This window comes from Cupriavidus sp. FW305-26 (assembly GCF_058787975.1).
Genome location: NZ_JBYTAH010000013.1, coordinates 1 through 110,768 on the forward strand (window position 1 = coordinate 1; position 110,768 = coordinate 110,768).

Here is a 110,768-nt window from a genome sequence, read left to right on the forward strand (position 1 = left end):
TGCCTCTGGGGCGGGGCGAGGGTGGTGGCGGACGGCGGCGCAAGGCCGGCGGCCCGGCGCCGAACGACGAGGCGGTGCCAAGCGAAACACGGGACGAACAGCAAGACGACAAGCAGGGCGCGCCAGCGGCCGCCTCCAAGCCGGATGACGGCAGCGGACAGCAGTGACGACAGCGATGACAGCAAAAACTGAGCGGGCGGCGGCGATCCGCTGGATCCAGGCGGAGATGGCCGACTACGGGCTGACCATGGGGTACCGGTGCTGAAAATTTCAGCCAAATCGGAGGCTTGCCGAGGGATGTGGCGGATTTTTAGATACCGGACACCCATCCCCAACCGAAGCCACTGAAAGGAGCCCTCGTTGTCGAGGATTGCTACGCATCGATCTTCTTCATAATTTTTGCAGAAAACTTTGCGCTTGAGGATTACATGCAAGCCCAACGTAAAGTGAATCAACGATGGACGAGTTCAGATTTTTATATATGCTGCGTCATTCCAATCTAAAAGAATTTAAGATCGGAATAGCAAGAGATGTTTGGCATCGCTCTTTGCGTGTCGGCAGCCTATAGATCACGAGTCATCCATTATTTACAAGGGGACTTCGCGCTCCTGTCGCGCAGCAGAAAAGGGTCCTGCACGAACTGCTATATAAACATCGCTAAAACCGTTGCCAGGATCGGGTGGTACAGAGTGGTTTCACATCAGGACGTGGGATCACGCGCGGAAATTGATAAGAGACCGTTTCAAAATGACTGCTCCGTACGCCTGAAGATGTTCCAGCAGACAAGGGACCAACCGAGTTTGAGGAATGCTTCGTGAATGTCGGCCCTACGCTCAAAGCGAATGCGAAGCCGGAAGACCTCGACCTGATGCGCGAGCAGATCGCCGCCGTCAATGCCCGTCCCGACGTGCTGGTGCTGCGCATCGAGACTCGGGGCCTGCATTCTGCAGCGGCTTCAATATCGGAAAGGTCGGCAGTAGCGACGCCGGCGAGCGCTTCGAAGCGCTGGCCAACGCGCTGGAAGCGGCGCGGCCCGTCACCATCGCTTTGATCCAGGGCGGCCTGTACGGCGGCGCTACCGATCTCGCGCTAGCCTGCGATTTCCGGCTTGGCGCGCATGGCGTCGACATGTTCATGCCGGCGGCGCGGCTGGGGCTGCTGTTCTACCGCGGCGGGCTGGAGCGCTACGTGTCTCGGCTCGGCCTGGCCACCGCCAAACGCGTACTGCTGGCCGTCGATAAGCTCGATGCCGCGCAGATGCTGGCATGCGGCTTCCTTGACCGCGTGGCCGGCGACCCGGATGCGCTGCAGACGCAGGCCGCTGAGTTGAGCGAAAGCTGGCCGGCATAACGCCGCTGGCCCTGCTCGGGATGAAGAAGCACCTGAACTGCTGATGGGGGAGGACTGGGAATGACATCATTGGATATGAACTTGGACAACTACTTCGCCAGGATGCAGCGCGGACAGGTGCCGCCACCCCCCATCTGCTCGTTGCTTGGTGGAAGAATCGGTGCGGTCGACCTGAAAGCGGGAACGCTGGAATCCGCCTACCACGCCACGCCGGCCTTCCTGAACCCGGCAGGCCAGGTCCAGCGCGGCATGCTGGGAGCGATGCTGGATGACGTGACCGCCATGCTGGTGACAGCTAGCCGGACCCAGATCTCTGACTTACCCATTCTGGATCTCTCGCCATGACACACGCCACGCCCCCTCCCCACACCCCCCTCACGATAGTCGCGCACGCGCAACGCGTGGTGGATTGGCTCGATCGCATGCCATACACAATCCTGGCCATTCCGTTGCGGCTCGCGGTTGCCACCGTCTTCTGGAATTCAGCCATGGCCAAGCTGGCGAACTGGGCAACGGCGGTGGAACTGTTCCGGGAGGAATACCGGCTGCCGCTACTGCCGCCCGAACTGGCCGCTACCTGGCGGTATCCGTTGAGCTGACAACGCCAGTACTGCTGGTGCTCGGCCTGGCAGCCCGCCCCGTGGCGCTGATACTGCTTGGCATGATCACGGTGATCCAGCTGTTCGTCTATCCGCTGGCATGGCCCACGCATATCCAGTGGGCGGCGATGCTGCTGGTACTGCTGGCACGGGGGGGCGGGGCGCTCTCGGTTGACTGGCTGATTCACCGGCGTCTCATGGACGCTTCGGAGCACTGAGCCATGTGGACGGGAAGCGCGGGCGATCTGTCTGATCTTCAACGACGATAGCGCGATGCATGACGTCATCCTCGAATCAGTCGTGACCTGTCCACATTGCGGGTGGGCGCAGCGGGAGTCCGTCGCGACTAGCGATTGGCCTACGCGAAACTGATATTTTTGTTATGCGTCATAATAATTTAACATAATATACATTATGCGCGCATAGAGTGTCAGGGCCAAATAGAATTGTCGTACCTGGGCCAATTAGACATGTCGTACTCCCTTGTCAGGACTGGCATGCTGGCGGCTTTCCGTCTGTCCGAGACCGGAGGCCGCGATGCGCAAGCCCGAGACCCTCACGATGACGATGCGCGAACTCGATCGGCTCAAGGTGATCCAGGCCGTGGTCGACCATGGCTTGGCGGTCTGGCGCGCCGCCGAGAAGCTCGGCTTGTCGCGGCGTCAGGTGGAACGTCTGGTGCTGCGCTACCGTGAGGATGGTCCGAGTGGCCTGGGCTCACGCAAGCGTGGTCGAGACAGCAATCGCCAGCTCCCGCCCGGCCTCGAATCCCGTGTCCGCGGGCTGATCCGCGACAGCTATGCCGACTTCGGCCCGACCCTGACGTGCGAGAAGCTGCGCGAGCGCCATGGCATCGACCTGGCCAGAGAGACCGTACGCCGCATCATGATCGACGCCGGCTTCTGGATCCCGCGCAAGCTGCGTCCGCCCAAAGTGCATCAGCCGAGGAACCGCCGCGCCTGCCTGGGCGAACTCGTGCAGATCGACGGATCCGACCATGCCTGGTTCGAGGACCGGGCGCCGGCTTGCACGCTGCTGGTCTACGTCGACGACGCGACCGGGCGGCTGATGCAGCTGCAGTTCGTGCCATCGGAATCCACGCAAGCCTATTTCACGGCCACGCGCGCCTATGTCGAGCGCCACGGCAAGCCGATGACCTTCTACAGCGACAAGGCCGGCATCTTCCGGGTCAATGCTAGGGACGCCGCCGAAGGTCGCGGCTACACCCAGTTCGGGCGCGCGCTGTTCGAGCTCAACATCGACATCCTGTGCGCCAATTCGAGCCCGGCCAAGGGCCGGGTCGAGCGGATGAACGGCACGTTGCAGGACCGGCTGGTCAAGGAGCTGCGCCTGCGCGGGATCAGCAGCATGGAAACCGCCAACGCCTTTGCCCCGTATTTTATAGCCGACTTCAACGCGCGCTTTGCCAAGGTGCCCAAGCGCGACTTCGATGCGCACCGGCCGCTGCGCGGCGACGAGGACCTGACGCGCATCTTCAGCTGGCGCGAGTGGCGCAAGGTGTCGGCCAGCCTCACGCTGCAGTACGACAAGGTGATGTATTTGCTGGAAGACCGGCCCGAGCACCGGCGCTTGATCCACCGTTATGTCGAGGTCGCCGAGACGCCGGACGGTCGGATCGAGCTGTGGGCCGGCGGCGCGTCCCTGCCCTACACCACCTATGACCGGCTGGGCGAGATCGACCAGGGCGCGATCGTCGAGCACAAGCGGCTCGGGCACGTGCTGGCGATCGCGGCCCAGGTGCAGGCGCAGCGCGACAGCCGCCAGCAGACAGGGCCATCGCGCCCGCACCGGCCGGCGCCGAACACCAAGCGGCAGCGGTTGATCAACCGGCTCGATCTGGAGCGCGCGCTCGCCGCGGTCCCGCGCAATCCGGACACCCTGGACATTTCTGCTTGGCCGGCGCGCGTTCAACCGCCCCACCCTGGGCCAGACTCTGCCACCTCATGCCAGCACCACCGCCCTACCGAAAAAGCCAGGAAAGAACATGACACCGCACAAAAAGCACGCTCGGACTGACATTTCTATTTGGCCAGGCCTACGACATCTAAAAGCCGCCACAACATCGAGGCATGGGCCAATTAGTATTGGCGTACTTGGCCAAACAGCATGTCATACCCCTTGCCCAAAACTGACCTGCTGTCGGCTTTCTTCCCGTGACCATGCCCGTGACACCACAGACTGGCTGTTATATGCTCCAAGCCACGCTTGCCCTTCAGTCCGGCACACAAGAACAAGGCATCAGCCAAACCTGCATGTTCAAATTCATCGGGCATTTTCGACGGCGGCTGCGCTACCTGGACCTGAGCCTGAAGGCCAGCCGGTCTGTGCGGATCCGGGTCGTCGAGCTGCCTGGCTTGTGGATGGATGCCCGGCAGCTTGAGGCCATGCTGGCCGAGATGCGCGGCATCGTGCAGCGGGGAATCGGCAAGGACCTCGATTACGGGGTGCTTTCCGGCGATCCTGAAAGGCTGCGGCGGGCCGTGATCACGCTGCTTTATGAGCGGGACAGCGGCCAGCCGATTGCGTTCAATGCGCTGTCAGTCATGCCGATCGAGGTCAAGGGCCGCCCGGTCGAGGCGATTCACCTTGGGCTGGTGATGGTCGATCCGGGCTATCGCACGCAAGGACTGTCCTGGGTGCTGTACGGGCTGACCTGCATCCTGCTTTTCTTCCGCCGCGGCCTGCGCCCGATCTGGATCAGCAATGTGACCCAGGTGCCGGCGATTATCGGCAAGGTCGCCGAGGTCTTTGTCACGGCCTATCCCAATCCCTTTGAGCCGTCGCGGCGCAGCTTTGAACACCTGAGCGTGGCCCGCGAGATCATGAAATCGCATCGGCATGTCTTTGGGGTTGACCGGGCGGCGGGATTTGACGAGGCGCGCTTCGTGATTACCGATGCCTATACCGGCGGCTCGGACAATCTCAAGAAGACGTTCGAGCAGGCACCAAAGCATCGGGACGAGCGCGCCAACGAACTCTGCCAGCGGGAACTTGATTACCAGCGCGGCGACGATTTCCTGCAGGTCGCCTGCCTGGACCTGGCCAGCGCGCGGAAATACCTGTTGCGGGAGGTGCCTCGGGACTCGTTGCCCGCCATCCTTTATCAGATTGCGTTCCTGGCTGTCGGTCGGATCGCCCTGCCATTGTTCCACTGGCTGAATCCGCGCGAGCCGCTGGGAGACCTGCGCGCTAGGAAGAGTCAATGATTCCACCCTTCTCCTACGAGGAATTCACGACCCGCAACATCGGTTTCGTGACCGACGCGGAACAGCAGCAATTGCGCAATGCACGGGTGCTGATCTGTGGCGTCGGCGGCATGGGCGGCGCCTGCCTGCAGGCGCTGGCACGGGTGGGCATTGGCGGCTTTGCGCTGGCGGACTTCGATGCGTTCGACGTGTCGAACCTGAACCGCCAGGTGTTTGCCAGCCTGGATACCGTTGGCGTGAACAAGGTCGAGGCCACCGTGGCGCAGATCCGGCGCATCAACCCGGAACTTGCCATCGAGACCTTCGGCGCCGAGTGGACCGACAGGCTCGACGACCTGCTGGGCCGTTACAAGATCGTGGTCAACGGCATGGATGACATGGCCGCGGGCCTCGCGCTCTATCGCAAGGCGCGGGAGCATGGTGCGACCGTCATCGACGCCTATACCGCTCCCCTGCCCTCCGTCACGGTTGTCCGTCCGCAAGATCCCAGGCCCGAGGAGCGTCTTTCCTATCCCACGGCCGGCATTGACTGGAAGTCCCTGACGCCGGAGCTCAGGCAGGAATGCCTGGGCAAGGAACTGGAATATGTGATGGTCAACTCGAGTTCGGTCCGGCATGTGGAGCTCGGCATCGCCAAGGACCTGCTGACCGGCAAGCGCAAGCGCATGTCGTTTGCGCCGATGGTGATCACCACCGGCAACCTGATGGCGTTCGAGGTGATCAAGCTGGTGCTCGGTCGGCGGCGGCTGGCCGGTGTGCGCGGCTACTTCTTCAATCCCTGGACCATGCGTGTCGAGACGCCGCGCAATGCGCTGACGGCATGGGCCGTGCGCGCGCTGGTACGGCGCTTCATGGCGAGGTTGATGCGAGATGAGGATTGACGCGTGATTGACGCCCTGGCAAGCGATGTCGCCGTTACCTGGCTCGGCGCGGTGGGCTGCGGGCTCTGCCTGCATTTCCTTTGGTCCCGGCGCGAGGCCGGGGCCGGCACGGGCCTGTTCCTGTTCGGGGTGCTGACGGCACTGCTGGCAGTCCGGGGCTTTTCCTGGCTGATTGGCGGCACGCTGCTGGCGCAACTGGTGTTTGCAGCGGCAACCCTGTTGCCCATTGCCATGACCCTGTTTGCCGAGCACCTGGTGCGGCGCCACCACCCGTTGTGGCTTAAGCTGCTGGCGCTGGGCGTGTCGGTGGTGTTCTTCGTCATCAATCTCTTTACCGATCTGTCGGGCAATACGCCGCTGCTGCTGATGTTCCTTGGCTGCTTCGCCGTGGTGACCGCAAGCAATGGCTGGTTCCTGCTGTGGCTGCGCGATGCCGAGCTGTCCGACAACGAGGCACGCCTGGCCCGGGCGGTAGTGGTGGTCGTGGCCCTGGCCGTCCCGCTCGCGGCCACCGACTTCCGCGAGGAGCTCGGCCATGTGCCGGTTCGCCTGGGGGCGCTCGGGGCGCTGGCATTCGTCTATGTGTTCCTGAACCTGTCGGAATCGCGGCGGGTCGTGCGCGGGCTGCTGGTGCATATCGCAGCCGCCCTGCTCTTCGCCGTCGTGCTGGCCAGCGTGATGGCGCTGGCTTCGCGCGGGCCCGGCCCGGGCTTTGCCGAGGCGGGCCTGCGCAGCATGCCGGTTGCCATTGCATGGGTGCTGCTGACGGCCATTTTTGTCCGCATTCGCGCCGTTTCGCTGGCCGGTGATGGCAACGCGTTCCTGCGCTGGCTGCTCCATGCCCGGCTGGATACGCCAGAGGGTTTCCTGCATTCGCTCAGGCGCCTGCCGCAAACCGCCGACCATGTGGTGCTCGGCAACACGGAGCTTGCTGATTACGCCCTAGACGCGCTGTTCGACCTGGCCGGAAAGCGGCGGGAGCCCGTGTCGATCGGCGACGCCAGGGCGTGGACCAGGATCCGGGAAGGCGATCGGGTCGAGGCCGCGGAACAGCTGGTAGACCTGCTCGAGCGCCATGAAATGACCCATGCCCTGCTGATCGCGCGCCAGCCCGCGCAGGTGGTGTTGCTGAACCTGCCGCAAGGCGCCAACGCGGCGATCGGCGAGCTGCGCGCGGCGGTGATCCTGCGGCTGGCGCGCCATCTCGGGCAGCGGGAGGCGGCATGACAACCGTGCTGCGTGAAGGCGATTTCGACGCGTTCTTCGAGGCGCCGTTTGCCTGCTATGGCCGCGATACGCATTTTGTCTCGCCGATGAAGGGGGATCTTGCGCGCGCGCTGGACCCGGCGAAGAACCCGCTGTTCCGGCAGTTTGCGCGCCGCACCTGGTTCACCGCCCATCGGGACGGGCGGATCGTGGGCCGTATCCTGGCCCATATCCACGATGCATCCAACCAGCAATACGCTCAGAAGCGCGGCTGCTTCGGCATGTTCGACTGCGTCGATGACGTGGAGGTCGCGCAAGCGCTGCTCGACGCGGCGGCGGCCTGGGTGAAGCGCAACGGCTGTGACGAACTGGCTGGCAGCTTCAACCTGACCATCACGCAGATGATCGGCATCGTCACCGAGGGCTTCGAGCATCCGCCATACACCTACCAGGAATACACGCCGCCGCATATTGCCAGGCTGCTCCGGGCATGCGGCTTCGAGCCGTTCTTTCCGATGCGCACGTTCGAGCTCGACGTGCGCAGCTACGATCCGCAGCAGTTGATCGGCAACAAGCAACGCGCGCTGCTGGATGATCCCGCCTGGCAATTCAAGCCGATCCGGCGGCGCGGCTTTGACCGGCGCCTGCTGGAGGCATGCGCTGTCCTGAACGATGGTTTCTCCGGCAACCCGATGTTCGTGCCGCTGACGGAGGAGGAATTCCTGTTTCCCTGCGCCGGCATGATGTGGATCATCGACGGGCGGCTGTCCTATACCGCTTATTTCAACGGGGAGCCGATCGGGGTGCTGCTGTGCGTGCCGGATCTCAACCCGTTTCTGCGCGCCACCGGCTTCCGCCTGAAGCTGTCCACGCTCTGGCATCTGATCAGGTTCCGCGCCAGCCGCAAGCGTGCGGCGATCATCTTCTTTTCCGTGCGCAGGGACTACCACAGCCGCGGCGTCAACGGCGTCATGCTGCACCATCTGCTCACGGCGATGCGCGGTGCCGGGTACTCGCACCTGGGCATCAGCTGGGTGTCGGATTCGAATGGCGCCAGCCAGAAGCAAATGGAGAAGATGGGCGCCAGGCCACTGCATCGGCTGCATCTCTTCAAAAAGGCCATCTAGCGACATGCTCACGCGCGATCAGCATCTCACCCTGCTTGCACAGGCTGGCCGCGCACCCAGCGCGCACAATATCCAGCCCGCGCGCTGGCGCTTTGCCGGCGACAAGGTTGAACTGCTTGAAGACCCTGCGCGATGGCTGTCCGTGGGCGACCCCACCGGGCGGGACAACCAGATCGCCCTGGGCATGGCCTGGGAAGGCATGGCCATGGCGTTGTCGACGCTCGGGTTGGGGCTCACGCAGCCCGTGGTCTCCGGCCTGCCCTACCCTCCCGCTGCCCAGGGTCTGCGCCCGGCCGCATCCGGCCTGATCACATCTGGCGCAAGCCCGGATCCCCTTGCCGCCTTCGTGGACGCGCGCCGCGCCTATCGAGGCAAGTTTCTCCGTGCGACCCCGGCGCAGATCAAGTCGTTGGGCGAATGCGCTGCGGCCCACGCGGAGTTCGTCACGCTGGCCAGCGAGAACAGCACGGCGCAAATCGCCAGATGGTATGACGACGCCGCGGCTGCGGGATTGAATGACCCGCGGTTTGCCGAGGAGCTTTACCAGTGGCTGCGCTTGTCACCGCACGATCCAGGCTGGCCGCGCGACGGGCTTTCGGCCGAATGCATGGCACTGTCGCGGTGGGAAGCCTGGGGCGCGTCAATTGCGCTGAGACCTCGTGTGCTCCGGCTGCTCTCGGCGCTTTCGCTGACCCGCCTGCTGATATCGGAAAGCGCAAAAGTGAAAAGCGCGGCGCGGATCGTCCTGATCCATGCCGCACCCGAGGTCACGAGCTTTGATATCGGGCGCCGCTGGTACCGGTTCTGGCTGGCCATGACTGCCAGGGGCTTTGCCGGCGTGCCGATGTCGGCGCTGGCCGATTCACCTGGCCATGCCGCCATGCTTGCCGAAAGCCAGCGCTTGCCGCGGGGGAATCGGCTCGTCAATGTGATGCGCTTCGGGCCGGTGCCGGACCGTGGCATTGCGCAAAGCGCCCGGCTCCCAGTCGCGGAACTGCTGCAGGATTCCTGACGGCAGCTAGAGCAATTTCAGGAATTCCAGCAGCGCATCCTTGTCGCTTTCGGCAAGGGTCGAGAATTCCTTCTCGTGGCCGCGGTTGTCGCGCCCCGCCGTCGCCGTGTCGTAGAGCACGGGTTTCGACCACGGCCGGTAGCTGGCCGGATAGGTCCAGGTACCGGCCGCATCGAGCCTGCCGGCGATGCCCAGCTTGCCGTAGTCCAGGGCATGGCCTCCGACCCAGAAGCGCCTGGGCCGCGCCTGCGGATGCATGAGATGCCAGAGCGTGGGCACGGAGCCGTTATGAAGGTATGGTGCCGTCGCCCACACGCCGGAGAGGATGGGCGCGACATAGCCACTGGTGTTTGCCGCGTCGATATGCCTGCCCAGCTCGGAGCGCGAGATGGCTTGCAGCAGGCCGGGATCGATTGCTTGCCAGCGCGTCGGGTCAGTCCCGATATCCGCCTGTGCCACCAGCCGGTTGGGGAAGCTGACAAGGCGCGGGCGCTCTGGGTCCTGGCTGTAGCTGCCATGGCACTGGGCGCAGTTGGCATCAAAGACGGCGCGGCCGCGCGCGGCGCGGGAGCGGTCAACCGGCCCCGGAAACGGCGGCGGGGTGTAGCCCGCCATGAACCGCATGACGTCTTCCACCTGCGGAATCGCACGGACGGCGCGATCCGGTGGCATGCCCATGGTCGGCACGGTGAAGAAGGCCACGATATGCGCCAGCCGCCCGGCATCGTTGGCGGCACCGGGTGCCACTGGCGCAAAGCGCGGCGCGCCCTTGCTGGTATAGACGCCGTCATAGAGCAGCGATGAGCGCAGGCTGCGGTAGCCCAGTTCCGGAATCGAGGTGGAACCACTGGCGGCCGTGCCCGCCGAGAGCAGATGAAACTGGAACTTGAGTGCCGCGACCCCATTGGTGCTGCCGGCCGCGCCGTTGCTGAACGGCAGCGGCTCGTCACCGCTGGCTTCGAGTTCCGCCACCCGTTTTACCAGCCGCGGCCAGACGAATTTCCGGATGGTATCCAGTTCCTCGTTGCTGGTTTCGGGGTAAAGCTGGTGGATGGCGGAGAGGAGCTTTTCCGGATCGGATTTCACCTGCTTCACCGCCTGATAGACCGCGGTGACGAAGGCATCGAGGTTGAGGGAGGTATTCGGCAGGCCCAGCCAGACATCGTTGGTGGGACGCCCGTCCATGTCGTAGGTGATGCCCGCATGGCACGATGCGCATCCCAGGTTGGACACTTCCAGGCGGATCTTCGGGAGATCCCGGCCGATCACTCCGCTGACCACGCCCAGGGGCTTGTCGAACCTGGGCTGTTGCTGGCGCGGCCAGTTGCGGATCGCATCGGGATAGATGAAGCCAAACTCGCGCAGGGCCCGGCGCAAGGCGTCCTGAGTGACCGGAACGTTGGGGCCGCCGGCCAGCAGCAGTGCGGTCGTTGCCAGCTTCCACGGTAGCGCATTGGTCTCAAGGGTATCGGTGCTCAGGCCGCCGAAGTCATCGAAGACAAAGCGCGCCGCCCCGAGGTCATCGGCACGATCCCCGGCCCGGAAGTCCCGCATGACCTCGGATTCGCCCTCAGCGTAGCCGCGCAGGAAATCGCATCCCGCCAGCAAACCTATCAGCAGACCGATCGCGAGCACGCGTACAAGGGGCATCGTAGTCATCGTCCGACAATGCGCGCCAGGGGAATCCGGACCGCGCCGCGCTGATGGTAGCCGACCATGCATGCTGCCTCAATCCAAGCGCTGCAGCCAGGCCACTGCCCAGGTGGCGCTGGTCGACAGCACCAATCCGATCGCGACCGGCACGGTGAAGCGCAGGCCGCCCGCCGCGGATGCCGCGATCTTTCCCGGCGGCGGCCTGGCTGCGCTCGCGCTCCAGCCCGATCGCCAGGCCGATGCCCAGTGCCACCGATGCGGAAATGATCATAGAGTCCATGGCCACCGCCCAAGGGTCCTGTAGTCGTCATGAGCCTGGCTACAGTATCGGCGCAAGCGGCGATTTGCGCACGCCCAGCGATGACCTGCGACAAACTGGCGGGCAGCTTTATCCGGCGGGCGCCGTTACCATCACCACGTGCGCCTGCATCGGACCGGCCAATGGCCCGTCGCCATAAGCCTCCAGGAGCGCCTGTTCGCAATGGTCGGTTGCCCGGCCGAGCGCATCCGGCCCGCGCCGCTCCAGGTCGGCGCGCAGCGGCGTGCCCTGGCAGAATGCCACCGCCGGGATGCGGGCGGCGCTGGCGCGGCTGGTTGCCGCGACGGTTTCAAAGACCGGGGAGGACTGGAATCCGCCAAGGCGCAGGTCCTGCTCGATCGCGGCCTGGCTGTGGTAGCCATGCGGTACGCGGGCCATGAACTCGGGCGGTGCGTCGGGAAACAGCGTGGCGAGTGCCCCGGTGACATCGCGGGCAAAGGCGTTGAATTCCAGCTGGTCCCAGACATTGAAGATCAGGGTGCCGCCCGGCACCAGCACGCGGCGGGCTTCGGCGAAGGCGCGGCCCTTTTCGGGGAAGAACATCACGCCAAACTGGCAGGCGACCATATCGAAGCTGGCATCGGCGAACGGCAGCGCCATGGCGTCGGCCTCGCGCCAGTGCACCGGGCGGCTCGTGCCGGCCTGCTCCGCCCGCGCCAGCATCGGCGCGTTGAGGTCGGTGGCAACGATCAGGGTATCGGCCGGCAGCCGCCCGGCGATTTCCCGGGTCAGCACGCCGGTGCCGGCGGCCAGTTCCAGCACCCGGCGCGGCTGCAGCGCGGCGATGCGGGCAGCCATGTCGGCAGCGTATGGCGCAAAGATCATCGGCACCATCAGGGCCTCATAGACTTCCGGAATCGCGCCCGCGAAGACTTTGTCCGAGTGTTGCAAGTCCATGAAACCCCCTGCCCTGGCGTGGAAGATGCCGGCATCGCCTGACTGGGTGTAGGACACATTGCGGCGAAAGTAAACCGTCGCGGCCATACCTAGTCGCGGATGCGCGGCATCCAGCCGCTGCCGCGCGTGCGCGGATCCACCGGCAGCTGGCGCTGCAGCGCGGCCTTGGCCAGCATGTGGGCACTGATCGGCGCGGTCAGGAACAGGAAGGCGGTCACCAGCAGTTCATGCAGGCTGGCATCGCCCCGGAAGCTGAAGTACGCCACCGAGGCCAGCACTACCCCGCCCACGCCCAGCGTGGTCGACTTGGTCGGCCCATGCAGCCGCATGAAGAAGTCCGGCAGCCGGAACAGCCCGACCGCCCCGACCAGCATGAACACGCTGCCCACCAGCAGCAGCGCGCACACGATGAATTCCGCAACAGGATGCAGCATCTGGCGTTCCCTAGTATTCGATGATGTCGCCGCGCTGCAGGTACTTGGACAGCGCCACGGTGCCGACGAAGCCCATCACCCCGATCAGCAGCGCGGCCTCGAAGAACAGCGCCGAATCCAGGCTGATGCCGAGCACCACGATCAGCGCGATGGCGTTGATATTCAGCGTGTCCAGCGCCACGATGCGGTCCGGCAGGCTGGGTCCGCGCAGCAGCCGCGCCAGGGTCAGCAGGAAGGCCAGGCCCAGGATCACCAGGCAGACCGGTATCACGATGGCAAGCATTGGAAGATCTCCTTGAGCGGGGTTTCATAGCGCGACTTGATGAGCTCGACCAGCGCGGCCTCTTCCTCCAGGTCCAGCACGTGCACGAGCAAGGCGCGGCGGTCGTCGCTCAGTTCTGCGCACAGCGTGCCGGGGCTGAGCGAGACGATGCTGATCAGCGCGGTGGTGGCAAGCTCGTGCTCGACATCGAGCGGCACCACGATAAAGGCGGGGCGCAGGCGCGCGGTGGGACCCAGCACCATGATGGCCACTTCCACGTTGGCTTTCACGATATCGAACAGCACATGGATGCTGAGCCGCAGGATCAGGTCGGGCCGCGACAGGCGGAACGCGCCCAGCACCAGCCAGCGGTCGGCCAGCCGGCCGATGGCCCAGCCCAGCAGCGCCCCCAGCAACCAGTGCCCGGGGGCCAGGCTGTTGGTCAGCAACAGCCACATGATCATCAGGATCAGGCTCAGCCACGGATGGGGAAGCAGACGCTGCAGCATGGCTTACCCCGGCTGCCCGGGCAGCACTGCCCGGAGATAGGCGGCGCGGTCCAGCAACTGCGCCGCCGCGTCGGCCACATAGTCGCTGACCGGCCGCGCGCATGCCGTCAGCGCGATATTGCCCGCCAGCAGCAGTGCGCAGCAGGCCAGCTTGCGCGCATCGGGCCGCACGCGCACGCGTGCCGCGCCGGGATGGTCTTCGTCTAAGTACTCATTCCCTTCCGGCACGTGCTCGGCCTCATGCGGCAGCCGCCACAGCAGCCGCGTGCCGGTGCGGGACACGGCAACCAGCAGCAGCAGGCCCGACACCAGCACCGCGGACCACAGCGCCGGCACCCACGGCGGCGGGGTCGCGCGCAGCACCATGGCCTTGCCGAGGAAGCCCGACAGCGGCGGCAGCCCCACCGCTGCCACCACGCCCACCAGGTACAGCAGCCCGGCCAGCCGCGAGGCACTGACCGGGGCCCCGTCCTCGCGCCCAGGCTCCGGCTCCAGCGCGTCGGCCAGCAGGAACAGCGCGGCAGTGCACAGCGTGGTGCTGAGCAGGTAGAACATCGCCGCGGCCCAGCCGGCTTGCGTCTGCATCGATACGCAGGCGGCCAGCAACCCGACCGATGCCACCACCAGGTAGCTGGTCATCGCGCGCAGCGTGCCGGCGGCGACGGCGCCCAGCGCGCCGACCGCGAGCGTGATCAGCGCCAGCAAGAACACCCAGTCATGCAGGAACGGCCCCAGCAGCCCTTGCGGGCCGCCGAAGATCAGCGCATCGCAACGCAGCATCGCGTAGATGCCGACCTTGGTCATGATGGCAAACAGCGCCGCGACCGGGCCGGTGGCGCTGGCGTAGGCGCGCGGCAGCCAGAAATACAGCGGGAACAGCGCCGCCTTCAGCGCAAAGACCAGCATCAGCATGGCGCCGGCGGCCACCGCAAGCGGCAGGTCCTGGGCCGGCAAGCCGGCCAGGCGCAGGCCCAGGTGCGCCATGTTCAGCGTGCCCGACAGCCCGTACAGCACGCCAACCGCCACCAGGAAGAATGACGACGCCACCAGGTTCAGGATCACATAGTGCAGCCCGGCGCCGATGCGCGCCCGCCCTGCCCCATGCACCAGCAGGGCATAGGACGCGATCAGCAGGATCTCGAAGAAGACGAACAGGTTGAACAGGTCGCCCGCCAGGAAGGCGCCGTTCAGGCCCATCAGCTGGAACTGGAACAGCGCATGGAAATGCCGGCCCTGCCGGGCCGTGCCCTCTCCCGCCGCCGCCAGCGCGGCGACGGCCAGCACCACGGTCAGGGCCAGCATCATCGCACCGGTGCGGTCCAGCTGCAGCACGATGCCGAACGGGGCCGACCAGTTGCCCATCGCGTAGACCACGATCTCGCCGGTAGCGGCCTGGCGCAGCAGGTGCACTGCCACTGGCGCCAGCAACAGCGTGGCCGCGGCGCAGACGATGCGCTGCGCGCGCAGCTGCTGGGCCGGCATCGCGGTCAGCAGCGCACCGGCAAACATGGGGATCAGGATGGGCAGCAGCACGGCGTGGTTCATGGCCGCGGATCCTGCTTGCCGCCATCGGCGGCGCGCTCCTCGGGCTGGCCGGCGGCGTCGACATGGTCGCTGCCGGTAAGCCCCAGCGAGCGCAGCGCCAGCACTACCGCGAACGCCGTCATGCCGAACGCGATCACGATGGCGGTCAGCACCAGCGCCTGGGGCAGCGGATCGGCATAGCTGGCGCCCGCCACGATCACCGGCGGCCGCCCGATCGACAGGCGCCCCATGCCCAGCAGGAACAGGCTGACCGCATACGACAGCAGCGTCAGCCCCAGCACCACGGTGAAGACGCGCTCGCGCAGCAGCAGGTAGATGCCGCCCGCGGCAAGGATGCCGATGGTGATGGCGTAGAGCGCGGCCATCAGGCGTCCTCCGCGGCCTGTGCCGGCGGCAGGTTGCGCACGCCCAGGTGCGATACGATCACCAGCGTGGTTCCCGTCACGGTGCAGAAGACTCCCAGGTCGAAGATCATCGCCGTGGCCAGTTCCACCTCGCCGATGCCCGGTATGTGGAAATGCCCGAAGGCGGTGGTCAGGAACGGATAGCCGAAGGCCAGGCTGCCCAGTCCGGTCAGACCCGCCAGCAGAATGCCGCCGCCGGCAATGGCGCGATAGTCCGGCGCAATGCGCGCTTCGGTCCAGCGCACGCCGCTGGCAACGTACTGCAGCAGCAGCGCCACCGATGTGATCAGCGCCGCGACAAAGCCGCCGCCCGGCAGGTTGTGCCCGCGCAGCAGGATAAAGACCGCCACCAGCAGCGTCAGCGGCAGCATCAGCCGCGCCAGCATGGCCAGCAGCAGCGGATGCGCCTGGCTGCTCCACGGCAGGCCATCGGGCGCTGCCGACGGCGTGTCCAGCCGCATGCCCTTGAGCAGCGCCTGCACCGCCAGCCCTGCAATCAGCAGCACGCAGATCTCGCCCATGGTGTCGAAGCCCCGGAAATCCACCAGCAGCACGTTGACCACGTTGTGCCCGCCGCCGCCGGGCACGGACTGGTCGATGTAGAAGGCAGACACCGGGTCATACGGCCGCGTCATCACGGCGTAAGCCGCCACTGCCAGCAAGGTGCCACCGCCGAGCGCCAGCACCGCATCCCGCCCGCGGCGCGCAGCCCCGGCGCGCTCCGGCGTCTCGCGCGGCAGGTAGAACAGCGCCAGCACCAGCAGCAGGATCGTCACCACCTCAACCGAGATCTGCGTCAGCGCCAGGTCCGGCGCGGAGAACCGCAGGAACGCCATCGACACCATCAACCCGCAGCCGCCCAGCAGCACCAGCGCGAGCAGCCGCTGGCGGTGCGTCACCACCACGCCCACCGCGCACAGCCCGAGCAGCGCCAGCGTGGCAGCCCCGATCAGGTCAATGGCGCCCGCCGGCACGCTGCCGCCGAGCCATTCCAGGTCGGCCAGGAAGTATGCCGGCACGGCCAGCAGCGCCAGCAGCATCCAGGCGACATAGGTCTGCAGCGAGCCGTTCTCGAGCCAGCGCGTGACGGCAGCGGCAAAGCGTTCCAGCGCATGCATGCCACGCTCGAACGACTGGCGCGCGCTCAGGTGGTCGATTGCCTGCTGCAGGCGCCGCAGCGCGTCGCGGCGCAGGAAGAACAGCGCCGCGCCGCCGGCCATCGACACCAGGCTCATCAGCAGCGGCAAATTGACCCCGTGCCACAGGTTCAGGCTGTACTCTGGCAGGGGCGCGCGCAGCGTGGCAAGCGAAGCCGCCGCCAGCAGGTCGCCCACGGTATAGGCCGGCACCAGCCCGACCACCAGGCAGATCACCACCAGGAACTCCACCGGCACCTTCATGAAGCGCGGCGGCTCGTGCGGCGGGTAGTTGGGCACGTCGGGCTGCCGGGCGCCGAAGAACACGCCGTAGATAAAGCGCAGCGAATAGGCCATCGTCAGCGCCCCCGCCAGCGTCGCCGCGGTCGGGATCACCCAGTTGAAGTCGCCCAGCAGGCCCTGCGCCAGGGTCTCGCCGAAGAACATTTCCTTGCTGAGGAAGCCGTTGAACAACGGCACCCCCGCCATCGACAGCGATGCCACGATGGCCAGCACTGCGGTGTGCGGCATGTAGCGCGCCAGCCCGTGCAGGCGGTCGAGGTCGCGCGTGCCGGTCTCATGGTCGATGATGCCGGCCGCCATGAACAGCGACGCCTTGAACACGGCGTGGTTGATGATATGGAAGATGGCCGCCACCGTGCTGAGCTGGGTATCGAGCCCGAACAGCAGCGTGATCAGGCCCAGGTGGCTGATGGTGGAATAAGCCAGCAGCCCTTTCAGGTCCCGCTGCAGCAGCGCCAGGCCGGCGCCCACGATGAGCGTGGCCAGCCCGGTCATGCTGACCAGGTAGAACCAGCTGTTGGTGCCGTCCAGCACCGGATAGAGCCGCGCCAGCAGGAACACGCCGGCCTTGACCATGGTGGCCGAGTGCAGGTAGGCCGAGACCGGCGTGGGCGCGGCCATGGCATGCGGCAGCCAGAAGCTGAACGGGAACTGCGCTGACTTGGTGAAGACTGCCAGCAGGACCAGCACCAGCATCGGCAGGTAGAGCGGGTGGTGCTGCACCTTGCCGGCCTGCGCCAGCACCACGGACAGCTCGAAGCTTCCGCAGATATGGCCCAGCAGCAGCACCCCGGCCAGCAGCGCCAGCCCGCCGCCGCCCGTGACCGCCAGCGCCATGCGCGCGCCCTGGCGCGCATCGGTGCGCCATGACCAGAAGCCGATCAGGAGGAACGACAGGATGCTGGTCAGCTCCCAGAACACCACCAGCAGCAGCAGGTTGCCTGCCAGCACCACGCCCAGCATGGCCGCCATGAACAGCAGCAGCAGGCAGAAGAAGCGCACCGCGGATTCATTGCGCGCGAGGTAGTAGCGCGCGTACAGGATCACCAGCAGGCCCACGCCGAGCACCAGCAGCGCAAACAGGTACGACAGGCCGTCCAGCCGCAGCGACAGGTCCAGCCCGAGCTGCGGCAGCCACGCCACGCGCCAGCCCAGCGCATGCCCCGGCTGCTCGAAGACCGCGCCGCGCAGGCTCAGCAGCAGCACCAGCGCGGCCAGCGGCAAGCCGATGATGACAGGCGCCAGCATGCGCGCGGCGCGCATGCCGATCAACCACGTCAGCGCCGCGGCCAGCAGAGGCAGCGCGATCAGCAGCACCAGCGCCATGCGCCCCCCTAGCCGTTGCCCGGGATCACGGCCGGCGTGTGCCGGGCGGCAAGCCGGGCCGATGGTGTGGGTCTTGCAAATGGGGCGGTGGTCATGGGCCAGGTCCTCTGTGCGGGCAGTCGTTCCCCTACTTTCCGGATTCTGCCGGCATTGCGCAAGTCATGCGTGCCTTATTGCGCGGCGCACGAAAAAATTCATCGCCTTGCAAAAGGAATCTGAATACGCGCGGCGACGGCGCGTGCTGCGCAGCAGCGCCGCCGCGTAGTACCATCGGCCGCGAGGCGGCTTCCAGCTCGGTGGCGCCGCACATCATCGCCATGGCGGAGGCGCTGGGATTCGAGGTCGTGGCCGAGGGCATCGAGCATGAAGAGCAGGCGCGCTTCCTGCGAGAGCGCGGCGCGCAGTTCGGCCAGGGGTGGCTGTTTTCACGCGCCTTGCCGGCAGACGGCCTGCAGGCCTACCTGTCATCGCCGGCGCGCCCCTGAACGGCAACGCGTAGCTGGCCGAACGCTTCCTCGCCGACGGCACTTGGCGGCGATAGTCCCCGCGTGCGCGGGCCGGTTGTAAGATGCCAGCGTATCGCCATCACGCCTGCGCGCGCCGATACCGGCACGCGCGGCCATCTTCAGGAGACGCCCGTCCAATGAGCGAAGCGCTTTGTCTTGCCAGCGCCGCCGAACTGCAGCAGCGCATCCGGCGCAAGGAAATCTCGCCGGTGGAACTGACCGCTGCGGTGCTGGCGCGCGCCGAGCGGCTGCAGCCGGTGCTGAACTGCTTTATCACGCTGTGCGCGGACGAGGCCATGGCCGCGGCGCGCGCGGCGGAAGCGGAAGTGATGTCCGGCCGGCCGCTGCCTCCGCTGCACGGCATTCCGTTTACCGCCAAGGACATCGTCAACACGCGCGGCGTGCGCACGACCTTTGGCGCCGTGCCGATGCGCGACAACGTGCCGGCCGAAGACGCCGTGGCGGTGGCGCGGTTGCGCGAGCAGGGCGCGATCCTGGTCGGCAAGACCACCACGCCGGAATTCGGCTCCAAAAGCCTGACCGATTCGCCGCTGTTCGGGCGCACCCGCAATGCCTGGCACGCCGAGCGCACCAGTGGCGGCTCCAGCGGCGGCGCCGCGGTGGCAGTGGCCAGCGGCATCGCGCCGCTGGCGGTGGCGACCGATGGCGGCGGCTCCACGCGCATTCCTGCCGCCTGCAATGGCGTGGTGGGCATCAAGCAGAGCCAGGGGGTGATTCCGCACAGCCAGGCGCAGGACCTGTTCGGCAACCAGACCTACGTGACGCCGACCACGCGCACGGTGGCCGACACCGGCCTGATGCTGCAGGCCATGGCCGGCGAACACCCGTGCGACCCGTGGTCGATCGGAGTGCCCGCCGCCGACTACGTGGCCGCAGCGCAGCCGCAGGGCGACCTGCGTGGCCGGTGCATCCTGTACTGCCTGGCGCCGCCGGGCCGTCCGGTGTCGGCGGACGTGGCGCGCGCGTTCGAGGCCAGCCTGGACAAGCTGCGCGCACTGGGCGCCGAACTGGAGCCGTTCGGCGGCGAGGGGTTCGACGTCGAGCCCGTCTGGCGTGCCATCAACCACACTGTATGGCGCACGCGCTTTGCGCCGATCGTGGCCCAGCACCGCGAGGCGCTGAGCCCGACCTTCGTGCGCCAGGTGGAATCCGCCGCCGCATTCACCGCAGTGGAATACCAGCAGGCGATGTTCGAGCGCTCGCAACTGTTCCTGCGCGTGCAGGCGCTGCTGGGACGCGCCGACCTGCTCGCCATGCCCACCATCACACGCACCGCGCTGCCGCTGGAGCAAGACCTGTTCGGCCAGATCGAAATCGACGGCCAGGACTATCCCGATGTGCGCGCGAACTGGTTCCCGTGGACCATGCCGTTCAATATGACTGGGCATCCGGCCATCAGCCTGCCCTGCGGCTTTGGTGGCGACGGGCTGCCGATCGGGCTGCAGCTGGTCGGGCAGTTCCGCGGCGACGCGCAGCTGCTGCGTGTGGCGGCCTTGTACGAATCGGTCCATGACCTCACGGGCCAGTGGCCCACCCTGCCCTGACACTCTCTCAACATCGTTCCCTGACTGCCATGACTGATCAAGTCCGATTGACGCGCCGGCTGCTGGCCATGACCGCCGTCGCTGCCGCCACCTTCGCCATGACCGCTCCGGCTAGCGCGGCCGATGCCGAGCCGATGCATATCATCGTCGGCTACGCCCCCGGCGGCGCCGCCGACAGCCTTGCCCGCCTGTATGCCGAGCAGCTGCGCCAGGACGGCCACGGCACGGTGGTGGTCGAAAACCGCCCCGGCGCGTCGGCGCGCCTGGCGCTCGACTACGTGAAGCGCGCCAGGCCCGATGGCAAGACCGTGTTCATCGGCCCCTCGCCCCTGTTCACGATCTTTCCGCTGACCTACAAGAAGCTGTCTTACGACGCCGACAAGGACCTGGTGCCCGCAGCGGTACTGACCGATGTGCCGACCGCGGTCGCGACCGGCGTGCAGCAGCCTTACCAGAACATGAAGGAATACGTGAGCTGGGCCAGGCGCAACCCGGGCGGCGCCAGCCTGGGCCTGGCCACCATCGGCAGCGCCGGCCACCTCGGCACGGTGGCGCTGGGCAAGGCCGAAGGCATCGCCATCACGCCCGCGGCGTATCGCGGCGCATCGCCGATGCTGGTGGATGTGGTCAGCGGCAATGTGTCGATCGGCTGGGATGCCGTGGCCAGCATGATGCCGCTGTACAAGGGCGGCAAGCTGCGCTTCCTTGGCGTGAGCGGCACGCGCCGCGCCAAGGCGCTGCCCGAAGTGCCCACCATGAAGGAACAGGGCTTCAGCCAGTACGACCACGCCACCAGCTGGTACGGCGTGTTCGTCCCGGCAGGCACCCAGCCTGACGTGGTGGCGCAAGTGGAAAAGATGTTCCTCGCGGCCTCGGCCAACGCCGCCACCGCGGCCAAGCTGGAAGCGCTGGGCCTGGAAGTGGTGGCGCGCCCCGGCCACGAAGGCCGCCGCCGCATCCAGCTGGAACGCGCCGCCTGGAAGCCGATCGTGGAGGCGACCGGCTTCCAGGCCGAGGACTGAGGCCCGGCCCTGCCCTCAGGGCTTGGGCCGCACCGCGTCAGCGGTCCCCTGGATGAAGGCCTTGATCTTCTCGACATCGTCCGGCGTCAGCTTGCCGGTGAAGTCAGGCATGCCGCGCGCCATCGCCGGCCCCTTGAAGACCACCTTGTCCAGGTTCTCGATATAGGCGGCATCGATATAGCCCAGGTTGGGGATATTGCCGCCGCGGTCCACGCCGGGAACGCCGTGGCACAGGACGCAGTTGCTGACGTACAGGCCGGTGCCCGCCTTGACCTGCGCCGGGTCATATTTCACGCCCTGCAGCAGCTTGGCGGTGCGGTACTCGGCAAAGGCCGGCAGCGGTGCCTTGCCACCGAGGGCGAAGGTGTAGACCGTGCCCGGCCCCTGCCGGTTGGTGGCGCGCTGGGCCTGCCCGTAGACCCCGCCCCAACCCACTGCCACCGACACATACTGCTTGCCGTTCAACTCGAAGCTGACCGGCGCCGCCACCACGCCGGTGCCGGTGGGCGACTCCCACAGCTTGTCGCCGCTGCGCGCGTCATAGGCGACAAAGCGGCCGTCGGCGGTGCCCTGGAACACCAGGTTGCCGGCCGTGGTCAGCGTGCCGCCGTTCCACGGCGACACATGTTCCTGCGTCCACGCGGCCTTCTGCTGCACCGGGTCCCACGCAATCAGCCGGCCGAAGGGCTTGCCCTTGGGCGGCTCGGCGTTCAGGAATTTGGCGGTGTTCCAGCCCACGTTGCCATGCGGCGTGCCGGGTTTGCCTTCATTGAAGTTCCAGGCCTTGTCGTCCATCAGGTTGATCGGCACGTTCTGCGCCGGCAGGTAGACCAGCCCGGTCTGCGGGTTGAACGACATCGGATGCCAGTTGTGCGCGCCGTACGGACCGGGGACCGAGTCATAAGGCTTGTCGGTGGCGCGCGCCTCGGGCCGCTCGATGGGGCGGCCATTGGCGTCATAGCCGGTGGCCCAGTTCACGTCGACAAAGTTCTTTGCCGAGATGAACTTGCCGTTGGTGCGGTCGATGACGAAGAAGAAGCCGTTCTTGGGCGCGTGCAGGATGACCTTGCGCATCTGGCCATCGAGCTTCAGGTCGGCCAGGATCATCGGCTGGGTCGAGGTGTAGTCCCAGTTGTCGCCCGGGGTCTCCTGGTAGTGCCAGACGTATTTGCCGGTGTCGGGATCGAGCGCGACGATCGATGCCAGGTAGAGGTTGTCGCCGCCGGCCGGGCTGCGCTTGCTGCGCGACCATGGCGCGCCGTTGCCGGTGCCCACGTACATCAGGTTCAGCTCGGGGTCGAAGGCCAGCGTGTCCCAGGCCGTGCCGCCGCCGCCCGCCTCCCAGTATTTGCCGCTGGGGTCCCAGGTCTTGGCCGCCGCAGCCATCGACTCATCCTCGAACGGCTTGGAGGGGTCGCCCGGCACCGTGAACCAGCGCCACTTCTGCTCGCCGGTGCCGGCGTCATAGGCGGTGATGTAGCCGCGCACGCCATATTCGGCGCCGCCGTTGCCGATGATGACCTTGCCCTTGAACACGCGCGGCGCGCCGGTGATGGTGTACGAGTACTTGCGGTCGATGATGGTGTCTTTCTCCCACAGCTTGCGGCCGCTGGCGGCATCCAGCGCGATCAGCCGGCCATCGTAGGCGGCCACGAACACCTTGCCCTGGTACAGCGCCACGCCGCGGTTGACCACGTCGCAGCAGCCGCGATAGCCGAGCGAGCGGTCCACCTTGGGATCGAAGGTCCAGAGCCGCTTGCCGGTGCGCGCATCGACCGCATGCACCACGCTCCATGACGCGGTGACGTACATCACGCCGTCCACCACCAGCGGGGTTGCCTCCACGCCGCGGGTCGACTCCAGATTGTAGGTCCACACCAGCCCCAGGTCGCGCACGTTGGCGGCATCGATCTGCCTGAGCCGGCTGAAGCGGGTCTCGGCATAGTCCAGGCCGTGGCTGGGCCAGTCGCGGGCGGTGCTGGCGTTGGCACTGATAAAGGCGCCGTCAACCTTGGCGGCCGCATTGCGCGGCGCCGCGGCGCCGGCGGGCAAGACCTGCATCACCAGCGCCAGGGCCGCTGCCAGGAAGCCTGTGGCGCGCCTCATGGTGCGGTGGGGGTGCATTGCAACATCGGGGGCAACGGGGTCCGTCGCCTGCGTCAACGCATGGCTCATATCGTCTCCTGTAGGGCATTCTTGTTGGAATTCGGGACTGCAGGATTACGGAACTGCGCGATGCCGGGCGGTGGCCGGGGCCTATAGATAATCGGTGAGCGATTCGATTATGGGTACAGGGATTACCCGCAGAAAGTCGCGCCGCCGGCGCAAGATGGCTGGCGTCCCGAGCCTGCCCAGCGATATGTGCAGGATATTGCTGATGAAGAAATGAATATTGGACGGTGCGGGCGCCGGTGGCTTAGCCTTGGCGCCAAGGCAGGCAACCAGCCTGCATCGCGCATCCGGAGACACCACCATGAGCAACTTCCTTCTCTACGAGCAGCAGGACCATATCGTCACCCTGACGATGAACGAGCCCGAGCGCCGCAACCCGCTGACCGGCAATACCGCCGTGGCGGAGTTCCTGGCCGCGATCGACCGCATCCACGGCGACCGCAGCGTGCGCGCGGTGGTCATTACCGGCGCGGGCACGGCGTTCTCGTCTGGCGGCAATATCAAGGACATGGAACGCCAGGCCTCCGGCGCAGTGCCGGGCATGGAAATCCGTCAGGACTACCGCTGCGGCATCCAGCGGCTGCCGCTGGCGCTGTTCAACCTGGAAGTGCCGGTCATCGCCGCGGTCAATGGCGCGGCCATGGGCGCGGGGCTGGACCTGGCGTGCATGTGCGACATCCGCATTGCCTCGGAGCGGGCGCAGTTTGCCGAGTCCTTTGTCAAGCTCGGCATCATCCCCGGCGACGGCGGCGCATGGCTGCTGCCGCGCGTGATCGGCCTGTCCCGGGCGGCGGAGATGACCTTCACCGGCCAGCCGATCGATGCCAGGCTGGCGCTGGAATGGAACCTGGTGTCGCGCGTGGTCGCGCCCGAGGCGCTGCTGCCCACGGCCTATGAGCTGGCCGGCCGCATCGCCGCCAACCCGCCGCACGCGGTGCGCCTGGCCAAGCGCCTGATGCGCGAGGCCATGCATACCCGCCTGGATACGCTGCTGGAACTGTCCGCCGGCTTCCAGGCGCTGTCGCACCAGACCGCCGACCACCGTGAGGCAGTGCAGGCGTTCCTGGACAAGCGCACGCCGGTGTTCACAGGCAACTGACCAGCTGAGCGTCAGGCGGACTGCTGTGCCGCTCAGCCTGCCACGCCCAGCGCTCCCTCTACATTGCGCACCAGGCTCACCAGGCGCGGGCCGATGTCTTCCTCCATCTGCTTGCTCTGCTGGCTGAATACCGGCACCGAGGCGGCAAAGATCCACGCCTCGCCGTCGCGGCGGGTGCGCATCGGCACGGCAACCGATTCGACCTCGCGGTGCAGGTCGCGGTGGCCGCGGCAGAAGCCGTGGTCTTGCAGGTCGCGGGCGGCATCGGCCAGGCGCTCCTGCAGCCAGTCGGCGCGCTGCGGATCGGCGGCGCGGAGCTGGGCGAGGTACGCCTCGCGCTCGGCCTCGGTCAACAGCATCAGGTAGCCGCGTCCGGAACCCGTGCGCGAGACCGACACGCGCGTGCCGACCTCGGGCCGGAACACATGACTGCCCACGCCCTGGGCGATTTCGACGTAGGTCAGCGCATTGCCGCTGCCGACGATCAGCTCCACCTGCCCGGCGATGTGGTCCGCCAGCTCCTGCATGGCCGGCCGCGCCAGCTGGCGGATCGTCATGCGTGCCAGCGCGGGTGCGGCCAGGTTGATCAGCCCGACCCCGGGCACGTAGCGCGACAAGCGCTCCGAATAGTGCAGCAGGCCCAGTTCGCACAGGGTGTCGAGCAGCCGGAACAGGGTCGGCTTGGCCAGGCCGGTGCGCTCCATCAGTTCGCGGCTGCTGAGCTCCTGCACCGTCGGGGAAAAGCAGTTGAGGATCGAAATGCCCCGCGCCAGCGCGCTGACAAGGCGCGCCTCGCCGTCGGCATCGGCGGGCGGCGGGGTCAGGGAGGCGTGTGGTGCATTCGTCATGTTATTGCCTTGATTCAAGGTTTTTTGATACGTGCGTCTCAAAACCCGGATGTTGCCCTTCGTTTTTTCCAAAGTCAAACCGGGTTATTTGGGTTTACACGACGCTTTTCCGAAGCCAGAATCCCAATTCATCGTATTGGACGATCACATTTCGGTACAGATGTCTCAATATCCCAGCCACGACTCGCAACGTTCAGCCTTTTCAGGAGACACCGCATGCAACAAGCCGTCATCGTCGACGCCATCCGCAGCCCGATGGGCCGCTCCAAGCCAGGCTCGGCCTTTACCGAACTCCATGCCACCGAGTTGCTGGCCCAGGTCATCAAGGGCCTGGTCGAGCGCAACAAGCTGGACCCGGGTTTGGTCGACGACGTCATCACCGGCTGTGTGACCCAGGCGGGCGAGCAGTCCGCCGGCCCGGGCCGGGTGGCGTGGCTGGCGGCAGGCTTTCCTGACCACGTGCCGGCCACCACCATCGACCGCAAGTGCGGCTCCAGCCAGCAGGCGGTGCATTTCGCCGCGCAGGGCATCATGGCCGGCGCCTATGACATCGTCATCGCCTGCGGCATCGAGTCGATGAGCCGCGTGCCGATGGGCTCGGCCCGCATTGGCCAGAACCCGTACGGCCCGTCGATGGAAGCGCGCTATGCGCCAGGTTTGGTGTCACAGGGTGTTGCGGCCGAGCTGGTGGCCGCCAAGTACGAACTGTCGCGCCACGACATGGACAGCTATTCGGCCCGCTCGCACGAGCTGGCCGCCACCGCGCGCGAAAGCGGTGCCTTCCGCCGCGAGATCCTGGGCATCAGCACGCCCAACGGGCTGGTCGAGCAGGATGAAACCATCCGCCCGGGCACCTCGGTGGAGAAGCTGGGCACGCTGCAGGCCTCGTTCCGCAATGACGAACTCAGCGCGCGCTTCCCGCAGATCGGCTGGAACGTGACCGCGGGCAATGCCTCGCAGATCAGTGACGGCGCCTCCGCCATGCTGCTGATGAGCGAATCCATGGCGCAGCGCCTGGGCCTGAAGCCGCGCGCTCGCTTCGTGGCGTTCGACGTGTGCGGCGACGATCCGGTCATGATGCTGACCGCCCCGATCCCCGCCAGCCAGCGCGCGATCAAGAAGAGCGGCCTGAAGCTGGACCAGATCGACCACTACGAGATCAACGAAGCCTTTGCCTGCGTGCCGCTGGCCTGGCAGCGCGCGCTCGGCGCCGACCCGGCACGCCTGAACCCGCGCGGCGGCGCCATTGCGCTGGGCCATCCGCTGGGCGCCTCCGGCGTGCGGCTGATGACCACCATGCTGCATGCACTGGAAGACAGCGGCCAGCGCTATGGCCTGCAGTCGATGTGCGAGGCCGGCGGCATGGCCAACGCCACCATCATCGAGCGCCTGTAAGCCGCGCCTGAACCAGACATCCAGTCAAGGAGACACAGCATGAAACTGACCAATATGTCCGCCGTCGTGACCGGCGGCGCTTCCGGCCTGGGCCTGGCCTGCGTGCGGCGCCTGGTGGAACGCGGCGTCGACGTCGTGATCGCCGACCTGTCGGAAGAGCGCGGCAATGCCGCGGTCGACGAGTTCAGCGGCAAGGTCCGCTTCCTCAAGGCCGACGTGACCGACACCGACCAGATGAACGCCGTCTACGACGCCGCCGAAGCCATTGCCCCGCTGCGCGCGCTGATCCATTGCGCCGGCCTGGGCGGCCCGGTGCGCGTGGTCGAGAAGGACGGCTCGCCGGGTTCGCTGGAAAAGTACGAGTCGATCGTGCGCATCAACCTGATCGGCACCTTCAACGCGCTGCGCCTGGGGGCCGCGCGCATGGCCAAGAACGAACTGATCGACGGCGAGCGCGGCGCGTGCGTGCTGACCGCGTCGGTGGCCGCCTACGAAGGCCAGATCGGCCAGATTCCCTATGCCTCGGCCAAGGCCGGCATCGTCGGCATGACCCTGGTGGCCGCGCGCGACCTGGCACAGCGCGCGATCCGCGTCTGCACCATCGCCCCGGGACTGTTCGACACCCCGCTGCTGGCCAAGCTGCCGGAGAACGTGCGCGCCTCGCTCGGCGCCATGGTGCCGCACCCGCCCCGCCTGGGCGCACCGGATGAATACGCGTCCACCGCGCTGCACATCCTGGAGAACCCCATGCTCAACGGCGAAACCATCCGCCTGGACGGCGCCATCCGCATGGCACCGCGCTGAGCCGCGCGCTGCACCGATACCGACTTCTGACAAGGAATCCCGCATGAGCGACACGCTGCAACTGGAAACCCGCGGCAATACGCTGCTGATCACCATGAACCGGCCCCAGGCGAAAAACGCCATGGACTTCGAGACCGCGACCGCGCTGGCCGCCGCCATCGACCAGCTGGAAAGCCGCGACGACCTGAGCGTGGCCATCCTGACCGGCGCGGGCGGCACCTTCTGCTCGGGCATGGACCTGAAGGGCTTCCTGGAAGGCAAGCGTCCCAGCCTGCCTGGCCGCGGCTTTGGCGGGCTGACCGAGAAGCCGCCGCGCAAGGTGCTGATCGCCGCCGTCGAAGGCTATGCGCTGGCCGGCGGCTTCGAGCTGGCGCTGGCGTGCGACCTGATCGTGTCGTCGAACGCGGCCAGGTTCGGCCTGCCTGAAGTCAAGCGCGGGCTGGTGGCCGGCGCCGGCGGCCTGATGCGCCTGCCGCGCCGCGTGCCGTACCACATCGCCATGGAATACGCGCTGACCGGCAATATGCTGGGCGCCGAACAGGCCCACGCCTATGGCCTGATCAACCGCCTGACCGAACCAGGCCAGGCGCTGGCAGGCGCGCTGGCGCTGGCCGAAGAGATCGGCGCCAACGGCCCGCTGGCGGTTGCGGTCAGCAAGCAGATCGTGGCCGAGTCCGCCGACTGGAGCGCCGAGGAGATGTTCGAGCGCCAGCGCCCGCTGCTGGCGCCGGTGTTCACCTCGGCCGATGCCCGCGAGGGTGCCGCCGCATTCGCCGAGAAGCGCAAGCCGGTGTGGACGGGCAAATGATGGCACACGCCAGACCGAGGGCATCGATGTCATCCGCCCTGGGCTAGAGAACGGCCGGCCACAAGCCGGCCGTTCGCACATGCCAAGCAGCACACAGACCAGAACATGGAGGAGACCCATGAAACACAAGCTGCCAGAATCGCTGTTCAACACGTCCGCGGCCCTGCTGCTGGCGACCGCCGCCGCCACGCTGCCGCTGCCCGCCAGCGCCGCGTCCTGGCCTGAGCGCCCCATCACCATCATCGTGCCCGGCGCGCCGGGCGGCACCACCGACATCCCGACGCGCCTGGTGGCGCAGAAGCTGTCGGCCATCCTGGGCCAGCCGGTGGTGGTCGACAACAAGCCCGGCAGCGGCGGCATCATCGGCACGCAGGCCTTCATGCGCGCGGCGCCGGACGGCTACACGCTGCTGGTCGGCAATACCGGCTCGCACGCAATCAACTACAGCGCCTACAAGCAGTTGCCCTACCAGCCACAGGACTTCATGCCGCTGACGGACCTGATCTCGTTCGCCAACGTGCTGGTGGTCGGCGCGCAGGCGCCGGTGCGCAGCGTGTCCGAGCTGGTGGCGCAGCTCAAGCAGTCCCCGGGGAAGTATTCCTACGCCTCGGCCGGCATCGGGCAGACCACGCACCTGACGGCGGAACTGTTCCGGCTGCGCACTGGCACCGAAGTAATTCACGTGCCGTACAAGGGGTCGACACCCGCCACCACCTCGGTGCTGGCGGGCGAAACCACCTTCATGTTCGACAACCTGACGCAGGCGCTGCCGCAGATCCGCGCCGGCAAGCTGCGCGCGCTTGCGGTGACCAGCGCCGAACGCCTGCCGGCACTGCCGGACGTGCCGACGATGGCGCAGACCGGCGTGAAGGATTTCGTGGTGATGGGCTGGCTGGGCTTCTTTGCGCCGGCCAGGACCCCGCCGGCCATTGCCGCCACGCTGCAGGAAGCGCTGGGCAAGGCCATGCGCGACCCCGAGGTGGTGGCCAGGTTCCGCGACATGGGCGGTATCCCTGGCGGCGAACCGCAGCCGAAGTTCGCCGCGCTGGTCAGCGGCGACATCAAGCGCTGGGGCGAGACCATCCGGGCATCCAAGGTCAGTCTGGACTAGCGAGGTGTGGGGCCGCCTTTGGCAAAGCGGAAGGCGGACCCGCCCAAAGCCAAATTGACACGGTTGGGCCTGGCGCATACGCTCGCCCTACCCTGCGGTATATTCAGCGCACGCTTAAATGTAAAGACATGGAAAGCGCCCCGGGGCTCACAACGATAACGACAAGCGACGAGACCACACCGTGCCTACCCCCACCGCGCCTTCCCGCTACGAAGCCCTGCGCCCGGCCTTGCCGATCCTGATCGGCGCCTCCGTGATGCTCAGCCTGGCCATGGGCCTGCGCCAGAGCCTTGGCATCTTCATGCCGCCGCTGACGCGGGACATCGGCATCTCGGTATCGGATTTCACCATCGCCATCGCGGTACAGAACCTGGCGTGGGGCCTGCTGCAGCCGCTGGCCGGGGCCTGGGCCACGCGGATCGGCTTCCGGCCGCTGATGCTGGCCGGCTCGCTGCTCTATGTGACCGGACTGGTGCTGCTGGCGACCGCGCACAGCATGGTCGGCGTCACGCTGGGCGCGGGCGTGGCCATCGGCGCGTCGATGGCCTGCACCGGCAGCGCCCTGGCGATGGCGGTGGCGGCGCGGCCGGTGTCGGCGGCGCTGCGCAGCACGGTGCTGGGGCTGGTGTCTGGCGCGGGCTCGCTGGGCGCGCTGCTGGCGGCGCCGATCGGGCAGATGGTGACGCAGGCCTACGGCTGGCGCGCCGGGCTGGCAGCGTTCGTGCTGCTGGCGCTGGTGATGCTGCCCGCGGCGTGGTTTGCCGGGCGCGTGGACCGGCTGCCGCTGGTGTCGCCCGCAGGGCGCGGCCAGGACAGCGCGCGTGAAGCGCTGGGCACCGCGCTGCGGCACGCGCCGTTCGTGGTGATGGCGCTGGCGTATTTCGTCTGCGGCATGCAGCTGGTCTTCCTGACCACGCACCTGCCGTCGTATCTGGACGTGTGCGGCATGGACCCGATGCTGAGCGCGCAGGCGCTGGGCGTGATCGGCGGCTTCAACGTGCTGGGCAGCATCTTCTTCGGCTGGGCCGGCGGCCGCTTCAACAAGCTGATGCTGCTGGGCGGCATCTATACGATTCGCTCGCTGGCGCTGACCTGGTACTTCACGTCCGCGCCCACGCCGCAGAGCACGCTGGTGTTCGCCGCGGTAATGGGCTTCCTGTGGCTGGGCGTGGCGCCGCTGGTATCGGGCTGGATCGCCGAGACCTTCGGCCTGCGCTGGCAGGCCATGCTGGGCGGCGTGGCGTTCTTCAGCCACCAGATCGGCAGCTTTTTCGGCGCCTTCGGCGGTGGGCTGGTCTACGACGCGCTGGGTTCCTACACCGTGGCGTGGCAGGTCGGCGTGACGCTGGGGCTGGCCGCGGGTCTGGCGCAAATTGCATTTGCCGTGGCCACGCGGCGGCGCCCGCCGCTGATGGCCACGTCCTGAAACACTGTGCCGGGCCGCCCCGAACGGGGGATGCGGAGCGCGCGCTTAGCACCTAGCATGAACACTGAGCGGTCCGGTCTTGGATCCTCAGGCCTTTTCAAGCCCGCCCCCGCGCGGGTTTTTTTATGGTTCGTCGCTGAATTGGGTGGCACGCGCGCCAGGCGCCCTTCCCTGGCCCATACCAATATGCGCGCTCGCCGGCGCCAAAGACAGCCCCCTAACACGTACAATCTCGGCTTTCCTTCCCGCCCCATCCGCTGCCATGACCACACTCGGAACGCCTCTCTCCCCCTCTGCCACCAAAGTGATGCTGCTCGGCTCCGGCGAGCTGGGCAAGGAAGTGCTGATTGCATTGCAGCGCCTGGGCGTGGAAACCATCGCCGTCGACCGCTATGACAATGCCCCCGGCCAGCAGGTAGCCCACCACGCGCGCACCATCGCCATGAGCGACCCGGACCAGCTCAAGGCGCTGATCGAGGCGGAAAAGCCGCACCTGGTCGTGCCCGAGATCGAGGCCATCGCCACGCCCATGCTGGAAACCCTGGAAGCCGCCGGCACCGTGCGTGTGATCCCCACCGCCCGCGCCGCGCGCCTGACCATGGACCGCGAAGGCATCCGCCGCCTGGCCGCCGAATCGCTCGGCCTGCCCACCAGCCCGTACAAGTTCTGCGATTCGCTGGATGAACTGCAGGCTGCCATCGACGGCGGCATCGGCTACCCGTGCGTGGTCAAGCCGGTGATGAGCAGCTCCGGCAAGGGCCAGAGCAAGATCGACGGCCCCGAGGGCGTCAAGGCGGCCTGGGACTACGCCATGGCCGGCGGCCGCGTCAGCCACGGCCGCGTGATCGTGGAAGGCTTTATCGATTTCGACTACGAGATCACGCTGCTGACCGTGCGCGCCATGGGCGCCAGCGGCCAGGTGGAAACGCAGTTCTGCGCTCCGATCGGCCACGTCCAGGTCAGCGGCGACTACGTCGAAAGCTGGCAGCCGCAGCCGATGCACCCCGCCGCGCTGGAAACCGCCCAGCGCATCGCGCAGGCGGTCACGGCAGACCTGGGCGGCATGGGCCTGTTCGGCGTGGAGCTGTTCGTCAAGGGCGAGCAGGTCTGGTTCAGCGAAGTCAGCCCGCGCCCGCACGACACCGGCATGGTCACCATGGCCACGCAATGGCAGAACGAGTTCGAGCTGCATGCCCGCGCCATCCTGGGCCTGCCGGTCGACACCACGCTGCGCAGCCCCGGCGCCAGCGCCGTGATCTACGGCGGCGTGGATGCCCAGGGGGTGGTCTTCGATGGCGTCGACCAGGCACTGAGCGTGCCGCAGACCGAGGTGCGCCTGTTCGGCAAGCCCGAGAGCTTCGTCAAGCGCCGCATGGGCGTGGCGCTGGCGTACGCCGACGATGTCGACACCGCCCGCACCCGCGCCAAGGAAGCCGCCAGCCGCGTGCGTCCGCGCGCGGTCGGCTGAGCGTCAGGCGCAGCTCAGATCGGATGGCTGCTCGCGGCGGCGCCGTGGGCAGGCGCATGATGGACGGCGGCCTGTGCCGCCGCCACCTGCGCCGCGGCCAGCACCGGCGAGATGCGCACGCCGGTCAGGTCCGCGCCTGAAGGCGCCTGGTACAGGCGCAGGCCCAGCTCGGGCAGGATCGCCAGCAGGTGGTCGAAGACATCGCCCTGGATGCGCTCATAGTCCATCCACGCGGTCAGCGCGGTAAAGCAATAGATCTCCACGGGGATGCCCTGCGAATCGGGCTCCATCATGCGCACGTTCAGCAGCAGATCGTGGTGGATCTCCGGGTGCGCCTTCAGGTAGGCAATGCCATAGGCGCGGAAGGTGCCGACATTGGTCAGCCGGCGCCGGTTGACCGGGTCATTGCCGGCGGCAATCAGCAGGCGGTTGGCCTCGTCGACCTCGGCCTGCTTCTCCTCCAGGTAGTCGTGCAGCAGCCGGAAGCGCATCAGCGCCTGCACTTCCCGGTCCTCCAGGAAGCGCACGCTGCCCGCATCCAGCCGCAACGTGCGCTTGATGCGCCGCGCGCCGGATTCGAACATCTGGCGGTAGTTGCGGTAGCTCTCGGAGAACAGCTTGTAGGTCGGCACCGTGGTCACGGTGTTGTCCCAGTTCTGCACCTTGACGGTATGCAGCGCGATGTCCTTGACGTAGCCGTCGGCATTGCACTGGGGCATCTCGATCCAGTCGCCGATGCGCAGCATGTCGTTGGAGGTCAGCTGAGTACTGGCCACCAGCGACAGCAGCGTGTCCTTGAACACCAGCAGCAGCACCGCCGACAGCGCGCCCAGGCCAGACAGCATCCACAGCGGCGAGCGGTTGATCAGGATCGACAGCACCAGCACCGAGCACACCAGCCCCAGCCCGAGGCGCCCCACCTGGATATAGCCCTTGATCGAGCGCGTCTGCGCCTGGCGGCTGCTGGCGTATACGTCCTGCCAGGCACTCAGCACGCCGCCAAGCATCAGGAAGAAGCAGATCCACAGGCCGGCATGGGCCAGGCGCTCGATGGCCAGCGCATAGCGGCCCATGTGCGGCACTTCGCCGATGCCGACGGTGATCACCCCGAACCCGACCGCATAGCCGAAGCGCCGATAGGCACGATATCGCGTCAGCGCCTTGCTCCAGGGCGCCTTGCCCCAGACCGTCAGCAAGCGATGGGCGATGCGCGACATCACGTGGCCGAACAGCCACTGCGCGACCACGGCGATCAGCACCAGCACCAGCAGGTACGAGGCAATCTGGGCCCACGGATGGGCTGGAATACGTTGCTGGAACAACTCCAGCAGGGCATCGAAACTCATAGGGGGGCGTCTGCAGCCGGGTGAATCGACCTGATAGTGTACAAAACGCGCCTGACACCCTGCTCGTTCCGCCTCTACCGGCACCGCGAATCGCCCCGCACACGGCGTGTCTCGCGGCCCCCCGTCAGCTTGCTCGGCTCGACGCAGTAGGCATGCATGCGCTGCTGCACGGCCGCAAGGCAGAGGCGTTCGCGCGCATGCCCTTGAAGCTGGCGATGGGCGAGCCGGGCCCGACCACTACCATCGGCGCAATGACGAAGATGCCGACTGGCACGAAGTCCTTGATCGGATCGAACGGCAAGGAATGGAACATGCCGGGATACATCGCCGTCGTCGACTATCAAACCGGGCATAGTACCAATACACATATGGTGCGGAACTTGCGTTAATGCCGGATGCCTGTTGAGCGATGGATCCAGCAAGATCTCCACAGCGGGATCCATTGACGCCCAAAGTCTAGTGGATGGCGGGCTCCGACCGGGAAAGCGCTGAAGCCACGTCGGTTCGAAATGGCGGAACGGTTGAACGTCATAACTAGCCGAAGAGGGACACCCCCAAAATTATGAAGGCTTTAGATGCTCAGATAAGGCTATTCCTGGCGATAGCGCAGGCCCGCTCCATTTCAGGCGCTGCAATGACGCTTGGTCTAACCCAATCCGGCTTAAGCCGTCAGCTGGCCCACCTCGAGGCAGCAGTAGGTCAAAAATTGTGCGAACGCCACGGGCGCGGGGTCGCCCTTACTGACGCAGGCCACAAACTGCAGGCTGCCGCCCAGACCGCATATGACGTTATCGACAATACGATTCTCCAGTTGTGCGAGGAGCAGGGAGTCAGCCAAGGCAACCTCCGAGTGGCTGTTATTCATACCCTCAGCTACTACTTCATGCCAGATGTTGTCTCCCGATTCATGAGCCAGCGCCCAAATGCCAACGTCTCGCTCATGGGGCGGAGTTCACCGGAAGTTGTAGAGCTGGTGGAGACGGGCAAAGCGGATATAGGCTTTGTTTACGACGTAGCGGTAGCCTCGGATGCCGTGGAAATCGTGCCGCTATTCGACGATGTCATGACGTTGATCGTCAGCCAAAATTCGCCCTTGGCCGCACTCGAAGGGGTCGACCTAGAGGCGCAAAGAGTACCGCTTGTCGCTTTTCCTGAGCACTATGCGCTAAGACGAATGCTGCACAGGAAGAGATTGGACACAAATGTCGTGGCGGAAGTGGACACGGTCGATGCGATGCTCAGGCTCGTCGCATCAACCGGCGGTCAGTGCGTTTTGCCAGACCGAGTACCGACGCAACTGCTCGAGAACTATGGGCTGTCACGAGTGCGCATAATAAACCCTCGTCTCAGTCGGCGCGTTGTCGCCATTACCAAGCGAGAAAGAGCTCAAACAGCGCTGATAAAACACATGCTGAAGATCGCTCAAACGGTCTGAGGTAGTACGCCCAGTCATAGGAAGTATGAGCGCTCCGCGCTATCTCAGCCCCTTCTGACTTCCCATAATCCAGTCGTACCGACATCCCACCGGCCAAGTCGGGATCGCGCCAAAGTGTGCTCCCCACGGGGGGCAGCAGAGGCGTTCTGGAGTCGCCGGGCCCAGTCTACGCCCGGCAACCAATACGACTGGAAACAAAATGGAACTTCGCTCTAAGGAATACTTCGACGAACGCGCAACGCAGGAGATGCGTGCCCATCTCAAGCCTCGCAAGCGCACGCTGCAGCAAACGCTGGCCTATGCTTGCCGCATCCTGGCCATGACCGGGCAGGAAGCTGGCTTGGCTGGCCAGATCAGTGCACGCTCGGAGCGCCCAGGCGCCTACTGGACCCTGCGCTTCGGTCTGGGTTTTGACGAAGCCACCGAAGCCGACTTCATAGAAGTCGACCAAGACCTGAATACCCTCAGCGGCACTGGGATGGCTAATCCGGCAACGCGGTTCCATCTGTGGGTTTATGCCGATCGCCCCAATACCCATAGCATCATTCATACGCATTCTCCGTATGTGTCGGCACTTGCCGCGGCCAAGCAACCGCTAATCGTCTCGCAAATGGACATGACGCCGTTTCACAACGATTGCGCGTTCCTTGCGGAATGGCCTGGCGTTCCCATCGCTGACCAGGAGGGCGTGATCATATCCGGCGCTCTGGGCAGCAACCGCTCGATCCTGCTGGCCAGCCACGGTCAGTTGAGCACCGGCTGTAGCGTGCAAGAAGCGACCTATCTTTCTGTCTACATGGAGCGCGCTGCCCGCATGCAGGTGCGCGCCCGTACCTTCGGGCCGCTTACCTCGCTACCCGACGATCTCGCCCGTGAAGCTCACGACTACCTGCTCAAGCCTTCGATCGTCAACGGTACTTTTGATTACTGGTGCCGTCAGACGGAGCGTTGAGTCGCACCACCTTCAGCCTTCGGTCCCAAAAGACGAGCCGACGACCTCCAGCATGATTTTGCCCCGTTAGCAAAGGTGGCAAGTGTTCCCATGGCCATCTTGGCCCGACTGGCACTACCAGCCAACCCGATTTTTTTCGGTAGCGAGCGGCTGGTCCTTCGGAAGGGGGACAGGGTCATACCGAGATTGGCACGCACAGATGCCGCTAGTCACCACCGGAGACGCAATGAATAACCCCGTAAGGCAAACATCGACCACCACCGGCGCAGTACATATCCCCCCAGCAAAGAAGCGTGCATTTGAGTGACCACGCTCGAGCACATCGCCCCCATCAAGCAAGTCACAGAGGCATTCTATGTATCCCGCCAATTCACAAGCAGGCATCGCCAGCGCAAATGCCGGGACGGCCAAGCAGCACACCGTCGCAGGCATTGCCAGCATGCTCGGCACGACTATCGAGTGGTACGACTTCTTCATTTACGGAACTGCCGCCGCGTTAATTTTCAACAAGATCTTCTTTCCCAGCTTCGATCCGATCAGCGGGACCCTCGCCGCGTTCGCGACCTACTCCGTCGGCTTCTTCGCCCGGCCCCTTGGAGGCATTGTCTTCGGCCACTTTGGTGACAAGGTTGGGCGAAAATCCATGCTGCTGATCACGTTGATGATGATGGGTATCCCGACCATCATCATCGGCCTCATTCCGACCTACGAGCAAATTGGTTACTGGGCCGCCGTGATCCTCGTATTGATGCGCCTTCTCCAGGGGCTCGCCGTCGGTGGCGAATGGGGCGGCGCCGTTCTCATGGCCGTGGAACATGCCCCCGAAGGCAAGAAAGGCTTCTTCGGTAGCCTTCCTCAAACCGGCGTCGCTCCTGGCCTTATCCTCTCATCGTTGGCAATGGCAAGCGTTGCGAGACTGCCTGAGGCGGATATGTTGAGTTGGGGCTGGCGCCTTCCGTTCCTGGCCAGTGTGTTGCTTCTGGCTGTCGGATGGTTCATCCGCATCCGCGTCGCCGAGTCCCCCGACTTTGAAAAGGTCAAGCAAAGAGGCCATGAGGTCGAGGTGCCGGTGGTCCATGTCGTCAAACACCACTGGTTGTCGTTGCTCAAGGTATCAGGCGCGCGGATGGCGGAAGTCACGTGGTTCTACACGGTCGCTACCTTTGCCCTGACCTACGGTACGGTAACACTTGGCTTACCCAAGACGATGATGCTGAATGCCGTGATCGCGGGTGCTGCCGTCGCACTGTTCACAATGCCTCTCACTGGCTTGCTCGGGGATAAGATCGGGCATAGGAAGATCTTTGTGGTCGGATCGGTCGGAATTTGCCTCTTCGGGTTCGCGTTTTTTAAGCTTCTTGGCTCGGGAAGCGTCGGCGCGGTATATCTCGCCATGGTGATCGCCATCGGCCTTATCTACGCCATGCTGTACGGCCCCGAAGGTAGCCTATTCTCTGTGCAATTTCCCCCGGAAGTTCGCTACAGTGGTATTTCCCTTGCCGTGCAAGTCTCGGGTGCTATCGGTGGCGGACTGGCCCCGCTGGTGGCGACCTGGCTGCTTAAGCTCGGCCAAGGTAGTCCGCTGTATCTCGCCGGCTACCTCACTGCCCTGGGGTGCTTGTCGATCTTCTGTGTATCTCGCATGAAGGCAACTGAGCAATGACCAAGGCAATTGACTATTACTTTTGGATCAATTCGGACTGGGCCTATCTCGGACACGGCCGTCTTGTGGAACTTGCCAAACGCCAAGGCGCCGCGATCAACTATATGCCTGTGGACCTGCCGTACGTTTACTCGCAGACGGGGGGCATTTTGCTTGGGCAGCGCTCTCAGGAAAGGCAGGCTTACCGGATCACCGAACTCGCCCGTTGGTGCAAGCGGCTAGGGATTCCGGTCAATCCGCAGCCTAGATACATGTGCCCGAACGGTGATCTCGCTTCGTGCATGGTCATTTCTGCGAAGCACGCGGGACTTTGCGAAGGCACCTTGGCCCAAGCGATTCTTCATGCCGAATGGTTGGAGGACCAGGACATCTCCTCACCAGAGACGCTGCAAACCATCGCCCGCTCGCTGGACTTGGATGGCGAGGCGCTTCTCTGCCAAGCCGCATCTCCAGTAATCAAAGCGGAGTACAGACAATACACCGACAACGCTATCTCAGCCGGTGTCTTCGGCTCGCCTGCATACGTCTACCGTGGAGAAGTGTTCTGGGGCCAGGATCGCCTCGATTTCCTTGAGGACACCCTGGCCTGCACCTAAGAATGGGGCGGCTTAAGTGCAAGGCAGACGATGGGCTCCAGGCTGGGTGATCTGCCGCACGAACAGCTTTTCTTAGCGGTCGCGCAGCTGGATCATGTCGTTAGGCGGGCCCGCTGCTCTTCGTTGACGCGCCCCATCAGCTGGGGCTTCCAGGCTGGAAAGCCTCTATCGCGAGATCCGCGCCTTGCGCATCTGCGAAGGCGCCACCGAAGTGCAGCAGCTGATCATCGCCCGCGAGGTGCTCAGGCCGGGCGCCAGCCTTGGGGCACAACACGCCTGAGCGCGGCACGGCCAGGGCCGGGGCTCAGGCCGGCAGCAGCTTCAAGCCGCCAATCCCGACGAAGATCAGCCCGATCAACACCAGCCGCATCGGCGCCGCGCTTTCGCCCAGGAACAGGATGCCAACCACCGTCACCCCGATCGCCCCGATCCCGGTCCAGATTGCGTACGCCGTCCCGACCGGCAGGTGCCGCAGCGCCGCGCTGAGCAGGAAGATGCTGGCCAGCGCCGCCCCGATGCCCAGTGCCGTCGGCCCGGGCCGCGTCCAGCCGTCGGTATGTTTGAGCGCCAGCGCCATCACGATCTCGATCAGGCCCGCCAGCACCAGCAGCATCCACGCCATTGCCATGTCTTTCGTCCAGGTCTGCGGCCCGACCCATTGCCGGGCACGCCACGCCACTGTAGGCTGTGCAGATCAGCACGAGAACTGGCGAATTCCGCAAAGGGGCTATGCAAACATGCAGGAAGCAGACTGGGACGACCTGAAGTATTTCCTTGCCGTGGGCCAGTCCGGCTCGCTCGCCGGCGCCGCGCGCGCCCTGCATGTCAACCATTCCACGGTGCTGCGCCGGCTGGCGCGGCTGGAAGAGACCCTGGGCACCCTGCTCTTCGAACGCCATGCCACCGGCTACGCCATGACCGCCGCCGGCGAGGCCCTGGCGCACCGCCTTGCCGGCGTCGGCGAGCAGATCGATGCGGCCCAGCGCCAGCTGTCCGGCCTCGACAGCCAGCTGAGCGGCCCGTTGCGCGTGACCACGACCGACACGCTGCTGGGTGGACTGCTGATGCCCCTGTTTGCGGAATTCCGGTCGATGCACCCGCGCATCCAGCTGCAGATCGTCATCAACAACAGCTTCCTGAGCCTGAGCCGGCGCGAGGCCGATGTGGCGATCCGGCCGGCGAATGCGCCGCCGGAGTACCTGGTGGGCCGCCGTATCGGGCGGCTGCAGACGGCACCATACGCGGCGCGGCGCTACCTGCAGCAGCTCGGCCTGCCAACGGAAGCCGACCATCCGCGGCTGGCGGACTGGTCGGCCTATGACTGGGTCGTGCCGGACGAAGCGCTGTCACACCTTGCCCAGGCGCGCTGGATACGCGACCACGTGCCCGAACCCCGCCGCGCCGTCAGCGCCGACAGCCTGGTGGCGATGGCGGATGCCGTGCGGCACGGCATGGGCGCCGGCATGCTGCTGTGCCTGCTGGCCGGGGCCGACCCAGAGCTGGTGCGGCTGGCGCCAGTCGATGTAGCCATGGATACCGATTTATGGGTGCTGACGCATCCGGATCTCAGGCACAGCGCGCGCGTGCGGGTGCTGGGCGATTTCCTGTATGAGCGGCTCAGGCAAGGGGAATGGGTGGCGGGCTGAAGACTTGCCCCCCGGTTCATGCCGCCGCCGCATACATCTCCATCAGCTGCTCATCCGCATACCCCCAGTCAGCGGCATTCTCGAACGCCACCACCGTTTCGTCGCTGTGGCGCAGGTCGATCAGTTCGGTGGGAGTCGGCCTTGACTGCGACACGGAATAGAACGCCATCACCTTCGGCCGCAGCGGATCGGCCTCGTTCTGCGCGCAGACCACTGCCAGCCGGTTCGAACGCAGCCGCAGCACGGTGCCGAGCGGGTAGATGCCGACGGTGCGGGTGAAGGCCTTGAACACGCGCCGGTCGAACAGCGTGTCGACACGCACGGCCATGTATTCCATGGCGCGGGCCGGCGACCACGGCTGGTGGCCCGGGCGGCTGGAAGTGAGCGAGTCATAGGCATCGCAGATTGCGCCGATCTTGGCGTGCACGCTCAGTTCGCTCCCCGCCAGGCCGTAGGGGAAGCCGCGCCCGTCCACGCGTTCGTGATGGTGGACGCAGACATCGAGCGGGATGTTCGAATAGAGCCGGGCCTCGTTCAGGATGCGGTAGCCAGCCGAAGGGTGCCGGCGGTAGATCTCCTCTTCCTCGGGCGTGCGTTCGCTGGCCTTGTGCACCGGAGTATCGGGCAGCGTCAGCTTGCCGATGTCGTGGACCAGGCCGGCCAGGCCGAGCTCGCGCACCTCGTCGTCGGGCAGGCCCAGCGTGCGGCCGACGGCGATCATCAGCGCGCAGACGGCGAAGGCGTGCAGGTAGTTTTCGTCGCCACGCGCCTTGAGCCGCGCCAGCGCCAGCAACGCCTGCCCATGGCGCGACAGCGAACGTGAGGCGGAATCGACCAGCAGCAGCGCGCCGTTGACCTCCAGCGCCCGGCCCATGCGGATGTCGGCGAACATCGAGCCGATCACGGCCTTGCCGGATTGCAGCAGCTCGCGCGCGCGGACAATCTCGGCATCAAGGGTGGCGGCGGGTGGCGGCGCGGTGGCCGGGTCCATGGGGTCGGGCGCGGACTGCGGGACCGGTCCGGGCATTTCCGGCGTGTCCGGCGCTGCTACGTTGCGGCCCTTCAGGATGTCGATCCAGACCTCCTGCACCCCTGCCGACTGTATCTGCCGAACCTGCTCCTCATTGGCGACCAGGAACCTGGCGCGCCAGAACGGATGGCTGATCCACGGGCCGCCAAGCCTGGCGACAAACATCCCGACCTGCAGTTGTTCCGACCGTATGCGTCTCAACATGCGCTACCCCCTCGGATGATGGTTTTCTTGTTTTCGATCCGGATATCGGCAGCCGCCGGCAGGACTTTAGCCCCCGTTGCGGGGAGAACCGTGCCGCCCGCCCTTGTCAAGCGCTGCCCGAATGCCCGGACGGCGTCCTCGGGCATTGCCGGGGGCGGTACCGCCGGCGCTACAATGGCCTGCCCAGTGCTCACAGACGCCAGCCAGTCGCCCCCGTTCACCCATGTCCGGAACGTACACGCTAGTCGGCATCGCCCGTGCCAAGACCCACCGCCGCGAGGCGCTGGTATCCCAGCTCACCACGCTGCGCTCGCGCGGGCTGACCGAGCCCGGCTGCCTGGACTACCACGTCGGGCAAGACGCCGAAGATGCGCGGGTATTCGTGATCTACATGGTCTGGGACTCCAAGCGCGCGCTCGAATCGCACCTGAACCGGCCCTATATGCGCGATTTCCACGCATCGCGCGCGGATTTCGTCGAAGGCGATTTCAGTTTCCGCTGGCTCAACGCCGCCTGATCCGCCCGGCCACGGGCAATCCCGATCACTTTCGGCCATCCCCCTGCTTGTCATTCCCGCCGCACCGATCTATCACTCAATGTGACGCCCGCAGTGGGCACGGCAGGAGTGCACCATGGAAGTCAGGGATGGATTTGCCGGCACCATCGGCCACACCCCGCTGATCCGGCTGGCCGGCCTGAGCGCCGAGACCGGCTGCGATATCTACGGCAAGGCGGAATTCCTCAATCCTGGCGGCTCGGTCAAGGACCGCGCGGCACTCTACATCATCCGTGATGCCGAACGGCGCGGGCTGCTGATGCCCGGCGGCACGGTCATCGAAGGCACCGCGGGCAATACCGGCATCGGCCTGGCCCACCTGTGCGCGGCGCGCGGCTACCGCTGCATCGTCGTGATACCCGATACGCAGTCGCCCGAGAAAATGGAGCGGCTGCGCATGCTCGGCGCCGAGGTCCGCGCGGTGCCCGCCAAGCCTTACGCCGATCCGGACAACTACCAGAAGATTGCCGGCCGGCTGGCCGACGAGACCGACAACGCGATCTGGGCCAACCAGTTCGACAACCTGGCCAACCGCCAGGCCCACTACGAGACCACCGGCCCCGAGATCTGGCACGCCACCGGCGGGCATATCGATGCCTTCACCTGCTCGACCGGCACCGGCGGCTCGCTGGCCGGCATCGCGCGCTGCCTGAAAGAGCACAAGCCCGGCGTGCGCATCGTGCTGGCCGACCCGCACGGCAGCGCTCTCTACAACTTCGTCAAACACCGCGAGCTCAAGGCCGAGGGCAGTTCGATCACCGAGGGCATCGGCACCAGCCGCGTCACCGCCAACCTGCAGGACACGCCCATCGACGATGCGGTGCGGATCGACGACCAGACCTGCGTGGACATGGTCTACCGCCTGCTGCGCGAGGAGGGCTTGTTCCTGGGCGGGTCGTCGGGAATCAACGTCGGCGCCGCGGTGGCGCTGGCGCGCGAGATGGGGCCGGGCCATACCATCGTCACGCTGCTCTGCGACCGCGGCGACCTGTACATGGCACGGCTGTTCAATGAAACCTGGCTGGAGGGCAAGGGGTTGCAGCCGATTCCGTTCCGGCGCGCCGGCCCAGCCGGGTAAATGCCAGCGCGGTTCACGCTGCCTTGAGCCGCCGCCACAGTGTGGTCGGGCTGATGCCAAGGATATGGCAGGCCGCGGCGCGGTCGCCGCCGCACTCGGCCAGCACGCGCCGGATATGCTCGACTTCGCTGGACTGCTTCACGCCGGCCAGTGAACGGCGCGGGCGTGTTGCCGGCGCGGCGGGCTCAGCGTCGGCCTCGGCCGGCGCCAGCATGCCATCGCCGAACAGCTCCGGCACGGCCGCCTGCAGCTCGCGCTGCAGCGCCTCGCTGTCCAGCCGGCGCCCGGCCACCAGCACGGCGATCCGTTCGGTCACGTTTTCCAGCTCGCGGATATTGCCCGGCCAGCGGTAGCGCGCCAGCCGCGCGCGGGCCGCGGCGGGCAGGCGCTGCGGCCGGTCCATGCCCAGGCGCTCCTGGGCGCGCCGGTACAGCAGCTCGGCCAGCTCCTGCAGGTCTTCGGAGCGGTCGCGCAGCGGCGGCATCTCGATGCGCAGGATATTGAGGCGGTAGTACAGGTCCTGCCGGAAGGAACCATCGCGCACCATCGCGGCCAGGTCGCGGTGGGTGGCGCCGATCACGCGCACGTTGACCGGCACCGCGTCGAGCCCGCCGATCGGCAGCACCTGCTTTTCCTGCAGCACGCGCAGCAGGCGCGTCTGCAGCGCGGACGGCATGTCGCCCACCTCGTCGAGGAACAGCGTGCCGTTGTGGGCCGACTCGAACAGGCCGGCCTTGCCGCCGCGGCGCGCGCCGGTGAAGGCGCCCTCTTCATAGCCGAACAGCTCGCTCTCCAGCAGCGCCTCGGGGAAGGCCGCGCAATTGACCGCCACGAACGGGAAGGCGCGGCGCGGGCTGGCGTCGTGCATGCCCTGCGCCAGCACCTCCTTGCCGGTGCCGCTCTCGCCGCCGATCAGCACGGTGGAATCCACCGCCGCATAGCGCCGCGCCAGCTCGCGCAGCTCGGTCATGGCCGCGGAGGTGCCGGCCAGGTCGTCCAGGCTGTAGCGCACCCCGGCCGGCCGCGTGCGCGCGCGCGAGCGCAGGTTGCGGTCCACGCGCTGGATCGCGCTGGCGTCCTGGATGGTCAGCACCGCGCCGGTGGTCCCGGCCTCGCCGATGATGGGGATGCGGTTGACCACCACCATCTTGTCGCCGAGCTTGTGGATCGCTTCCAGCTCCTTGTCGCCGCTCTGCATCACGCCTTCGAGCGCCAGGTTTGGCGCCAGCGTCTGCAGCTTGCGCCCGACCGCGGCAGCAACGGAAGTGCCGAGAAAACGCTCCATCGCCGGGTTGAACGACTGGATGCGCCCTTCGGCATCCACGGCCGCCACGCCCTCGTTCAGGTGCGCCAGGATGGTGTTGACGTAGTCGCGCCGGGTGGCCTCGATGCGGCGCAGGCGCGCAGCCTCGATCGCGTCTTCGAGCGCCATGCGCACCGAGTTGCCGGAGTACAGGAACACGCCGGTCAGGCCATAGCGGTCGGCCAGGTCGGTCACCAGGCCGGGGCCGACCACGACCTGGATGCCCTCCTGCTTGAGCGCCTTCACGCGCGCCACGGCATCGTCCTCGGTCAGGTAGGTATAGGCCGGGACCGACAGCGAGAACGCACGCACGAATTCATCCACCTCGGCATACGTCGACGCGTGCGTGACCAGCGCCACCCGCGGCGAGATGCGCCGCGCGGTGGCCAGCGCGCTCATCACGTCAAAGCCCGTGACCTTGACCAGCACCACCGGCACGTCCACGTGCTGGCGCAGGTAGGCGCCGTTGGAGCCGCCCGCCACCACCACATCGAGCCGGCCCTCGCGCGCCTCGCGCGCCACGGCGCTGGCGGCGGCCTCGAAACCCTTGCCGACGATGCGGAATTCGGCCCGGTCGGCATAGGCCGGAATCAGGTCGGCAAAGGCGCGCGCCAGGCGGCTGATGCCGATGGCCCAGATGCGCGGACGGGCTTGCGTGGAAACGGGAGGAGCCATGGTGCAATGCGGAAGGAATGCGTGATGAAACCCGGGACGAACAGGCGTACAGTGCTGGCACATTGTCCGCCACGCAGGCCGGGATTTCAACTTTGAATTCCAAACTTGGGATTTTGAAATTCAATTGTGCTGAAAAGATGACATGAAATCGGCGGCGAGGTCAGCCACCCTGTCCGCCAGCCCAGCGCTGACAAGGGCTGGCGGATTTTCCGAGATCCCGTCCAAGGGCTTGGCACACCCCTTGCAGTATTGGGCCCGTCCTGTTCACCAACGCATACGCCATGACCTACTCCGCTTCCGACCTCGCGCGCTCCGCTGGCGCCCGCTTCCGCCAGGCGCTTGCCGACGAGCATCCGCTGCAGGTAGTCGGCACCATCAATGCCAACCATGCCCTGCTGGCCAAGCGCGCCGGCTACCGGGCCATCTACCTGTCGGGCGGCGGCGTTGCGGCCGGCTCGCTGGGCCTGCCGGACCTGGGCATCTCGAACCTGGACGACGTGCTGACCGATATCCGCCGCATCACCGACGTGTGCGACACGCCGCTGCTGGTGGACGTCGACACCGGCTTCGGCGCCTCGGCCTTCAACGTGGCCCGCACCACCAAGTCGCTGATCAAGTTCGGCGCGGCGGCCATGCACATCGAAGACCAGGTCGGCGCCAAGCGCTGCGGCCACCGTCCCAACAAGGAAATCGTCACGCAGGGTGAAATGGTCGACCGCATCCGGGCCGCCGTCGACGCCCGCACCGACGAGAACTTCGTCATCATGGCCCGCACCGACGCGCTCGCCGTCGAAGGCCTGGACAAGGCCATCGAGCGCGCCGTCGCGTGCGCGGAAGCCGGCGCCGACGCCATCTTCCCGGAAGCCATGACCGACCTGGCCATGTACCGCAAGTTTGTCGATGCGGTGAAGGTGCCGGTGCTGGCCAATATCACCGAATTCGGCGCCACGCCGCTGTTCACCACCGAGGAACTCGGCGGCGCCGGCGTGTCGATGGTGCTGTACCCGCTGTCGGCCTTCCGCGCCATGAACAAGGCGGCGGAAAACGTCTACGCGGCCATCCGCCGCGACGGCACGCAGAAGAACGTGGTCGATACCATGCAGACCCGCGCCGAGCTCTACGAGAGCATCGGCTACCATGACTTCGAGCAGAAGCTTGACGCGCTCTTCGCACAAGGCAAGGGCAAGTAAGCAAGACTCACGCGCGGCCGGGCTTTGTCCCGGCCGCTTGCACGACAACAGACAGGCAATACCAGGCATCACATAAAGGAGACCCAGATGTCCGAAGCGCAACCGCTCGTCACTCCCAAGCCCAAGAAATCCGTCGCCCTGTCGGGCGTGACCGCCGGCAATACCGCGCTGTGCACCGTCGGCCGCACTGGCAACGACCTGCACTACCGCGGCTACGACATCCTCGACATCGCCGAGACCTGCGAGTTCGAGGAAATCGCCCACCTGCTGGTACACGGCAAGCTGCCGACCAAATCCGAACTGGCCGCCTACAAGGCCAAGCTCAAGAGCCTGCGCGGCCTGCCCGCCAATGTGAAGGCCGCGTTGGAATGGGTGCCCGCCAGCGCCCACCCGATGGACGTGATGCGCACCGGCGTGTCGGTGCTGGGCACCGTGCTGCCGGAGAAGGAAGACCACAACACCCCGGGCGCGCGCGACATTGCCGACCGGCTGATGGCCAGCCTCGGCTCGATGCTGCTGTACTGGTACCACTACAGCCACAACGGCCGCCGTATCGAAGTCGAAACCGACGATGACTCCATCGGCGGCCACTTCCTGCACCTGCTGCACGGCGAGAAGCCGTCGGCGCTGTGGGAGCGCGCCATGAACACCTCGCTCAACCTGTACGCCGAGCACGAGTTCAACGCCTCGACCTTCACCGCCCGCGTGATCGCCGGCACGGGCTCGGACATGTATTCGTCGATCAGCGGCGCCATCGGCGCACTGCGCGGCCCCAAGCACGGCGGCGCCAATGAAGTCGCGTTCGAGATCCAGAAGCGCTACGACAACCCCGACGAGGCCCAGGCCGACATCACGCGCCGCGTCGAGAACAAGGAAGTCGTGATCGGCTTCGGCCACCCGGTGTACACCACCGGCGACCCGCGCAACCAGGTGATCAAGGAAGTGGCGAAGAAGCTGTCTAAGGATGCCGGCTCGATGAAGATGTTTGACATCGCCGAGCGCCTGGAAACGGTGATGTGGGACATCAAGAAGATGTTCCCGAACCTGGACTGGTTCAGCGCGGTGAGCTACCACATGATGGGCGTGCCGACGGCGATGTTCACGCCGCTGTTCGTGATCGCGCGTACTTCGGGCTGGGCCGCGCACATTATCGAGCAGCGCATCGACAACAAGATCATCCGCCCGAGCGCCAACTACACCGGTCCGGAGAACCTGAAGTTCGTGCCGCTGAAGGATCGCAAGTAAGACCGGCTGCCGGTTTGCTCCGCGTCGGGTTGCCTTGATCCGGGCCTGCGGGCAAGGGGGTAGTTGGTCGCTGACATGGGACCACTACCCCTTTTTCATACCTATATTGATTTCCCTACACCATGAATTCTGCAAACCGCAAACCGCTACCGGGCACCAAGCTGGATTACTTTGACGCGCGCGCCGCGGTCGAGGCAATCCAGCCGGGTGCCTACGACAAGCTGCCGTACACGTCGCGCGTGCTGGCAGAAAACCTGGTGCGCCGCTGCGATCCCGCCACGCTGACGGATTCGCTCAAGCAGCTGATCGGGCGCAAGCGCGACCTCGATTTCCCGTGGTTCCCGGCGCGCGTGGTGTGCCATGACATCCTGGGCCAGACCGCGCTGGTGGACCTGGCCGGCCTGCGCGACGCCATCGCCGAACAGGGAGGCGACCCCGCCAAGGTCAACCCGGTAGTGCCGGTGCAGCTGATCGTCGATCATTCGCTGGCGGTGGAGTGCGGCGGCTTCGACCCCGATGCGTTCGCCAAGAACCGCGCCATCGAAGACCGCCGCAACGAAGACCGCTTCCACTTCATCGACTGGACCAAGCAGGCGTTCAAGAACGTCGACGTGATCCCGCCGGGCAACGGCATCATGCACCAGATCAACCTGGAGAAGATGTCGCCGGTGATCCACGCCGACAACGGCGTGGCCTACCCCGATACCTGCGTCGGCACCGACAGCCACACCCCGCATGTGGATGCGCTCGGCGTGATCGCCATCGGCGTGGGCGGCCTGGAAGCCGAGAACGTGATGCTCGGCCGCGCCTCGTGGATGCGCCTGCCGGACATTATCGGCGTGGAGCTGACGGGCAAGCGCCAGCCTGGCATCACCGCCACCGACATCGTGCTGGCACTGACCGAGTTCCTGCGCAAGGAGAAGGTGGTCGGCGCCTACCTGGAGTTCCGCGGCGAAGGCGCCTCGAGCCTGACGCTCGGCGACCGCGCCACCATCTCCAACATGGCGCCGGAATACGGCGCCACCGCGGCGATGTTCTTTATCGACGAGCAGACCATCGATTACCTGCGCCTGACCGGCCGCACCGATGAGCAGCTCAAGCTGGTCGAGACGTACGCCAAGACCACCGGCCTGTGGGCGGATTCGCTGAAGAACGCCGAATACGAGCGCGTGCTGAAGTTTGACCTGTCGAGCGTGGTGCGCAATATGGCCGGCCCGTCCAACCCGCACAAGCGCCTGCCGACCTCCGCGCTGGCCGAGCGCGGCATCGCCGTCGACCTGGACAAGGCCCGCGCGCAGGAAGCCGAAGGCCTGATGCCGGACGGCGCGGTCATCATCGCCGCCATCACCAGCTGCACCAACACCAGCAACCCGCGCAACGTGATCGCCGCCGCGCTGCTGGCGCGCAACGCCAATGCGCGCGGCCTGGCGCGCAAGCCGTGGGTCAAGTCGTCGCTGGCCCCGGGATCCAAGGCAGTCGAGCTGTACCTGGAAGAAGCGAATCTGCTGCCCGACCTCGAGAAGCTTGGCTTCGGCATCGTCGCCTTTGCCTGCACCACCTGCAACGGCATGTCCGGAGCGCTGGACCCGAAAATCCAGCAAGAGATCATCGACCGCGACCTGTACGCGACGGCAGTGCTGTCCGGCAACCGCAACTTCGATGGCCGCATCCACCCGTACGCCAAGCAGGCCTTCCTGGCCTCGCCGCCGCTGGTGGTGGCCTATGCCATCGCCGGCACCATCCGCTTCGATATCGAAAAGGACGTGCTGGGCACGGACCAGGACGGCAAGCCGGTCTACCTGAAGGACATCTGGCCGAGCGACGAAGAGATCGACGCGATCGTGGCGAAGAGCGTCAAGCCCGAACAGTTCCGCAAGGTCTACGAGCCGATGTTCGCCATTACCGCGGCCAGCGGCGAATCGGTCAGTCCCCTGTACGACTGGCGTCCGCAGAGCACCTACATCCGCCGCCCGCCCTACTGGGAAGGCGCGCTGGCCGGCGAACGCACGCTCAAGGCGCTGCGTCCGCTGGCGGTGCTGGGCGACAACATCACCACCGACCACCTGTCGCCGTCCAACGCCATCATGCTCAACAGCGCCGCCGGGGAATACCTGGCCAGGATGGGCTTGCCGGAAGAGGACTTCAACTCGTACGCCACCCACCGCGGCGACCACCTGACCGCGCAGCGCGCCACCTTTGCCAACCCGACCCTGATCAATGAAATGGCTGTGGTCGATGGCCAGGTCAAGAAGGGTTCGCTGGCGCGCATCGAGCCCGAAGGCAAGGTCGTGCGCATGTGGGAAGCGATCGAGACGTACATGGATCGCAAGCAGCCGCTGATCATCATCGCCGGCGCGGACTATGGCCAGGGCTCGTCGCGCGACTGGGCCGCCAAGGGCGTGCGCCTGGCCGGCGTGGAAGTCATCGTCGCCGAGGGCTTCGAGCGCATCCACCGCACCAACCTGATCGGCATGGGCGTGCTGCCGCTGGAGTTCAAGCCGGGCGTGAACCGCCTGACGCTGGGCCTGGACGGCACCGAGACCTATGACGTGATCGGCGAGCGCCAGCCGCGCGCCACGCTGACACTGGTGGTGAACCGCAAGAACGGCGAGCGCGTGGAAGTGCCGGTGACCTGCCGCCTCGACAGCGACGAGGAAGTGTCGATCTACGAAGCTGGCGGCGTGCTGCAGCGCTTCGCGCAGGACTTCCTTGAGTCGTCGCGGGCAACTGCATAAGCTGTGACAAAGGGCCCGAGCGGCACGCATGCCGCCCGGGCCAACCAGGACAAAGATTTCCATGACTCACGTACCCCAGATCAAGATTCCCGCCACCTATATCCGTGGCGGCACCAGCAAAGGCGTGTTCTTCCGCCTGCAGGATTTGCCGGAAACGGCACAAGTGCCCGGCCCGGCCCGCGACGCGCTGCTGATGCGCGTGATCGGCAGCCCCGACCCCTATGGCAAGCAGATCGACGGCATGGGTGCCGCCACCTCCAGCACCAGCAAGACCGTCATCCTGTCCAAGAGCACGCGGCCCGACCACGATGTCGACTATCTGTTCGGCCAGGTCTCGATTGACCAGCCCTTTGTCGACTGGAGTGGCAACTGCGGCAACCTGTCGGCAGCGGTCGGTCCCTTTGCCATCAGCGCCGGCCTGGTCGATGCCAGCCGCATCCCGCACAACGGCGTGGCCGTGGTGCGCATCTGGCAGGCCAATATCGGCAAGACCATCATCGGCCATGTGCCCGTCACCAACGGTGAAGTGCAGGAAACCGGCGATTTCGAGCTCGATGGCGTGACCTTCCCGGCCGCCGAAGTGCAGCTTGAGTTCATGGATCCGGCCGCCGAGGAAGAAGGCGCCGGCGGCGCGATGTTCCCCACCGGCAACGTGGTCGACGACCTCGAAGTGCCGGGCGTGGGCACGCTCAAGGCCACCATGATCAACGCCGGCATCCCGACCATCTTCGTCAACGCCGAGAGCATCGGCTACACCGGCACCGAGCTGCAGGACGCCATCAACAGCGACACCAGGGCGCTGGCGATGTTCGAGACCATCCGTGCCTACGGCGCGCTGCGCATGGGCCTGATCAAGAACGTGGACGAGGCCGCCAAGCGCCAGCACACGCCCAAGGTGGCCTTTGTCGCCAGGCCGGTCGACTACGTCGCCTCCAGCGGCAAGAAGGTGGCCGCGGCCGATGTGGACCTGCTGGTGCGCGCGCTGTCGATGGGTAAGCTGCACCACGCCATGATGGGCACGGCAGCGGTGGCGATCGGCACCGCCGCCGCCATCCCCGGCACGCTGGTCAACCTGGCCGCCGGCGGCGGCGAGCGCAACGCGGTGCGTTTCGGGCATCCGTCCGGCACGTTGCGCGTGGGCGCCGAGGCGCAGCAGGTCGACGGCGAATGGGCGGTCAAGAAGGCCATCATGAGCCGCAGCGCGCGCGTGCTGATGGAAGGCTGGGTGCGCGTGCCCGGCGACGCGTTCTGAGCTGAGCCGCACCCGCGAGGCCGTTCATGTCCACCGACACGCCGTCCGCGCAACGCCCCGATCCGGACCAGGTGCTGGTCGACATCGTCGACTATGTCACCCGGTACGAGATCAAGAGCGGCCTCGCCTATGACACCGCCCGCAACTGCCTGATCGACACGCTCGGTTGCGGGCTCGAAGCCCTCTCCTACCCGGCCTGTACCAAGCTGCTGGGTCCCGTTGTTCCGGGCACGATCGTGCCCAACGGCGCGCGCGTGCCGGGCACCCAGTTCCAGCTCGATCCGGTCCAGGCCGCGTTCAATATCGGCGCGATGATCCGCTGGCTGGACTTCAACGACACCTGGCTCGCTGCCGAATGGGGTCATCCGTCGGATAACCTCGGCGGCATCCTGGCCACCGCTGACTGGATCTCGCGCAACCACATCGCCGCCGGGCGCAAGCCGCTGACGATGAAGGCAGTGCTGGCGGCGATGATCAAGGCACATGAGATCCAGGGCTGCATCGCGCTGGAGAATTCCTTCAACCAGGTCGGGCTGGACCACGTGGTGCTGGTCAAGGTGGCCTCCACCGCCGTGGTCGCGCAGATGCTAGGCCTCACGCGCGACGAGATCCTCAATGCCGTGTCGCTGGCCTGGGTCGACGGCCAGAGCCTGCGCACCTACCGCCACGCCCCCAACGCCGGCAGCCGCAAGAGCTGGGCCGCCGGCGACGCCACCAGCCGCGCGGTGCGGCTGGCGCTGATCGCCCGCACCGGCGAGATGGGCTACCCGTCGGTGCTGACGGCAAAGACCTGGGGCTTCTACGACGTGCTGTTCAAGGGGCAGCCGTTCCGCTTCCAGCGGCCGTACGGGACGTACGTGATGGAGAACATCCTGTTCAAGATCTCGTACCCGGCTGAATTCCACGCGCAGACCGCGGTGGAGGCAGCGATGCAGCTGCACGGCGCGCTGGCGCTCGCGGGGCGCAGCGCGGCCGATATCGCCGCCATCACCATCCGCACCCACGAGGCCTGCCTGCGCATCATCGACAAGCAGGGCCCGCTCAGCAATCCGGCGGATCGCGACCACTGCATCCAGTACATGGTGGCCGTGCCGCTGCTGTTCGGCCGCCTGACCGCCGCCGACTACGAAGACAGGATTGCCGCCGACCCGCGCATCGACGCGCTGCGCGGCAGGATCACCTGTGTGGAAGACCCCGCGCTGACGCGCGACTATCACGACCCCGCCAAGCGCTCGATCGCCAATGCGCTGACCGTGACGCTGGCGGACGGCACCGTGCTGGACGAGGTGCTGGTCGAATATCCGCTCGGCCACAAGCGCCGCCGCGCCGAGGGCATCCCGCTGCTGGTGGAAAAATTCCGCACCAACCTCGCCCGCCGCTTCCCGCCGAAACAGCAGCAGGCCATCCTTGCCGCGTCGCTGGACCAGGCGCGGCTGGAGGCCATGCCGGTCAATGAGTACCTCGATATGTATGCGATTTGAGTTATCGCCCGGGCAACTTCATGCCGAATCGGCATAACCCTTGCAGCGCCCCTCCCGCGCCAAATTCTCCTCACGTATAGTCACTGCCGCTGCCTGAACGGGCCCTGCATCACAGGCCCCGCTGCCGGCAGCCACCGACTGAACACGGACGGCACCATTCCACCCATAAGGTATGTCGTGCCGATTCCAGTACGGGCCACACGTTCGTATAGATACCGAGGAGAAACATGAAACACTTCGCCCGCGTCACCACGCTGGCCGCTGCCCTGCTGTCGGCGAGCCTGATCACCGGCACTGCCCACGCGCAGCTCGCCCCCGCCGCACAATCCGCCGCCGCACCCGCCACCGCCCAGGCCGAAGCCCGCAAGGCCAATATCGTCATCATCGGCACCGGCGGCACCATTGCCGGCGCCGGCGCATCGGTGACCAACACCGCGGCCTACCAGTCCGCCGTGGTGCCGGTCGACAAGATCATCGCCTCGGTGCCCGAAATCTCCAAGGTCGCCAACGTCAAGGGTGAGCAGATCTTCCAGATCGGTTCGGAGAGCTTCAACAACGAACGCCTGCTGAAGCTGGCCAAGCGCGTATCGGAACTGCTCAAGCAGCCGGACGTGGACGGCATCGTCATTACGCACGGCACCGACACCATCGAGGAAACCGCTTACTTCCTGAACCTGACGCTCAAGAGCGACAAGCCGGTGGTGGTGGTGGGTTCGATGCGCCCGGGCACCGCGCTGGGCGCCGATGGCGCGCTCAACCTGTACGACGCCGTGCTGGTCGCCTCCAACCCTGCCTCCAAGGGCAAGGGCACGCTGGCCGTGCTGAACGACGAGATCCACACCGGCCGCGACGTCACCAAGAGCAACACCTTCAAGACCGAGACCTTCCGCTCGCCGTTCGGCCCGCTGGGCTACGTGGTCGAAGGCCGCACGCTGTTCTACCGCCTGCCGGCGCGTCCGCACACGCAGCAGACGCAGTGGGACATCGACAAGATCGACAAGCTGCCTGAGGTGGCAGTGCTCTACGCCTACGGCAACGCCAATCCAGCCGCGGTCGACGCCGCGGTGAAGAGCGGTGCCAAGGCCATCATCTACGCGGCCACCGGCAACGGCAGCGTCGGCGACTACATGGTGGAGTCGCTCAAGGCCGCGCGCGCCAAGGGCGTGCAGATCGTGCGCGCCTCGCGCACCGGCAGCGGCGTGGTGGTGCGCAACGCAGAGCAGCCGGATGACAAGTACGACTGGATCGTCACCGACGACCAGCTGCCGCAGAAGGCACGCATCCTGATGGCGCTGGCGCTGACGCAGACCAACGACGCCAAGGCGCTGCAGCAGGTCTTCTGGAAGTACTGATGAGCTCGTGGAGCAGGCGGTATCGCCGCTAGACGCTCCCGCCCTCTCCCCCAGCCCCTCTCCCGCGCGCGGGAGAGGGGAGCAAACCGGCGGCTGCATCGGCCGGCAGCAATTTCCCGGCCGTCTCCCCTTCCTTTCCCTCTTCTTCCCGTTCCAGCCATTGCCTTGGCGATTGGCCCAGCCGTGCCGTAAACGCGCGCGACAGCGCGGACGCATTGGCATAGCCCAGCTCCAGCGCCACGGATTTCACCGGTCGGCCCAGGCGCAACTGCGCCTGGGCCAGTGTCAGGCGCCAGTCGGTCAGGTAGTCGGCCGGCGGCTGCCCCACGACACGCCGGAAACTCGCGGCAAAGGCGCTGCGCGACATGCCCGCGCGCGCCGCCATGCGCGGCAGGTCCCACGGCTCGCCCGGCGCCTCGTGCAGCGCCACCAGCGCGCGTGCCAGGCGCGGGTCGGACAGGCCGGCAATCAGGCCCGCCTGGATGCCGGCCTCCTGGTGGTGGTCGATCAGCCAGCGCAGCAGCTGGATCAGCACCACCTCGAACAGCCGGTCGGCCAGCAGGCGGTGGCCGCAGCGCACCTGGCCGGCCTCGGCAAACAGCAGCGCCAGCGACTGCTCCAGGCCGGCCACGTGCGCCAGCGGCAAGGCGATCAGCGGCGGCAGCGCGCGCACTACCGGGTTGCGCGCACCGCCGTCGAAGTCCAGCGCCGCACAGGTGAAATCCGAGCCTTCCTGCGGCGGGTTGTGGAACATGTGGTGGACCGGGCGCGGGTAGAACAGCAGCGTGGGCTCGTCAAAGCGCAGGGTGCCCGGCAGGCCCGAGCCCGGCGGGTGCCGCAGCTCCAGTTCGCCGCGGCGCAGGACATGCAGGAAGCCGCGGCCCGGCTGCGCGGCGAACTGAGTCAGCCCGCACAGCGGTCCCTGGTGGAACAGGTGCGCACGCGCGCGAAACCGCTCCAGCAGCGCGGAAAGCCGGTCGATGGGTTCAGGCATGGTCTGGACGAATTGGTATGTACGTAGGACTTTACGCACCCAATGGTACTCGATGGTTACCCATACTGCAGTCAAGGCGATCGCAACTGCCTTGTCCTTTCAACCTGTACCAAGGAGTCCACCATGTCCCGCGTTCCCCTCGTCAATCCCGCCACTGCCACGGGCGACAGCCAGGCCCTGCTGGCCGAGATCCACGGTGCCTTTGGCGTCGCCCCGAACATGTTCCGTGCTGTCGCCAATTCGCCCGCTGCGTTGCGCAGCATGTGGCGCGCGTTCGGTGCGCTCGGCGGCGGTGTGCTGGGTGCGGCCCTGGGCGAGAAGATCGCCGTGGCCGTGGCCGATCGAAACCAGTGTGAATACTGTCTCGCCGCCCACACCGCGCTGGGCCGGAAGGCCGGCGCCACCGCCCAGGAAATGTCCGAGGCGCAGGCTGGCCGGGCGCAGGATGCACGGACCGCCGCAGCGCTGTCGTTCGCGCTCAAGCTGGTCAACCAGCGCGGCCAGGTCAGCGATGCGGATGTGGCGCAATTGCGCGAGGCTGGCTTCAACGACGAACAGATCGTCGAGATCCTGGCGCATGTGGCGCTGAACCTGTTCACCAACTACGTGAACGTTGCCTTCGCGGTGCCGGTCGATTTTCCGAAGATCAAGCTGCGCGCGGCTGCGTAATCTGCCGCAACCAGGTGCGCGGTGGTGGCATTCAGGCCGCCGCACGCGCGTGCCCTTGGTCATCAGCCGGGCTTCGATAAAGATCCGGCTGACCTGAGGAAACCGCGCCCGGATGCGGCGCTCGATCCGGTCGATGGCGCCCGCGGCGCCGTTGGCAACGGTAGCGGTGGCGATGCGTCAGAAGCAGCACCGCGACCATCAGGCTCCAGAAATACAGCTCCTTGCCGTACCCGAACGGGTGCATGGCATCGGCCGGCCGGCGGCTGCGCGCCATGCCAACCAGCAGCAACAGCTCATTGCCGGTGTCGACGGTGGAATGGATGGCCTCGGACAGCATGGCCGAGCTGCCGGTCACGGCGGCGACGACAAACTTGGTGGCAGCGATCGCCACGTTGGCGGCAATCGCACCGTAGACAGCGATACGCGACCCCGAAGATACGGGGCTTGCCGGGAGCGTCTCGGATGCGGCAGATGCCGGGGACGCCCCGCCCTGCTGCGCAGTTTCAGGCCCATGCTGCATCGCTTTCCTCCACGAAGCTGCCCCTTTGCAGTGGAAGCAGGTCGCGCCAGTGTACTGGCGCGCCTGGGTGTGAAGGTGAAAATACGGCGGTTAATTGCGTTTTATAAATTTGAAAAAACGGGCGCGCGATGCGTCCGCTCCGGATTCAGAACATGGCACTGCTCATCAACGCCTTGGCCACCAGTACGCCCTCGTCCGGCGCTTCCGCATAGACCGACACGTCGGTGACCACCTGCCGGCGCCCACGCCGCACCACCATCGCCACCGCGCGCAGCGCCGTACCCTTTGCCGGGGCCAGGTACTGGATAGAAAGCGAACTGGTCGCCCCGCCCTTCACATCGTCGGCACTGCCGCCAGAAGCTGCCGCCGCGGCGCCGGCAATATCGATCAGCGTGGCAATGACACCGCCATGGACGATGCTGCCGTTGGTCACGTTGGTCGGCAGGAATGGCATCTCCAGCTCGACATGATCGGGAGCCAGGCTGGCCAGCCGCACGCCGAGGGCGCGCGCCACCGGGGAGCCGATCAGGACGTTGTCTACCATAATGCGCATGCGGGGGTCGACCGCAGCGTGGCGATCGTGCTGGCGGGGCAAGGTGGCAAGGGCTTGTGACATTTGGGCTCCTGTGAACGGCTTACGTCGTGCCTGCAGCGTAAGCGCATGGTCTACACGGCTCAATTACGTCAGACGTAATCCTCGCCGGCCCAGCCCGGCATTCCGACTGCCTGTCATTCGTACCCGATATAATGGCTGGCCGTTTCACCCCAATCCCTCCCGCCACCATGCCGTCGCCCTCAGAATCCGCCCCGCCCCGCCCCGAACCGGATCACGGCACCACGGATTCCACGCTGTCCGAGCGCCCGGACAGCCCCTGCATCGGCATTTGCTCGACGCTGTTCGACGAGATCTGCCAGGGCTGCGGCCGCACCGCGGCCGAGGTCAGCAACTGGGTGTTCTTCAGCGAAGAGGAAAAGCAGGTGGTCTGGGAGCGCATTACGCGCGAAGGCACGGGGCAGCGGTTCCGCCAGGGCTGACGCGGCGGCGCTCAGCCGCCCGCCAGCCGCCGCTCCATATCTTCGATTTCGCGCCGTTCCACGCGCTGCCGCGCAAGCTTGCGCCAGTTCTCGGCCAGCGGTGCCAGCTCTGACATTTCCGCAAGCGCGGCATAGTCCAGCCGGTCGACATACAGCACCTGCAGCAGGCGCTGCAGCGACCATCGCGGACAGGGGCGCGCCACCAGTTCCAGCGTATCGCCCGCCGCCACGTCGCCAGTCTCCAGTACACGGTAGTACCAGCCGGTGCGCAGGCTTTGCTGCACGGCGCGCGACATGCCTGCATAGCCGAATCGATGATTGAGCTTCCAGCACGGCTGTCGTGCCTGCGACACCTCCACCAGCGCCGTGCCCAGGCGGAAGCGGTCGCCGATGCAGACGGAGGCCTCGGTCAGCCCGGTGGTGCTCAGGTTCTCGCCGAAGGCCCCCGCAACGTCGAGCACACCGTTGCCTTGCGCGCCGTGCGCAGCCAGTTCCTCGCGCCACGCCGGGTAATGATCGAAGGCGTAGTGGTGCAGCGCCTTTTCCGGACCACCGTGATGGCGCGGATCGCCCTGCCCGTCGCCTTCGAGTCCAAGCGCGGTCACGCGAATCCGCTCGCCAGCCGCGGTCTTGGCGATGCCGCTGGGCACGCCCTTTGGCCCGAACGGGCGTACCTGCCCCGTCAATACGGCGCCGATCGCCGCGCGCACGGGCAATGCCGGCTGGCTCATAGCCCGGCTTCCTCCAGCCAGCGCGCGAACATGCGCTCGCCCGCGGCCGCCACCGTGGCACCGACTTCCGCAGTACGCGCGCGGATGGTGCGCGGATCGATGCCGGCCTTGGCCAGCTCGACGGTATGGCCGATCAGCCAGGCCTCGATATCGCGCGGCATGACCTCGGGGTGGAATTGCAGCGCCAGCACCTGGTTGCCGATGGCATAGGCCTGGTTCCGTACCGCGGCAGTGGACGCGAGCAGTTGCGCGCCGGGCGGAAGGTCGAAGGTATCGCCATGCCAGTGCAGCACCTCCCAGTGGGCGGCAGCCAGTTCTGCCAGCGCGGAATCCTGCCCCGCTGGCGTAGGCGCAATCGGCGCCCAGCCGATCTCGCGCGTGCCCGCGTAGACGCGCGCGCCGGCAGCACGCGCGATCAGCTGCGCGCCCAGGCAAACCCCGATCATCTTGCCGCCAGCCGCCAGGCGTTGGCGGATCAGAGCGATCTCGGCCTCCAGCCAGGGATAGGCATCGGTTTCATAGACACCGATGGGGCCGCCCAGGATCAGCAGCAGGTCGGCCGGATTGTCCGCGACGGGTGCCAGGTCATCGACGCCGGCCTGGAACACCTGCAACGCGTGCCCGCGCGCGCGCAAGGCATTGCCGATCACGCCCGCATGCTCGAATGCGACGTGCTGGATCACATGGGTGGTACGCGTTGCCATCGGGGACTCCTGCCGGTCGAAAGGGGTTCCCATGGTAGCGTCAATTGCTGCGCCCCGCGAAGACCATGGCTGGATCTCGCGTATTTGCGAGCATTCTCAGCACGGCATGTCGTAATCTGCGCTATTTGGTCGCAGCCGGCACCAGGATCAGCGCATCTGGCGCATCCTGCTGCGGCAGCGATGGCACGGGCGGGATCGTCACGTACTCGACCGCGGCCCATTTGCCGGCCCAGTCGCGGTAGCGCGGCAACAGCGCGTTGCCTGACTGCCCGGTGGAGTCCATGAACCGCGACGCCTCCAGGTCCGCCAGGTCATATAGCGCACGCACGCTGGCCGCGTGGGTGTTCTCGAACGGCGCCTTGTCGTCGCGCAGGTTGTGGCGGCCGACATTGACCGTATAGGTATCGCCGCCGGTCGGCACGCGCAGGTTGAACAGCGGCGACAGGTACGCCACCTTGCCGAAGGGCTTGTGCTCGGAGCGGGCCGTGTGCGCCTCGCCCCAGCGCCAGCGGGCGGCGTCGTCGCCGTAGCGGCGCGACAGGTCCGCCATGGCCCGGGTCCAGGCGTCCGCGATGGCGTCGTCGCAGGTCTCTGCCGCGCGCGTATGCTGCCGGTCGCACCAGAACGCGCCCAGCGTGCGCGGATCGCGCAGGATGTTGAGCATGGGCTGCTGCACGTTACGCTGGTCCCACAGGCGGACAAAGATCGCCTCACCCGCCTTCTCTTCGAACAGCCGCCGCGACAACTCGCGCAGCCAGGCGGTGACGACCAGCGGCTCGGCGCGCCCCGGGTCCATGTTTCCGTCCCACTTGCGCAGCGCTTCCAGCAAGGCGCGTTCGCGCTCGGGCCGCGCCGCATCGCGGCTGACGGGCGCGGCCAGCAGCAGCGGCAAGGCATCGCGCACGGCCAGCGAGACCACGTCTTTCTGGATTGCCGCAAAGCTGTCGAAGCTGTGCCTGGGCGTGTCCGCCAGCAGCGCCTTGATCCGGTCAAAGCGATACGGCACGGTCCATTCGCTGGTGATGAAGTACGGGTAGTCCGGTGCGACGATGCGCTGATTGGCCGTCACGATCACGCCGTCGGCCGGGTTGTAGCGGTGCGGCAGTGCCTCGAACGGAATAAAGCCGGTCCAGTCGTAGCGCGCATCCCAGCCGGGCGCCGGCGCCAGCCCCTTGAGGTCGTTGTCGGCCCGGCGCAGCGGCACGCGTCCGGGTGCATAGAAGCCGATATTGCCGTCGACATCGGCATAGACAATGTTCTGCTGCGGCGAATGGAAGTCGCGCAGCGCCGCCGTGAAGCCGGCCCAGTCGCGCGCCTCGTTCATGCGCAGCCCCGCCTGGAAGGTGCGGTCGTCCGGGCGCAGCGCGGTCCACTGGAAGGCCACCACATACTGTGCGCCCAGCGGTCCCGCGGCAGCCGAAAGCGGCTCGGCCACATCGGAAATCACCGGGCCGTGGCGCGTGGCGCGGACCTTCAGCACCACGTCCGGGGCGCCCTTGACGCGGATGGTCTCGGTGCGGATCTCGAATGTGGCCCAGCCGTCCGGGGTCTGGTACTGGGTGTCGTTGCCGGGGCGCAGCCGTTCGATATACAGGTCCTGCACATCGGGCGCGGTATTGGTCAGCCCCCAGGCGATGCGGTCGTTGTGCCCCAGCACCACCAGCGGCATGCCGGGCAGCGTGGCGCCGGCCACGTCCAGGCCGGGCGCCGTCATCCTGGCGAAATACCACAGCGCGGGCGCCTGCAGCCCCAGGTGCGGGTCATTGGCCAGCATCGGCTTGCCCGATTGCGTATGCGCGCCCGACACCACCCAGTTGTTCGAGCCCATGCCCTCGACATAACCCGGCGGCGCCTTGTCGCCGACGCTGGCCATGGCATTCGCCAGCGGTGCCAGTTGCTGGTACAGATGGCCGTAATCCATGGTGCGCACCGGCTGCTCGCCCGGATACGGCGCCAGCAACTCGCTGATGCGGGCCACCGGCAGCACTTGCGCCAGCCGCATGCGCAGGGTTTCCTGGGTCCAGTTGCCGCCCAGGTCCCAGGCCATCATGGTCTGCCAGCCCAGCGTATCGGCCGGCTCCCAGCGCTCGGGCTGCGCGCGCAACAGCAGGAATTCAGGCGGCAGCGGGCCCTTGCGATGGTCGATCCAGGCATTGACGCCGTCGGCATAGGCCTGCAGCGCGGCACGGGTCTCGGGCGAGGCCTGCGCCAGGATGGCCTCGGCATTGCGGCGCACGCCCAGCGTGCGCAGGAACTTGTCGGTATCGAGCGCGGACGGTCCCAGGATCTCCGCAAGCCGGCCTGCCACGACGCGCTTGTTCATCTGCATCTGCCACAGCCGGTCCTGTGCATGGACGTAGCCCAGCGCGAACCAGGCGTCCGCCTTGCTGGCGGCGCGGATATGCGGCACGCCATGGCCGTCGCGCACGACCGTGACCTGGCCGCGCAAACCCGCCAGCGCTTCCTGGCCGGATGCAGGCGGCTGCGCCGCATGGCGATACCAGACCAGGGCCGCGGCAGCGCCGGCCACCGCCAGCACCAGCAGCCCCGCCACAAACCTGGTCAGCCGACCAAACCAGCGCATCGTTGCTCCCCCAATGACTCTCGTTATGTTGTGCGTGTTTTCCGCACATTATCCGCACGAAAAAATGCCCGGGCCAGCCGGGCATTTCCCATATTGCATCAACGCCGCTCGGCGCCGCATCAGGCCGCCGGCTTCTTCAGCTGCAGCGACTTGTACTCCAGGAATTCCTCCAGGCCGTACTTGCCCGCTTCGCGTCCGTTGCCGGACTGCTTGTAGCCGCCAAACGGCGCCTGCATATTGAACGGGCCGCCGTTGATATCGACCTGCCCGGTGCGGATGCGGCGCGCCACGCGGATCGCGCGTGCCTCGTCACCGGACCAGACCCCGCCGCCCAGGCCATAGATGCTGTCATTGGCGATGCGCACCGCGTCTTCCTCGGTGTCATAGCAGATGATCGACAGCACCGGCCCGAAGATCTCTTCCTGCGCCACGGTGGCACGCGGCTCCACGTTGCCGAGCACGGTCGGCTTGACGAAGAAGCCCTTGTCCAGCCCTTCCGGGGTGTCCGGACCGCCAGCTACCAGCTCGGCACCCTCTTCCAGGCCCCGGCGGATATAGCCGGTCACGCGGTCCTTCTGCACCGCGGAGATCAGCGGTCCCAGCTTGCTGGCTTCCTGCAGCGGATCGCCCACGGTAAAGCCCTCGACCACCTTCTGCGCGATCGCCTTCACTTCATCGTAACGGGCCCGCGGCACCAGCATGCGGGTATGCGCCGAACAGGTCTGGCCGGAATTCAGGAAGCAGGCACTGATGGTGCCCTTTACCGCCGACGGCAAGTCGGCGTCGTCCAGGATCACCGAAGCGGACTTGCCGCCCAGCTCCAGCGCCACGCGCTTGACGGTCTGCGAGGCCAGTTCAGACACGCGCTTGCCGGCGCGGGTCGAACCCGTGAACGACACCATGTCGACTTCCGGGTGGCTGGCCAGCACCTCGCCCACCACCGGGCCATAGCCGGTCACCAGGTTGAACACGCCCGGCGGCAGGCCGGCGGCCTCGATCACCTCGGCCAGCACGAAGGCATTGAGCGGCGCCACCTCGGAGGGCTTGAGCACGACGGTGCAGCCGGCGGCCAGGGCCGGCGCCACTTTGAGCGTGATCTGGTTGAGCGGGTAGTTCCACGGGGTGATGGCACCCACCACGCCCACGGGCTCGCGCACCACCAGGGAGTTGCCGACCTCTTCCTCGAAGCGGAAACCGTCCAGCAGCTTGGCGGCCTGGCCCCAGTTGTAGACCGGCCCGCCCACCTGGATCGCGCGCGCCAGCTTGATCGGCATGCCGACTTCGCCGGCGATCAGCTGGGCCAGCTCTTCGCTGCGCGCCTTCAGGCCTTCGGCGATCTTGGCGATATAGCCGGCACGCACCGCCGGCGGCGTGGCCGACCAGCTGTCGAAGGCCGCGCGGGCCGCCTGGATGGCATCTTCGGCGTCGCGCGCCGAGCCTTCGGGGATGGTGCCCATCACCGCCTCGGTGGCGGAATGGATGACGTCGATCGTGCCGTTGCCGTGGGGAGCGACCCACTTGCCGTTAATAAAGAGTTTGTCTCGTTGTTGCATGGCCACAGTTCTCGGTTTGGTGAATTGGCGATTGCAATTTTTTGTTACTTTTATGGTGCACGCACATTGTAGAGCGGATTCGGGACTATGTTTTTGCGCCGCGGAAAGCCGCGCATACCGCTCCGGGCAAGAAGGTGGCGATAATCGGCCGCACCACCTGACAGGGACTCTAGCCAAAGGCGGTCGGACATAACAAGGGGTGAGACATGGTCGATCCGATCTACCGCAAGACGGATGCGGGACAGGACGAGATCCGGACGCGTGCACGCAAGCTTGACCACAAGCTGCGCGCGCTGCTGCTGATGGTCAACGGCGAGCGCCGCGGGCAGGAATTGCTGGCGCAGGTGGCCGGCATGGGGGTGGCACCCGAGGCCATCGACACACTGGTGGCACAAGGGCTGGTCGAAGCCGTCCCGGAGCCGGCACGGCCGCCCGCTGCGGTGGCACCGGCACAGGCACCGGCGCGGGTCACGGCTGCCGCCGACACCAATATGTTCTCCGTGTATGCAATGCGGCACGCACGCGCCCCCGAGGTGCCCGAGACGCCGCAACCGACCGATACCGCGGCCCCTTCGCCCGCCGACATCGCGGCCTTCGAGAGCCTGTATCACTTCTATACCGACGTGATCGGGCAGCATCTCGGCCTGCGCGGCTACATGCTGCAGGTGAAGGTCGAAAGGGCCACCGACCTGCCCGCCCTGCTGGCGCTGCGCGAACCGCTGCATGCGGCACTGCTCAAGGCCAAGGGCGACATCACCGCGCGTGCCATCACGAGCCAGCTCGACCAGATCACAGATCGCATCGCCGCCGGCTGAGATTCCGGCGCACCAATGAAAAAGGCCGCCCGGAGGCGGTCTTCTCTCATCGTCAACGTCCCGACGCTCAGCCGTCGATACCCTGCGACTGCAGGTACTCGTCATACGTACCCAGGTAGTCCGTCAGCGTGCCGTCGGTGCGCACTTCGATCACGCGCGTCGCCAGCCCGCTGATCAGCTCGCGGTCGTGCGAAACGAAGATCAGTGTGCCCGTGAACTTGTCCAGCGCGATCTGCAGCGATTCGATCGACTCCATGTCCATGTGGTTGGTCGGCTCGTCCATGGCCAGCACGTTGTGGCGGCCCAGCATCAGCTTGCCCCAGATCATGCGGCCCTTCTCGCCGCCGGACAGCACCTTGACCGACTTCCTGATGTCGTCGGCCGAGAACAGCAGGCGGCCCAGCGTGCCGCGCAGCGAGGTCTCGTCGTCGCCGGCCTGCGTCCACTGGCTCATCCAGTCCATCACGTCGCGGTTGTCCGGGAATTCCTCGTAGGTATCCTGCGGCATGTAGCCGACGTTGGCGTTCTCGGCCCACTTGACCGTGCCGCGGTCCACTTCCACGCCGCGCTGCACGCCGGTCTGCACCGCGCCGTTGAGCAGGCTGCGCAGCAGCGTGGTCTTGCCCGCGCCGTTCTCGCCGATGATCGCCACGCGCTCGCCGGCCTGAATCGCCAGCGACAGGCCGTCGATGATCTTGCGGTCGTAGGTCTTGGTGATGTTCTCCACTTCCACGGCCAGGTTGTGCAGCTTCTTCTCGAACTCGAAGCGGATGAACGGGTTCTGGCGCGACGACGGCTTGATGTCGTCGACCTTGATCTTCTCGATCTGCTTGGCGCGCGAGGTGGCCTGGCGGGCCTTGGACTTGTTGGCCGAGAAGCGGCGCACGAAGTCCTGCAGCTCGCTGATGCGCTCCTTGGCGCGCGCGTTGGCGGCAACCTGGCGCTCGCGGGCCTGCATCGACGCTTCCATGTAGTCGTCGTAGTTGCCCGGGTAGACCTTGAGCGTGCCGTAGTCCATGTCGGCCATGTGGGTGCAGACCGAGTTCAGGAAGTGGCGATCGTGGGAGATGATGATCATGGTGGAGTTGCGCTCGTTGAGCACGGTCTCCAGCCAGCGGATCGTGTTGATGTCCAGGTTGTTGGTCGGTTCGTCCAGCAGCAGCACGTCCGGGTTCGAGAACAGTGCCTGTGCCAGCAGCACGCGCAGCTTCCAGCCCGGGGCCACGTCGCTCATGTTGCCCTGGTGCTGGCTGGTGGGGATGCCCACGCCCAGCAGCAGTTCGCCGGCACGGGCCTCGGCGGTGTAGCCGTCGTATTCGGCGTACTTGGCCTCCAGCTCGGCGGCCTTCATGTAGTCTTCGTCGGTCGCTTCCGGGTTGGCGTAGATGGCGTCGCGCTCCTGCGCGGCGGCCCACATCTCGGTGTGGCCCATCATCACCACGTCCAGCACGCGCATGTCTTCATAGGCGAACTGGTCCTGGCGCAGCTTGCCCAGACGCACGCCCGGCTCCAGCATGACGTTGCCCGACGACGGTTCCAGGTCGCCGCCCAGGATCTTCATGAAGGTGGACTTGCCGCAACCGTTCGCGCCGATCAGGCCGTAGCGGTTGCCCTCGCCGAATTTGACCGAGATATTCTCGAACAACGGCTTGGGGCCGAACTGCATGGTGATGTTTGCGGTAGAAAGCACGTCTTGAACCTTGTCTGGAGATTGTGGCGCCGCGGCGCTGGCCGCGGCTTGCCGGTTTTGCACACGAGGCGCACCCCATGCCGCTCAGGGACGGGCCTTGCCGGAGATGCATCGCGCTGGCCCGGAGTCATCCGGCGGCCATGGCTGGCGATGCGGCACGGGCCGCGCCCGGTTCATGCGAGAACCCGGCAGGAAGTCAGGAAATAACCCTACATTCTATCATCCGGACGCATTCCTTGCACCCGGATGCGCGGCATTGGACGATGCGGCCGGTCAGGCCAGTGGCGGCAGCACCGGATAGCCGGAAAACGCCATGCTGAAGCCATCCGCACGTGCGGCCAGCCGCACCTGGGCGCCGACCGGCAGCGTCAGCTTGCGCGCGCAGTGGCCGAACGGCAGCCCGGTCAGCACCGGCACCGGCAACTGGTCGCGCAGGTAGGCCACCACTGCGTCCATGTCGTAGCCGTTGTCGTAGTCGGTGACGCGGTAATTGGAGAAATCGCCCAGCACGATGGCGCGCTGCGCGCCCAGCACGCCGGCCTGCTGCAGCTGGATCAGCATGCGCTCCACCCGGTACGGTGGCTCGTTGATGTCTTCCAGGAACAGCACCCCGCCCTCCACCTGCGGCATGAAAGGCGTGCCCAGCAGGCTGCACAGCATGGCCAGGTTGCCGCCCCAGAGCGTGCCTTCCACGCTGCCTGAGAACGGTTGTCCGCCCGACTGCGGCGCCGCGACATCGACGCTGTACGCCGGGTTGCGCAGGATGCCTTCGAAATGCTCCCACATGAAGGGATCCACCACCTCGGCACCAAAATCCGCCAGCAGCATCGGCCCCGCAAAGGTGACGGCACCCGTCGCCGCCAGGCAGGCCAGCTGGAACGCGGTGAAGTCGCTGTGGCCGACGATGGGCGTGCCGCTGGCGCTGGCCTGCGCGGCGATGCGGGCAAAGTCGACTTGCGCCAGCAGCCGCGCGATGCCATAGCCGCCGCGCACCGCCAGCGTCAGCTCGTGCGGCGCGCCGGTGCCGATGGCATGGAGGTCGGCCAGCCGCTCTGCATCCGTGCCGCCAAAGCGCAGGTAGCGCCGCGCCAGCACGTCGGGGTTGGTCATGTGGTAGCCATGATGCTTGAGCCAGGCACAGCCGCGCGCGGCAATGGCGACGTCGTGCGGATACCCGGACGAGGCGATCAGTCGGACTTCGGTATGCGGCGGCCTGCTGTTCGGCGTGCTCATGCTTCGGTGTCGTTGTTCTTGTCGGGATCGGTGACAGGCGCGGCGGCGTCCTGCTGTGCGGCCTTCTGCGCGGCTTTCTGCGCCCGGCGGCGCGCGCCGAAGAAATCCTTCAGCATCTGGCCGCAGGTGTCGGCCAGCACCCCGCCGGCAATGGTGGTCTGGTGGTTGAGCTGCGCCTGCTCGAACAGGTTGAGCACGCTGCCGGCGGCGCCGGTCTTGGGGTCGGCTGCACCGAACACCACGTGGCGCAGCCGCGCGTGCAGGATCGCGCCGCTGCACATGACGCACGGTTCCAGCGTCACGTACAGCTCGCACTCGGGCATGCGGTAGTTGCCGATCACCTGGGCGGCGGCGCGCAGCGCCTGCATCTCGGCATGGGCGGACGGGTCCACCGAGCGGATCGGCAGGTTGTGGCCGCGAGCGATGATGGTGTCGTTCCAGACCACCACCGCGCCCACCGGCACTTCGCCGGCGGCTTCGGCCAGGCGGGCTTCTTCCAGCGCGGCGCGCATGTAACGCGCGTCGCGCTCGGCAGCCTCGGCCGGGTCTTCAGGCAGGGCGCGCAGCGCGCGCAACGGCAGCGGTGGCGTCTCTGGCATCGTCCCCGCTCAGTCCTGCGCCGGCAGCACCGCGGGCGCGCTCACTTCCGCCCAGCAGTTGGGCGTTTCGAACAGCACCAGCCTGGTCAGCTGCAGGTGGTGACCGAAGCAGTCCTTGAACACCGGCGCCAGGATGTCGAAGGCAACCTGGGCCAGGTTCTCGACCGTCGGGATCGCGTCCAGCACCACGGTCTTGTGCCCTTCCATCGATTGCAGGAAGTTCAGCAGCGCGGTGTCACCACGGTAGATCAGGAAGGCATGGTCCCACTTGTTGACCAGGTGCTCGTTGGCGAGCGCCTTGATGTCGCCGAAGTCCAGGATCATGCCGTCATCCGACGCGCCCTCGCGGTGCAGGACCTCGCCCGACAGCGTCAGGTCCAGCCGGTAGCGGTGTCCGTGGATATTGCGGCACTGGCCGCAGTGGTTCGGGATGCGGTGGCCGGAGTCGAACTCCAGCCGGCGGGTAATGGAAACTTGTTTGCTCATGTGTACCGGCGCCGGTGCCGGCCGCCTGCGTTGGGACGGACACTGCGCGCGCGTCCGAAGCCTGTATTGTGTACGTTTTGCCGCCCGTTGGGCGACCTGTCGATACCGTGGATGCCGCGCCGCTCAGCGGATGCCGAGCAGCTTGTGAGTCTGCAGCGACAGCCGCCAGCGCGGATGGCGCTGGCAGAACGCCACCGCGGCGGCGGTATTTTCCCTCGCCAGCGGGCCATCCATGGCCTGCACCAGGAAATGGCGGAAATCAAGCTGCTCGTATGCGGCAAAGTCCTGGCCCTCCTGCGGGATCACGACTTTGAGCTCGTCACCACGCGTGACCACCAGTTCCGAGCCCATCTTGGGGCTGACGCAGACCCAGTCGATGCCCGGCGGCACGGCGATGGTGCCGTTGGTTTCGATCGCAATCTCGAAGCCCTGCGCATGCAGCGCGTCGATCAGCGGCGCGTCCAGTTGCAGCAGCGGCTCGCCCCCGGTGCAGACCACCAGCGGCTGGCCGCCGGCGCCCTGCGGCCATTCCGACGCGACCACCGCGGCCAGTTCCTCGGCCGTGCGGTACTTGCCGCCGCGCGTGCCATCGGTGCCGACGAAATCCGTATCGCAGAACTGGCACACCGCGCTGGCGCGGTCTTCTTCGCGGCCGCTCCACAGGTTGCAGCCGGCAAAGCGGCAGAACACCGCGGCGCGGCCGGCGTTGGCGCCTTCGCCCTGCAGCGTATAGAAGATTTCCTTGACGGCGTAAGTCATGCGTGGGGGGTCTCTCTGGGACCGTTTGGGGACCGTTAACGGGCATTCGGCCGCCCTTGGGCTGGCCGGGGTTTCAACAGGTATTGGGCAAAGGCCGGATAACAAGTATCACGGATCTGGGCTCGGGCTCCCGGATCGGCGCCGCATGGCTGGCAGCGCGGGCGGTGTGCACCGGGTTTTCCGTGCATGGCTCCGGGCACTGCCGGAGGAACCGCCTGTGGCCTGTCGCAGGCTGCGTCCGGCCGGTCCGGACGTAATGCAAGTATACCAGAGGGGTCAGGGTTTCCGCTTAGAGGCTGGCGGGATGCGGTCCCGGCCGCCGGCCAGGCGCGCGGCAAATATCTCCTGCAGATCACCCGGTTTTGCTGCAAAGGGCCGCCATCGGCGCCCCGGTGCTGATCGCGCTGACCGGCGGCTGCCGCCCAAGCTGCTGTTCGACAATGAAAAAGCCGGGATCCGCGCCCGGCTTTTTCCTACTGGCCCCGCTCGGCTTCTTACTTCAGCCCCAGGTAGTCGCGCTTGCCAATCTGCACGCCCTTGTGGCGCAGGATGTCATAGGCCGTGGTCACGTGAAAATAGAAGTTGGGCAGCGCAAAACCCAGCAGGTAGGACTTGCCGTCGAATGTCATCGGCCCCTGGCGCAGCTTCAGCTCGATCGCGCGCTGCTCGCTGCCTTCCAGCTGCTCAGGCGTGATCTGCTCCAGGAACCCGATGGTGCGGGCGATGCGGTCCCGCAGTTCGGCAAAGGTGGTTTCGGTATCGGCGAACGAAGGCACCTCGATGCCTGCCAGCCGCGCGGCGCAGCCCTTGGCGGCGTCGCTGGCGCGCTGCACCTGTGCCGGCAGCGCATCCATGTCGGCGATCAGGCGGGTCTGGATCAGGTCGGCCGGGTCCATGCCCTGCGCCTGGGCGTGGGCCGCGCCCTTGTCCAGGATCGCGGCGAGATTGCCGAGCGCGCGGATGAACAAGGGAATCGAGACTTCGTACATCGAGAGTGCCATGGGGTCTCCTGTGCAGGCCTTGGTTGGAAATTCCTGTGGTCGGGGGCCGTCGGGCCGCACCGCTGCCGCGAGCATAGACCGGATCGGCATTTGCTGCCGGATTACCCCTGCGCGCACGCGGCAGGCGGCTGGATGTCGCGTAGCACTTTACCGATCGAGGCCAGGAAGCGGCGCCCCGCCAATGGCAGCGGCGCCAGGCCGGAATGGGTCGCGCAGATTTCCAGGCCGACCGCGGGCAACACCGGCCGCACCGCCAGCGCCGCGCGCATGGCCGGCGTCACGCTCCACGCATCCACCAGCGCCAGCCCCAGGCCCTGCTGCACAAAGGCGCATGCCGTGACCGGCGAATGCACCTCGATGGCGGGGGCGCCGCTGTCGCTGTCGCCGAAGAAGCCGGCCAGCGCACGGCCCAGCGGCGTGTCGGGCGGATAGCCGATCCACGCGCTGCCGGCAACATCCTCCGGCGTCACCACCTCGCGGCCTGCGAGCGGATGGTCCGGCGGCAACACGCACAGCATCGGCTGGCGCCCGAGCAGCGTGGACGACAGCGTCGGATGCCCCGCCGGCACCATCGACACGCCGACGTCGGCCCGACCGCTCAGGAAAATGCCGACCAGTTCGTCGAAGGTGACGCTGCGGTAGTCGACGCGCGTGGGCACGCCGCAGCCAGGTCGTTGACGCGCTGTACGCCGCTATAGACCTGCTCGACCTCGGCAAACAGGCGCCGCGCTGGGCGCCGAGCCTGCCGGCGGCTCGCCCGCGCAGCTCCGGCAGCTGATCGATGCCGAGACCGCCAAGTGGCGTGCCCTGATTACGTCGGCCCATATCGAGCAGCTGGACTGAACCATGCCCGCGCAACCAGACATTGCCAGAGGGAAGACCTGAGGGCCTGCGGGAAAGATGGCGTGCCCACAACGGGCAACCGGCGACCGGCAACCTGAATTAACATATCCGGTCATCGTCCCCGCTATCTTGCGGCCTTGTGGCCGCGCCCCACATGAACGCGCCGTTCCCTCTTCGCACGGAATGCCCGCCCGGCGCCTGTATCTGCGGGCGCGAAGCCTTGCTGAGTGACCCCAACGCCGACCTGCGCGTGCTGCGGCTCACCCGGGCCGAAGAAAAGCGGCTGGTCGAACGGCTTGAGCGCCTGACCAGCCTGGCTGAATTGCAGCGCATGGAAAGCCTGATGCAGACCCAGCTGGGCATCGTGCTCACCATTACCCCCAGCGCGCGCGGCGTGCGCACGGTGCGCGGCATCAGCATCCAGGTGCAGGAGCAGCCCGGCCTGTGCCGCAAGATCCGCCAGTCGATCCCAGCCGCCATCCGCCGCAGCATGGAAGAGCATCCCGAGATCGCCTATGCGATCGTGGATGCGCATGACCTGCTGGGCGGCATCTGACCAGGCCCGCGGAGCCGTTCAGGCGTTGCTGTCCGCAAGGCGCATCGCGTGTTCGCGGATATCCGCCGGCCATGCCTCGAGCCGCTGCGCAAAGCCCGCCACATCGCCCGCGAACAAGGCCCGCGTGGCCTCCTCGAAGCCGGGCAAATCTCCCGCCATCGCCACCATGAAGTGGTAGGCCCGTTCGCTGGCGCGGCGGCTGCGGTCCTTGTCCGCGTGGTCCCCGCGCGCCTGCTCGACCAGCTTGCGCAGGGCCACCGATGCCCCGCCTGGCTGGGCGGCCAGCCATTGCCAATGGCGCGGCAGCAGCGTCACCTCGCGCGACACCACGCCAAGCTTCGGGCGCCCGCGGCCCCGGGGCTCGGCCACGTCCGCTGCTTCGTCGTTGTCGCCGGCTGGCTGCCGCACGGATTCGAGCTGCGCGGCGCGCTCTGCCGTGCGCTCAAGTACGGCGGCCTCCGTCCCGCTCGTATCCAGGTCGATCGAGCGCCCGGTGCCGTCGTCGAAAACCAGCACGGGTCCGCCCGCGCCGGCTTCCAGCGCACGCTTGAGCGCCAGCGCATTGGCTTGCAGCGGGCCCGTGGCGATACGCCGGTGGCCGTCGAAGGTGGTGTAGCTGTGAAGCGTTGCGTTGGTCATGCGGATGCCCCTGGGAGACGATTTCCGAATATTACCCGGATAAAATACGATGTCAATATCATCCGGGTATAAATAGACCGCCTACCAGGGTTCCAGCTTCCACCCGTCCGGCGTTGCCGCCAGGCGATGGGTCAGCCCCAGGCTGCCCATGAACACATCGTCGTGGGACACCACCACCAATGCGCCCTGATAGCCGCGCAGCATCGTCTCCACCGCCTGCACGGACGGCAGGTCCAGGTGGTTGCTGGGTTCATCGAACAACAGCAGCTGTGCCGGCGGATCGGCATACAAGGTACAAGCCAGCGCGGCCTTCAGGCGCTCGCCGCCGCTGAGCAGGCCGCTGGGCGCGGTGGCCTTCTGCGCATCGAGATCCAGCAGCGCCAGCCGCGTGCGCAATGCCGCCTCCCCGGCGGTGTGGTTGGCGGCCAGCATCTGTTCGATGGTTGAGCGCTGCGGCAGCAGGCCGGCCAGTTGCTGGTCGAGATAGGCGCGCTCGGCATGCACCGCGCAGCGGCCGGCAAGCGGCTGCAACTGGCCGGCCAGCAGCCTGAGCAAGGTGGATTTGCCGCAGCCATTGGGGCCGACGACGCCCACGCGCTGCTGGCCCGTCAGCATCAGGCTGATGCGGCGCGTGGCGGCCGGCACGAACGGCAGGTCGACCTCGTCCAGTTCAGCCACGCGGCGTTGCGCGGCCTGACTGACAGGCAACGCGAGCAATACGATCGCGGCATCGTCCTCCACCTGTTGCGCGGCGTCGCGCACGCGCGCATCGAGCGCTTCGCGCGTGGCGGCCTGCTGCAGGCGCAGCCTGCCCGCCGAGGCCTGGCTGCGCTCCTTCTGCCGGCCCAGCAGGATGCTGGCCTGGTTGGCATCGCGCGCCTGCCGGTTGCCACGGGCCTGCCGCCGCTCCTGGCGCTCACGCTGCGCACGCAGCGACTGCTCTTCCCGCTTGCGTTCGAGCTTGCGCTGATCCAGCTGCTGCAAGGCGTTCTCGCGCTCCTGCGCCTTGCATTGCGCATAGAACGAATAGCCGCCGCCATAACTGCGCAGTCCGAGCGACGACAGCTCGACGATGCGCGCCATGCCCTCAAGCAACTGCCGGTCATGGCTGACCACCAGCAGGCCGCGCTGCCAGCGTTGCAGTTGCGCGATCAGCGCCAGCCGGTTCGGCCGGTCCAGATGATTGCTGGGTTCGTCGAGGATCAGGAAATCGGCATCCGACAGCAACGCACCGATCAGTGCCACGCGCATGGCTTCGCCGCCGCTCAGGGTGCTCGCCGGGGTGTGCGCCTGGAGGTGGCCCAGGCCATTGCGCTCCAGCTCCTGCCGCAACCGTTGCGGCATGTTCCAGTGCTCGCCGACGTCATCGAAGTCTTGCGCCGCGGCGCTGCCGGCCTCGATGCGCTGCAGCGCATCCAGCATCGATTGCACGCCAGCCAGCCCGGCCACCGACGTCTGCACGGCATGCGCGGCCTGCTGGGACAGGTAATGCACGCTGCCCGACCGCACGCAACGCCCCGCGGAGGGCTCCAGCTCCCCGCCCAGGATGCGCGCCAGCACGGACTTGCCGATACCGTTGCGCCCGACCAGGCCGGTGGGACGATCGTCGAATTGCTCGGACAGTTCAGAGAAGAGCGTCCGGCCGTCGGGCAGGACGTAGGAAACGCTTTCCAGCGTCAGCTTGGGATTTGACATGCGGGATTCCAGGGATGCCAGGAACTCCCCTGCTTGGGGGCGGTGGAGACTGGCCGTCATGCAGACGGCGGCATCAATGGCGCATGGTATGAATCCTCCGCGGATGGGGTTTGAATCGGCGAGGCATGGGCACGCATGCCTGAGCACACCGCCTCGCCCTACTCTCTGACTCGATCCAGATTATAAGTTCACCGGATCGGTAGCCAGCAGGTGATTGGTGAACGCCGCCTTGGTCTCGCACCGCCACGTCGCCCACAGCTTGCAGCCGTTCGGGTTGTCCGTGCCCCGGTCCAACTCGATCGCAAGCCAGTTCCTGGCCGGCATCACGTACCGGTTGGATCCGGGGAAGAGCATCATTTCCGCGGACAAGTTGACATCAAGCGCCTGCTTCGACTGAGCGACGTTGTTCAGCACATGGAAGAACAGACGCTCCATGACCCCGACCAGCGAGGGATGCACCACGGCAGTACTGGTCAGCTGCTGTATCTGCGCCCAGTTGTCCTTCGGCCCCACATCTTTCCTGCAGGCGACACCCCAGGCCGCGACATGGACATCGCCAGAGATGATCGTGACCCGCAGCTGCTTCTGGCTGGCGGTCTTGAGCAAGGTCTCCACCAGGCGCTTCCTCTCGCCCTCGTGGTCGTCGTGGGTCCAGTGGTCCTTGAGGTCATCGGCACTGCTGTCGAGCACATGATCCTGGCCAAAGTTGTCCAGGAAGGCTTCGGCCAGCGACAGCTTGGGATGCACCACGGGCACGGAAGACATCAGCAGCAGATGCTGGCAATTGATGCCGCCGGGGCTGGCGGCATCGCCCGACTCGATCCCCGACAGCCACCGCTGCAGTGCGCCCCAGGTACCGGGTCCAAGCACCTGTTCCTGGGATCGTTCGGTCCTCAGGTCGGCAACGATCACGCTGACTGGGCCAGCCGAATGCGCGAACGTGAACCCCGGCTGCTCGTCCAGCAACGGCAGCGCAAGCTTGTCGCCGGACAGCACCTGAGACCACTTGACCGGTTCGAACAATGGATCGTCAGACCGGACCCTGACGTCAGTGCGCGGCACCAGGTCGGGAAGCTGCTCGACAGCATGCTGCATCTGGAACACCCAGAAGGCCCGGCGCGCATGGAAGAACAGCCGCTGGAACAACGGACTGCGCTGCATCTCGGAGCTATAGGAACCCCAGCCGTCGAAGATGTCATGATCATCCCACATCATCACCGTGGGGATCCGTGCCATGGCCTGGGCAGCATCGAGCGGCTTGTCTGCGCTACCCCACCCTGACCTTGCATGAGGCAGCCAGCGCTCGCTGTAGTGCTTGAAATAGTAGTCCTCGATTTCCTTCTCGAGGTCAGCATCCACCGGGTACTGCAGCTGCTCCTCGCGCGTCAACCCGATCCAGCGCTTCAGCAGCTTGAGGTCTTCCCAGATCGAATCGAAGTAGATCTGGTCGCCGCCCATCAGCATCAGATGGAAGCGCTGGTTGCCCTGGTCATGGGTACGCGCCTCGTGCCAGAGCTGCTCCTTGTCCAGCTCATAGCCTGCCGGACGGATGTCCTTGTCGTGGTTGCACAGCAAGTCCGCCCAAACCGCATTCTCAGCCTTGACCAGCTTGCGCATGCCGCTCGGGTCGGAGAATCCGTTGCACGAAACATAGGCCATGCGCGGCGCGTAGCCCTTGCCGGGCACGGTAAAGTGCCACGCTTCCCCGACACCTTCGATGCTGTACGGTACCCGCCGTTCGTTCTTGCGCAGCTTGCAGGACAAGTCGTAGCGCAGATAGGTGTGGCCCGCATGCTGCAGCAGGATCACCGGCTTGCCGGCCTTGCGGCCCTCCACGGTGACCGGAGGAACCCTGGCTTGATCTTCGATGCCGATGAGCACCGTCACCTTCCATGAGCCATCCGTTCCGAGGCCACGAAACGACAGCACGGGTCCGAGCAGTAGCTTGCTCATTGCGATGGTCTCCCTTTGGTCACCATTTGTTGTTCGGCCGCGGGCTGCGCTGGCGCGATCGCCGCACAAAGCCTGGCGCCGCAATGGGACGCCGGCCCTGCCGGGGACATAAGGTGAACGAAGAGAGAATGCGCGTCAAGCGCCACCTGCTGATTACGCAAGGGTCGTCGACGCTTCAGACACCCCGCCCTGTCAGCCGCGCCAACGTCTGTTCCAGCTCGCGACGATCCGCCTGCCGCTTGGCGGCCGAACGCTGGGCCAGGTTATGCAAGTTGCGCCGTACGCCCGGCAACTCACCTGCGTGAGGAATCCCGATGAGCCCGAAATCCGCCATGTCAGCCACCATGGCCAAAGTCAAGCAGCACCTTGCAGCATTTGCCCGGATTGCCCTCGGCCAGTGCAAACGCGCCGGCAACATCGCGAAAATCGACGTGGTGCGTGACAATTTTCCCGGGATTGACCAGGCCTTTCGCGATCCAGTCAATCACCGTCGGGAACATCGCGCAGTTAAGCCGCGAGGCATACAGCGTCAATTCCTTCCTGGTGAGTTCCTGCTGCGGGATCGCCGATGGCGTCGGTGAAAAGCCCAATACCCCGATACGCCCGGCCGGTGCCGCAATGCGCACGGCCTCCTCCAGGATGGCCGGATGGCATACGGCATCGAAGATCAGTGTCGGACCGCCTTCCACGCCTCGCGCCGCCAGCGCCTGTTCGAGGGGCTCGCGCGCGGTGTTGATGACTTCGTCCTCTCCCGCACCGCATTGCCGCGCTAGCGCCAGGCGCTCGTCGAGGTGATCCGTGATGAAGGCGCGGATGCCATGGACGCGCTTGAGTACCTGCATCAGGTTGAGCCCGACCGGCCCCGCGCCATAGATCAATGCCACATCCTGCGCAAGCACGCCGGTGCGGTGCGTGACATTGGCAGCCACGGCAAACGGCTCGATCACCGAAGCGCTGGCTTCGGGCATGCCGTCCGGAATCACATAGGCATTGCCGGCCGGCACGCAGGCGTACTCGCTGAAGCCTCCGTCGCGATGCACCCCGATCACCTGGAGCCGGCTGCACACGTTCTGGCGGCCGATCCGGCATGCGTGGCATTGTCCGCAACTGATGACCGGATCCGCCACCACGCGCTGGCCGATGCGCGACGCATCCACCCCGGCACCCACGGCATCGATGGTGCCGACGAACTCGTGGCCGATGACGCGCGGATACGCCACGAACGGATTGTGACCGCGGAAGATATGCAGGTCGGAACCGCAGATGCCGGCATAGCGCACGCGTACGCGCACCTCGCCGGCAGCGGGCTCCGGCATTGGCCGCTCGCATACGGCCATGCTGTTGGGTTCTTCGACAACAATGCTAAGCATCGGAAACTCCGGCTACCAGTGCCACATCGCGCCATCCGCCAGCCGCGCAACCGGCAGGTAGGCACGTTCGTAGGGATACTTTGCGGCCAGTGCTTCGTCGATATCGACACCAAGGCCCGGCACCTCGTCCATGACCAGGTAGCCGTCTTCAAAGCGGTAGTTGTGGGGAAAGACCGCATCAGTCAGTTCGCTGTGCGGCATCAGTTCCTGGATGCCGAAGTTGGGCGCCCACAGCCCGAAGTTGACCGCGGCCGCCATGCACACCGGCGACAGGTCGGTCGCCCCATGGAACCCAGTACGCACCTGGTACATGGCCGCAAAATCCGCGATGCGCCGCACATGGGTGATGCCGCCCGCGTGCACGATGGTGGCGCGGATGTAGTCGACCAGTTGCTCGCTGATCAGCGTCTTGCAGTCCCAGACCGAGTTGAAGACTTCCCCCACGGCCAGCGGCGTGGTGGTGTGCTGGCGGATCAGCCGGAACGCCTCCTGGTTCTCTGCCGGCGTGGCGTCTTCCAGCCAGAACAGGCTGAAGGGCTCTAGCGCCTTGCCGAGCCGCGCGGCCTCGATCGGCGTCAGGCGATGGTGGGCGTCGTGCAGCAGGTGGGGCCCGAAACCCACGGCGTCGCGCACCTTGCGGAACAGTTCAGGCGTATGGCGCAGGTAGAGCGAAGTATCCCAGGGCTCTTCCGACGGCAGGCCTTTCTCGGCGGGCTCATAATGCCCGCCACCCTTGCCCACGCCATACACCTTGCCCAGGCCGGGCACGCCGGACTGCACGCGGATGGCCTTGTAGCCCTGCTCCACATGACGCTGCACGGCCTCCACGGCCTCGGCGTGGTCGCGCCCGTTGGCATGGCCATACACCATCAGCCCCCACCGGCTTCTGCCGCCCAGCAACTGGTACACCGGCATGCCGGCCAGCTTGCCCTTGATATCCCACAAGGCCATGTCGATGGCTGCGATGGCGGTCATCGTGACCGGGCCGGGGGGGGGGGGGGGGCGCTACGCCTCAGTCCACCACGTAGTCGCTGACCGGCACGCAGGCGCAGAACAGGTTGCGGTCACCATACACGTTGTCGGCACGGCCGACCGGCGGCCAGTACTTCTGCGTGCGCAGCGATGCCACCGGGTACGCGGCTTCCTCGCGCGTGTACTTGTGGGTCCACTCGTCGGCGGTCACCACCGCGGCCGTGTGCGGCGCGTGCTTGAGCGGGTTGTCGTCGCGGTCGAAGGTGCCGTCGGCAACGCGGCCGATTTCCTGGCGGATCGCGATCATCGCGTCGATAAAGCGGTCCAGCTCGTGCAGCGCCTCGCTCTCGGTCGGCTCGATCATCAGCGTGCCCGGCACCGGGAAGCTCATGGTCGGGGCGTGGAAGCCGTAGTCCATCAGGCGCTTGGCCACGTCTTCATTGCTGATGCCGGTGTCCTTCTGCAGCGGGCGCAGGTCCAGGATGCACTCGTGCGCGACCAGGTCGTGCTGGCCGGTGTACAGCACCGGGTAGTACGGGGCCAGGCGCTTGGCGACATAGTTGGCCGCCAGGATCGCGTTCTCGGTGGCGGCGGTCAGGCCGGCCGAACCCATCATCGCGATATACATCCACGAGATCGGCAGGATGCTGGCCGAGCCGAACGGCGCCGCCGAAACGCCGCCGATGCCGCGGTCGTCGCGGCGATAGCCGACGCTGTCCTGGTTGGGCAGGAAGTCAGCCAGGTGCGCGCCGACTGCAACCGGGCCCACGCCCGGGCCGCCGCCGCCGTGCGGGATGCAGAAGGTCTTGTGCAGGTTCAGGTGCGACACGTCGCCGCCGAACTGGCCCGGCGCGGCGGTGCCGACCATGGCGTTCATGTTGGCGCCGTCCACGTACACCTGGCCGCCGTGCTGGTGCACGATCTCGCAAATCTGCTGCACGCCCTGCTCGAACACGCCATGCGTGGACGGGTAGGTGATCATGATCGCCGCCAGGTTCTTGCTGTGCTGCTCGGCCTTCTTCGCCAGGTCTTGCAGGTCGACGTTGCCGTCCTCATCGCAGGCTACGACCACCACCTTCATGCCGGCCATCTGCGCCGACGCCGGATTGGTGCCGTGTGCGGACGACGGAATCAGGCAGATGTCGCGATGGCTCTCGCCGCGGCTGGCGTGGTAGGCGTGGATGATCAGCAGGCCCGCGTACTCGCCCTGCGAGCCGGCGTTGGGTTGCAGGCTCACCGCGGCGTAGCCGGTGGCGGCGCACAGCATGGCCTCGAGCTGGTCGATCATCTCGCGGTAGCCCACGGTCTGGTCCAGCGGCGCGAACGGGTGGATCTGGCTGAATTCGGGCCAGGTCACCGGGATCATCTCGCTGGTGGCGTTCAGCTTCATCGTGCACGAGCCCAGCGGGATCATGGTGCGGTCCAGCGCCAGGTCCTTGTCGGCCAGCATGCGCAGGTAGCGCAGCATCTCGTGTTCGGCGTGGTGCGTGTTGAACACCGGGTGGGTCAGGTATTCGCCGGTGCGTGCCAGTTCGGAGGGGAAGCCGTCCTGCGCGACGGCCTCGAGCTTGTCGAAGTCCACGTCCGCGGGCAACGGCTTGCCCTGCATGAATACTTCCCATAGCGCGACCACGTCGGCACGGGTAGCGGTCTCGTCCAGCGAGATGCCGACGCGCGTGGCGCTGATATGGCGCAGGTTGATGCCGCGCGCGGTGGCCGCGGCATGGATGGCATCGGTGTTGAAGCCGGTTTCCAGCGTCAGCGTATCGAAGAAGCTGGCGTTGGTGCGCGCGAAGCCGAGCTTTTCCAGGCCGGCGGCCAGCGTCGCGGTCAGGCGATGCACGCGCTGCGCGATGCGCTTCAGGCCCTGCGGACCGTGGTAGACGGCATACATCGAGGCCATTACGGCCAGCAGCACCTGCGCAGTACAGATGTTCGAGGTGGCCTTCTCGCGGCGGATATGCTGCTCGCGCGTCTGCAGGGCCAGGCGATAGGCCTTGTTGCCCTGCGCATCGATGGTCACGCCCACCAGGCGGCCCGGCATCGAGCGCTTGAAGGCGTCCTTCACCGCCATATAGCCGGCGTGCGGGCCGCCGAAGCCCAGCGGTACGCCGAAGCGCTGCGAGTTGCCCACGGCCACGTCGGCGCCCCATTCGCCAGGCGCGGCGATCAGCGTCAGCGCCAGCAGGTCGGCGGCAGCCACCACCAGGCCGCCGGCGGCGTGCACGGCGTCGGCGATGGCGCGGTAGTCGTTGACGTCGCCGTTTACGCCCGGATACTGCAGCAGCACGCCGAAGGCGTTGGCCGCGGCGGCATCGGCGGCGGGGCCGACCTTGACTTCGATGCCCATCGGCAGCGCGCGCGTGCGTACCACTTCCAGCGTCTGCGGCAGCACGTCGTCGGCCACGTAGAAGGTGTTCGAATCGTGCTTGTTCACGCGCTGCAGCAGCGTCATGGCTTCGGCCGCGGCAGTGCCTTCATCCAGCATCGACGCATTGGCGATATCCAGCCCGGTCAGGTCGGTGACCATCTGCTGGAAGTTCAGCATCGCTTCCAGGCGGCCTTGCGAGATTTCCGGCTGGTAGGGCGTGTAGGCGGTGTACCAGGCCGGGTTCTCGAAGATATTGCGCAGGATGACGCCGGGCGTGACGGTGTTGTAGTAGCCCTGGCCGATAAAGCTCTTCAGCACCCTGTTCTTGCCTGCCAGCCCGCGCAGCCTTGCCAGCGCGGCTTCCTCGCTCAGCGGCTCGGTGAACTCGCCCATCGGCATGCCGTCGCGGCGGCGGATGGCGGCGGGGATGACGGCGTCGATCAGCGCGGCGCGGCTGTCATAGCCGAGCACCTTCAGCATGTGCTGCTGTTCGGGGGTATCGGGGCCGATATGGCGGGCGGCGAAGGCGTCGCGCGCCTCCAGTTCGGCCAGCGTGGGCCGGTTCACTTGGGCGGCGTTCATGGGAAGCGGGGCGTTCATTGGCAAGAACCTCGTGGGGTGCGCGCCGGCCGGTGGTCAGCCGGGACGGCGCGCGTCAGTCTGCAGTGGCCGGTCCAACCATGGACCGGCGCGGCCGGCGTCAGGCGCCGACGCTGGCCTTGTAGGCGTCGGCCGACATCAGGCCGTTGACGTCGTCGCCGTTGGCCGGCTTGAGCTTGAACAGCCACGCGTCGAAGGCGTCGGCGTTGACGCTCTCCGGGGCAGCCGTGGCGGCCTCGTTGACGGCGATCACTTCGCCGGCCACGGGGGCGTAGATGTCGGAAGCGGCTTTTACCGATTCCACCACTGCCAGCGCGTCGCCGGCACCGACCGACTTGCCCACTTCGGGCAGTTCCAGGAAGACGATGTCGCCCAGCGCGTCCTGCGCATGGTCGGTGATGCCGATGGTGAGCGTGCCGTCGGCTTCGACGCGTACCCACTCATGCGACTCGGTGTACTTGAGGTCAGCGGGGAAATTCATGAAGGTTCTCCGGATACAGATTTGTTTCTTGTTGGGTGATGCCTGCCCGGCGAAGCTGCCGGCAGGCGAGGGCGACCGTTGGTATGAGCCTCAGCTCACGAGTGCCTTGCCATTACGCACAAACGGCAGTTTAACCACAGTCGCGTTGAGTTTGCGGTCGCGGATCTCCACCTGCACGGTATCGCCCACGGCGACATCCTTGGGCAGTCGGGCAAAGGCGATGGACTGGGACAGCGACGGGCTGAAGGTGCCGCTGGTGATTTCACCGTCACCGGCCGGCGTGATCACTTTCTGGTGGGCGCGCAGGACGCCGCCTTTGTCACGCAGGATCAGGCCGAGGAATTGCTGGCGCGAACCGGCCGCGGCCAGTGCCGCCTTGCCGGTGAAGTCACGCTCGCTCTGCAGGTCAACGGTCCAGGCCAGGCCCGCATCCAGCGGCGAGGTGTTGATATCCATGTCCTGGCCGTACAGGTTCATGCCGGCTTCCAGGCGCAGCGTGTCGCGCGCGCCCAGGCCCGCCGGGCGCACGCCGGCGGCGTTCAGCTTTTCCCAGATGGCGGCGACGTTCTCGGCCGGCACCACCAGTTCGAAGCCGTCTTCGCCGGTGTAGCCGGTGCGCGCCACCATGATCTCGCCGAGGGCCGGGTCCTGGACCACGGCGGCGTTGAAGGGCTTGAGCGTGTCCGACGGCTGGGTCGAGGGGAAAGTGCTCCACACTTTGGTGCGGGCGTTGGGCCCCTGCACGGCGACGATCGCCAGAGGCTGCACGCCTGCAGGCGCAACGTCCTCGCGGCGCGGCGTGATGGTCACATCGCTGCCGGTGGCGGCATTGCGCGCGCGGATCCATTCGATGTCGCCCAGCGCGGTGCTGGCGTTGACGACCAGGCGGAAGTGGTCCTCGGCAAAGAAGTAGACGATCAGGTCGTCGATCACGCCGCCTTTCTCATCCAGCATGCAGGAGTAGAGCGCCTTGCCCGGGGTCTGCAGCTTGTCGACATTGTTGGCCAGCAGGCCGCGCAGGAAGCTGCGGGTATTGGCGCCGGCGAGGTCGACCACGCACATGTGCGACACGTCGAACATGCCGGCGTCGGTGCGCACAGCATTGTGTTCTTCGATCTGGGAGCCGTAGTTGACCGGCATGTCCCAGCCGCCGAAATCAACCATGCGGGCGCCGAGGGCGCGGTGGATGGCGTTGAGGGGCGTGGCCTGGAGCGTCATGGAATCCTCTGGGGCAGTCTCGGTTGGCGAAAACAAAAAAGGGCCATCCGCCGCAACGCTCGCCGCGCCTGAATGTGGCGTGGCAATCCGCTGCGGCGGATGACCCCTCTGTCCTCGATACCTGAGAGATTACAAGGCGGATCCTGCCGGACCCCGTCCTCGTGCGCCCCTTCGGTGGGCACGCTCGCCACGAATGGCGGGTGCCGCTCTCCAGAGTTCGGCATGCATCGTGTGCATATTGCATGCCGATCCGATCGGTCCGTGGTGCCTGAGAGTTTTCGGGTGATACCCCTTCGGCGGCGCAGGCGATGCGCGCTCTCCCGGTCGGATGCGCGCAATGTACGGGAGGCCCCGGCCTTTGTCAAACGGGCCAGGGGAGCCTGCCGTACCTGTCGCTGCGGTGGTCTGGCTTACTTCTTCTTGTCGTCGGTGACAACGTTACCGATCACGCCGCCCACGGCCGCGCCACCCAGCGTACCCAGCGCGCTACCGTCGGTGAGGATGGCGCCGCCCACGGCGCCCGCGCCCGCGCCAATGGCGGTATTACGCTGCTTCGGGGTCATATCCGCGCAACCGGCAAAGGCCGCGACGGTCACGCCGATCAGGGTCACCTTGGTCAAAGTCTGCAGGGTTTTCATTATTGGCTCCGATGTGATGATTCAAGCATGTCAACCCCGCCGCGCAGGCCAGGGGACATACTAGTTAGAGCGTTTGGTTGCGCGATTGGCTCCGGCCTTTACGAAGTGTTACGCCGGTGACACAACCGGCCGTGTCAACGCGGTTTGCGCTGACTGACCTGCCGCGGCCAGCGTGTTAACATCGGCAGCTTTGCCGCCGTGCCCGTTTTTTGGGTGCTGGCGTGTCCCGCCTGGCCTTCCGCTGTTCCTGCCGATTTCCCTGCCTCCAACCGCATCCCACGCATGACCCATGGCCTGAACTCCGCCCAATCCGAAGCCGTCCGCTACCTGGACGGCCCTTGCCTGGTGCTGGCCGGGGCGGGCTCCGGCAAGACCCGGGTGATCACGCAGAAGATCGCGCATCTGATCGAGGACAAGGGCTTCGAGCCGCGCCATATCGCCGCCGTCACCTTTACCAACAAGGCCGCCAAGGAGATGCAGGAGCGCATCGGCAAGCTGATGGAGGGCAAGACTACGCGCGAGGGCAAGCGCATTCCGCTCAAACAGCTGACGGTCTGTACCTTCCACTCGCTCGGGGTGCAGATCCTGCGCATGGAGGCCGAGCACGTGGGCCTGAAGCCGCAGTTTTCGATCATGGATTCGGACGACTGCTTCGGCCTGATCCAGGAGCAGCTCGGCACCACCGACAAGAAGCTGATCCGCGGCGTGCAGGGCACGATCTCGCTGTGGAAGAACGGCATGGTCGATCCGGAGGCAGCGATCGCGCAGGCCGCCAATGCCGACGAGCACCAGGCCGCGCTGGTCTACCGCAACTACGTGGCCACGCTGCATGCCTACCAGGCGGTGGATTTCGACGACCTGATCCGCCTGCCGGCCGAACTGTTCGCGCGCAATGAAGCGGTGCAGCTCAAGTGGCAGAACCGCCTGCGCTACTTCCTGGTCGACGAATACCAGGACACCAACGCCTGCCAGTACCAGTTGCTCAAGCTGCTGGCGGGCGGCTCGCACCTGCGCGCGCCGGCCTTTACCGCGGTGGGCGACGACGACCAGGCCATCTACGGCTGGCGCGGCGCCACGCTGGACAACCTGCGCGGGCTGCAGACCGATTTTCCGGACCTGAAGGTGATCAAGCTGGAGCAGAACTACCGCTCCACCGTGCGCATCCTGGAAGCGGCCAACGCGGTTATCGCCAACAATCCCAAGCTGTTCGACAAAAAGCTGTGGAGCGAGCACGGCATGGGCGACCCCATCGCCATCCACCCGATGAACGACGAGGAGCACGAGGCCGAGTCGGTGGTGTTCCGCCTGTCCGCGCACAAGTTCGAGCGCCGCGCGCAGTTCCGCGACTACGCCATCCTGTATCGCGGCAACCACCAGGCGCGGCTGTTTGAGCAGATCCTGCGGCGCGAGCGCATTCCCTATGTGCTTTCAGGCGGCCAGAGCTTCTTCGACAAGGCCGAGATCAAGGACATCTGCGCCTACCTGCGCCTGATTGCCAATCCCGACGACGATCCCGCCTTTATCCGCGCCATCACCACGCCGCGCCGCGGCGTGGGAAACACCACGCTGGAAGTGCTGGGCACCTTTGCCGGACAGGCCAAGGTGTCGCTGTTCGAGGCCGCGATGATGGGCGGTATCGAAGGCAAGCTGCAGCCGCGCCAGCTGGAGCCGCTGCGCGTGTTCTGCGAATCGATGGTACGGCTGGCCGACCGCGCGGCCAAGGATCCCGCCACCGTGGTGCTGGACGACCTGATGGAAGGGATCCACTACGAGGCCTACCTGTACGACAGCTTCGACGAACGGCAGGCGCAGTCGCGCTGGACCAACACGCTGGAATTCCTGGACTGGCTCAAGCGCAAGGGCACCAAGCCCGAAGGCGCCGAGGGCGAGGAAGCCACCGGTTTCGACAATGCCGACGGCTTCGGCAGCGAAGGCAAGAACCTGCTGGAGCTGACCCAGACCGTGGCGCTGATGAGCATGCTGGAAGGCCGCGAGGAAGATCCCGACGCGGTGCGGCTGTCCACGCTGCATGCGTCCAAGGGGCTGGAGTATCCGCACGTGTTCCTGGTCGGTGTGGAGGAGGGCATCCTGCCGCACTGCCGCGAAGACGAGGACATGAGCGACGAGAAGATCGAGGAAGAGCGGCGGCTGATGTATGTCGGCATCACCCGCGCCCAGCGCAGCCTGCATGTCAGCTGGTGCAAGAAGCGCAAGCGTGCGCGCGAAACCTACTCGTGCCAGCCTTCGCGCTTTATCGGCGAGATGAAGCTGGAGGAGGCGCCTGCGCCGGTGGATGAAACCCCGGCGATGAGCCCCAAGGACCGGCTCGGCGCGCTCAAGGCACTGCTGGGAACCGGCGGCAAGACGGCCCCGGGCTGAACGGGGCGCTACAGTCCCGATACAAAGGCATACCAGGCTGACAAGACGCCGGGTGCAGGCATACCTGGTATGGCGGCTGTGCTGCTCGAGCCGTTCTACTGCGTCGAATCCTCGCGCAGCCGCGCCACCGGCGGGGTCGGCATGGGGTTGTCGATCGCGGCCGACATTGCCGCGCGCCATGGCGGCGAGCTGACCCTGAGCAACCGCCCCGAAGGCGGCCTGCCCGCGCGCCTGTCCCTACCGCGCGGCTGACGCCGCCAGCGTGACGTACTGCGAGCCGCGCTGCCCGTGCGTGAAGTCGAGCGGGAAATCGCCCACGTCCACGCGCCCCTGCAGTGCCCGCCGCATCTCGGCCGCGCCGCTGCCGCGCAGGCCGGCCAGCGCGCGCGCCAGCCATGCCGCGCCGATATAGCCGGCCAGCGTGGCCGGCGACGGCGGCTCATCCAGGTATTGCTTCATGCGCGCCACGTGTTCCTTCACCACCCGCAGCGTGGCCTGTTGCGGCCCGGGCGCGACCTGGGTCAGCACCATGCCGCCGTTGTAGCCAGCGCCCAGGATTTCGCGCGCGGCGGTGGCGCTGACCGACGACAGCCCGACCAGGAAACCGTACCAGCCCTGCACCGCCAGCGCGCGGCCCAGTCCGGCGTAGGCGAGGGTATCGCCCGCCACGATCACCGCGCCCGGGCGGGTGGCGGCGATGCGCCGGGCGGCGGCCTCGGGATTGGCGTCGAGCGGCACCGCGCGCGTCCCGGTCTGCGCCTCCAGCCGGGCCAGCGACGGGGCGGCGAAGTCCGGCGCCAGGGCCAGCGCGATGCTGGTCATGCCGTAGCTGCGCAGCTGGCGTACCGCCGCGTCCAGTTCGGCCTGGTAGTCGGCACGGGTGAACCAGACGTTGTCGGCCGTCAGCGCAAGGCCCGACAGCGGCGCCACGATCTGCACGCCGCGCCGGCCCAGCTCGGCCGATGCCGCCAGCGCCGGCAACAGCCGGTCGCCCGGGCCGAACAGCAGCTCGGCGCGGTCGGTATCGGCCAGCGACACCGCCTGCGCCAGCGCGCGGCGCGGGTCGGGATCGGCGTCGCGGACCACGTGCGCGATGCGCACCGGGCCGTTGCCGGCGTTGACGGCGTCGAACATGACCTTGGCCCCGGCCAGGTAGTCGCGCGCAAGGTCGGCTTGTGCGCCGCCGCGGTCGAGCAGGTGGCCGACCACGACCGTGCGACGCGCCTGCGACAGTGCTGGCCAGGCGGGCAGGGCCAGGGCCGCGCCGGCGGCGGCAAGCAGGCGGCGCCGGTGCCGGGCCGGTGCTGCCAGGAGCCTGCGCAGCGGTGGGTACGGCGGAAACATCGGAGTCTGGTCGGGAGTTGGCATTGCAGGGGGGCAGGTGACGCGCGGGCCGGCGGTGGCGCGCAGCGTATCCGCCGCACATGACACCAATGTGACGCCTGCCGCCCGCAGGGTCCAATGCCCGCGCTTGACGGCGGTCAACGCGCCGGCGGCGGTGCGGCCCTACGATGGGCCGTCATACACCCATACCCCCGCGCCCCCATGATCCCGTCTGCCATAACTTCCCCTGCGCCCGACCGCCGCGCGCTGTCCGACTTCCGTGCGCTGGCCGGCCGCATCGACGGCAACGGCCCGCGCTATACCTCGTACCCGACGGCCGACCGCTTCCACAACGGCCCCGACCTGTCGCTGTACCACGACGCACTGGCCGCCTGCCGCGCCGACGCGCCGGCGCCGCTGTCGCTGTACCTGCATATCCCGTTCTGCGAGAACATCTGCTACTACTGCGGCTGCAACAAGATCATCACGCGCGACCATGGCCGCAGCGCCCGCTACGTCAACTACCTGGGCCGCGAAATGGCGCTGGTGGCAGACCGGCTCGGGCCGCGCCGCCAGGTGCTGCAGTCGCACTGGGGCGGGGGCACGCCGACCTTCCTCGACCCCGGCGAGATGCGCCGCGTGATGGCGCTGCTGCATGAGCATTTCGAGCTGGCGGCCGAGGGCGAGCATTCGATCGAGATCGATCCGCGCCGCGTCGACCACGCCCGCATGGCGCTGCTGGCCGAACTGGGCTTCAACCGCGTCAGCCTGGGCGTGCAGGATTTCGATCCCGAGGTCCAGCAGGCCATCCATCGCATCCAGCCCTTCGAAGAGACCCGCGCCGTGGTGGATGCCGCACGCACGCTGGGTTTCCGCTCGGTCAGCCTGGACCTGATCTACGGCCTGCCGCACCAGACCGCGGCGCGCTTTGGCCGCACCATCGATCAGGTGCTGGCGCTGCGCCCCGACCGGCTCTCGGTCTATAGCTACGCGCACCTGCCGCATGTGTTCAAGCCGCAACGCCGCATCGATGAAAACGCCTTGCCGCCCGCCGGCGAGAAGCTCGACATCCTGGTCTCCACCATCGAGCGGCTGAGCGCCGAGGGCTACGTCTACATAGGTATGGACCATTTCGCGCTGCCCGACGACGACCTCGCCGTGGCCCAGCGCGAAGGGCGGCTGCAGCGCAACTTCCAGGGTTACTCAACGCATGCCGGCTACGACCAGGTCGGGCTCGGCATTTCCGCGATCGGCGCGATCGCGGGGCGCTACGTGCAGAATGCGCGCACGCTGGACGAGTACTACGGCGCGCTCGACCACGGCCGCCTGCCGCTGGCGCGCGGCGTGGCGATGAGCGCCGACGACCACCTGCGGCGCGAGATCATCGGCGCTCTGATGTGCAATGGAGTGCTCGATATCCCGGCGCTGGAAGCGCGCCACGGCATCCGCTTCGGCACGGCCTTTGCGCCGGAACTGGCCGACCTCGCCGCGCTGGGCGCGGACGGACTGGTGCAATGCGCGCCGGACCGCATCACCGTGACGCCGCTGGGCCGGCTGCTGGTGCGGCGCGTGGCGATGGTGTTCGACCGCTACCTGCGCGAAGACGCCGCGCGGCCAGCGTCCACGGGTGCCCAGGCCGTTGCCGCCAACGATGGCGCGCAGCCGGTGCGCTTCGTGCCGCGGGCGCGGTACTCGCGCGTGGTGTAGCGGCCGCGCAAGCGGTACGGACGAAAAAAAGCCCGCGCAATGTGCGCGGGCTTTTTGTTTGCAGCAGGCGGACTTACTTGGCGGCGTTGGCCATGTAGTCCGAGGCGGCGATCACGTCGGCGTCCGGGCCGGCGTAGCCACCCTTGGGCGGCATCACGCCCTTGCCCTTGAGCGCAAAGTTGTGGACCGCGTCCATGCCTTCCTTCAGGCGCGGCGCCCAGGCGGCCTTGTCGCCGAACTTGGGCGCACCGGCCACGCCGGCGGCGTGGCAGGCGGCGCAGACCTGCTCGTAGACCTTCTTGCCCACGTCGGCCGAGGCGGCCGGCGCAGCAGCGGGTGCGGCGGCAGCAGCTGCCGGGGCCGCTGCCGAGGGAGCGGCCGGTGCAGGCGCGGCACCGGCGGCCGGAGCGGCGGCGGCTTCAGGGGCTGCGGCAGTCGCCGGCGCGGCGGCAGCCGGGGCAGCCGGTTCCGGGAACTTGGCACCGCCGGCGTCGGCCATGTAGACCACGGCACGGGCCAGTTCGTAGTCGGCGTAGTCGTCCGGCGTGGTGCCGGCACGCGCGGCCATCGCGCCCTTGCCGTTTATCACCGACTTCATCAGGCCGTCAAAGCCCTGGCCGATGCGCGCGGTCCAGTCGCCGGCGTTGGCGTACTTGGGTGCGCCCGCTGCGCCGGTGGCGTGGCACGCGGCGCAGATTTCCTTGTAGACCTGCTCGCCCGTCTTGAAGACGCGCGGCGCGTTGGGATCCTTGATTTCGAGCGAGGCAACCGGCTTGATGCGGTCGTTGACGGCTTCCGCCGTGGTGGCGGCGCCGGCGCTTTCAGTCGAGCCGTGTCCGACAAAGTTGACCAGCAGAATGATCACGATGATCGGCACCAGGAAAGCCGCGATCACAACTGCGATCAGTTGCTTCGGGGTCTTGATGGGAGACTCGTGTTCGTCGTGTTCGTTGTGGACGTCGCTCATACAGAACTCTCAGTTTTGCAGGAAACCTTCTGGCCGCTTACGCTCGGCTTGCTTATTCTGGCCCGGTCTTGGTCACTCGCTGACCGCTGTCCGGCCCCATGCGGACCGCCCGTGCTGGCTGCGGCCCTTGCCTGACTTGGGTCTGTTGCTATTTGCGCGCTGCGGACTGTCTCCCGGACCGGACCTGATTGTCGCCGACAACAAGCCGCGCGGCCTTGACCCCGGTCGACTCATTGCATCGGCGGTGTGGCGGGCACGATTTGACGCAAATAGCTGGCGATTATAGCGCCAAAGGCCCCCCGCCAGTGCCAAAAAGCGGCGGTTGCGAGACGTTCCCTCAAGCCCCTGGCGGGCCCGCATGGACGGCACGGGGCAAACGCGGTATCCTATGCGACTTTCCTGCAGCGGCACTCGCCCGCCGCAACTGCTGTACCCACAAACCGGTTGCAAAACCGTCCTGTGCGCCCGTAGCTCAATGGATAGAGTACTGCCCTCCGAAGGCAGGGGTTGCTGGTTCGATCCCAGCCGGGCGCGCCAATCCCCACAAGGGTTTCCCGCTTTTCCCACCACCGCCGCGAAGGGCGACTGTAGCTAAACTGCAGCTAACCTCGGCGCCGGCATCTCCGTCAGCGGCGCCACCCACTGCGCCAGATGGTCCGCCGACAGGTGCGCATACCGCTGCACCATCTCCATCGTTTCCCAGCCGCCCAGCTCCTTGAGCACCTGCAGCGGCGTGCCGCGCTGTACGTGCCAGCTCGCCCAGGTGTGCCGCAGATCGTGCCAGCGGAAATCCGGGATCCGCGCGCGGTCCAGCGCCTTGCCCCATGCGGCCGTGCTCGTCTGATGCACCGGCTTGCCCCGGTAGACGAACACCGCCGCGACGTGCTCGGCCTCGCGCTTCTTAGGTAGCTGCCGGCGCAGCACGGCCACCGCCGTGTCCGACAGCGGCACCGTGATGGCCTTACGCGCCTTCGCCTGGTCAGGATGGATCCACGCCACGCGCCGCGCCAGATCCACCTGTGACCACTGCAGCCCGGTCACGTTGGCCCGCCGCAGCCCCGTTTCGAGGCTGAAGCGGGCCATGTCCGCCAGATGCTCGGGCAACTCGCCCAGCAGCCGCTCGGCCTCGGCGGCGGTCAGCCAGCGGATCCGCTTGCTGGCCACCTTGGCGCGTTTGCGCTTGGGCGCGCTGTCCAGCCACCCACACTCCACCGCAGCATTGAGCACCGCCGTCAGCACGCCGATCACGCGCCGCACGGTGCCGGCGCTCACCGTGCCTTCCAGCTCCTTCACGCCCTGCTTGGTCCGTACCGTACGGCGCTCCGCCCGTTTGGCCCGGGCAATCGCATCCACGCGGTCGCGGTCGATCCGGCCCAGCTCCACGCCGCTCAGGTGCGCGTCGAGCCAGCGCAGGTGAATCTTGCTGGTTTCCAGACTGGCCAAGCCGGCCCGGTCCTCGACATAGCGCACCACGGCATCGTTCCACGTGTAGCGGGGCCGCGCCCCCAGCTTGGCCTGATTCCACAGATCCACCTTCAGGCGGTCGTGCAGCTCCTGCGCCTGCCTTTGGTCGACGGTGCCAGTGCTTCCTTGTACCGGAGGCCCGCCGCCCGGGGGGTACAGCTTGTAATACCAGTTGTTGCTACCTTTGCGTTTGAAGAGCGACATGGCTCACCTTCCTTTGCCTGGTCGCCTTGCACAACTCGCGGGATCCATTGTCCGGCGAGGTAACGCTCCAGGGCAATCGTTGAGAACATCCAGCGTTTGCCGACCTTGCGGCCGGGTAGCTCCCCGGCCTTGGCCTTGAGCCGCACCGTCTCGGGATGCGCCCCGAGCAGCGCGGCCGCGTCCACCAGGCCGACCGAGCTGGGGGCCGCGACCGATGTGGCGGAATGCACCGTCATGCGGCACCTCCCGGCGCATCCGGCGCGGTCCCGGTCGCGAGTAGCCGGCGCCGGATCGTCATCGCACGGGCTTGCGAGCACCCGACAAACTGGCGGATGGCCGCGACGGTCGGCTTGAGTTCGCCGCGCCGTACCGCCGCCGCCACCTGATCGTCATCCGCAGGACTGGCGCCGTGACTGGCTTCGTTACTCACCTCGGGCCGAGCAGTCACGGCCGGTGCCGCCGGCGGGGTCGCGGGTAACGTCGCCTCGGCGGTTGCGGTACCCAGGGACGCGACTCGCAGCCACAGCACGCACCCCACCAGTTCCAGGCAGATCACCGCGACCAGCTGGGTGACCAGCAGCACCGTTTCCGCGTGCGCACCGGTCACGGCGGCGAAGAGGCGCGCGGCCGGATCGAGTCGGGCCTGGTCAACACGCACCGCATGGCGCAGCGCAGCGGCACGGGCGCTCTCGTCCTGGCGGATGGCCCGGCGCGCCTCTTGTTCCTCCACGTCGAGCGCCTCGGCCCGTTGCTGCAGCGCCGTAATTCGAGCCGCCCCCAGCGGGCAATTGCGGCAGCTGGCGGCTGTGGCCTGCAGCCGCGCGATATCGCCGCGCAGCGTGGCCCGTTCGGCAGTCACCACGGCGAGCGGCCGCGCCACCGCCCGCGCTTCCACCGGCATCGACGCGGCGGCCTCGATCTGACGTTGTGCGCGCGCCTCGCCGGCATGGCCATTGGCCGCCGCGAAGAAGGCGAGATGACCCCACACCACGGAGACCAGACATGCGCACCAGAGCGCCCAGCCGGCGGCCGGCATGCGCCTGCCAATAGCCAGTGCAGCAGGCAGCTGGTGGACCGCCAGCGTCAGCAGGACGGCCACTGCAGCGGTCAGCGCACGCTCCCCGAGCGTGCCACCCCGATGCCAGGCACCGGCCGCCGACAGCCACGCGGCAACCAGAGAACACGCTGCCGCCAAGGCCGTCGCGCAGACAAGCGCCACCCGCTGTTCGCGTCGTCCCATCATGCGGCCTCCGTGGTCGGTGTTCGCGGGGTCGGGATGCAGCCCAGCTCGCGCGGACCGGCGAGGCGGGCAGTGAATCGCGCACCTCGGGGCGGGCGGCTGATCAGATTGCGCTGCACGCAGGTAATCGCCGTCTCCGCTGTGCGTGCGCGGGCATACCACGTCGCGCAGTAAGTCGGCTTCTTCGTTGGGCCGGCCACGATGTCGACGGCCCACGTCTTCCATTCCTTGTCGCGCCAGAAGGCGACAGCCACTGCTGCATCGCCGAGGGGGATATGCGGCGCCGCCACGCGGCCGTTGTACTCGCGCGGGGTCATGCCATCACCTTGCTCGGGTCGGCCCAATGCAGCGCATAGATCAGCATCGACAGCCGCGCTCGCCAAGGCTTTTCGAGATGCACGGCCTGGTGCGCCTCGACTTCGATAGGCGCGCCCGTAGACGTATCCAGCGGCTCGCCCACAAGTAGTTGCGCTGGCGCCAAATCGTCCAACACGGGCGAACTGGAGACCCACCAGGCGTATTCCAGCGCAGGGTGCTCCACACGCGGCCCTTCCACAAGAATGGCCTCGGCAATCGTGATCAGGTTCTGACGCGTTGTGGCCGGGAAATCGGCAAGGATCGTGCCCTTGGCGGCTTCCTCCGGGTAGAGGCCGTTGCAGATGATCTGCGCCACGCGCTCGGCGTACGACGAAGCGGGAAGAGAAACGGTGCTCGTGCTCATGCTTTTTGCTCGATATAGGCGATATCGCCGGTTTGAACCGGGCCGGCGGCGGTGGCCGTGTCATGCACCTGCAACGTGGCGACCAGCAGCTGGCGCCGCGTGCAGGCTTTTTGCATGTCGTCGGTCAGGTTGAGGCCCTGACCGATGACACGGAATTCGTCGCCGGTCACGCCCATGCGGCCGCGAGCGCGGAAGCGCTTGCCGACGTCCGCGACGGCGATGACTGCGGCATCCATCGCATCGCGCAGCTCACCGTTCTCCGCGAAGTAGAGGGTGGCAACGGCCTGACCGACGTTGATGCGAAACGCGAGGGTGTGCCAGGCGGATTCCGTGGCCGCGCCGTCGAGAATCTTGCTCAGCTCGCTGTGGGGCAGGAGCTGGAGATCCGTCTCGGCCTTGCGGCTGAAGCGGAAGCAGGACGGCAGGCATTTCTCGCGCGGCTGATGCACACGGCGATTTTTGCGGTGCTTGCTGGCGGGCATCACTTCACCTCCGTAGTGGCATCGTCAGCAGGGGCGACGGCTTGCGTAGCTGCCTCGGCAGCGCTTTGCCGGCACCGCAGCGAATAGTGATCGCGGCCCTGGTGGTTCCAGAGCGGCGCACCCGCCCAGCGCAGCCAGCGGCGAATGATCTCCCGACCGATCAGCTCGGCAAGCGCGCCAGCGTCTCGGTCGCCGAACGGCGCGGGGTTGGCTTGGGCGACGTGCCAGAGCGAGGAAATGTGCTCGTCCGTGTAGTGCGGCAGCTTGTCGGTGTCGATTTTGAAAGTCACTTCGCTTTGCATGGTTAGCCTCTCGTTTGGTTCAGTCTTCGAAGTCGCCAGCGGCGCGGCGCTTCAGGTCAACGGAAGGGGGCTGCGACCGTGCGAGGTCGCGAGTGGCCATGGCGCGGGCCGCAGCTGCAACAGCGGCGCGCAGCATGTCCGACATGGCATCAAAAGGGGTGGTGATGCGCAGCGCGCGGTGCGTGTGCCGCAACTGCGCATCGGTGACGATGGGCCTAGCCATGGCGGTTGCCCCGGCGAATGAAGCCGTCCCACACGCCACGGCCGTAGCACAACGTGAAGAACACGCTCACCACGAACATGCCGGGCTCGCCGGTGGCCGTCGTCAGGTATAGCCACGCTGGTTGGCCGGACAGACCGATCAACGCGGCCCAGCGCGCGCGATGCGGGCCAGCATTGAACAGGTACGCCTTGCGTTCCGCAACGATGGTCTCGTAGTCGATGTTCTCGACCACGTCCGGCACCGGCAGGCGTGAGAGGTCGATGGGCGTTGTCATGGCTTGGCCTCGCGCAAGGGAATGGAAAGCGTGCCGAGCGGTGTGCCACGGGCGCCGTCGACGCGATCAGCATCCAGATCCACTGTCATGGCGCCTTCTCCGTCGATCACGAACGATGCGGAGTTGACCTGCACCCGAGGTTCCCATTTCACAATGGCTGCAACCGCAGCAGACATGACGCGCAGCCGCGTGACATCGTTCAGGGGCTGGTCGATCAGCATCGGCACTTGGGAGCCGTAGGTGCGCCGCATGACACGGGTGCCTTCCTGCGTGGTCAGAATGTCGCGGATGGACTGCCAGATATGCGCCAGATCGCTGATGGCGCGGCCGGTTGCACTGTTCAGGCCGAGGTAGGTCACCGCGTGCCCTCAGTCCAGGCGCCACCGCGCTGCACGTTGCCGTGGTCGTGGTCATCGAGCACCACGCCGTTCGACGACAGCTTGCCGTCCTGGTGGTTGAAGTCCCCCGTGATGACGTTGCCGTTCGCGCCGCCCGTGCCCGCAATGCCGTTCTGGTAGGAGAGGAGGCCCTTCACCGTGAGATTGCCGTCGATGATGTTGTCGGGGCAGCGCTGAATGATCTGGGTGCTGGCTTCCACCAGAACCGTTGTGACACCCTTCACGCGCAACATGCCGGCGGCATGGTCGTAGATAACGGTGGCGCCGTCCGGATATTCGGTGACCGTCTCGGTCGGGCTGTGGCTCGGGGTGTCGTTAGCGTCGGAGGGGATGCCGCACAGCACGATGCCGTTGCGCGGCTCGCCGCTGGGGCAGAAGAGCAGTACCTGCTCGCCGACGGTCGGTGGACTCCACGTGCGCGTGCCGCCCGCGCGGCGCTCAGCCCAGGGTAGCCAGTCGGTGTCGAGGCCGCCTGATTTGACGCGAACGCGCGGCGGCTTGCCATGCTGGATCTCGGCAACGGTGCCGGTGCGCAGCAGGTTCTCGATCAGTCGGAGGATTTCAGCGGTGTCCATACCCGCCAGCGTGCCGTGCGCGCGCGTGGCGGTCACTCGAATGGTGTTGTGCGAGGGGGCGCGACAACAAGCGGCACGCGTGCCGCCTGCAATGACCTCAGGACGCCACGTGGGCTAGCACCATGTCGGCCAGGCGGTCCACATCGTTCTCTTCGAAACCGAGCAGCTCGCGCTTGGCGTACTGGACTTCGAGGCCGCCCTTGTTCACACGGTCGCGCAGGCCGAACTGGTGGACTGCTGCGATACGCTCGGCGCGGCCAATGAAGCTCACTACGGCGCTATTTGGGTCGGACTGCGCCTTCATGAAGCGCGAGGTACGCAGGCGCATGAACATCGCGCGGTGGACGCGGCCGGCGCGTTGCCTGAGGCGGGGCTTGCGCGGCTCGTAGGCTGAACCATCGGGATCGCGCTGCTCCGCAATCCGAACCGTCTGCCGGCGCCGCAGCTCATTGGCCACGGCACGCAGGAGGGTGCGGCGCTCGCCGGCATCGAGCTTGTGCAGCAGGGCGCCCGCCCAGGCGGTCAGGTCTTCGAGGCTGTTCACGGTACAGGCAGCCTCCAGCCGGACGGGTCGTCGTACTCGTTCACGGGTTCCGGGGCATGCGTCACTTCGTAGCGCCCATCGACCACCTTGACGATCACCCGTTCGGTCAGCGGGATCCGCATGAGCAGGTCGACGCAGTCATGATTCAGGATGTCGGTCTCGAACTTGAAGCCATCGGGCCGCCTGTCCGGGTTCGTGAACAGTTCCGGCTGGTGCTCGCGCAGCCAGGCCATCACCGGCACCGTGATCTTGTCCGCGCTCTCGGCAAAATCCGTCACAAGCAGCGTCAGCGTGTACTGATATTCGAACGAGATCGTCTTCGCGCCAGTGGCCACCACGCGGCCTTCTTCCACGAACAGATGGAGCTTGTCCGGGTTGCGCTTCAGGTCCGCCACGACGGCGGTGATCGCCGCGCGCAGCTCCACGGGCTTTCTCATTGCGCTGGCTCTCCGATGATCGTCACGCCTTGCGCGCGCAGGGTGTCCTGCAGCGCAGTCAGCCGAGCGGCGTTGACGTGGCCGGTGGTGTAGTTGTCGGCGACGGTGCCGGCGACGGCAGAGAGTGGAACCCCTGAGGGGGCCGCATCAGCGCCTCCGGGATCCGAATCGAGCACGCCACCGGTGGCGGCGGCGTCGTGCAGGCGGACAAAGCCACCAGGCACAGTACAGGCGGCATCAGCAACGACCGTGACATAACGGGGAATCTCCTTGACGATGGTGTCGCCCTTCACGCGCACGGTCTGCACACGGTCGACGTACTTGGTGACTTCGACAACACCGGCATCGGTGCTGTCGAGCTGGGCGCGCAGCGATGCCACCATGGTTTCTGATGCGTCGGCACGGCGGACGGCTTCCCGGTACCGGTCGTTGAACCAGGCACCGGCACCGGCCGCCGCCAGCAGGGTGACGACTGTGCCCAGGGCGATAGCGAGAGGCCGGTTCATGCGGGCACCTGTTCTTCGGCCTCGTAACGCGTGAAGGCGCGGGCCAGCTTCACGTCGTAGAGGTTGTCCTTGTACGCCGGGCCGTTGTAGCCAGAGGCAAACGCAGCCCACTTCAGACCCTTCAGTGCCTTGTGGAGGATGGGATCCGTCGCAATGAACTGTACGAAGGCGTCGAGTTGCTGGGATTCGCCGGTGCGCATGGCATCGGCAAAGGCATGCACGTTGGCATAGCCAAGGCGCTCCCAGTGGTAGCCCATGATCTGGAACAGGCCCCAGCTCGCCGAGGCGAGCGCGCATGCCTGGTCAAGGCCGGCGGCCTGCGCCAGCCGCATGTGCTCCGCAGCCTTGCCCATGTACCCGCCGCGTGCCGGGTTGACGATGTTCGGATACTGGCGGGCGAGCTGGTCAGCGTCATGGCCGGCGGCGCGCAATTGCCGATACATGATGTGGCGCTCGAAGAGGATCACCGGGCGGCCGTCAGGCAGGAAGCCCGAGCCTTGGCTCTCCACTTCGTTGACCGCACGGACGGCGGCCAGCTTCACGTCCAGCGTTCTCGCCGCCCGGCGCAGATCCTCGGCGCCGAGGTGGCCGGGGATGCGCCCATCGAGCTGCAAGGCCAACATCGTCTTGTTGCCGACCACCCCATCTACGACCAGGCCGTAGCGCGCCTGCGCCACCGCAACGGCCGCCGAAGTCGCGTCATCGAATGCACCCGTCAGGTCGATACGGGCGCCACGCACGCGCAGCAGGCGCTGCAGCTCGCGTACCTCGGCGCCTACGTCACCGCGTCGCAGTAGCGTCATGGCTGGATCTCCGAAGCAGGCGCAGCAACAGGGACTCGCCATCGCCATCCGGATCGAGGCCGGTGACGCGGAACAGCTCGACCACGTTACCGCGCACGGCATAGATGGCAATGCAGAGGACGGCGGTGATGCCGTTGAGCGCCAGCAGCGCCCATTCATAGCGTTCGAACGTGACGCCGATGGCGACGGCACCGGCCATGACGATCAGGGCGTAGGCCAGCCGCGCGGCCCACGGGCGATGGGCGGCGCCATTGCGGCGGAAGAACAGCAGCCGGATGGCGATCAGGGCGCACAGCAGCGCCTGAAACACGTAGAGTGTCTTCACTTGGCACCTCCGTCGCCTTTGCCCCGGAAGAGCGCCACCAGGCGGTCGCCGTTGTCGGCAAGCCGGATCAGCGCCAGCAGCAGCTTCACCAGCACGGCGGATGCGACCAGCGCGCCCACGCCGTGGCTGACTTCGGTGTCGGCCGGCAGGATCCGGGCGATCAGCGATGCGGCCAGCGGCGCGGCGAGCCAGCCCATCACGATGGACAACATGAGGAAGGCAATCTTCTTGCCGGTGGTCAGTTCGTCCGAATTCAGGGCGAAGACTGCGGCGCCCGCGAACGCGCCCAGCACTGTCGCCGCGTCGACGCCTGGCACCAGCGTGATCGCCCCGATGCCCGTCACGGCGAGTGCGGCGGTCGAGCTGGCGGAGATGGGTTCAGCCATGATTCATTCCTTGGGGTCAGTCCCAGAGCTGGACGCGCTGTACGTCAGCCTGCTGGGGTAGGTCGGGCAGGTCTACGACCGTGCCGTGGGGAAGAACCGGGCCGAGATCGGCCAGGCCCCTGTTTGCTTCGAGAACCGCCTCAGTGATGCCGGCGGTCTGGCCGTAGATGCGATGACAGATTGCATCCACGGTGTCGCCCTGCATGGCTATCACGCGCATCAGATCAGCTCCACCGTGCTGCGCGGCCGGCCCACGATGTCGCTTGTGGCCCAGCGCGCGTCGCGCCGCAGATCCTCGACCGCCTGCATCAGCGCCTCCGCCTTGCGGTCGCCGGTCGCCGTGGCGTCGTAGTCGCGGTATCGCTCGATCAGGCCGGCGCGTGCCTCGCAGTACACCGCGCGCAGGTAGCGATGCACGTGCGCGGACTTCCCGTCGATCTGCGCCGCCGGCACCGCCTCCAGCGTCTCGTAGCCGGCCGCCTGCTGCTCGGCCCGCCAGATGGCCAGATCCGCATTCACGGACAGCGCCGCTTCGACCAGGGCGCCCCGCAGGCGCTCGGCCGTCACCGTGCCGTCCTGCCGCATGGCCTCGGTAGCCGTGTCGACATCGATGTCGGGGAAAAACCCATCGTTGGCAATCTGGTTCTGACCGGATTCGGCCGGCGCGGAAGCAAAGAATGAGGACATGGGTACGCAGTCGCTATGTGGAGGCGGTGGACGGGGTGACCGTTCGGGTTGGCCTTGCGGCGCGCCCATGGGGCACCCCGTGCCGCCTGATGCGCGGGGTCACGCTCGGTGTCAGCCCGTGCCTTCCTCCTGAGAGGCGGCGGGGCCGGCATTCTTGATGTCACGCTCCAGGCGCTCGATATCCTTTTTCACGCCCACCTTGTCGTGGAGCTGCAGGGCACGTTGCAGCTGGTCGAGTGCGAAGCGCCGGCACGACTGCTGCTGCGCCGCCGACTGCAGGCCGTCGACCTGAGCCAGCGCCACATAGCCCAGCGCCTTGTGGAGCTTGGCGCGCACTTCGTCAGGCATGTCCTGGCCTTCCACGAGCTGCGTGACCTCGGCCAGCGCTTCGGCGTCGACCGGCTGGCCGGCCTCGGCCGCCTTAATGGCCATCGCGGCGTATTCCTCCGCGATCAGGCACGCCGTAGTGCGCTGGTACTGGTCGGGCATGACCATGCCGTGGCGGATGCCGTAGCGCGCGAGGGGCAGGGCGCCGGCAAAATCGCCGACATCGATGTGCCAGACCATGATGGTCATGAACACTTCATCCTGCACGCCCGTATCCGCGTCCAGCGTGCCCTGCACCCAATCGGAGTACTCGGGCAGCATCTTGCGCTTCGCATCGGCCTTGCGTTCGATGGACTGGATCTGTTTCAGGGCGCGCTTGTGCTCGGCGAGCTGCGCGAGCATCAGCTCGTGGCCCGTGGCATGACGCAGCGGATTGGCTGCGGCCGAAGCCGCCGCCACCGAGGCCGCCGTCGCGCGCAGGAAATGCTTGCGGGCGGGGCTCGTCATTCCTGCACCACGATGTTTTCGGCCATGGCCGCGCAGGCAAAGTCTTCGATCACGTACGCATCGTTACTCGACTCGTAGTTCTCGATGCGGTCACGCTTGGCGTTGTCGAGGATGGTGCGACGGCGCGCGCCCTCCTGCCAGTAAATGGACAGGTTGTCCAGGCGCGTGACCATCAGCGCATTCGGCGGGAAGTACGGCACCCGAACGGCCGGCAGGTTGCCGATGCGCTTCTGGCTGATGATCATGTCCGCAGCGATCTTCTGGGTCGGGTCGCGGTCCTTGTTCAGCAGCGGGAAATACTTGTCGGCCAACAGCTGGCGGCCGCAGATCACCACAAGTTCCGGATCTTCCGCGAACCACGGGGCGATGAGGTGGTTGACCACATCGAACACCAGGGCGTCGAGGCTCGCGTAGTCGCGGGTGGCGTCGGTGTCATCGCCACCAACCACGATCTTGCCGGCGGCCTTGCCGTCAGCCATCACGCGCTCTGCCGCTTCCTCGCGCAGGTGTTGCAGCCAGCCCTTGTTGACGTCCTGCAGCATCGGGTTGGCTGCACGGTCGGACGTCGCAGCGCGGGCGATGCCGTTGAAGCCGATCATGATGCGGTCCAGCGCTTGGCGACGCAGGATGGCATCGCGAATGCGCGTCTGGAAGTCGGCGAACTTCGCCCACGCGTCCAGGCGCTGGTAGGTGATGTGGGTGTCCGAGTTGGTCTGCTCGCAACGGTACTTGCGACCGTCCAGCGTCGCAATATCGCTGGTCTGCCGGTCCTTGACCGTCGTGTCGGTGGTGCCAGCCACCGGGCCGGACACGCCGAGGCCGATCTTCTCGCCTTCCTGTTCGACCACGCCATGAACGTTGATCTGTTGCAGGAATTCGCTGGATTCCTGCACCTTGGTTTCCAGTCGCTGCTGGACGCTCGGCTGCACGCTGAACTTGCGGTCAACGCGTTCAACGCCGTTCAGTTGGGCGATTTCGCCTTCGTACGCCGTGTAGAGGCGACGGGTATCGTTACGCATAGAGTTGGCTCTGGGGTATGGGTTATGGAGTCGCTGTCCGGGTGCCGGCTCAGCAGTCGGTCTTGATTGCGGCGTCGCCGCTGCCGCCCGTGGCAGGCGGCCGCTTCGTGAACGTCTCGGTCTTCTCCAGCTCGCCCTTGAGCGTGGAGAATTCCTTGCTCGCGGTGGTCTGGTTCTCCTGCAGCTTGTCCACCTGTCCGGCCACGGTCTCGACGGCCTTCATCACCTTGCTGAAGTTGTCGCTCAGCGCCTTCACTTCGCCGGCCAGCGCCGTCACGGCTTCGTTCGTGTCGGCATGCTTCGCCTGGTTGGCGGCATCGCTCTTGTCCTGACGGCCGAACATGCGCTTGATCGATTCGCTCAGGCTGGACGAATCCTTGCCCTTCGCGACGGGCTTTTCCTCGCTAAAGTCGAAGGTGACTTCCACAGCTTCGGTGAACAGGTTCTGCGGATCCTGTTTGCGCTCGGCCAGCGGATTGACCTTGGCTTTGGCGCTGAAGGCCAGCATCTCGCAGCCGAGGCTTGCCGGGTTGTCGGTCACCGCCAAGCCGGTCAGGTATGCCTCGCCAGTGTCGGCAAAGTCCGGGTTCACCTCCATCGAGCAGAACACCTTCTGCCGTGCCTTGTTGAAAGCCACCAGTTCGGCCGTGGGATCGAGCTGCGCGAAGAGGCGCATCTTGCCGTCCTGCTCCTCGGCCTTGAGCGCGATCACGTCGCCGTATGCCTTGAACAGGCCGGTCGGGTCGTAGCCGCGAATGTGCTCCATGTTGATGCGTGCGCCATACGTCGCGGGGTCGTAGCTGGCGGCCATCTGCACGATCATTTGACGATCGATCACGCGCCCGTCGCTGGTCGCGCCTTCGGTGGCGATGCGGAAAAACTTCGTGTTCTTGCCGGCCATGGGTTCCTCTTCGGTGGTGGTTCGGTGTGGTGTGTTCGTGCTGCCATGTTCGGCGGGCCGCCGCGCGCGGGCAACGCAATCGTGTTGTGCATGCGGCAGTGACAACACGCGCCACGTGGCACGCGCGCGCGCGGGCGGTAGCGTTGCGGCATGACTACGCTTCCGCCCATCACCTCGCTTTCGCTGGACCCTGAGATGGAGCCGCGTCGCATTGCGCGCGCGCTCTATTGGCAGGGCTATCGCGTGGCGCGCATCGCCGAGATGCTCGGCAAGAAGTCGTCCACGATCCACAGCTGGAAACAGCGCGAGCAGTGGGACCGAGCCGACGCCGTGACGCGTGTGGGTTCGAATCTCGAAACGCGCATGGCCCAACTGATCGCCAAGGAGAACAAGGAAGGCAAGGACTTCAAGGAGATCGATCTGCTCGGGCGCCAGATCGAACGCCTGGCACGTGTGCGGCGGTATGAGGACAGCGGCAACGAAGCGGACCTAAACCCCAAGGTCGCCAATCGGAACAAGGGGCCACGCCGCGCCCCCGAGCGCAACGCGATCAGCGAAGAGGAGCAGGAGCAGCTGGTCGACGCCTTCATGGATTCGATGTTCGACTACCAGCGCGTCTGGTACGAAACCGGCCTGACCGAGCGGATCCGCAACATCCTCAAGAGCCGGCAGATCGGTGCTACATGGTACTTCGCGCGCGAAGCCTTCATTGACGCGCTGACCACGGGGCGCAATCAGATCTTCCTGTCGGCCAGCAAGGCGCAGGCCCACGTCTTCAAGCAGTACATCATCCAGTTCGCGAAGGACGCAGCCGGTGTGGAGCTGAAGGGCGACCCGATGGTGTTACCGAACGGGGCCACGCTGTATTTCCTCGGCACGAACGCACGTACCGCGCAGAGCTATCACGGCAACCTGTATCTGGACGAGTACTTCTGGATCCAGCGCTTCCAAGAGCTGCGCAAGGTGGCCTCCGGGATGGCCATCCACTCGAAATGGCGGCAGACGTACTTCTCGACGCCTTCCAGCCTCGCCCACGAGGCATACCCGTTCTGGTCGGGGGCGCTGTTCAATCGCGGTCGGAAGAAGGAAGACCACATCCGCGTGGACGTGAGCCACGCGAACCTGCAGGGTGGCCGGCGGTGCGCGGACGGTCAGTGGAAACAGATCGTCACGGTGGAAGACGCCATCGCCGGTGGCTGCAACCTGTTCGACCTCGACCAGTTGCGGCTGGAGTACAGCGACGCTGACTTCGAGAACCTGCTGATGTGCGGCTTCATCGATGACACGGCGTCGGTCTTCCCGCTGTCCATGCTTATGCGCGGCATGGTCGACAGCTGGGAGGTGTGGGAAGACTTCCGGCACTGGTCGCTTCGTCCCTTCGGCAATCGCGACGTGTGGGTCGGGTACGACCCGAACGGCGGCGGTGGCGACAGTGCCGCGCTGGTAGTCGTGGCGCCACCGCTTGTACCAGGCGGCAAGTTTCGCGTGCTGGAGAAACACCAGTTCCGCGGCATCGACTACGAAGAGCAGGCGACCGCCATCAAGCGCGTGACCGAGCGCTACAACGTCGCATACATCGGCATCGACCGTACCGGCATCGGCGATGCCGTCTACCAGCTCGTGACCAAGTTCCGGCCCGATGCGGAAGGCTTCACCTACTCAGTCGAAGTGAAGACCAGCCTAGTGCTGAAGGCGCACGACGTGATCAGCAAGGGGCGGCTGGAGTTTGACGCAGGGTGGACCGACTTCGCCGCTTCGTTCATGTCGATCCGGAAGACCACCACCGCAGCCGGCGGCCGTGTCACGTACCAGGCAGGCCGATCAGAAGAGACCAGCCACGCGGACCTCGCGTGGGCATGCATGCACGCCATAGCACACGAACCACTCGAAGGCGTCACCACCACCAATACCAGCATCATGGAGCTGTCATGACCCGTAAGAATCGAGGCCGCGCGCCGAATGTGAACCTGCATACGGCGCAGCCCAACGAGCCACCCCCGAGCGCGCCCGCCTCGGCTGCAATGGAGGCATTCAGTTTTGGGGATCCCGTTGCCGTGCTCGACCGTCGAGAGCTGCTCGACTACATCGAGTGCCAGCGTATCGGTGAATGGTTCGAGCCGCCGATGCCGTGGGACGGGCTGGCGCGCACGTTTCGCGCGGCCGTGCATAACAGCTCGCCCATCTACGTGAAACGCAACATCCTCGTGTCGACATTCATCCCGCACAAGCTGCTGTCGCGCACGGCATTCGCTCGCTGGGTGCAAGACTTCCTCGTGTTCGGCAACGGGTATCTGGAGCGCCGCGACAATGCACTAGGCAGGCCGATGGCATTGGAGCCAGCGCTTGCGAAGTACATGCGGCGCGGCACGGACCTCGCGCGGTATTTCTTCGTGCAGAACTGGCAGGACAAGCACGAGTTCAAACCGGGCAGCATCTTTCATCTGATGGAGCCGGATATCAACCAGGAGGTGTATGGCCTGCCCGAGTACCTGTCGGCGTTGAATGCGACCTGGCTGAATGAGTCGGCCACGCTGTTCCGCAGGCGCTACTACAAGAACGGCAGTCACGCCGGGTTCATCCTCTACATGACTGATGCTGCGCAGAAACAGGAAGACGTGGACAACCTGCGCGAGGCGCTCAAGAACAGCAAGGGGCCAGGCAACTTCCGCAACCTGTTCATGTACGCGCCCAACGGCAAGAAGGAAGGCATCCAGCTGATCCCGGTGTCTGAAGTCGCGGCCAAGGACGAGTTCTGGAACATCAAGAACGTGACCCGCGATGACCAGCTCGCCGCGCACCGTGTGCCGCCGCAGCTGATGGGCATCATTCCACATAACACGGGTGGATTTGGAGATGCTGAAAAGGCTGCGTTAGTCTTTGCGCGAAATGAGGTCAGGCCACTGCAAGAACGGCTAACCGAGCTGAATGATTGGCTGGGCGTCGAGGTTGTACGATTCGCACCATACAACCTCGGGGAAGGCTAGGCGGGCCTTCTTGCAGTAGAGCGTGGAGGCGCCGTGAGGCGCTTCGAGGAATGCAGTGCCAAAACGTTGCAGACAAATCGCGTGCCTTGTTGCCTTGCTGCGATTGCTGACAAGAAGAACTGTGCGAGGAAAAAGCATAGCGAGATGCGAGTCCCATCGGCACTCGCGAGAAAAAGCCAAATTCCCGTGGGCACGATTGGCAACAGAACGGCAGATAACGTACAGGCATCGCGCCAAAGCAGAAAGGTCTTATGAGCTTCAACAACTGACGGATCGTTTTCTACCTTCTTGTACAGCCGATACCAAAGTGCATTCTGTTGGCTTGGATCTGCAGGCAGAGCCCCCACGTTGCGCTGCAATGCGTCCATGGCCACACGCGGATCCTTCGGCCCGAGGATCGTAAATGCTCGATGACCGGGGAGAACTTCACGTAGTCGCCAAAATACGAGGCTTGCTTTAACTTCTGCGGGCAACAAGGTGGTGATCAACATGATCACCACCGGCGCCGACGTGATCGTGGCTGTTCTAATTGCCTGGAGCGCGGTGATCGCCTGCGATCCAAGTAAATCTGGAACCGCAAAAGCGGCAACGACAACGACGTCAATTGCCGCAATCGACGTCAGCCACTTTAGGTTGGCCGCTTTCAATGACTTTGAACCGGCGCTCATCCGTTGTACTCGGTAGTGATTGTGAAGTCGTTGTCAGTTACGGAGAAGTTGATCCAACCGTCTCGCCGGGTGGTTAGCACATGGCGGTTCTTGCCAGTGGTTGCGACCTTCACCCCGTTCTCGTGATGGTCCAGCACACGCCGACGATATGCCGGCACCATCTCCTGGGTACCGTGAATTTTTTCTTTGTCGGAAATAACTACGGCTCGCGGATGGCAGTAATTGAATACGTCGTCCAAGTACCCGTTCTTCCGACCGTGGTGCGAAGCAACCAGCACAGTAACGTTGCGCAGCTCGTCGCGGAAATCCGAGTTCTTCAGCAGTTCTTCCCAACCGGCGCCCTCCAGATCACCGGGAAACAGAATGCTAAAGCCCGCAAACTTAATAAAGACCACGAGGCTGAGGTTATTCGTGTCCTTGAATTGCGGATAAGCGTTAGAAAAAGACCTAAATGTGATGCCCCCCATGCATTCGTTGAAGGGCTTGTCTACGGGAGAAGTGTACGCGGAGTGGATGCTCAGGTACCGCTCAATGTCGTCGGAGAGCTCGCCGCTCGCTTCCTTGATTCGACGCAGGTCCGCCGGGCCGACCTTTTTGTTCCGGATCAACACCTCGACATCCACCCCCTCCGTCCACAAGCCTTCAAGATCGCTCATGTGATCCTGATCTGCATTGGTGATGAAGAGGTATCCGACCGCTGACCGGAGAAGGTTCTTTTTGATGTGGGTGCTGGGCCGCCAGTCCGCAGTGCAACCTGAATCAATCATCGCCAAGGGTCCGGCTTGCCCGGCCTCATTTAGGTGCATGAACATCGCACACTGCCCGTGCTCCACGTCCCAAACACGCAATTCCATGCGACCCGGCATCGGCATCTCCTTGTAGTTTTTACATGGCTATGCTCGCACATTTTGCGCTTCTGCGCGCGGTGGAGACCCCGCCTCACCCGGGCGCTTTATCGGGTAGTTTTTATGCATCGACGCAACCCGTCGCCGGCCGCCCCAGTATTGGGGCCGTGGGCAATCTGCACCGTGCATGTACTTACGCAGATTTACGCAGCTCGCGCAGTACCCTGCACAGGGTGATCCAGCAGGTGACGGCCTCTGCTGGCCAAGCCCTGCCTAAGCTCCGACGAAAGCTATGGAGCAGGGGCGTATCGGGAGAAAGGTAACCTCGGTAACCCCCCCCAAAATTAACGCTAACTCATTGTTTTATAAGAACACAGCAGGTTACCTACAAAAGGTAATCTGAGGTAACACAAAAGGTAACCTGTTCGTAAGTCATTGATTTTATTACGGATGATGAACCATAAAAGTTACCAAGACTAAAGGTAATCTGGTTACCCTATAGTTACCCCAATGTTACCTTTCCGCTGCAACCCGCAAAACCTTATCCAACAAGGCTTTCCCGCCTTTTCGCGTCCACGGGTTACCAAAGTTACCTTTTTCCGGAGCCCCCACCGACTTTAGCCGGCCGCCTTATTTGTGCTGTGCATATATACAGTGGTAGGCTAGAACGCCCATGCGCAACCGAAAGTACACAGCCCACGCCGCCACACGGACGGGGCGGGCTGATTACCCTCCTGGCCAGCGAGACGATCCGCGGGAAAAGATAAGCGTGGGCCGAACCGGCACCGATTCGACCACGCGTAGACGACCTAGGTGGAGTATGAGTTTCCGAGGCGCTTACAGCTAGCCATCAGCCTGCTCGCGGAGCCCGCTGCGCCGGCGCTCGCAGAAATGCCTGTTGGACGACAGCATTTTCAATGTCGGTTTTAAACCAACGTAGCAATTCGAGTGTTTGTTGCACGAGGTCATGAAACCGCGCCGAATCGATGAGTAGATAGTCCCCATGTGCTATCCCATTGCGAGTTGCCAGAAGAGTGCTGTCGATGAGGGTATATCGCGTTGAGTATTGCGAGGGGTCTATTCCTATCCACCTGGCGATGTTCGAAAATACGGTTGAGCTTAAATTGCTTTGCGTACTAACTGCATCGGCGGTTGGCAGTCTTATCGGCTTCTCGATTTCATCGAGCAAAAAAGAGACCGTCGCGACCGAAATGTCTGCCTTTCCGGATTCTTGGGCAGACGCCAGCTTAGTCTTCATACTCAACGCGACAAAACACGGTTGAAGATCCTTCATTCGATCAGCCCGGATCGAAAGGTAGGAAATATATGCGTTGGCTGCACACTTAACAAATCCTTCCCAGTGCGCATATAGCATTGCAACTCCCGCACGAATGTGGGTGTTAATATTTGCGCCTTTCGCCGACTGGACTGTGGAAGCTAGTTCGTGCACCTCTTTGACCCTCCAAGCCATCTCATCGTCAAGATATTGCAGCAGATGATCTGTCGTGCGGATCTTCATGGTCTAAAAAAGTCGGCACCGAAGGGTAGCAAATTGGTGAGGCGAGTAGTCCCCCGAACGCCTTGGCCACTGTTATCTCTATAGACAGGCTCGTTCCACAACGCTCGTACCTTCTCATTAAGCCATTGCGACCGAATAGCATGATCCATTTGCTCGATAGCTGTCCGATTTACCGCGACACCATAGGCAATTGCATCAAAGGCTGATATCAAGAATTTTCCTGAGAACGTATTGCCATTCCAACGCTTGAAAACATCATTTCCGATTTCTTGGGCGAGCAAGCGGAATGTCCATTCGAACACGTCGCGCTCCGCGTTTTGAACGGCCTCTCCAGCGTTGGCTAGCTGACGAGCGGCATGATCGAGGTACTCGTTCACGTCCAACCCTCGGACATATGGGCACTGCCTGTAAGCGACGAATCTCAGGGCAATCTCAGCGTGCTGCTGCTGCTTCCGTTGTTCCTCGGTGATCTGGACCGTATCGAAGAACGCTTGAAAGGCCGTCAAGCCATACAGCCACGTATGAAAGTCGCTATTCAGCATAACTAGCACGCTATTTCGCACTTCTTGGTCGCTCAAATGCGAGCCGCCCGTGTTGAGGCGCTGAAAGAGTTCGAACTTCGTCTCTTGGTCGCTTTCCTTTCGAAGTATCTCGACCCTAATACGTGCCCGCTTGATTTCGAGCTGTTGTGACGTAGACAGCGCATTGGGATCGCCCTCAGCCGGCCCCTTCCACTTCATACCCTTCAGCGAGGGAAGCAGGTTGGTACCTCCTAACTCGAGCGAATCGTATAGCCCACCATCAGGGTGCTTGAGCTCGCCCATAAGTTGCAACACAGTAGAGATCCGTTGGAGGCCATCGATAAGCTCCCACACCCCCGACTCGCGCTGAAACACGAAAATCGGAGGAACGGGTATGCCCAAGAGCAGGGATTCGATAAAGCGTGTCTTTTGGGATTCGTCCCATCGAAACAAGCGCTGGTAGCTTGGATCGATCTCAAGTTCCCCTGTTTTGTACAGGCTGGCAACTTCGCCCAACGACATCTCATACCCATCAGTAACAACTTTGCGTCGAGCGGTTTCAAGCTCTGAGGATAGTTCTGGCTGTGACATGGCTTGGAGTGGTCGAGTCATTCATCTCTAAGCCTGTAGTGTTGCACATTCGACAACTTAGCCCGTCTGCGCAGATGTAAAGGGTGTGCCGGACCTGAGCCGTTCGTGACGGGCTATGCACTAGCTGGCTATCCGCCAAGCATCCGCAGCGCGGACCCCTGAAGTCGGCGGCACGTTTTGAGATCCTTGTGCCGCGGCAGGCTCGCGCCCGGTGATGGTGTAGAACCCGACTGTAGCTAAATTTCACCTAGGATGAACTGGATTGGCGCTGGTTGACCTTGGATGGCCTTGATTTTAGCGATTGCGAGTTGCGCAAGGCATTGATTTATAAAGCCTTCTGGTGCGTCACCAAAACTCCGAAGGCAGGGGTTGCTGGTTCGATCCCAGCCGGGCGCGCCAAAATTCCTCCCGAAGTTTAGTGCGATGACACTGGCCAGCTTCCGCAGCCCGCGTTCGCCGCTGGCGTGGCCCCAGTTGTCGTTGATGCGCTTGAAGCGGTCGATATCGATCATCAGCATCGACATCGGCGTCTTGTCGCGCAGGCAGTGCTCGTACTCGATGCCGAAGCGCGCCTCGAACTCGCGGCGGTTGGTCAGGCCCGTCAGCGCGTCGGTCTCGGGCAGCGCGCGCAGCGCTTCGCCGCGCGCCAGGCAGTGCGAGAACAGCTTGCCGATGCCCTGCAAGGTGACCCACATCAGCAACGCCAGCGCCAGCGCGCTGGCGGCCAGCACGGCGCTCAGGTGCAACGCAGTGCGCAGCAGCAGGTCGGCGGCGGAGAAGTAGTCGACCAGCGCCAGGGTGCTGTTGCCGATGCGCTGGAACATGATGCGGCTGCCGTCGGCTGCGCGCAGCGTGCCCGAACCGCGCCGGAACATTTCACATCAGCGGGTCAGCACAGCGGGTCAGCACAGCGGGCGCGGCTTTAAATCGCGCCCTGAAAACTCTCAGCACGCACCTCGCCGTGCCGCGCGACAGTGCTGATAGATTCACTCGATCCACGCAATCTCGCGCGGCGGGCCGTGTGCCGCGCTCCCGGAAACCACCATGGCAATTTCGACAACGCCCCTGCGCAAGCTGGGCGGCGTGCTGGCAGCACTGTTGCTCGCCGGCGCAGCAACCTCGGTGTCCGCTGCGCCGCTGAGCCTGCCGGGTTCGCTCCCCAATATGGCCGGGCTTGGCATTGGCTCCACCACCGAGTTTGCCGGCGGCAAGGACCGCATGATCGGCGTGGTGCCGGGCCTGCGTTATGTCACGCCGGGCGGCCGGCTGCTGGAATGGTATGGCCCGTATGCGCAGTTCAACTTTGGCGGGCCAACCGGTTTCCAGTGGGGACCGGCAGTGGGGTTGCGCCTTGGACGCAACGACGTTGACGATCCGGTGGTCTCGCGCCTGCACGAGATCGACACCACGGTCGAGGCCGGCGGCTACGTCGGCTATGAATACCTGAACCAGGGCCGTGTCCCCTGGCGCTTGCGCGGCGGCGTCAACGTGATGACCAATGCCGGCATCATCTACGGCGGCACGCATATCGCTGCAACGGGTTCGCTGTGGGCGCCGCTGCACCCGCGGGTCTATGCGGGAGCCGGCCTGGGCGCGACGTGGGTCAGCGGTAGTTTCAACCGCACCTATTTCGGCGTCACCCCGTCGGATTCGGCGGCCAGCGGCCTGCCTGTCTATAGCCCGGGCGGGGGCCTGGAACAGTTCACCGGCTGGCTGGCGTTGCTCTACCAGTTCGACAAGCACTGGTATGGGGGGCGATGGTGTACGGCCAGCGCCTGACCGGCGATGCCGCCGACAGCCCCATCGTGACCCAGCGCGGCACGCGCAACCAGGTCACTTACGGGGTTGGCATCTGCTATGCGTGGCGGTAGTGCCACCAGCGCTTGCTATGATCCCACCATGACCGACGACCTCGTCATCCCCCATCACGAATACCTGATCACGGCGATCCGGGCGCAGGGTGCGGGCGGCCAGAACATCAACAAGGTGTCCAATGCCGTGCACCTGCGCTATGACGTGCATGCCTCCTCGCTCGCGCCTGACCACAAGGAACGCCTGCTGGCGCTGCACGACCACC

The 110,768-nt window shown here is 66.0% G+C and carries 106 protein-coding genes, 1 tRNA gene, 8 pseudogenes and 2 riboswitches (1 of these 117 running past the window's edge); of the genes and pseudogenes, 48 read left to right on the plus strand and 67 right to left on the minus strand.

Annotated features, from left to right (window positions below; genetic code table 11):
• Positions 1–175 precede the first annotated feature (175 nt).
• Positions 176–250, plus strand: a pseudogene (locus AC3WQZ_RS10105) (H-NS histone family protein); the annotation flags it as partial.
• A 492-nt stretch (positions 251–742) separates the two neighbouring features.
• On the opposite strand, the pseudogene AC3WQZ_RS10110 reads toward AC3WQZ_RS10105, so the two are convergent.
• Positions 743–853, minus strand: a pseudogene (locus AC3WQZ_RS10110) (IS5/IS1182 family transposase); the annotation flags it as partial.
• Between AC3WQZ_RS10110 and AC3WQZ_RS10115 the strand changes: the two are divergent.
• The 9 genes and pseudogenes from AC3WQZ_RS10115 (at position 808) to AC3WQZ_RS10155 (ending at position 9,402) form a co-directional block, all read left to right on the plus strand.
• Positions 808–1,350, plus strand: a complete 543-nt coding sequence (locus tag AC3WQZ_RS10115; protein WP_011615340.1) for an enoyl-CoA hydratase/isomerase family protein — start codon at positions 808–810, stop codon at positions 1,348–1,350. The pseudogene AC3WQZ_RS10110 and the gene AC3WQZ_RS10115 overlap by 46 nt on opposite strands.
• A 75-nt stretch (positions 1,351–1,425) precedes the next feature.
• On the plus strand, positions 1,426–1,695 hold the full coding sequence (locus AC3WQZ_RS10120; protein WP_010812035.1) for a hotdog family protein: 270 nt from the start codon (positions 1,426–1,428) through the stop codon (positions 1,693–1,695).
• Positions 1,692–2,167, plus strand: a pseudogene (locus AC3WQZ_RS10125) (DoxX family protein). The gene AC3WQZ_RS10120 and the pseudogene AC3WQZ_RS10125 overlap by 4 nt, the downstream one beginning before the upstream one ends.
• Positions 2,168–2,486: 319 nt before the next feature.
• Positions 2,487–3,986 carry an ISNCY family transposase gene (locus AC3WQZ_RS10130; RefSeq protein ID WP_492300461.1) on the plus strand — a complete coding sequence of 500 codons (1,500 nt, stop codon included), beginning with the start codon at positions 2,487–2,489 and terminating at the stop codon, positions 3,984–3,986.
• A gap of 236 nt (positions 3,987–4,222) precedes the next feature.
• Complete coding sequence (locus tag AC3WQZ_RS10135; RefSeq protein ID WP_492300462.1) at positions 4,223–5,176, plus strand: hypothetical protein; 954 nt, start codon at positions 4,223–4,225, stop codon at positions 5,174–5,176.
• Positions 5,173–6,057, plus strand: coding sequence for a HesA/MoeB/ThiF family protein (locus AC3WQZ_RS10140; protein ID WP_439671747.1), 885 nt, complete (start codon positions 5,173–5,175; stop codon positions 6,055–6,057). Before AC3WQZ_RS10135 ends, AC3WQZ_RS10140 begins: the two co-directional genes overlap by 4 nt.
• Positions 6,058–6,060: 3 nt before the next feature.
• Entirely contained in the window at positions 6,061–7,284 is a 1,224-nt protein-coding gene (locus AC3WQZ_RS10145) for a hypothetical protein (RefSeq protein WP_011615364.1), read from the plus strand.
• A complete protein-coding gene (locus AC3WQZ_RS10150; RefSeq protein ID WP_010812073.1) occupies positions 7,281–8,390 on the plus strand; it encodes a GNAT family N-acetyltransferase in 1,110 nt (369 codons plus the stop codon). The genes AC3WQZ_RS10145 and AC3WQZ_RS10150 overlap by 4 nt, the downstream gene beginning before the upstream one ends.
• 4 nt (positions 8,391–8,394) lie before the next feature.
• Complete coding sequence (locus AC3WQZ_RS10155) at positions 8,395–9,402, plus strand: nitroreductase family protein (protein WP_010812074.1); 1,008 nt, start codon at positions 8,395–8,397, stop codon at positions 9,400–9,402.
• Positions 9,403–9,408: 6 nt separating this feature from the next.
• On the opposite strand, the gene AC3WQZ_RS10160 is transcribed toward AC3WQZ_RS10155, so the two are convergent.
• Positions 9,409–11,052 carry a c-type cytochrome gene (locus AC3WQZ_RS10160; protein WP_454750683.1) on the minus strand — a complete coding sequence of 548 codons (1,644 nt, stop codon included), beginning with the start codon at positions 11,050–11,052 and terminating at the stop codon, positions 9,409–9,411.
• Positions 11,053–11,122: 70 nt separating this feature from the next.
• Here AC3WQZ_RS10160 and AC3WQZ_RS10165 point away from each other — a divergent pair, with 70 nt between their 5' ends.
• The gene (locus tag AC3WQZ_RS10165) at positions 11,123–11,359 is read left to right on the plus strand and encodes a hypothetical protein (RefSeq protein ID WP_454750682.1); all 237 of its coding nucleotides are present in this window, start codon (positions 11,123–11,125) and stop codon (positions 11,357–11,359) included.
• A gap of 84 nt (positions 11,360–11,443) precedes the next feature.
• Here the strand turns inward: AC3WQZ_RS10165 and AC3WQZ_RS10170 are convergent, their stop codons facing one another.
• The 7 genes from AC3WQZ_RS10170 to AC3WQZ_RS10200 form a co-directional block, all read right to left on the minus strand.
• The gene (locus AC3WQZ_RS10170) at positions 11,444–12,271 is read right to left on the minus strand and encodes a class I SAM-dependent methyltransferase (protein WP_439671751.1); all 828 of its coding nucleotides are present in this window, start codon (positions 12,269–12,271) and stop codon (positions 11,444–11,446) included.
• 89 nt (positions 12,272–12,360) lie between these two features.
• Positions 12,361–12,705: a Na+/H+ antiporter subunit G gene (locus AC3WQZ_RS10175; protein ID WP_010812077.1), complete on the minus strand. Its 345-nt coding sequence runs from the start codon at positions 12,703–12,705 to the stop codon at positions 12,361–12,363.
• Positions 12,706–12,715: 10 nt separating this feature from the next.
• Positions 12,716–12,988, minus strand: coding sequence for a K+/H+ antiporter subunit F (locus tag AC3WQZ_RS10180; protein WP_010812078.1), 273 nt, complete (start codon positions 12,986–12,988; stop codon positions 12,716–12,718).
• Positions 12,973–13,476 carry a Na+/H+ antiporter subunit E gene (locus AC3WQZ_RS10185; RefSeq protein WP_010812079.1) on the minus strand — a complete coding sequence of 168 codons (504 nt, stop codon included), beginning with the start codon at positions 13,474–13,476 and terminating at the stop codon, positions 12,973–12,975. The genes AC3WQZ_RS10180 and AC3WQZ_RS10185 overlap by 16 nt, the downstream gene beginning before the upstream one ends.
• Positions 13,477–13,479: 3 nt before the next feature.
• Entirely contained in the window at positions 13,480–15,021 is a 1,542-nt protein-coding gene (locus tag AC3WQZ_RS10190) for a monovalent cation/H+ antiporter subunit D (protein ID WP_058698764.1), read from the minus strand.
• Positions 15,018–15,386 carry a Na+/H+ antiporter subunit C gene (locus tag AC3WQZ_RS10195; protein ID WP_058698765.1) on the minus strand — a complete coding sequence of 123 codons (369 nt, stop codon included), beginning with the start codon at positions 15,384–15,386 and terminating at the stop codon, positions 15,018–15,020. Before AC3WQZ_RS10195 ends, AC3WQZ_RS10190 begins: the two co-directional genes overlap by 4 nt.
• Positions 15,386–18,190, minus strand: a complete 2,805-nt coding sequence (locus tag AC3WQZ_RS10200; protein WP_439669000.1) for a monovalent cation/H+ antiporter subunit A — start codon at positions 18,188–18,190, stop codon at positions 15,386–15,388. The genes AC3WQZ_RS10195 and AC3WQZ_RS10200 overlap by 1 nt, the downstream gene beginning before the upstream one ends.
• A 296-nt stretch (positions 18,191–18,486) precedes the next feature.
• On the opposite strand from AC3WQZ_RS10200, the gene AC3WQZ_RS10205 reads away from it, so the two are divergent.
• The 3 genes from AC3WQZ_RS10205 to AC3WQZ_RS10215 all read left to right on the plus strand — a co-directional run bounded on the left by AC3WQZ_RS10205 (position 18,487) and on the right by AC3WQZ_RS10215 (position 21,283).
• The gene (locus tag AC3WQZ_RS10205; RefSeq protein ID WP_010812083.1) at positions 18,487–18,675 is read left to right on the plus strand and encodes an EAL domain-containing protein; all 189 of its coding nucleotides are present in this window, start codon (positions 18,487–18,489) and stop codon (positions 18,673–18,675) included.
• A gap of 158 nt (positions 18,676–18,833) precedes the next feature.
• Positions 18,834–20,261, plus strand: coding sequence for an amidase (locus tag AC3WQZ_RS10210; protein WP_492300464.1), 1,428 nt, complete (start codon positions 18,834–18,836; stop codon positions 20,259–20,261).
• Positions 20,262–20,329: 68 nt separating this feature from the next.
• Positions 20,330–21,283: a Bug family tripartite tricarboxylate transporter substrate binding protein gene (locus AC3WQZ_RS10215; protein WP_011615374.1), complete on the plus strand. Its 954-nt coding sequence runs from the start codon at positions 20,330–20,332 to the stop codon at positions 21,281–21,283.
• Between the two features lie 15 nt (positions 21,284–21,298).
• Here the strand turns inward: AC3WQZ_RS10215 and AC3WQZ_RS10220 are convergent, their stop codons facing one another.
• Positions 21,299–23,458, minus strand: a complete 2,160-nt coding sequence (locus AC3WQZ_RS10220; RefSeq protein ID WP_058698768.1) for a PQQ-dependent dehydrogenase, methanol/ethanol family — start codon at positions 23,456–23,458, stop codon at positions 21,299–21,301.
• 298 nt (positions 23,459–23,756) lie between these two features.
• On the opposite strand from AC3WQZ_RS10220, the gene AC3WQZ_RS10225 reads away from it, so the two are divergent.
• Entirely contained in the window at positions 23,757–24,554 is a 798-nt protein-coding gene (locus AC3WQZ_RS10225; protein ID WP_010812087.1) for a crotonase/enoyl-CoA hydratase family protein, read from the plus strand.
• Between the two features lie 32 nt (positions 24,555–24,586).
• On the opposite strand, the gene AC3WQZ_RS10230 is transcribed toward AC3WQZ_RS10225, so the two are convergent.
• Entirely contained in the window at positions 24,587–25,402 is an 816-nt protein-coding gene (locus AC3WQZ_RS10230; RefSeq protein WP_010812088.1) for an IclR family transcriptional regulator, read from the minus strand.
• A gap of 216 nt (positions 25,403–25,618) precedes the next feature.
• Between AC3WQZ_RS10230 and AC3WQZ_RS10235 the strand changes: the two genes are divergently transcribed.
• The 6 genes from AC3WQZ_RS10235 to purT all read left to right on the plus strand — a co-directional run bounded on the left by AC3WQZ_RS10235 (position 25,619) and on the right by purT (position 32,414).
• Positions 25,619–26,797, plus strand: a complete 1,179-nt coding sequence (locus tag AC3WQZ_RS10235; protein ID WP_010812089.1) for a thiolase family protein — start codon at positions 25,619–25,621, stop codon at positions 26,795–26,797.
• Between the two features lie 39 nt (positions 26,798–26,836).
• Entirely contained in the window at positions 26,837–27,601 is a 765-nt protein-coding gene (locus AC3WQZ_RS10240; protein WP_010812090.1) for an SDR family NAD(P)-dependent oxidoreductase, read from the plus strand.
• A gap of 43 nt (positions 27,602–27,644) precedes the next feature.
• Positions 27,645–28,409, plus strand: coding sequence for a crotonase/enoyl-CoA hydratase family protein (locus tag AC3WQZ_RS10245; RefSeq protein ID WP_010812091.1), 765 nt, complete (start codon positions 27,645–27,647; stop codon positions 28,407–28,409).
• A gap of 118 nt (positions 28,410–28,527) precedes the next feature.
• Positions 28,528–29,520, plus strand: a complete 993-nt coding sequence (locus AC3WQZ_RS10250) for a Bug family tripartite tricarboxylate transporter substrate binding protein (protein WP_492300466.1) — start codon at positions 28,528–28,530, stop codon at positions 29,518–29,520.
• Positions 29,521–29,701: 181 nt separating this feature from the next.
• A complete protein-coding gene (locus AC3WQZ_RS10255; RefSeq protein ID WP_010812093.1) occupies positions 29,702–30,946 on the plus strand; it encodes an MFS transporter in 1,245 nt (414 codons plus the stop codon).
• A gap of 262 nt (positions 30,947–31,208) precedes the next feature.
• Positions 31,209–32,414: a formate-dependent phosphoribosylglycinamide formyltransferase gene (purT, locus tag AC3WQZ_RS10260; protein ID WP_010812094.1), complete on the plus strand. Its 1,206-nt coding sequence runs from the start codon at positions 31,209–31,211 to the stop codon at positions 32,412–32,414.
• Between the two features lie 14 nt (positions 32,415–32,428).
• Here the strand turns inward: purT and AC3WQZ_RS10265 are convergent, their stop codons facing one another.
• Positions 32,429–33,760, minus strand: coding sequence for a mechanosensitive ion channel family protein (locus AC3WQZ_RS10265; RefSeq protein WP_010812095.1), 1,332 nt, complete (start codon positions 33,758–33,760; stop codon positions 32,429–32,431).
• A 152-nt stretch (positions 33,761–33,912) separates the two neighbouring features.
• Here AC3WQZ_RS10265 and AC3WQZ_RS10270 point away from each other — a divergent pair, with 152 nt between their 5' ends.
• The 6 genes and pseudogenes from AC3WQZ_RS10270 to AC3WQZ_RS10295 form a co-directional block, all read left to right on the plus strand.
• Positions 33,913–34,149, plus strand: coding sequence for a hypothetical protein (locus AC3WQZ_RS10270; protein ID WP_439671755.1), 237 nt, complete (start codon positions 33,913–33,915; stop codon positions 34,147–34,149).
• 173 nt (positions 34,150–34,322) lie between these two features.
• Positions 34,323–35,195 carry a LysR family transcriptional regulator gene (locus tag AC3WQZ_RS10275; RefSeq protein ID WP_058698774.1) on the plus strand — a complete coding sequence of 291 codons (873 nt, stop codon included), beginning with the start codon at positions 34,323–34,325 and terminating at the stop codon, positions 35,193–35,195.
• 199 nt (positions 35,196–35,394) lie between these two features.
• On the plus strand, positions 35,395–36,147 hold the full coding sequence (locus AC3WQZ_RS10280; protein ID WP_010812098.1) for an aldolase: 753 nt from the start codon (positions 35,395–35,397) through the stop codon (positions 36,145–36,147).
• Positions 36,148–36,502: 355 nt separating this feature from the next.
• Positions 36,503–37,810: an MFS transporter gene (locus AC3WQZ_RS10285; RefSeq protein WP_011615383.1), complete on the plus strand. Its 1,308-nt coding sequence runs from the start codon at positions 36,503–36,505 to the stop codon at positions 37,808–37,810.
• A complete protein-coding gene (locus tag AC3WQZ_RS10290) occupies positions 37,807–38,406 on the plus strand; it encodes a 2-hydroxychromene-2-carboxylate isomerase (protein WP_011615384.1) in 600 nt (199 codons plus the stop codon). Before AC3WQZ_RS10285 ends, AC3WQZ_RS10290 begins: the two co-directional genes overlap by 4 nt.
• 154 nt (positions 38,407–38,560) lie before the next feature.
• A pseudogene (locus AC3WQZ_RS10295) lies at positions 38,561–38,686 on the plus strand (acyl-CoA dehydrogenase family protein); the annotation flags it as partial.
• 24 nt (positions 38,687–38,710) lie between these two features.
• Here the strand turns inward: AC3WQZ_RS10295 and AC3WQZ_RS10300 are convergent.
• A complete protein-coding gene (locus AC3WQZ_RS10300) occupies positions 38,711–39,028 on the minus strand; it encodes a DMT family transporter (RefSeq protein WP_010812101.1) in 318 nt (105 codons plus the stop codon).
• Between the two features lie 115 nt (positions 39,029–39,143).
• Between AC3WQZ_RS10300 and AC3WQZ_RS10305 the strand changes: the two genes are divergently transcribed.
• On the plus strand, positions 39,144–40,052 hold the full coding sequence (locus AC3WQZ_RS10305; protein WP_492294339.1) for a LysR family transcriptional regulator: 909 nt from the start codon (positions 39,144–39,146) through the stop codon (positions 40,050–40,052).
• Positions 40,053–40,068: 16 nt separating this feature from the next.
• Here the strand turns inward: AC3WQZ_RS10305 and AC3WQZ_RS10310 are convergent, their stop codons facing one another.
• A complete protein-coding gene (locus AC3WQZ_RS10310) occupies positions 40,069–41,286 on the minus strand; it encodes an HD-GYP domain-containing protein (protein ID WP_037024475.1) in 1,218 nt (405 codons plus the stop codon).
• A gap of 223 nt (positions 41,287–41,509) precedes the next feature.
• On the opposite strand from AC3WQZ_RS10310, the gene AC3WQZ_RS10315 reads away from it, so the two are divergent.
• Both AC3WQZ_RS10315 and AC3WQZ_RS10320 read left to right on the plus strand, forming a co-directional pair.
• Positions 41,510–41,803, plus strand: a complete 294-nt coding sequence (locus AC3WQZ_RS10315) for a putative quinol monooxygenase (protein ID WP_010812104.1) — start codon at positions 41,510–41,512, stop codon at positions 41,801–41,803.
• 115 nt (positions 41,804–41,918) lie between these two features.
• Entirely contained in the window at positions 41,919–42,920 is a 1,002-nt protein-coding gene (locus AC3WQZ_RS10320) for a cysteine synthase A (protein ID WP_058698775.1), read from the plus strand.
• Positions 42,921–42,933: 13 nt separating this feature from the next.
• Here AC3WQZ_RS10320 and prpR read toward each other — a convergent pair whose 3' ends face one another.
• A complete protein-coding gene (gene prpR, locus AC3WQZ_RS10325; RefSeq protein ID WP_492300468.1) occupies positions 42,934–44,898 on the minus strand; it encodes a propionate catabolism operon regulatory protein PrpR in 1,965 nt (654 codons plus the stop codon).
• Between the two features lie 281 nt (positions 44,899–45,179).
• Between prpR and prpB the strand changes: the two genes are divergently transcribed.
• The 6 genes from prpB to AC3WQZ_RS10355 all read left to right on the plus strand — a co-directional run bounded on the left by prpB (position 45,180) and on the right by AC3WQZ_RS10355 (position 54,153).
• The gene (gene prpB, locus AC3WQZ_RS10330) at positions 45,180–46,088 is read left to right on the plus strand and encodes a methylisocitrate lyase (RefSeq protein ID WP_010812107.1); all 909 of its coding nucleotides are present in this window, start codon (positions 45,180–45,182) and stop codon (positions 46,086–46,088) included.
• An 87-nt stretch (positions 46,089–46,175) separates the two neighbouring features.
• Positions 46,176–47,333 carry a bifunctional 2-methylcitrate synthase/citrate synthase gene (prpC, locus tag AC3WQZ_RS10335; protein ID WP_011615387.1) on the plus strand — a complete coding sequence of 386 codons (1,158 nt, stop codon included), beginning with the start codon at positions 46,176–46,178 and terminating at the stop codon, positions 47,331–47,333.
• Positions 47,334–47,455: 122 nt separating this feature from the next.
• Entirely contained in the window at positions 47,456–50,068 is a 2,613-nt protein-coding gene (gene acnD / locus AC3WQZ_RS10340) for a Fe/S-dependent 2-methylisocitrate dehydratase AcnD (RefSeq protein WP_058698636.1), read from the plus strand.
• A 61-nt stretch (positions 50,069–50,129) separates the two neighbouring features.
• Entirely contained in the window at positions 50,130–51,320 is a 1,191-nt protein-coding gene (gene prpF, locus AC3WQZ_RS10345) for a 2-methylaconitate cis-trans isomerase PrpF (protein WP_010809523.1), read from the plus strand.
• Between the two features lie 26 nt (positions 51,321–51,346).
• A complete protein-coding gene (locus AC3WQZ_RS10350) occupies positions 51,347–52,801 on the plus strand; it encodes a bifunctional 2-methylcitrate dehydratase/aconitate hydratase (protein WP_011615389.1) in 1,455 nt (484 codons plus the stop codon).
• Between the two features lie 227 nt (positions 52,802–53,028).
• Positions 53,029–54,153 carry an asparaginase gene (locus AC3WQZ_RS10355; RefSeq protein WP_010809525.1) on the plus strand — a complete coding sequence of 375 codons (1,125 nt, stop codon included), beginning with the start codon at positions 53,029–53,031 and terminating at the stop codon, positions 54,151–54,153.
• 28 nt (positions 54,154–54,181) lie between these two features.
• On the opposite strand, the gene AC3WQZ_RS10360 is transcribed toward AC3WQZ_RS10355, so the two are convergent.
• On the minus strand, positions 54,182–55,147 hold the full coding sequence (locus AC3WQZ_RS10360) for an AraC family transcriptional regulator (protein ID WP_492299548.1): 966 nt from the start codon (positions 55,145–55,147) through the stop codon (positions 54,182–54,184).
• A 123-nt stretch (positions 55,148–55,270) separates the two neighbouring features.
• Between AC3WQZ_RS10360 and AC3WQZ_RS10365 the strand changes: the two genes are divergently transcribed.
• Positions 55,271–55,816, plus strand: coding sequence for a carboxymuconolactone decarboxylase family protein (locus AC3WQZ_RS10365; protein WP_010809527.1), 546 nt, complete (start codon positions 55,271–55,273; stop codon positions 55,814–55,816).
• Between the two features lie 181 nt (positions 55,817–55,997).
• On the opposite strand, the pseudogene AC3WQZ_RS10370 reads toward AC3WQZ_RS10365, so the two are convergent.
• Positions 55,998–56,336 (minus strand): annotated as a pseudogene (locus AC3WQZ_RS10370) (cation diffusion facilitator family transporter); the annotation flags it as partial.
• A 145-nt stretch (positions 56,337–56,481) separates the two neighbouring features.
• Positions 56,482–56,952, minus strand: a complete 471-nt coding sequence (locus tag AC3WQZ_RS10375; protein ID WP_439667920.1) for a PaaI family thioesterase — start codon at positions 56,950–56,952, stop codon at positions 56,482–56,484.
• A 167-nt stretch (positions 56,953–57,119) separates the two neighbouring features.
• On the opposite strand from AC3WQZ_RS10375, the gene AC3WQZ_RS10380 reads away from it, so the two are divergent.
• Positions 57,120–57,371: a DUF1289 domain-containing protein gene (locus AC3WQZ_RS10380; protein WP_439667921.1), complete on the plus strand. Its 252-nt coding sequence runs from the start codon at positions 57,120–57,122 to the stop codon at positions 57,369–57,371.
• Positions 57,372–57,382: 11 nt separating this feature from the next.
• On the opposite strand, the gene AC3WQZ_RS10385 is transcribed toward AC3WQZ_RS10380, so the two are convergent.
• The 4 genes from AC3WQZ_RS10385 to AC3WQZ_RS10400 form a co-directional block, all read right to left on the minus strand.
• Positions 57,383–58,102 carry an MOSC domain-containing protein gene (locus tag AC3WQZ_RS10385; RefSeq protein ID WP_492300470.1) on the minus strand — a complete coding sequence of 240 codons (720 nt, stop codon included), beginning with the start codon at positions 58,100–58,102 and terminating at the stop codon, positions 57,383–57,385.
• On the minus strand, positions 58,099–58,806 hold the full coding sequence (locus tag AC3WQZ_RS10390) for a glutamine amidotransferase (RefSeq protein ID WP_439667923.1): 708 nt from the start codon (positions 58,804–58,806) through the stop codon (positions 58,099–58,101). Before AC3WQZ_RS10390 ends, AC3WQZ_RS10385 begins: the two co-directional genes overlap by 4 nt.
• A gap of 121 nt (positions 58,807–58,927) precedes the next feature.
• A complete protein-coding gene (locus AC3WQZ_RS10395) occupies positions 58,928–61,390 on the minus strand; it encodes a penicillin acylase family protein (protein ID WP_439667924.1) in 2,463 nt (820 codons plus the stop codon).
• A 119-nt stretch (positions 61,391–61,509) separates the two neighbouring features.
• Positions 61,510–62,943, minus strand: a complete 1,434-nt coding sequence (locus AC3WQZ_RS10400) for an aldehyde dehydrogenase family protein (RefSeq protein ID WP_492300472.1) — start codon at positions 62,941–62,943, stop codon at positions 61,510–61,512.
• Between the two features lie 206 nt (positions 62,944–63,149).
• Between AC3WQZ_RS10400 and AC3WQZ_RS10405 the strand changes: the two genes are divergently transcribed.
• A complete protein-coding gene (locus AC3WQZ_RS10405; RefSeq protein ID WP_492294074.1) occupies positions 63,150–63,758 on the plus strand; it encodes a hypothetical protein in 609 nt (202 codons plus the stop codon).
• Between the two features lie 67 nt (positions 63,759–63,825).
• On the opposite strand, the gene AC3WQZ_RS10410 is transcribed toward AC3WQZ_RS10405, so the two are convergent.
• The 7 genes from AC3WQZ_RS10410 to AC3WQZ_RS10440 all read right to left on the minus strand — a co-directional run bounded on the left by AC3WQZ_RS10410 (position 63,826) and on the right by AC3WQZ_RS10440 (position 70,185).
• Positions 63,826–65,448: an ABC-F family ATPase gene (locus AC3WQZ_RS10410; RefSeq protein ID WP_454750471.1), complete on the minus strand. Its 1,623-nt coding sequence runs from the start codon at positions 65,446–65,448 to the stop codon at positions 63,826–63,828.
• Positions 65,449–65,721: 273 nt separating this feature from the next.
• A complete protein-coding gene (ldcA, locus tag AC3WQZ_RS10415) occupies positions 65,722–66,681 on the minus strand; it encodes a muramoyltetrapeptide carboxypeptidase (RefSeq protein ID WP_010809537.1) in 960 nt (319 codons plus the stop codon).
• Complete coding sequence (gene tadA / locus AC3WQZ_RS10420; RefSeq protein WP_010809538.1) at positions 66,678–67,280, minus strand: tRNA adenosine(34) deaminase TadA; 603 nt, start codon at positions 67,278–67,280, stop codon at positions 66,678–66,680. The genes ldcA and tadA overlap by 4 nt, the downstream gene beginning before the upstream one ends.
• Before the next feature lie 9 nt (positions 67,281–67,289).
• The gene (locus tag AC3WQZ_RS10425) at positions 67,290–67,766 is read right to left on the minus strand and encodes a 6-pyruvoyl trahydropterin synthase family protein (RefSeq protein WP_010809539.1); all 477 of its coding nucleotides are present in this window, start codon (positions 67,764–67,766) and stop codon (positions 67,290–67,292) included.
• A 123-nt stretch (positions 67,767–67,889) separates the two neighbouring features.
• Positions 67,890–68,525, minus strand: coding sequence for a 7-carboxy-7-deazaguanine synthase (queE, locus tag AC3WQZ_RS10430; RefSeq protein WP_010809540.1), 636 nt, complete (start codon positions 68,523–68,525; stop codon positions 67,890–67,892).
• A gap of 494 nt (positions 68,526–69,019) precedes the next feature.
• The gene (locus AC3WQZ_RS10435; RefSeq protein WP_439670570.1) at positions 69,020–69,526 is read right to left on the minus strand and encodes a DUF1993 domain-containing protein; all 507 of its coding nucleotides are present in this window, start codon (positions 69,524–69,526) and stop codon (positions 69,020–69,022) included.
• 101 nt (positions 69,527–69,627) lie between these two features.
• A complete protein-coding gene (locus AC3WQZ_RS10440; protein ID WP_011615399.1) occupies positions 69,628–70,185 on the minus strand; it encodes a LysR substrate-binding domain-containing protein in 558 nt (185 codons plus the stop codon).
• A gap of 338 nt (positions 70,186–70,523) precedes the next feature.
• On the opposite strand from AC3WQZ_RS10440, the gene AC3WQZ_RS10445 reads away from it, so the two are divergent.
• Complete coding sequence (locus AC3WQZ_RS10445) at positions 70,524–70,925, plus strand: hypothetical protein (protein ID WP_010809543.1); 402 nt, start codon at positions 70,524–70,526, stop codon at positions 70,923–70,925.
• Between the two features lie 18 nt (positions 70,926–70,943).
• Here the strand turns inward: AC3WQZ_RS10445 and AC3WQZ_RS10450 are convergent, their stop codons facing one another.
• From AC3WQZ_RS10450 to AC3WQZ_RS10490, 9 genes and pseudogenes are all read right to left on the minus strand, one after another.
• Positions 70,944–71,564, minus strand: a complete 621-nt coding sequence (locus tag AC3WQZ_RS10450) for a DUF2239 family protein (protein ID WP_492300474.1) — start codon at positions 71,562–71,564, stop codon at positions 70,944–70,946.
• An 81-nt stretch (positions 71,565–71,645) separates the two neighbouring features.
• Positions 71,646–73,259, minus strand: a complete 1,614-nt coding sequence (locus tag AC3WQZ_RS10455) for an ABC-F family ATP-binding cassette domain-containing protein (RefSeq protein WP_492300475.1) — start codon at positions 73,257–73,259, stop codon at positions 71,646–71,648.
• A 180-nt stretch (positions 73,260–73,439) separates the two neighbouring features.
• Positions 73,440–75,218 (minus strand): alkaline phosphatase D family protein, encoded by a 1,779-nt coding sequence (locus tag AC3WQZ_RS10460; RefSeq protein ID WP_492300518.1) that lies wholly within the window; start codon positions 75,216–75,218, stop codon positions 73,440–73,442.
• A 329-nt stretch (positions 75,219–75,547) separates the two neighbouring features.
• Positions 75,548–76,582 (minus strand): Zn-dependent oxidoreductase, encoded by a 1,035-nt coding sequence (locus tag AC3WQZ_RS10465; RefSeq protein WP_058698645.1) that lies wholly within the window; start codon positions 76,580–76,582, stop codon positions 75,548–75,550.
• 12 nt (positions 76,583–76,594) lie between these two features.
• Positions 76,595–77,569, minus strand: a pseudogene (gene manD, locus AC3WQZ_RS10470) (D-mannonate dehydratase ManD); the annotation flags it as partial.
• Between the two features lie 25 nt (positions 77,570–77,594).
• A complete protein-coding gene (gcvP, locus tag AC3WQZ_RS10475; protein WP_011616221.1) occupies positions 77,595–80,525 on the minus strand; it encodes an aminomethyl-transferring glycine dehydrogenase in 2,931 nt (976 codons plus the stop codon).
• Between the two features lie 100 nt (positions 80,526–80,625).
• The gene (gene gcvH / locus AC3WQZ_RS10480) at positions 80,626–81,006 is read right to left on the minus strand and encodes a glycine cleavage system protein GcvH (RefSeq protein ID WP_010812169.1); all 381 of its coding nucleotides are present in this window, start codon (positions 81,004–81,006) and stop codon (positions 80,626–80,628) included.
• Positions 81,007–81,096: 90 nt separating this feature from the next.
• Positions 81,097–82,224, minus strand: coding sequence for a glycine cleavage system aminomethyltransferase GcvT (gene gcvT, locus AC3WQZ_RS10485; RefSeq protein ID WP_492300477.1), 1,128 nt, complete (start codon positions 82,222–82,224; stop codon positions 81,097–81,099).
• 98 nt (positions 82,225–82,322) lie between these two features.
• A riboswitch (glycine riboswitch) is annotated at positions 82,323–82,448 on the minus strand.
• 21 nt (positions 82,449–82,469) lie between these two features.
• Positions 82,470–82,557, minus strand: a riboswitch (glycine riboswitch).
• 77 nt (positions 82,558–82,634) lie between these two features.
• The gene (locus tag AC3WQZ_RS10490) at positions 82,635–82,862 is read right to left on the minus strand and encodes a YMGG-like glycine zipper-containing protein (RefSeq protein ID WP_010812167.1); all 228 of its coding nucleotides are present in this window, start codon (positions 82,860–82,862) and stop codon (positions 82,635–82,637) included.
• Positions 82,863–83,144: 282 nt separating this feature from the next.
• Between AC3WQZ_RS10490 and AC3WQZ_RS10495 the strand changes: the two genes are divergently transcribed.
• Together AC3WQZ_RS10495 and AC3WQZ_RS10500 are read left to right on the plus strand one after the other, a co-directional pair.
• Positions 83,145–85,241: a UvrD-helicase domain-containing protein gene (locus AC3WQZ_RS10495; RefSeq protein ID WP_010812166.1), complete on the plus strand. Its 2,097-nt coding sequence runs from the start codon at positions 83,145–83,147 to the stop codon at positions 85,239–85,241.
• A 57-nt stretch (positions 85,242–85,298) separates the two neighbouring features.
• A pseudogene (locus AC3WQZ_RS10500) lies at positions 85,299–85,493 on the plus strand (ATP-binding protein); the annotation flags it as partial.
• Here AC3WQZ_RS10500 and AC3WQZ_RS10505 read toward each other — a convergent pair.
• Positions 85,479–86,609 (minus strand): ABC transporter substrate-binding protein, encoded by a 1,131-nt coding sequence (locus AC3WQZ_RS10505; RefSeq protein ID WP_492300479.1) that lies wholly within the window; start codon positions 86,607–86,609, stop codon positions 85,479–85,481. The pseudogene AC3WQZ_RS10500 and the gene AC3WQZ_RS10505 sit on opposite strands and share 15 nt — an antisense overlap.
• A 177-nt stretch (positions 86,610–86,786) precedes the next feature.
• Here AC3WQZ_RS10505 and hemN point away from each other — a divergent pair, with 177 nt between their 5' ends.
• On the plus strand, positions 86,787–88,271 hold the full coding sequence (gene hemN / locus AC3WQZ_RS10510) for an oxygen-independent coproporphyrinogen III oxidase (RefSeq protein ID WP_041687570.1): 1,485 nt from the start codon (positions 86,787–86,789) through the stop codon (positions 88,269–88,271).
• 73 nt (positions 88,272–88,344) lie between these two features.
• Here the strand turns inward: hemN and AC3WQZ_RS10515 are convergent, their stop codons facing one another.
• The gene (locus AC3WQZ_RS10515) at positions 88,345–89,238 is read right to left on the minus strand and encodes a c-type cytochrome (protein ID WP_011616216.1); all 894 of its coding nucleotides are present in this window, start codon (positions 89,236–89,238) and stop codon (positions 88,345–88,347) included.
• 461 nt (positions 89,239–89,699) lie between these two features.
• On the opposite strand from AC3WQZ_RS10515, the gene AC3WQZ_RS10520 reads away from it, so the two are divergent.
• Positions 89,700–89,775 (plus strand) — tRNA-Arg (locus AC3WQZ_RS10520).
• Positions 89,776–89,829: 54 nt separating this feature from the next.
• Here the strand turns inward: AC3WQZ_RS10520 and AC3WQZ_RS10525 are convergent.
• The 22 genes from AC3WQZ_RS10525 to AC3WQZ_RS10630 all read right to left on the minus strand — a co-directional run bounded on the left by AC3WQZ_RS10525 (position 89,830) and on the right by AC3WQZ_RS10630 (position 101,563).
• Positions 89,830–90,861 carry a tyrosine-type recombinase/integrase gene (locus AC3WQZ_RS10525; protein ID WP_492300519.1) on the minus strand — a complete coding sequence of 344 codons (1,032 nt, stop codon included), beginning with the start codon at positions 90,859–90,861 and terminating at the stop codon, positions 89,830–89,832.
• Positions 90,774–91,142: a helix-turn-helix domain-containing protein gene (locus tag AC3WQZ_RS10530; protein ID WP_492300481.1), complete on the minus strand. Its 369-nt coding sequence runs from the start codon at positions 91,140–91,142 to the stop codon at positions 90,774–90,776. Before AC3WQZ_RS10530 ends, AC3WQZ_RS10525 begins: the two co-directional genes overlap by 88 nt.
• A complete protein-coding gene (locus AC3WQZ_RS10535; protein ID WP_492300483.1) occupies positions 91,139–92,149 on the minus strand; it encodes a hypothetical protein in 1,011 nt (336 codons plus the stop codon). The genes AC3WQZ_RS10530 and AC3WQZ_RS10535 overlap by 4 nt, the downstream gene beginning before the upstream one ends.
• The gene (locus AC3WQZ_RS10540) at positions 92,146–92,463 is read right to left on the minus strand and encodes a hypothetical protein (RefSeq protein ID WP_492300484.1); all 318 of its coding nucleotides are present in this window, start codon (positions 92,461–92,463) and stop codon (positions 92,146–92,148) included. Before AC3WQZ_RS10540 ends, AC3WQZ_RS10535 begins: the two co-directional genes overlap by 4 nt.
• Entirely contained in the window at positions 92,460–92,867 is a 408-nt protein-coding gene (locus tag AC3WQZ_RS10545; RefSeq protein ID WP_492300485.1) for a hypothetical protein, read from the minus strand. The genes AC3WQZ_RS10540 and AC3WQZ_RS10545 overlap by 4 nt, the downstream gene beginning before the upstream one ends.
• On the minus strand, positions 92,864–93,349 hold the full coding sequence (locus tag AC3WQZ_RS10550) for a hypothetical protein (RefSeq protein ID WP_492300486.1): 486 nt from the start codon (positions 93,347–93,349) through the stop codon (positions 92,864–92,866). The genes AC3WQZ_RS10545 and AC3WQZ_RS10550 overlap by 4 nt, the downstream gene beginning before the upstream one ends.
• Positions 93,349–93,651 (minus strand): hypothetical protein, encoded by a 303-nt coding sequence (locus AC3WQZ_RS10555; RefSeq protein ID WP_477136920.1) that lies wholly within the window; start codon positions 93,649–93,651, stop codon positions 93,349–93,351. The genes AC3WQZ_RS10550 and AC3WQZ_RS10555 overlap by 1 nt, the downstream gene beginning before the upstream one ends.
• Before the next feature lie 19 nt (positions 93,652–93,670).
• Entirely contained in the window at positions 93,671–93,874 is a 204-nt protein-coding gene (locus AC3WQZ_RS10560) for a hypothetical protein (RefSeq protein ID WP_477136919.1), read from the minus strand.
• Positions 93,867–94,148 (minus strand): hypothetical protein, encoded by a 282-nt coding sequence (locus AC3WQZ_RS10565; RefSeq protein ID WP_492300488.1) that lies wholly within the window; start codon positions 94,146–94,148, stop codon positions 93,867–93,869. The genes AC3WQZ_RS10560 and AC3WQZ_RS10565 overlap by 8 nt, the downstream gene beginning before the upstream one ends.
• On the minus strand, positions 94,145–94,507 hold the full coding sequence (locus tag AC3WQZ_RS10570; RefSeq protein ID WP_492293540.1) for a GPW/gp25 family protein: 363 nt from the start codon (positions 94,505–94,507) through the stop codon (positions 94,145–94,147). The genes AC3WQZ_RS10565 and AC3WQZ_RS10570 overlap by 4 nt, the downstream gene beginning before the upstream one ends.
• Positions 94,504–95,157, minus strand: coding sequence for a phage baseplate assembly protein V (locus AC3WQZ_RS10575; protein WP_492300490.1), 654 nt, complete (start codon positions 95,155–95,157; stop codon positions 94,504–94,506). Before AC3WQZ_RS10575 ends, AC3WQZ_RS10570 begins: the two co-directional genes overlap by 4 nt.
• 61 nt (positions 95,158–95,218) lie before the next feature.
• Complete coding sequence (locus AC3WQZ_RS10580) at positions 95,219–95,665, minus strand: phage virion morphogenesis protein (protein ID WP_492300492.1); 447 nt, start codon at positions 95,663–95,665, stop codon at positions 95,219–95,221.
• The gene (locus AC3WQZ_RS10585) at positions 95,662–96,102 is read right to left on the minus strand and encodes a phage tail protein (RefSeq protein WP_492300493.1); all 441 of its coding nucleotides are present in this window, start codon (positions 96,100–96,102) and stop codon (positions 95,662–95,664) included. Before AC3WQZ_RS10585 ends, AC3WQZ_RS10580 begins: the two co-directional genes overlap by 4 nt.
• Positions 96,099–96,608 (minus strand): hypothetical protein, encoded by a 510-nt coding sequence (locus AC3WQZ_RS10590; protein ID WP_492300494.1) that lies wholly within the window; start codon positions 96,606–96,608, stop codon positions 96,099–96,101. Before AC3WQZ_RS10590 ends, AC3WQZ_RS10585 begins: the two co-directional genes overlap by 4 nt.
• Positions 96,605–97,411 carry an N-acetylmuramidase domain-containing protein gene (locus AC3WQZ_RS10595; RefSeq protein WP_492300496.1) on the minus strand — a complete coding sequence of 269 codons (807 nt, stop codon included), beginning with the start codon at positions 97,409–97,411 and terminating at the stop codon, positions 96,605–96,607. The genes AC3WQZ_RS10590 and AC3WQZ_RS10595 overlap by 4 nt, the downstream gene beginning before the upstream one ends.
• Entirely contained in the window at positions 97,389–97,736 is a 348-nt protein-coding gene (locus AC3WQZ_RS10600; protein WP_492300497.1) for a phage holin family protein, read from the minus strand. Before AC3WQZ_RS10600 ends, AC3WQZ_RS10595 begins: the two co-directional genes overlap by 23 nt.
• The gene (locus tag AC3WQZ_RS10605; protein WP_492300498.1) at positions 97,733–98,122 is read right to left on the minus strand and encodes a putative holin; all 390 of its coding nucleotides are present in this window, start codon (positions 98,120–98,122) and stop codon (positions 97,733–97,735) included. Before AC3WQZ_RS10605 ends, AC3WQZ_RS10600 begins: the two co-directional genes overlap by 4 nt.
• Before the next feature lie 16 nt (positions 98,123–98,138).
• Positions 98,139–98,342, minus strand: coding sequence for a tail protein X (locus AC3WQZ_RS10610; protein WP_092600656.1), 204 nt, complete (start codon positions 98,340–98,342; stop codon positions 98,139–98,141).
• On the minus strand, positions 98,342–98,809 hold the full coding sequence (locus tag AC3WQZ_RS10615; RefSeq protein ID WP_492300500.1) for a head completion/stabilization protein: 468 nt from the start codon (positions 98,807–98,809) through the stop codon (positions 98,342–98,344). Before AC3WQZ_RS10615 ends, AC3WQZ_RS10610 begins: the two co-directional genes overlap by 1 nt.
• A 111-nt stretch (positions 98,810–98,920) precedes the next feature.
• The gene (locus AC3WQZ_RS10620; RefSeq protein WP_492300501.1) at positions 98,921–99,643 is read right to left on the minus strand and encodes a phage terminase small subunit; all 723 of its coding nucleotides are present in this window, start codon (positions 99,641–99,643) and stop codon (positions 98,921–98,923) included.
• The gene (locus AC3WQZ_RS10625) at positions 99,640–100,662 is read right to left on the minus strand and encodes a phage major capsid protein, P2 family (protein ID WP_492300502.1); all 1,023 of its coding nucleotides are present in this window, start codon (positions 100,660–100,662) and stop codon (positions 99,640–99,642) included. Before AC3WQZ_RS10625 ends, AC3WQZ_RS10620 begins: the two co-directional genes overlap by 4 nt.
• Positions 100,663–100,711: 49 nt before the next feature.
• Positions 100,712–101,563: a GPO family capsid scaffolding protein gene (locus AC3WQZ_RS10630; protein ID WP_492300504.1), complete on the minus strand. Its 852-nt coding sequence runs from the start codon at positions 101,561–101,563 to the stop codon at positions 100,712–100,714.
• A gap of 150 nt (positions 101,564–101,713) precedes the next feature.
• Between AC3WQZ_RS10630 and AC3WQZ_RS10635 the strand changes: the two genes are divergently transcribed.
• A complete protein-coding gene (locus AC3WQZ_RS10635; RefSeq protein ID WP_492300505.1) occupies positions 101,714–103,495 on the plus strand; it encodes a terminase ATPase subunit family protein in 1,782 nt (593 codons plus the stop codon).
• Positions 103,492–104,547 (plus strand): phage portal protein, encoded by a 1,056-nt coding sequence (locus AC3WQZ_RS10640; protein ID WP_492300506.1) that lies wholly within the window; start codon positions 103,492–103,494, stop codon positions 104,545–104,547. Before AC3WQZ_RS10635 ends, AC3WQZ_RS10640 begins: the two co-directional genes overlap by 4 nt.
• Here the strand turns inward: AC3WQZ_RS10640 and AC3WQZ_RS10645 are convergent.
• From AC3WQZ_RS10645 to AC3WQZ_RS10665, 5 genes are all read right to left on the minus strand, one after another.
• Positions 104,544–105,215, minus strand: coding sequence for a hypothetical protein (locus tag AC3WQZ_RS10645; RefSeq protein ID WP_492300507.1), 672 nt, complete (start codon positions 105,213–105,215; stop codon positions 104,544–104,546). The two genes, AC3WQZ_RS10640 and AC3WQZ_RS10645, sit on opposite strands and share 4 nt — an antisense overlap.
• On the minus strand, positions 105,212–106,081 hold the full coding sequence (locus tag AC3WQZ_RS10650; protein WP_492300508.1) for a ComEC/Rec2 family competence protein: 870 nt from the start codon (positions 106,079–106,081) through the stop codon (positions 105,212–105,214). Before AC3WQZ_RS10650 ends, AC3WQZ_RS10645 begins: the two co-directional genes overlap by 4 nt.
• An 829-nt stretch (positions 106,082–106,910) precedes the next feature.
• The gene (locus tag AC3WQZ_RS10655; RefSeq protein ID WP_492300510.1) at positions 106,911–107,579 is read right to left on the minus strand and encodes an MAE_28990/MAE_18760 family HEPN-like nuclease; all 669 of its coding nucleotides are present in this window, start codon (positions 107,577–107,579) and stop codon (positions 106,911–106,913) included.
• The gene (locus AC3WQZ_RS10660; RefSeq protein WP_492300512.1) at positions 107,576–108,712 is read right to left on the minus strand and encodes a GmrSD restriction endonuclease domain-containing protein; all 1,137 of its coding nucleotides are present in this window, start codon (positions 108,710–108,712) and stop codon (positions 107,576–107,578) included. Before AC3WQZ_RS10660 ends, AC3WQZ_RS10655 begins: the two co-directional genes overlap by 4 nt.
• Positions 108,713–108,927: 215 nt before the next feature.
• The gene (locus tag AC3WQZ_RS10665) at positions 108,928–109,566 is read right to left on the minus strand and encodes a diguanylate cyclase domain-containing protein (protein WP_492300513.1); all 639 of its coding nucleotides are present in this window, start codon (positions 109,564–109,566) and stop codon (positions 108,928–108,930) included.
• Between the two features lie 343 nt (positions 109,567–109,909).
• Here AC3WQZ_RS10665 and AC3WQZ_RS10670 point away from each other — a divergent pair.
• Positions 109,910–110,562 (plus strand): annotated as a pseudogene (locus tag AC3WQZ_RS10670) (MipA/OmpV family protein).
• A 28-nt stretch (positions 110,563–110,590) separates the two neighbouring features.
• Positions 110,591–110,768 carry the start of an alternative ribosome rescue aminoacyl-tRNA hydrolase ArfB gene (gene arfB, locus AC3WQZ_RS10675; protein WP_010812161.1) on the plus strand. Its footprint extends 227 nt past the window's final position, so 178 of the gene's 405 nt are visible here — the first part of the coding sequence; the start codon lies at positions 110,591–110,593; the stop codon falls past the right edge of the window.

Bases quoted from the DNA above. Each gene is read 5' to 3' on its own strand.
- AC3WQZ_RS10115 (WP_011615340.1), top strand. From the start codon at position 808: ATGCTTCGTGAATGTCGGCCCTACGCTCAAAGCGAATGCGAAGCCGGA.
- AC3WQZ_RS10120 (WP_010812035.1), top strand. From the start codon at position 1,426: ATGAACTTGGACAACTACTTCGCCAGGATGCAGCGCGGACAGGTGCCG.
- AC3WQZ_RS10130 (WP_492300461.1), top strand. From the start codon at position 2,487: ATGCGCAAGCCCGAGACCCTCACGATGACGATGCGCGAACTCGATCGG.
- AC3WQZ_RS10135 (WP_492300462.1), top strand. From the start codon at position 4,223: ATGTTCAAATTCATCGGGCATTTTCGACGGCGGCTGCGCTACCTGGAC.
- AC3WQZ_RS10140 (WP_439671747.1), top strand. From the start codon at position 5,173: ATGATTCCACCCTTCTCCTACGAGGAATTCACGACCCGCAACATCGGT.
- AC3WQZ_RS10150 (WP_010812073.1), top strand. From the start codon at position 7,281: ATGACAACCGTGCTGCGTGAAGGCGATTTCGACGCGTTCTTCGAGGCG.
- AC3WQZ_RS10155 (WP_010812074.1), top strand. From the start codon at position 8,395: ATGCTCACGCGCGATCAGCATCTCACCCTGCTTGCACAGGCTGGCCGC.
- AC3WQZ_RS10160 (WP_454750683.1), bottom strand. From the start codon at position 11,052: ATGCCCCTTGTACGCGTGCTCGCGATCGGTCTGCTGATAGGTTTGCTG.
- AC3WQZ_RS10165 (WP_454750682.1), top strand. From the start codon at position 11,123: ATGCTGCCTCAATCCAAGCGCTGCAGCCAGGCCACTGCCCAGGTGGCG.
- AC3WQZ_RS10170 (WP_439671751.1), bottom strand. From the start codon at position 12,271: ATGGACTTGCAACACTCGGACAAAGTCTTCGCGGGCGCGATTCCGGAA.
- AC3WQZ_RS10175 (WP_010812077.1), bottom strand. From the start codon at position 12,705: ATGCTGCATCCTGTTGCGGAATTCATCGTGTGCGCGCTGCTGCTGGTG.
- AC3WQZ_RS10180 (WP_010812078.1), bottom strand. From the start codon at position 12,988: ATGCTTGCCATCGTGATACCGGTCTGCCTGGTGATCCTGGGCCTGGCC.
- AC3WQZ_RS10185 (WP_010812079.1), bottom strand. From the start codon at position 13,476: ATGCTGCAGCGTCTGCTTCCCCATCCGTGGCTGAGCCTGATCCTGATG.
- AC3WQZ_RS10190 (WP_058698764.1), bottom strand. From the start codon at position 15,021: ATGAACCACGCCGTGCTGCTGCCCATCCTGATCCCCATGTTTGCCGGT.
- AC3WQZ_RS10195 (WP_058698765.1), bottom strand. From the start codon at position 15,386: ATGGCCGCGCTCTACGCCATCACCATCGGCATCCTTGCCGCGGGCGGC.
- AC3WQZ_RS10200 (WP_439669000.1), bottom strand. From the start codon at position 18,190: ATGGCGCTGGTGCTGCTGATCGCGCTGCCTCTGCTGGCCGCGGCGCTG.
- AC3WQZ_RS10210 (WP_492300464.1), top strand. From the start codon at position 18,834: ATGAGCGAAGCGCTTTGTCTTGCCAGCGCCGCCGAACTGCAGCAGCGC.
- AC3WQZ_RS10215 (WP_011615374.1), top strand. From the start codon at position 20,330: ATGACCGCCGTCGCTGCCGCCACCTTCGCCATGACCGCTCCGGCTAGC.
- AC3WQZ_RS10220 (WP_058698768.1), bottom strand. From the start codon at position 23,458: ATGAGCCATGCGTTGACGCAGGCGACGGACCCCGTTGCCCCCGATGTT.
- AC3WQZ_RS10225 (WP_010812087.1), top strand. From the start codon at position 23,757: ATGAGCAACTTCCTTCTCTACGAGCAGCAGGACCATATCGTCACCCTG.
- AC3WQZ_RS10230 (WP_010812088.1), bottom strand. From the start codon at position 25,402: ATGACGAATGCACCACACGCCTCCCTGACCCCGCCGCCCGCCGATGCC.
- AC3WQZ_RS10235 (WP_010812089.1), top strand. From the start codon at position 25,619: ATGCAACAAGCCGTCATCGTCGACGCCATCCGCAGCCCGATGGGCCGC.
- AC3WQZ_RS10240 (WP_010812090.1), top strand. From the start codon at position 26,837: ATGAAACTGACCAATATGTCCGCCGTCGTGACCGGCGGCGCTTCCGGC.
- AC3WQZ_RS10245 (WP_010812091.1), top strand. From the start codon at position 27,645: ATGAGCGACACGCTGCAACTGGAAACCCGCGGCAATACGCTGCTGATC.
- AC3WQZ_RS10250 (WP_492300466.1), top strand. From the start codon at position 28,528: ATGAAACACAAGCTGCCAGAATCGCTGTTCAACACGTCCGCGGCCCTG.
- purT (WP_010812094.1), top strand. From the start codon at position 31,209: ATGACCACACTCGGAACGCCTCTCTCCCCCTCTGCCACCAAAGTGATG.
- AC3WQZ_RS10265 (WP_010812095.1), bottom strand. From the start codon at position 33,760: ATGAGTTTCGATGCCCTGCTGGAGTTGTTCCAGCAACGTATTCCAGCC.
- AC3WQZ_RS10270 (WP_439671755.1), top strand. From the start codon at position 33,913: ATGCATGCGCTGCTGCACGGCCGCAAGGCAGAGGCGTTCGCGCGCATG.
- AC3WQZ_RS10275 (WP_058698774.1), top strand. From the start codon at position 34,323: ATGAAGGCTTTAGATGCTCAGATAAGGCTATTCCTGGCGATAGCGCAG.
- AC3WQZ_RS10280 (WP_010812098.1), top strand. From the start codon at position 35,395: ATGGAACTTCGCTCTAAGGAATACTTCGACGAACGCGCAACGCAGGAG.
- AC3WQZ_RS10285 (WP_011615383.1), top strand. From the start codon at position 36,503: ATGTATCCCGCCAATTCACAAGCAGGCATCGCCAGCGCAAATGCCGGG.
- AC3WQZ_RS10290 (WP_011615384.1), top strand. From the start codon at position 37,807: ATGACCAAGGCAATTGACTATTACTTTTGGATCAATTCGGACTGGGCC.
- AC3WQZ_RS10300 (WP_010812101.1), bottom strand. From the start codon at position 39,028: ATGGCGTGGATGCTGCTGGTGCTGGCGGGCCTGATCGAGATCGTGATG.
- AC3WQZ_RS10305 (WP_492294339.1), top strand. From the start codon at position 39,144: ATGCAGGAAGCAGACTGGGACGACCTGAAGTATTTCCTTGCCGTGGGC.
- AC3WQZ_RS10310 (WP_037024475.1), bottom strand. From the start codon at position 41,286: ATGTTGAGACGCATACGGTCGGAACAACTGCAGGTCGGGATGTTTGTC.
- AC3WQZ_RS10315 (WP_010812104.1), top strand. From the start codon at position 41,510: ATGTCCGGAACGTACACGCTAGTCGGCATCGCCCGTGCCAAGACCCAC.
- AC3WQZ_RS10320 (WP_058698775.1), top strand. From the start codon at position 41,919: ATGGAAGTCAGGGATGGATTTGCCGGCACCATCGGCCACACCCCGCTG.
- prpR (WP_492300468.1), bottom strand. From the start codon at position 44,898: ATGGCTCCTCCCGTTTCCACGCAAGCCCGTCCGCGCATCTGGGCCATC.
- prpB (WP_010812107.1), top strand. From the start codon at position 45,180: ATGACCTACTCCGCTTCCGACCTCGCGCGCTCCGCTGGCGCCCGCTTC.
- prpC (WP_011615387.1), top strand. From the start codon at position 46,176: ATGTCCGAAGCGCAACCGCTCGTCACTCCCAAGCCCAAGAAATCCGTC.
- acnD (WP_058698636.1), top strand. From the start codon at position 47,456: ATGAATTCTGCAAACCGCAAACCGCTACCGGGCACCAAGCTGGATTAC.
- prpF (WP_010809523.1), top strand. From the start codon at position 50,130: ATGACTCACGTACCCCAGATCAAGATTCCCGCCACCTATATCCGTGGC.
- AC3WQZ_RS10350 (WP_011615389.1), top strand. From the start codon at position 51,347: ATGTCCACCGACACGCCGTCCGCGCAACGCCCCGATCCGGACCAGGTG.
- AC3WQZ_RS10355 (WP_010809525.1), top strand. From the start codon at position 53,029: ATGAAACACTTCGCCCGCGTCACCACGCTGGCCGCTGCCCTGCTGTCG.
- AC3WQZ_RS10360 (WP_492299548.1), bottom strand. From the start codon at position 55,147: ATGCCTGAACCCATCGACCGGCTTTCCGCGCTGCTGGAGCGGTTTCGC.
- AC3WQZ_RS10365 (WP_010809527.1), top strand. From the start codon at position 55,271: ATGTCCCGCGTTCCCCTCGTCAATCCCGCCACTGCCACGGGCGACAGC.
- AC3WQZ_RS10375 (WP_439667920.1), bottom strand. From the start codon at position 56,952: ATGTCACAAGCCCTTGCCACCTTGCCCCGCCAGCACGATCGCCACGCT.
- AC3WQZ_RS10380 (WP_439667921.1), top strand. From the start codon at position 57,120: ATGCCGTCGCCCTCAGAATCCGCCCCGCCCCGCCCCGAACCGGATCAC.
- AC3WQZ_RS10385 (WP_492300470.1), bottom strand. From the start codon at position 58,102: ATGAGCCAGCCGGCATTGCCCGTGCGCGCGGCGATCGGCGCCGTATTG.
- AC3WQZ_RS10390 (WP_439667923.1), bottom strand. From the start codon at position 58,806: ATGGCAACGCGTACCACCCATGTGATCCAGCACGTCGCATTCGAGCAT.
- AC3WQZ_RS10395 (WP_439667924.1), bottom strand. From the start codon at position 61,390: ATGCGCTGGTTTGGTCGGCTGACCAGGTTTGTGGCGGGGCTGCTGGTG.
- AC3WQZ_RS10400 (WP_492300472.1), bottom strand. From the start codon at position 62,943: ATGCAACAACGAGACAAACTCTTTATTAACGGCAAGTGGGTCGCTCCC.
- AC3WQZ_RS10405 (WP_492294074.1), top strand. From the start codon at position 63,150: ATGGTCGATCCGATCTACCGCAAGACGGATGCGGGACAGGACGAGATC.
- ldcA (WP_010809537.1), bottom strand. From the start codon at position 66,681: ATGAGCACGCCGAACAGCAGGCCGCCGCATACCGAAGTCCGACTGATC.
- tadA (WP_010809538.1), bottom strand. From the start codon at position 67,280: ATGCCAGAGACGCCACCGCTGCCGTTGCGCGCGCTGCGCGCCCTGCCT.
- AC3WQZ_RS10425 (WP_010809539.1), bottom strand. From the start codon at position 67,766: ATGAGCAAACAAGTTTCCATTACCCGCCGGCTGGAGTTCGACTCCGGC.
- queE (WP_010809540.1), bottom strand. From the start codon at position 68,525: ATGACTTACGCCGTCAAGGAAATCTTCTATACGCTGCAGGGCGAAGGC.
- AC3WQZ_RS10435 (WP_439670570.1), bottom strand. From the start codon at position 69,526: ATGGCACTCTCGATGTACGAAGTCTCGATTCCCTTGTTCATCCGCGCG.
- AC3WQZ_RS10445 (WP_010809543.1), top strand. From the start codon at position 70,524: ATGAACGCGCCGTTCCCTCTTCGCACGGAATGCCCGCCCGGCGCCTGT.
- AC3WQZ_RS10450 (WP_492300474.1), bottom strand. From the start codon at position 71,564: ATGACCAACGCAACGCTTCACAGCTACACCACCTTCGACGGCCACCGG.
- AC3WQZ_RS10455 (WP_492300475.1), bottom strand. From the start codon at position 73,259: ATGTCAAATCCCAAGCTGACGCTGGAAAGCGTTTCCTACGTCCTGCCC.
- AC3WQZ_RS10465 (WP_058698645.1), bottom strand. From the start codon at position 76,582: ATGCTTAGCATTGTTGTCGAAGAACCCAACAGCATGGCCGTATGCGAG.
- gcvP (WP_011616221.1), bottom strand. From the start codon at position 80,525: ATGAACGCCCCGCTTCCCATGAACGCCGCCCAAGTGAACCGGCCCACG.
- gcvH (WP_010812169.1), bottom strand. From the start codon at position 81,006: ATGAATTTCCCCGCTGACCTCAAGTACACCGAGTCGCATGAGTGGGTA.
- gcvT (WP_492300477.1), bottom strand. From the start codon at position 82,224: ATGACGCTCCAGGCCACGCCCCTCAACGCCATCCACCGCGCCCTCGGC.
- AC3WQZ_RS10490 (WP_010812167.1), bottom strand. From the start codon at position 82,862: ATGAAAACCCTGCAGACTTTGACCAAGGTGACCCTGATCGGCGTGACC.
- AC3WQZ_RS10495 (WP_010812166.1), top strand. From the start codon at position 83,145: ATGACCCATGGCCTGAACTCCGCCCAATCCGAAGCCGTCCGCTACCTG.
- AC3WQZ_RS10505 (WP_492300479.1), bottom strand. From the start codon at position 86,609: ATGCCAACTCCCGACCAGACTCCGATGTTTCCGCCGTACCCACCGCTG.
- hemN (WP_041687570.1), top strand. From the start codon at position 86,787: ATGATCCCGTCTGCCATAACTTCCCCTGCGCCCGACCGCCGCGCGCTG.
- AC3WQZ_RS10515 (WP_011616216.1), bottom strand. From the start codon at position 89,238: ATGAGCGACGTCCACAACGAACACGACGAACACGAGTCTCCCATCAAG.
- AC3WQZ_RS10530 (WP_492300481.1), bottom strand. From the start codon at position 91,142: ATGACGGTGCATTCCGCCACATCGGTCGCGGCCCCCAGCTCGGTCGGC.
- AC3WQZ_RS10535 (WP_492300483.1), bottom strand. From the start codon at position 92,149: ATGATGGGACGACGCGAACAGCGGGTGGCGCTTGTCTGCGCGACGGCC.
- AC3WQZ_RS10540 (WP_492300484.1), bottom strand. From the start codon at position 92,463: ATGACCCCGCGCGAGTACAACGGCCGCGTGGCGGCGCCGCATATCCCC.
- AC3WQZ_RS10545 (WP_492300485.1), bottom strand. From the start codon at position 92,867: ATGAGCACGAGCACCGTTTCTCTTCCCGCTTCGTCGTACGCCGAGCGC.
- AC3WQZ_RS10550 (WP_492300486.1), bottom strand. From the start codon at position 93,349: ATGCCCGCCAGCAAGCACCGCAAAAATCGCCGTGTGCATCAGCCGCGC.
- AC3WQZ_RS10555 (WP_477136920.1), bottom strand. From the start codon at position 93,651: ATGCAAAGCGAAGTGACTTTCAAAATCGACACCGACAAGCTGCCGCAC.
- AC3WQZ_RS10560 (WP_477136919.1), bottom strand. From the start codon at position 93,874: ATGGCTAGGCCCATCGTCACCGATGCGCAGTTGCGGCACACGCACCGC.
- AC3WQZ_RS10565 (WP_492300488.1), bottom strand. From the start codon at position 94,148: ATGACAACGCCCATCGACCTCTCACGCCTGCCGGTGCCGGACGTGGTC.
- AC3WQZ_RS10585 (WP_492300493.1), bottom strand. From the start codon at position 96,102: ATGAGAAAGCCCGTGGAGCTGCGCGCGGCGATCACCGCCGTCGTGGCG.
- AC3WQZ_RS10590 (WP_492300494.1), bottom strand. From the start codon at position 96,608: ATGAACCGGCCTCTCGCTATCGCCCTGGGCACAGTCGTCACCCTGCTG.
- AC3WQZ_RS10595 (WP_492300496.1), bottom strand. From the start codon at position 97,411: ATGACGCTACTGCGACGCGGTGACGTAGGCGCCGAGGTACGCGAGCTG.
- AC3WQZ_RS10605 (WP_492300498.1), bottom strand. From the start codon at position 98,122: ATGGCTGAACCCATCTCCGCCAGCTCGACCGCCGCACTCGCCGTGACG.
- AC3WQZ_RS10610 (WP_092600656.1), bottom strand. From the start codon at position 98,342: ATGCGCGTGATAGCCATGCAGGGCGACACCGTGGATGCAATCTGTCAT.
- AC3WQZ_RS10615 (WP_492300500.1), bottom strand. From the start codon at position 98,809: ATGTCCTCATTCTTTGCTTCCGCGCCGGCCGAATCCGGTCAGAACCAG.
- AC3WQZ_RS10620 (WP_492300501.1), bottom strand. From the start codon at position 99,643: ATGACGAGCCCCGCCCGCAAGCATTTCCTGCGCGCGACGGCGGCCTCG.
- AC3WQZ_RS10625 (WP_492300502.1), bottom strand. From the start codon at position 100,662: ATGCGTAACGATACCCGTCGCCTCTACACGGCGTACGAAGGCGAAATC.
- AC3WQZ_RS10630 (WP_492300504.1), bottom strand. From the start codon at position 101,563: ATGGCCGGCAAGAACACGAAGTTTTTCCGCATCGCCACCGAAGGCGCG.
- AC3WQZ_RS10635 (WP_492300505.1), top strand. From the start codon at position 101,714: ATGACTACGCTTCCGCCCATCACCTCGCTTTCGCTGGACCCTGAGATG.
- AC3WQZ_RS10640 (WP_492300506.1), top strand. From the start codon at position 103,492: ATGACCCGTAAGAATCGAGGCCGCGCGCCGAATGTGAACCTGCATACG.
- AC3WQZ_RS10645 (WP_492300507.1), bottom strand. From the start codon at position 105,215: ATGAGCGCCGGTTCAAAGTCATTGAAAGCGGCCAACCTAAAGTGGCTG.
- AC3WQZ_RS10650 (WP_492300508.1), bottom strand. From the start codon at position 106,081: ATGCCGGGTCGCATGGAATTGCGTGTTTGGGACGTGGAGCACGGGCAG.
- AC3WQZ_RS10655 (WP_492300510.1), bottom strand. From the start codon at position 107,579: ATGAAGATCCGCACGACAGATCATCTGCTGCAATATCTTGACGATGAG.
- AC3WQZ_RS10660 (WP_492300512.1), bottom strand. From the start codon at position 108,712: ATGACTCGACCACTCCAAGCCATGTCACAGCCAGAACTATCCTCAGAG.
- AC3WQZ_RS10665 (WP_492300513.1), bottom strand. From the start codon at position 109,566: ATGTTCCGGCGCGGTTCGGGCACGCTGCGCGCAGCCGACGGCAGCCGC.